103 protein-coding genes (1 of these 103 running past the window's edge) are annotated in these 111,302 nt (G+C 69.8%); 32 read left to right on the top strand and 71 right to left on the bottom strand.

Translation table 11 applies throughout. The features are described 5' to 3' along the window. The 3 genes from BDK63_RS11695 to BDK63_RS11685 all read right to left on the bottom strand — a co-directional run. Window positions 1-253: the beginning of an SIR2 family NAD-dependent protein deacylase gene (locus tag BDK63_RS11695; protein ID WP_183332132.1), read on the bottom strand. 485 nt of this gene lie to the left of the window's left edge; 253 of the gene's 738 nt are visible here — the first part of the coding sequence; it begins with the start codon at window positions 251-253; its stop codon lies off the left edge, out of view. A gap of 17 nt (window positions 254-270) precedes the next feature. Then, complete coding sequence (gene aceK, locus BDK63_RS11690) at window positions 271-2,016, bottom strand: bifunctional isocitrate dehydrogenase kinase/phosphatase (protein WP_183332131.1); 1,746 nt, start codon at window positions 2,014-2,016, stop codon at window positions 271-273. A gap of 100 nt (window positions 2,017-2,116) precedes the next feature. Then, on the bottom strand, window positions 2,117-2,536 hold the full coding sequence (locus BDK63_RS11685) for a SpoIIAA family protein (RefSeq protein WP_183332129.1): 420 nt from the start codon (window positions 2,534-2,536) through the stop codon (window positions 2,117-2,119). Window positions 2,537-2,696: 160 nt separating this feature from the next. Here BDK63_RS11685 and BDK63_RS11680 point away from each other — a divergent pair, with 160 nt between their 5' ends. The 6 genes from BDK63_RS11680 to BDK63_RS11655 all read left to right on the top strand — a co-directional run bounded on the left by BDK63_RS11680 (window position 2,697) and on the right by BDK63_RS11655 (window position 8,405). Continuing rightward, window positions 2,697-4,040: a glycosyltransferase gene (locus tag BDK63_RS11680; protein ID WP_183332127.1), complete on the top strand. Its 1,344-nt coding sequence runs from the start codon at window positions 2,697-2,699 to the stop codon at window positions 4,038-4,040. A gap of 165 nt (window positions 4,041-4,205) precedes the next feature. Beyond that, window positions 4,206-5,171: a phosphate/phosphite/phosphonate ABC transporter substrate-binding protein gene (gene phnD, locus BDK63_RS11675; RefSeq protein ID WP_183332125.1), complete on the top strand. Its 966-nt coding sequence runs from the start codon at window positions 4,206-4,208 to the stop codon at window positions 5,169-5,171. A gap of 106 nt (window positions 5,172-5,277) precedes the next feature. Further along, on the top strand, window positions 5,278-6,123 hold the full coding sequence (gene phnC / locus BDK63_RS11670; RefSeq protein ID WP_183332123.1) for a phosphonate ABC transporter ATP-binding protein: 846 nt from the start codon (window positions 5,278-5,280) through the stop codon (window positions 6,121-6,123). Beyond that, window positions 6,120-6,929, top strand: a complete 810-nt coding sequence (gene phnE, locus BDK63_RS11665; RefSeq protein WP_183332121.1) for a phosphonate ABC transporter, permease protein PhnE — start codon at window positions 6,120-6,122, stop codon at window positions 6,927-6,929. The genes phnC and phnE (BDK63_RS11665) overlap by 4 nt, the downstream gene beginning before the upstream one ends. Before the next feature lie 18 nt (window positions 6,930-6,947). Further along, window positions 6,948-7,763 carry a phosphonate ABC transporter, permease protein PhnE gene (gene phnE, locus BDK63_RS11660; protein WP_183332119.1) on the top strand — a complete coding sequence of 272 codons (816 nt, stop codon included), beginning with the start codon at window positions 6,948-6,950 and terminating at the stop codon, window positions 7,761-7,763. 9 nt (window positions 7,764-7,772) lie between these two features. Further along, the gene (locus BDK63_RS11655) at window positions 7,773-8,405 is read left to right on the top strand and encodes a histidine phosphatase family protein (RefSeq protein WP_183332117.1); all 633 of its coding nucleotides are present in this window, start codon (window positions 7,773-7,775) and stop codon (window positions 8,403-8,405) included. A 6-nt stretch (window positions 8,406-8,411) separates the two neighbouring features. Here BDK63_RS11655 and BDK63_RS11650 read toward each other — a convergent pair whose 3' ends face one another. Continuing rightward, complete coding sequence (locus tag BDK63_RS11650; protein WP_183332115.1) at window positions 8,412-9,653, bottom strand: MFS transporter; 1,242 nt, start codon at window positions 9,651-9,653, stop codon at window positions 8,412-8,414. Window positions 9,654-9,749: 96 nt separating this feature from the next. Then, entirely contained in the window at window positions 9,750-10,424 is a 675-nt protein-coding gene (locus tag BDK63_RS11645; protein ID WP_183332113.1) for an SDR family oxidoreductase, read from the bottom strand. Between the two features lie 223 nt (window positions 10,425-10,647). Between BDK63_RS11645 and BDK63_RS11640 the strand changes: the two genes are divergently transcribed. The 8 genes from BDK63_RS11640 to BDK63_RS11605 all read left to right on the top strand — a co-directional run bounded on the left by BDK63_RS11640 (window position 10,648) and on the right by BDK63_RS11605 (window position 18,169). After that, window positions 10,648-11,817: an ABC transporter ATP-binding protein gene (locus tag BDK63_RS11640; protein WP_183332111.1), complete on the top strand. Its 1,170-nt coding sequence runs from the start codon at window positions 10,648-10,650 to the stop codon at window positions 11,815-11,817. Between the two features lie 16 nt (window positions 11,818-11,833). Next, complete coding sequence (locus tag BDK63_RS11635) at window positions 11,834-13,117, top strand: ABC transporter substrate-binding protein (protein WP_183332109.1); 1,284 nt, start codon at window positions 11,834-11,836, stop codon at window positions 13,115-13,117. Window positions 13,118-13,198: 81 nt separating this feature from the next. Next, window positions 13,199-14,086, top strand: coding sequence for a carbohydrate ABC transporter permease (locus BDK63_RS11630; protein ID WP_183332107.1), 888 nt, complete (start codon window positions 13,199-13,201; stop codon window positions 14,084-14,086). Further along, window positions 14,083-14,928, top strand: coding sequence for a carbohydrate ABC transporter permease (locus tag BDK63_RS11625; RefSeq protein ID WP_183332105.1), 846 nt, complete (start codon window positions 14,083-14,085; stop codon window positions 14,926-14,928). Before BDK63_RS11630 ends, BDK63_RS11625 begins: the two co-directional genes overlap by 4 nt. A 118-nt stretch (window positions 14,929-15,046) precedes the next feature. Beyond that, window positions 15,047-16,210: a cation diffusion facilitator family transporter gene (locus BDK63_RS11620; protein WP_183332103.1), complete on the top strand. Its 1,164-nt coding sequence runs from the start codon at window positions 15,047-15,049 to the stop codon at window positions 16,208-16,210. A 64-nt stretch (window positions 16,211-16,274) separates the two neighbouring features. After that, the gene (locus BDK63_RS11615; RefSeq protein WP_183332101.1) at window positions 16,275-17,042 is read left to right on the top strand and encodes a pseudouridine synthase; all 768 of its coding nucleotides are present in this window, start codon (window positions 16,275-16,277) and stop codon (window positions 17,040-17,042) included. Window positions 17,043-17,053: 11 nt separating this feature from the next. Next, the gene (gene tcdA, locus BDK63_RS11610) at window positions 17,054-17,908 is read left to right on the top strand and encodes a tRNA cyclic N6-threonylcarbamoyladenosine(37) synthase TcdA (RefSeq protein WP_183332099.1); all 855 of its coding nucleotides are present in this window, start codon (window positions 17,054-17,056) and stop codon (window positions 17,906-17,908) included. Window positions 17,909-17,944: 36 nt separating this feature from the next. After that, window positions 17,945-18,169: a DUF1653 domain-containing protein gene (locus tag BDK63_RS11605; protein ID WP_183332096.1), complete on the top strand. Its 225-nt coding sequence runs from the start codon at window positions 17,945-17,947 to the stop codon at window positions 18,167-18,169. A 6-nt stretch (window positions 18,170-18,175) separates the two neighbouring features. On the opposite strand, the gene BDK63_RS11600 is transcribed toward BDK63_RS11605, so the two are convergent. The 8 genes from BDK63_RS11600 to lptF all read right to left on the bottom strand — a co-directional run bounded on the left by BDK63_RS11600 (window position 18,176) and on the right by lptF (window position 24,667). Continuing rightward, on the bottom strand, window positions 18,176-18,943 hold the full coding sequence (locus BDK63_RS11600; RefSeq protein WP_183332094.1) for an ABC transporter permease: 768 nt from the start codon (window positions 18,941-18,943) through the stop codon (window positions 18,176-18,178). Then, window positions 18,940-19,731, bottom strand: coding sequence for an ABC transporter ATP-binding protein (locus tag BDK63_RS11595; RefSeq protein WP_183332092.1), 792 nt, complete (start codon window positions 19,729-19,731; stop codon window positions 18,940-18,942). The genes BDK63_RS11600 and BDK63_RS11595 overlap by 4 nt, the downstream gene beginning before the upstream one ends. 2 nt (window positions 19,732-19,733) lie before the next feature. Then, window positions 19,734-20,789, bottom strand: coding sequence for an ABC transporter substrate-binding protein (locus BDK63_RS11590; protein ID WP_183332090.1), 1,056 nt, complete (start codon window positions 20,787-20,789; stop codon window positions 19,734-19,736). Between the two features lie 264 nt (window positions 20,790-21,053). Beyond that, window positions 21,054-21,536 (bottom strand): bacterioferritin, encoded by a 483-nt coding sequence (bfr, locus tag BDK63_RS11585; RefSeq protein ID WP_183332088.1) that lies wholly within the window; start codon window positions 21,534-21,536, stop codon window positions 21,054-21,056. 176 nt (window positions 21,537-21,712) lie between these two features. Beyond that, window positions 21,713-21,919 (bottom strand): (2Fe-2S)-binding protein, encoded by a 207-nt coding sequence (locus tag BDK63_RS11580; protein WP_183332086.1) that lies wholly within the window; start codon window positions 21,917-21,919, stop codon window positions 21,713-21,715. Window positions 21,920-22,031: 112 nt separating this feature from the next. After that, a complete protein-coding gene (locus tag BDK63_RS11575; RefSeq protein WP_183332085.1) occupies window positions 22,032-22,508 on the bottom strand; it encodes an RDD family protein in 477 nt (158 codons plus the stop codon). Between the two features lie 15 nt (window positions 22,509-22,523). Beyond that, window positions 22,524-23,588: an LPS export ABC transporter permease LptG gene (gene lptG, locus BDK63_RS11570; RefSeq protein ID WP_183332083.1), complete on the bottom strand. Its 1,065-nt coding sequence runs from the start codon at window positions 23,586-23,588 to the stop codon at window positions 22,524-22,526. Further along, window positions 23,585-24,667: an LPS export ABC transporter permease LptF gene (gene lptF / locus BDK63_RS11565; protein WP_183332081.1), complete on the bottom strand. Its 1,083-nt coding sequence runs from the start codon at window positions 24,665-24,667 to the stop codon at window positions 23,585-23,587. The genes lptG and lptF overlap by 4 nt, the downstream gene beginning before the upstream one ends. A gap of 136 nt (window positions 24,668-24,803) precedes the next feature. Here lptF and BDK63_RS11560 point away from each other — a divergent pair, with 136 nt between their 5' ends. The 5 genes from BDK63_RS11560 (at window position 24,804) to BDK63_RS11540 (ending at window position 32,353) form a co-directional block, all read left to right on the top strand. Next, entirely contained in the window at window positions 24,804-26,324 is a 1,521-nt protein-coding gene (locus BDK63_RS11560) for a leucyl aminopeptidase (protein ID WP_183332079.1), read from the top strand. Between the two features lie 144 nt (window positions 26,325-26,468). Continuing rightward, entirely contained in the window at window positions 26,469-27,569 is a 1,101-nt protein-coding gene (locus BDK63_RS11555; protein ID WP_183332077.1) for a branched-chain amino acid aminotransferase, read from the top strand. Window positions 27,570-27,762: 193 nt separating this feature from the next. Further along, window positions 27,763-28,221 carry a DNA polymerase III subunit chi gene (locus BDK63_RS11550; protein WP_183332075.1) on the top strand — a complete coding sequence of 153 codons (459 nt, stop codon included), beginning with the start codon at window positions 27,763-27,765 and terminating at the stop codon, window positions 28,219-28,221. A gap of 248 nt (window positions 28,222-28,469) precedes the next feature. Next, on the top strand, window positions 28,470-31,442 hold the full coding sequence (locus tag BDK63_RS11545) for a valine--tRNA ligase (protein ID WP_183332073.1): 2,973 nt from the start codon (window positions 28,470-28,472) through the stop codon (window positions 31,440-31,442). Between the two features lie 176 nt (window positions 31,443-31,618). After that, window positions 31,619-32,353, top strand: a complete 735-nt coding sequence (locus BDK63_RS11540) for a phosphatase PAP2 family protein (protein WP_183332071.1) — start codon at window positions 31,619-31,621, stop codon at window positions 32,351-32,353. A gap of 167 nt (window positions 32,354-32,520) precedes the next feature. Here the strand turns inward: BDK63_RS11540 and BDK63_RS11535 are convergent, their stop codons facing one another. From BDK63_RS11535 to BDK63_RS11525, 3 genes are all read right to left on the bottom strand, one after another. Beyond that, window positions 32,521-32,961: an META domain-containing protein gene (locus BDK63_RS11535; protein WP_183332144.1), complete on the bottom strand. Its 441-nt coding sequence runs from the start codon at window positions 32,959-32,961 to the stop codon at window positions 32,521-32,523. 41 nt (window positions 32,962-33,002) lie between these two features. Then, window positions 33,003-33,443 carry a lactoylglutathione lyase gene (gene gloA, locus BDK63_RS11530; protein ID WP_183332069.1) on the bottom strand — a complete coding sequence of 147 codons (441 nt, stop codon included), beginning with the start codon at window positions 33,441-33,443 and terminating at the stop codon, window positions 33,003-33,005. An 86-nt stretch (window positions 33,444-33,529) separates the two neighbouring features. Next, on the bottom strand, window positions 33,530-33,979 hold the full coding sequence (locus BDK63_RS11525) for a DUF411 domain-containing protein (protein ID WP_183332067.1): 450 nt from the start codon (window positions 33,977-33,979) through the stop codon (window positions 33,530-33,532). 103 nt (window positions 33,980-34,082) lie between these two features. On the opposite strand from BDK63_RS11525, the gene BDK63_RS11520 reads away from it, so the two are divergent. Together BDK63_RS11520 and BDK63_RS11515 are read left to right on the top strand one after the other, a co-directional pair. Beyond that, window positions 34,083-34,619, top strand: a complete 537-nt coding sequence (locus tag BDK63_RS11520) for a DNA-3-methyladenine glycosylase I (protein ID WP_183332065.1) — start codon at window positions 34,083-34,085, stop codon at window positions 34,617-34,619. 208 nt (window positions 34,620-34,827) lie between these two features. Further along, window positions 34,828-35,895, top strand: coding sequence for a metal-dependent hydrolase (locus BDK63_RS11515; protein WP_183332063.1), 1,068 nt, complete (start codon window positions 34,828-34,830; stop codon window positions 35,893-35,895). 90 nt (window positions 35,896-35,985) lie between these two features. On the opposite strand, the gene BDK63_RS11510 is transcribed toward BDK63_RS11515, so the two are convergent. From BDK63_RS11510 to metE, 3 genes are all read right to left on the bottom strand, one after another. Further along, window positions 35,986-36,591, bottom strand: a complete 606-nt coding sequence (locus BDK63_RS11510; protein WP_183332060.1) for an FMN-dependent NADH-azoreductase — start codon at window positions 36,589-36,591, stop codon at window positions 35,986-35,988. A 262-nt stretch (window positions 36,592-36,853) separates the two neighbouring features. Further along, entirely contained in the window at window positions 36,854-37,564 is a 711-nt protein-coding gene (locus BDK63_RS11505; protein ID WP_183332058.1) for a COG3650 family protein, read from the bottom strand. A gap of 109 nt (window positions 37,565-37,673) precedes the next feature. Beyond that, window positions 37,674-39,974, bottom strand: coding sequence for a 5-methyltetrahydropteroyltriglutamate--homocysteine S-methyltransferase (gene metE, locus BDK63_RS11500; protein ID WP_183332056.1), 2,301 nt, complete (start codon window positions 39,972-39,974; stop codon window positions 37,674-37,676). 103 nt (window positions 39,975-40,077) lie between these two features. Here metE and BDK63_RS11495 point away from each other — a divergent pair, with 103 nt between their 5' ends. Then, window positions 40,078-40,992 (top strand): LysR family transcriptional regulator, encoded by a 915-nt coding sequence (locus BDK63_RS11495; protein WP_183332054.1) that lies wholly within the window; start codon window positions 40,078-40,080, stop codon window positions 40,990-40,992. Here the strand turns inward: BDK63_RS11495 and BDK63_RS11490 are convergent. Both BDK63_RS11490 and BDK63_RS11485 read right to left on the bottom strand, forming a co-directional pair. Continuing rightward, window positions 40,979-42,622, bottom strand: a complete 1,644-nt coding sequence (locus BDK63_RS11490) for an ATP-binding protein (RefSeq protein ID WP_183332052.1) — start codon at window positions 42,620-42,622, stop codon at window positions 40,979-40,981. The two genes, BDK63_RS11495 and BDK63_RS11490, sit on opposite strands and share 14 nt — an antisense overlap. Before the next feature lie 3 nt (window positions 42,623-42,625). Beyond that, on the bottom strand, window positions 42,626-43,339 hold the full coding sequence (locus tag BDK63_RS11485; protein WP_183332050.1) for a winged helix-turn-helix domain-containing protein: 714 nt from the start codon (window positions 43,337-43,339) through the stop codon (window positions 42,626-42,628). A gap of 343 nt (window positions 43,340-43,682) precedes the next feature. Here BDK63_RS11485 and BDK63_RS11480 point away from each other — a divergent pair, with 343 nt between their 5' ends. The 4 genes from BDK63_RS11480 to BDK63_RS11465 all read left to right on the top strand — a co-directional run bounded on the left by BDK63_RS11480 (window position 43,683) and on the right by BDK63_RS11465 (window position 49,012). Beyond that, the gene (locus BDK63_RS11480; protein ID WP_183332048.1) at window positions 43,683-46,622 is read left to right on the top strand and encodes a ribonucleoside-diphosphate reductase subunit alpha; all 2,940 of its coding nucleotides are present in this window, start codon (window positions 43,683-43,685) and stop codon (window positions 46,620-46,622) included. Between the two features lie 144 nt (window positions 46,623-46,766). Further along, window positions 46,767-48,017 carry a ribonucleotide-diphosphate reductase subunit beta gene (locus BDK63_RS11475; protein WP_183332046.1) on the top strand — a complete coding sequence of 417 codons (1,251 nt, stop codon included), beginning with the start codon at window positions 46,767-46,769 and terminating at the stop codon, window positions 48,015-48,017. Between the two features lie 206 nt (window positions 48,018-48,223). After that, the gene (locus BDK63_RS11470) at window positions 48,224-48,526 is read left to right on the top strand and encodes a hypothetical protein (RefSeq protein ID WP_183332044.1); all 303 of its coding nucleotides are present in this window, start codon (window positions 48,224-48,226) and stop codon (window positions 48,524-48,526) included. 270 nt (window positions 48,527-48,796) lie between these two features. After that, window positions 48,797-49,012, top strand: coding sequence for a DUF3565 domain-containing protein (locus tag BDK63_RS11465; protein WP_183332043.1), 216 nt, complete (start codon window positions 48,797-48,799; stop codon window positions 49,010-49,012). 53 nt (window positions 49,013-49,065) lie between these two features. Here BDK63_RS11465 and BDK63_RS11460 read toward each other — a convergent pair whose 3' ends face one another. From BDK63_RS11460 to BDK63_RS11430, 7 genes are all read right to left on the bottom strand, one after another. Further along, window positions 49,066-49,245 (bottom strand): PLDc N-terminal domain-containing protein, encoded by a 180-nt coding sequence (locus BDK63_RS11460; RefSeq protein WP_183332041.1) that lies wholly within the window; start codon window positions 49,243-49,245, stop codon window positions 49,066-49,068. Window positions 49,246-49,377: 132 nt separating this feature from the next. Further along, a complete protein-coding gene (locus tag BDK63_RS11455; RefSeq protein WP_183332039.1) occupies window positions 49,378-50,043 on the bottom strand; it encodes a cupin domain-containing protein in 666 nt (221 codons plus the stop codon). Between the two features lie 27 nt (window positions 50,044-50,070). Then, complete coding sequence (locus tag BDK63_RS11450; protein ID WP_183332037.1) at window positions 50,071-52,449, bottom strand: ATP-dependent DNA helicase; 2,379 nt, start codon at window positions 52,447-52,449, stop codon at window positions 50,071-50,073. Continuing rightward, window positions 52,446-54,206, bottom strand: a complete 1,761-nt coding sequence (locus BDK63_RS11445; RefSeq protein ID WP_183332035.1) for a VRR-NUC domain-containing protein — start codon at window positions 54,204-54,206, stop codon at window positions 52,446-52,448. The genes BDK63_RS11450 and BDK63_RS11445 overlap by 4 nt, the downstream gene beginning before the upstream one ends. A gap of 144 nt (window positions 54,207-54,350) precedes the next feature. Then, complete coding sequence (locus tag BDK63_RS11440; RefSeq protein WP_183332033.1) at window positions 54,351-55,421, bottom strand: NAD(P)H-dependent flavin oxidoreductase; 1,071 nt, start codon at window positions 55,419-55,421, stop codon at window positions 54,351-54,353. Then, the gene (locus BDK63_RS11435) at window positions 55,418-56,458 is read right to left on the bottom strand and encodes a YihY/virulence factor BrkB family protein (protein ID WP_183332031.1); all 1,041 of its coding nucleotides are present in this window, start codon (window positions 56,456-56,458) and stop codon (window positions 55,418-55,420) included. Before BDK63_RS11435 ends, BDK63_RS11440 begins: the two co-directional genes overlap by 4 nt. 8 nt (window positions 56,459-56,466) lie before the next feature. Beyond that, entirely contained in the window at window positions 56,467-56,991 is a 525-nt protein-coding gene (locus BDK63_RS11430) for a retropepsin-like aspartic protease family protein (RefSeq protein ID WP_183332029.1), read from the bottom strand. Between the two features lie 118 nt (window positions 56,992-57,109). Here BDK63_RS11430 and BDK63_RS11425 point away from each other — a divergent pair, with 118 nt between their 5' ends. Beyond that, window positions 57,110-58,327: an E22 family MetX-like putative esterase gene (locus tag BDK63_RS11425; protein ID WP_183332027.1), complete on the top strand. Its 1,218-nt coding sequence runs from the start codon at window positions 57,110-57,112 to the stop codon at window positions 58,325-58,327. Window positions 58,328-58,348: 21 nt separating this feature from the next. Here the strand turns inward: BDK63_RS11425 and BDK63_RS11420 are convergent, their stop codons facing one another. The 22 genes from BDK63_RS11420 to BDK63_RS11315 form a co-directional block, all read right to left on the bottom strand. Beyond that, window positions 58,349-59,095: a sulfite exporter TauE/SafE family protein gene (locus BDK63_RS11420; protein WP_183332025.1), complete on the bottom strand. Its 747-nt coding sequence runs from the start codon at window positions 59,093-59,095 to the stop codon at window positions 58,349-58,351. Between the two features lie 81 nt (window positions 59,096-59,176). Further along, the gene (locus tag BDK63_RS11415) at window positions 59,177-61,315 is read right to left on the bottom strand and encodes a hypothetical protein (protein WP_183332023.1); all 2,139 of its coding nucleotides are present in this window, start codon (window positions 61,313-61,315) and stop codon (window positions 59,177-59,179) included. Window positions 61,316-61,342: 27 nt separating this feature from the next. Next, entirely contained in the window at window positions 61,343-63,790 is a 2,448-nt protein-coding gene (locus tag BDK63_RS11410; RefSeq protein ID WP_183332021.1) for a DUF6519 domain-containing protein, read from the bottom strand. Between the two features lie 30 nt (window positions 63,791-63,820). Beyond that, window positions 63,821-65,377, bottom strand: a complete 1,557-nt coding sequence (locus BDK63_RS11405) for a hypothetical protein (RefSeq protein ID WP_183332019.1) — start codon at window positions 65,375-65,377, stop codon at window positions 63,821-63,823. Continuing rightward, complete coding sequence (locus BDK63_RS11400) at window positions 65,374-68,220, bottom strand: baseplate J/gp47 family protein (protein ID WP_183332017.1); 2,847 nt, start codon at window positions 68,218-68,220, stop codon at window positions 65,374-65,376. The genes BDK63_RS11405 and BDK63_RS11400 overlap by 4 nt, the downstream gene beginning before the upstream one ends. Beyond that, window positions 68,217-69,359: a baseplate J/gp47 family protein gene (locus BDK63_RS11395; protein WP_183332015.1), complete on the bottom strand. Its 1,143-nt coding sequence runs from the start codon at window positions 69,357-69,359 to the stop codon at window positions 68,217-68,219. Before BDK63_RS11395 ends, BDK63_RS11400 begins: the two co-directional genes overlap by 4 nt. Next, window positions 69,352-69,744 (bottom strand): GPW/gp25 family protein, encoded by a 393-nt coding sequence (locus tag BDK63_RS11390; protein ID WP_183332013.1) that lies wholly within the window; start codon window positions 69,742-69,744, stop codon window positions 69,352-69,354. The genes BDK63_RS11395 and BDK63_RS11390 overlap by 8 nt, the downstream gene beginning before the upstream one ends. A gap of 50 nt (window positions 69,745-69,794) precedes the next feature. Continuing rightward, the gene (locus tag BDK63_RS11385) at window positions 69,795-70,613 is read right to left on the bottom strand and encodes a phage baseplate assembly protein V (RefSeq protein WP_183332011.1); all 819 of its coding nucleotides are present in this window, start codon (window positions 70,611-70,613) and stop codon (window positions 69,795-69,797) included. Window positions 70,614-70,641: 28 nt separating this feature from the next. Further along, window positions 70,642-71,748 carry a phage late control D family protein gene (locus BDK63_RS11380; protein WP_183332009.1) on the bottom strand — a complete coding sequence of 369 codons (1,107 nt, stop codon included), beginning with the start codon at window positions 71,746-71,748 and terminating at the stop codon, window positions 70,642-70,644. Between the two features lie 2 nt (window positions 71,749-71,750). Further along, complete coding sequence (locus BDK63_RS11375) at window positions 71,751-72,038, bottom strand: LysM peptidoglycan-binding domain-containing protein (RefSeq protein WP_183332007.1); 288 nt, start codon at window positions 72,036-72,038, stop codon at window positions 71,751-71,753. Between the two features lie 48 nt (window positions 72,039-72,086). Then, window positions 72,087-72,743 carry a hypothetical protein gene (locus BDK63_RS11370; RefSeq protein ID WP_221202596.1) on the bottom strand — a complete coding sequence of 219 codons (657 nt, stop codon included), beginning with the start codon at window positions 72,741-72,743 and terminating at the stop codon, window positions 72,087-72,089. Then, on the bottom strand, window positions 72,740-73,051 hold the full coding sequence (locus BDK63_RS11365) for a hypothetical protein (RefSeq protein WP_183332005.1): 312 nt from the start codon (window positions 73,049-73,051) through the stop codon (window positions 72,740-72,742). The genes BDK63_RS11370 and BDK63_RS11365 overlap by 4 nt, the downstream gene beginning before the upstream one ends. Further along, on the bottom strand, window positions 73,048-74,346 hold the full coding sequence (locus BDK63_RS11360; RefSeq protein ID WP_183332003.1) for an ATP-binding protein: 1,299 nt from the start codon (window positions 74,344-74,346) through the stop codon (window positions 73,048-73,050). Before BDK63_RS11360 ends, BDK63_RS11365 begins: the two co-directional genes overlap by 4 nt. Beyond that, window positions 74,343-75,335 (bottom strand): Pvc16 family protein, encoded by a 993-nt coding sequence (locus BDK63_RS18675; RefSeq protein WP_183332001.1) that lies wholly within the window; start codon window positions 75,333-75,335, stop codon window positions 74,343-74,345. Before BDK63_RS18675 ends, BDK63_RS11360 begins: the two co-directional genes overlap by 4 nt. Before the next feature lie 1,283 nt (window positions 75,336-76,618). Further along, a complete protein-coding gene (locus BDK63_RS11350; RefSeq protein WP_183331999.1) occupies window positions 76,619-77,491 on the bottom strand; it encodes a T4 family baseplate hub assembly chaperone in 873 nt (290 codons plus the stop codon). Further along, a complete protein-coding gene (locus BDK63_RS11345) occupies window positions 77,491-78,000 on the bottom strand; it encodes a phage tail protein (protein WP_183331997.1) in 510 nt (169 codons plus the stop codon). Before BDK63_RS11345 ends, BDK63_RS11350 begins: the two co-directional genes overlap by 1 nt. Before the next feature lie 12 nt (window positions 78,001-78,012). Then, on the bottom strand, window positions 78,013-79,962 hold the full coding sequence (locus tag BDK63_RS11340) for a phage tail sheath family protein (protein WP_183331995.1): 1,950 nt from the start codon (window positions 79,960-79,962) through the stop codon (window positions 78,013-78,015). A 209-nt stretch (window positions 79,963-80,171) separates the two neighbouring features. Next, complete coding sequence (locus tag BDK63_RS11335; protein ID WP_183331993.1) at window positions 80,172-81,542, bottom strand: MFS transporter; 1,371 nt, start codon at window positions 81,540-81,542, stop codon at window positions 80,172-80,174. Next, window positions 81,539-82,741 (bottom strand): toxic anion resistance protein, encoded by a 1,203-nt coding sequence (locus BDK63_RS11330; RefSeq protein ID WP_183331991.1) that lies wholly within the window; start codon window positions 82,739-82,741, stop codon window positions 81,539-81,541. The genes BDK63_RS11335 and BDK63_RS11330 overlap by 4 nt, the downstream gene beginning before the upstream one ends. A gap of 64 nt (window positions 82,742-82,805) precedes the next feature. After that, on the bottom strand, window positions 82,806-83,750 hold the full coding sequence (locus tag BDK63_RS11325; RefSeq protein WP_183331989.1) for a cobyrinic acid a,c-diamide synthase: 945 nt from the start codon (window positions 83,748-83,750) through the stop codon (window positions 82,806-82,808). A 110-nt stretch (window positions 83,751-83,860) separates the two neighbouring features. Then, window positions 83,861-84,037 (bottom strand): hypothetical protein, encoded by a 177-nt coding sequence (locus tag BDK63_RS11320; protein WP_183331987.1) that lies wholly within the window; start codon window positions 84,035-84,037, stop codon window positions 83,861-83,863. An 84-nt stretch (window positions 84,038-84,121) separates the two neighbouring features. Further along, window positions 84,122-85,756 carry a BCCT family transporter gene (locus BDK63_RS11315; RefSeq protein ID WP_183331985.1) on the bottom strand — a complete coding sequence of 545 codons (1,635 nt, stop codon included), beginning with the start codon at window positions 85,754-85,756 and terminating at the stop codon, window positions 84,122-84,124. A 164-nt stretch (window positions 85,757-85,920) separates the two neighbouring features. Here BDK63_RS11315 and BDK63_RS11310 point away from each other — a divergent pair, with 164 nt between their 5' ends. From BDK63_RS11310 to BDK63_RS11295, 4 genes are all read left to right on the top strand, one after another. Then, on the top strand, window positions 85,921-86,916 hold the full coding sequence (locus BDK63_RS11310; RefSeq protein ID WP_183331983.1) for an LLM class flavin-dependent oxidoreductase: 996 nt from the start codon (window positions 85,921-85,923) through the stop codon (window positions 86,914-86,916). After that, the gene (locus BDK63_RS11305; RefSeq protein WP_183331981.1) at window positions 86,913-87,626 is read left to right on the top strand and encodes an AzlC family ABC transporter permease; all 714 of its coding nucleotides are present in this window, start codon (window positions 86,913-86,915) and stop codon (window positions 87,624-87,626) included. Before BDK63_RS11310 ends, BDK63_RS11305 begins: the two co-directional genes overlap by 4 nt. Then, on the top strand, window positions 87,623-87,937 hold the full coding sequence (locus BDK63_RS11300) for an AzlD family protein (RefSeq protein ID WP_183331979.1): 315 nt from the start codon (window positions 87,623-87,625) through the stop codon (window positions 87,935-87,937). The genes BDK63_RS11305 and BDK63_RS11300 overlap by 4 nt, the downstream gene beginning before the upstream one ends. Window positions 87,938-88,036: 99 nt before the next feature. Beyond that, window positions 88,037-88,471, top strand: coding sequence for a hypothetical protein (locus BDK63_RS11295; protein WP_183331977.1), 435 nt, complete (start codon window positions 88,037-88,039; stop codon window positions 88,469-88,471). 4 nt (window positions 88,472-88,475) lie between these two features. Here the strand turns inward: BDK63_RS11295 and BDK63_RS11290 are convergent, their stop codons facing one another. From BDK63_RS11290 to BDK63_RS11280, 3 genes are read right to left on the bottom strand one after another with little or no spacing between them, the layout of a single operon-like run. Next, a complete protein-coding gene (locus tag BDK63_RS11290; RefSeq protein WP_183331975.1) occupies window positions 88,476-89,777 on the bottom strand; it encodes an amidohydrolase in 1,302 nt (433 codons plus the stop codon). Window positions 89,778-89,794: 17 nt separating this feature from the next. Further along, window positions 89,795-91,252, bottom strand: coding sequence for a sodium:solute symporter family protein (locus BDK63_RS11285; RefSeq protein ID WP_183331973.1), 1,458 nt, complete (start codon window positions 91,250-91,252; stop codon window positions 89,795-89,797). Beyond that, window positions 91,245-91,457, bottom strand: a complete 213-nt coding sequence (locus BDK63_RS11280) for a hypothetical protein (protein ID WP_183331971.1) — start codon at window positions 91,455-91,457, stop codon at window positions 91,245-91,247. The genes BDK63_RS11285 and BDK63_RS11280 overlap by 8 nt, the downstream gene beginning before the upstream one ends. Before the next feature lie 157 nt (window positions 91,458-91,614). Here BDK63_RS11280 and BDK63_RS11275 point away from each other — a divergent pair, with 157 nt between their 5' ends. Beyond that, entirely contained in the window at window positions 91,615-92,508 is an 894-nt protein-coding gene (locus tag BDK63_RS11275; RefSeq protein WP_183331969.1) for a LysR family transcriptional regulator, read from the top strand. A 93-nt stretch (window positions 92,509-92,601) separates the two neighbouring features. On the opposite strand, the gene BDK63_RS11270 is transcribed toward BDK63_RS11275, so the two are convergent. The 18 genes from BDK63_RS11270 to BDK63_RS11185 form a co-directional block, all read right to left on the bottom strand. After that, window positions 92,602-93,423, bottom strand: a complete 822-nt coding sequence (locus BDK63_RS11270; protein WP_183331967.1) for a universal stress protein — start codon at window positions 93,421-93,423, stop codon at window positions 92,602-92,604. A gap of 70 nt (window positions 93,424-93,493) precedes the next feature. After that, window positions 93,494-94,705 carry a benzoate/H(+) symporter BenE family transporter gene (locus BDK63_RS11265; protein WP_221202595.1) on the bottom strand — a complete coding sequence of 404 codons (1,212 nt, stop codon included), beginning with the start codon at window positions 94,703-94,705 and terminating at the stop codon, window positions 93,494-93,496. 31 nt (window positions 94,706-94,736) lie between these two features. Next, a complete protein-coding gene (locus BDK63_RS11260; RefSeq protein WP_183331963.1) occupies window positions 94,737-95,498 on the bottom strand; it encodes an ABC transporter ATP-binding protein in 762 nt (253 codons plus the stop codon). Continuing rightward, window positions 95,495-96,304: an ABC transporter ATP-binding protein gene (locus BDK63_RS11255; protein ID WP_183331961.1), complete on the bottom strand. Its 810-nt coding sequence runs from the start codon at window positions 96,302-96,304 to the stop codon at window positions 95,495-95,497. Before BDK63_RS11255 ends, BDK63_RS11260 begins: the two co-directional genes overlap by 4 nt. Before the next feature lie 3 nt (window positions 96,305-96,307). After that, window positions 96,308-97,387 carry a branched-chain amino acid ABC transporter permease gene (locus BDK63_RS11250; protein WP_183331959.1) on the bottom strand — a complete coding sequence of 360 codons (1,080 nt, stop codon included), beginning with the start codon at window positions 97,385-97,387 and terminating at the stop codon, window positions 96,308-96,310. Window positions 97,388-97,399: 12 nt separating this feature from the next. Further along, the gene (locus BDK63_RS11245; protein ID WP_183331957.1) at window positions 97,400-98,260 is read right to left on the bottom strand and encodes a branched-chain amino acid ABC transporter permease; all 861 of its coding nucleotides are present in this window, start codon (window positions 98,258-98,260) and stop codon (window positions 97,400-97,402) included. 66 nt (window positions 98,261-98,326) lie between these two features. Further along, on the bottom strand, window positions 98,327-99,499 hold the full coding sequence (locus BDK63_RS11240) for an ABC transporter substrate-binding protein (RefSeq protein WP_183331952.1): 1,173 nt from the start codon (window positions 99,497-99,499) through the stop codon (window positions 98,327-98,329). 77 nt (window positions 99,500-99,576) lie between these two features. Next, window positions 99,577-100,065: a benzoate 1,2-dioxygenase small subunit gene (gene benB, locus BDK63_RS11235; RefSeq protein ID WP_183331950.1), complete on the bottom strand. Its 489-nt coding sequence runs from the start codon at window positions 100,063-100,065 to the stop codon at window positions 99,577-99,579. 31 nt (window positions 100,066-100,096) lie between these two features. Next, window positions 100,097-101,464 (bottom strand): Rieske 2Fe-2S domain-containing protein, encoded by a 1,368-nt coding sequence (locus BDK63_RS11230; RefSeq protein ID WP_183331948.1) that lies wholly within the window; start codon window positions 101,462-101,464, stop codon window positions 100,097-100,099. A 182-nt stretch (window positions 101,465-101,646) separates the two neighbouring features. Further along, entirely contained in the window at window positions 101,647-102,621 is a 975-nt protein-coding gene (gene catA / locus BDK63_RS11225) for a catechol 1,2-dioxygenase (protein ID WP_183331946.1), read from the bottom strand. 534 nt (window positions 102,622-103,155) lie between these two features. Beyond that, entirely contained in the window at window positions 103,156-104,196 is a 1,041-nt protein-coding gene (locus tag BDK63_RS11220; RefSeq protein ID WP_183332140.1) for a zinc-binding dehydrogenase, read from the bottom strand. Window positions 104,197-104,210: 14 nt separating this feature from the next. Then, on the bottom strand, window positions 104,211-105,413 hold the full coding sequence (pcaF, locus tag BDK63_RS11215; RefSeq protein WP_183331944.1) for a 3-oxoadipyl-CoA thiolase: 1,203 nt from the start codon (window positions 105,411-105,413) through the stop codon (window positions 104,211-104,213). A 27-nt stretch (window positions 105,414-105,440) separates the two neighbouring features. Further along, window positions 105,441-106,424, bottom strand: coding sequence for a branched-chain amino acid ABC transporter permease (locus BDK63_RS11210; RefSeq protein ID WP_183331942.1), 984 nt, complete (start codon window positions 106,422-106,424; stop codon window positions 105,441-105,443). Window positions 106,425-106,426: 2 nt separating this feature from the next. Continuing rightward, the gene (locus BDK63_RS11205) at window positions 106,427-107,314 is read right to left on the bottom strand and encodes a branched-chain amino acid ABC transporter permease (protein WP_183330268.1); all 888 of its coding nucleotides are present in this window, start codon (window positions 107,312-107,314) and stop codon (window positions 106,427-106,429) included. 26 nt (window positions 107,315-107,340) lie between these two features. Beyond that, a complete protein-coding gene (locus BDK63_RS11200; protein WP_221202524.1) occupies window positions 107,341-108,087 on the bottom strand; it encodes an ABC transporter ATP-binding protein in 747 nt (248 codons plus the stop codon). Continuing rightward, a complete protein-coding gene (locus BDK63_RS11195) occupies window positions 108,084-108,857 on the bottom strand; it encodes an ABC transporter ATP-binding protein (protein WP_183331940.1) in 774 nt (257 codons plus the stop codon). The genes BDK63_RS11200 and BDK63_RS11195 overlap by 4 nt, the downstream gene beginning before the upstream one ends. Before the next feature lie 67 nt (window positions 108,858-108,924). Beyond that, on the bottom strand, window positions 108,925-110,442 hold the full coding sequence (locus BDK63_RS11190; protein ID WP_183331938.1) for a 3-hydroxyacyl-CoA dehydrogenase: 1,518 nt from the start codon (window positions 110,440-110,442) through the stop codon (window positions 108,925-108,927). 11 nt (window positions 110,443-110,453) lie between these two features. Continuing rightward, the coding region (locus tag BDK63_RS11185) for an electron transfer flavoprotein subunit alpha/FixB family protein (RefSeq protein ID WP_183331936.1) at window positions 110,454-111,302 on the bottom strand (849 nt) is incomplete at its 5' end.

Below are 111,302 nucleotides of genomic sequence, written 5' to 3'. Positions count from 1 at the left end.
AGCCCTGCTTCTCCAGCGCCGCCAGCGCCTTGTGGGCGGCATTGGGGCGCGCCCGGCGCACCTGGTCGCGGCGCTGGTTGTAGAAGCGCAGCACCCGCCCGGGGTCGCGACGCCAGCCCCCCGGGGTCGCGACCTCCTCCACCGGGTGGTCGGCCCACAGGCCGTCGGTGGCGCGGAAGGTCTGGATGCCGCTCTCGGCGCTGATGCCGGCGCCGGTCAGCACCACCAGGTGGGGACGTGCGGGTTCACCCATGTCGTCTCTCGTCCGGGTCAGTGAACCAGGCCATTGTCATCGCCGCCGGCGAACCGCTGCTTGTTGCGGTAGGGGTAGACGTCGATGACCCGCCCGTCGCGGACGGCCTGCTGGAGCCCCTTCCAGTAGTCGGCATCCAGCAGCTCCGGGTGGAGCTGGTAGAAGAGCTTGCGCAGGCGGATGTCGGCGAACAGGAAGGGGCCGAACTCCTCGGGGAAAATATCATTGGGCCCCACGGAATACCAAGGCTCGTCGGAGAGCTCCTGTTCGGGGTAGAGGGGCTCGGGGATGTGCCGGAAGTTGCACTCGGTGAGGTAGCAGACCTCGTCGTAGTCGTAGAAGACCACCCGCCCGTGGCGGGTCACCCCGAAGTTCTTCAGCAGCATGTCGCCGGGGAAGATGTTGGCGGCGGCCATCTGCTTGATGGCGTTGCCGTAGTCCTTCAGCACCGCCCGGGTCTCCGCCTCGTCGCACTGTTCCAGGTAGAGGTTGAGCGGCGTCATCATCCGCTCGGTGTAGCAGTGCTTGATGATCACCTTGTCGCCCTTGAGCTGCACCGAGGAGGGCGCCACCTCCAGCAGGTGCGCCAGGCACTCGGGGTCGTAGTGGTCACGGCGGGTGATGAAGTGCGAGAACTCCTGGGTATCGGCCATGCGCCCCACCCGGTCGTGGCGCTTGACCATGCGGTACTTCTCGCGGACGTTCTCGCGACTCATCTCCTTGGTGGGGTCGAAGCGGTCCTTGATGATCTTGAACACGGTGCGAAACGACGGCAGCACGAAGACCGCCATCACCATGCCGCGCACCCCGGGGGCGATGATGAAACGGTCCTCGCGCTTGGCCACGTGGCGGTTGAGGGCCCGGAAGAACTCGGTCTTGCCGTGCTTGAAGAAGCCGATGGCCGCATACAGCTCCCCGGCCGGCTTGCCGGGCATCAGCTCCTGGAGGTACTGCACGAACTCGCCGGGCACCGGCACCTCGACCTGGAAGTAGACCCGGGTGAAGGAGAAGATGATCGACACCTCGTCAGGCTCGATCAGCACGGTATCGAGGTGCAGCCCCTCCCCCGCGTCGTGGAGCACCGGCAGCACCAGCGGCACCTGCTCGCCGCCCCCCCGGATCCGCCCGACCAGGTAGGCCCCCTTGTTGCGGTAGAAGACGCTCTTGAGCAGCTCGATCTCGGTGTCCCCGGCCTCCAGGATCGCCGCCGGCAGGTGGCCCGCCAGGAAGCCCCCGCCCAGCGCCACGTCGCGGGCCAGGTCCACGAAGGGGGTGCGGAAGGGGGCCTCCCCCAGCGCCCAGGCCAGCGCCCCCTCCCAGTCGCCCGCCACCGGCCGCCGACGGCAGAGCTCGATCCCCGAGTGGTGCGCCGCATCCTCCCGGGAGCTGTAGACGAACATCCAGTCATCGCGGATATGCCGATGGTGGAAGATCGAGCAGAACATCGAGTTGAAGAAGGTCTCGGCCAGCTCGTAGTCCAGCCGCTGGCTGATCAGCTCGGCGTAGTGGCCCTTCGCCTCGCGCCAGCACTCGCAGTGGGCCAGCACATCGTCGCCGAAGGTGCGCTTCAGCCGCTCGAGGGTATCCGTCACCTTCTCCTCGTAGAGGTTGATGCGCTCCGCCGAGGCCTGCTGGGCCTCCCGCCAGGCGGCATCGCAGAAGCGTCGGCTCGCATCGGAGGTGATCTGCTTGAACCGCGAACGGTACTCGTCGAAGCCGTGCAGCACCGTGGCGGCCAGGCGATAGGCGGGCGAGAGCTTCATGGGCGGACTCCGGACGGCGTGAGGCCCCAGCATGGCGAATCGTGCGCGGCAAGGCGAGCCGACCATGGTGGCGAGGGCCGGCAGCACGGGCCAGGGAGGCTCAGGCGCCGTGGTAGCCGTCCTCCTCGGGGTTCTCGTGGGCGCCCGGGGGCAGTTCGGCGGCCCAGGCCATGGCGGCGGCGTGCTCATGGCCGGGGAAGGTGCGGATCTCCACGGCCTTGAAGAGTCGCTCCTCCAGGTCGGTGATCAGCTGGATCAATGCCTGGTCGGTGACCACGGCGGCGCGGTGGTAGCGGTCGAGGTCGCCGAGCTGGGTCAGGCCGTAGCCGACATCCTTCAACAGGGCAGTCAGGGTCATCAGGCGCAGGTCGTCGATCTCGACCACCAGGCTGATCAGCGGGTGATTGCGCTTGGCGGCCTCGATGGCGTCGATGGCGCGCTGCAGCTCGCTGCCGGTCACGATGCCCCCCGCCTTCATCGCCACGACATGCTCTGCCGGGTGGGTGATCAGGTCCAGCATGGGTGTTCTCCTCGGGTCCCGTGAGGCGACATGCCTCGGTCGCCTTCAGCATAGCGTGCCGTGAAGTCCCACGGCGGTGAGCCTGCCGGCCCCGGGCATCACGAAAACGTCATCATGGGGCGCCAGCATGCAGGGTGTCACCACCCGAGAGTCACATGGCATGTTTCGACGACGCCCGCGGGAGCCGCTCAGCGAAGCGGAGATCGATCAGCTGATCCTGCTGGCGCGCGGCAACGCCCTGGCCCGCCAGATCCGCGCCGAACGCGCCGAGCGTGCCGAAGGCGCCGCCGCTATCCTGCAGCGCCACCTCGCCTCCGCACGGGTGGACGACGGTACCCTGAGGATCCTGATGCTCTCGGACGTCTACTTCCCGCGGATCAACGGCGTCTCCACCTCCATCGCCAGCTTTCGCGGCGCCCTCGAGCGCCTGGGGCACTCGGTGACCCTCATCTGCCCCGACTATCCGGTGGGCCAGGTAGACGAACCGGGGGTCATCCGCATTCGCTCGCGCGGCGTGCCCGGCGACCCGGAGGACCGCATGATGCGCTACCGGGAGTTGGCCACCCTGGCACCTCACCTTGCGGCAGGGACCTTCGACCTGATCCACGTGCACACCCCCTTCGTGGCCCACTATGCCGGCATCAGGCTGGGCCAGCATCTGGGCATCCCGGTGGTGGCCACCTACCACACCCTCTTCGAGGAGTATCTGCACCACTACGTGCGCTGGCTGCCGTCAGCCTGGCTGCGCCTTGCCGCCCGCCGTCTCTCGGTGCATCAATGTCATCAGCTCGACGCCCTGGTGGCGCCGTCACGTGCCATGCAGGAGTCGCTGGCACGCTATGGCGTGACGACACCCATGGCGGTGATCCCGACCGGGCTGGCACTGGAAACCTTCACTCGCCCGCTGGACCCGGGTGACTTTCGCGCGCGCTATGACCTCCCGGACAGCGCCAGGCTGCTGCTTTACGTGGGGCGCGCCGCCCATGAGAAGAACATCGGCTTCCTGATCGAGATGCTGCCGCGGGTGCTGGCCGAATACCCGGACACCCGCCTGGTGATCACCGGCGAGGGCCCTGCCCGGGAGGCCCTTGCCCGGCAGGCGCGGGAGCAGGGCGTGTCGGGGGCGGTGCTGTTACTCGGCTACCTGGATCGCGACGGCCCCCTGCAGGCCGCCTACCGGGCCGCCGACGTCTTCGTCTTCGCCTCGCGCACCGAGACCCAGGGACTGGTGCTGCTGGAGGCCCTGGCACTCGGGACCCCGGTGGTCTCCACCGCGGTGATGGGCACTCGGGAGGTACTGGACGACGGGGAAGGCTGCCTGATCGCCGAGGAGGATCTGGACGACTTCGCCGCCAAGGTCAACCGGCTGCTGGGCGACGACGCCCTGCGCCAGACCCTCGCGGAGCGAGCCCGGGCTCACGCCGCCGGCTGGCATGAGGATGCCAGGGCCGCGGACCTGGCCGAACTCTATCGATACCACCTTTCCCTGCAAGCTGCCCGATAGCCGCCTCCGGGTGTGGCCACTCCCCATCGACGAGACGCCCCTGACACGGTCTCGTCATACGCGGTTAACCGCCTCGTCATACCGCTTACGCGGCGCTGTAATGGGCTGTCGGGAAGATGGGCAGCGTCCCGATCACCATTCCCGTCATCACGCCATGGAGCCGACATGACCTCCCAGACCTTCCGTCGTACCCTGCTGGCCGGCACCATCGCCGGTGCCATCGCCGCCGCGAGCCTGGCGGCCCACGCCGACCTCTCATCGCGCTACGTTGATACTGACGGCGACATGATCGCCGACATCCCCGCCGATGCGTCGCAGTGGGCCGACCCCGATACGCTGGTGTTCGCCTACACCCCGGTGGAGGATCCCGCCGTCTACGCCGACGTCTGGTCCGACTTCCTCGACCACCTGGCCGAGGCGACCGGCAAGCGGGTGCAGTTCTTCCCGGTGCAGTCCAACGCCGCCCAGCAGGAGGCGCTGCGCGCCGGCCGACTGCACGTGGCCGGCTTCAACACCGGCGGCGTCCCCGTGGCGGTGAACTGCGGCGGCTTCCGCCCCTTCACCATCATGGCCGCGGAAGACGGCAGCTTCGGCTACGAGATGGAGATCATCACCTGGCCGGGCAGCGGCATCGAGCAGATGGAGGACCTGGCCGGGCGCCAGCTCGCCTTCACCTCGCCCACCTCGAACTCCGGCTTCCGGGCACCCTCGGCGCTCCTGCGCAGCGAGTACGGCATGGAGGCCGACGAGGACTTCGAGACCGCCTTCTCCGGCTCCCACGACAACTCCATCCTGGGCGTCATCAACAAGGACTACGAGGCGGCCGCCATCGCCAACTCGGTGGGCCACCGCATGCTGGCCCGGGGCGTCATCGAGGAGGGCGACTACGAGATCATCTACACCTCCGAGACCTTCCCCACCACCGCCTACGGCACGGCCCACAACCTGCATCCGGAGCTGCAGGAGGCCATCCAGCAGGCCTTCTTCAGCTACGACTGGGAGGGCACGGCGCTCGAGGCCGAGTTCGCCAACTCCGGCGAGGCGCAGTTCATTCCCGTGACCTATGAGGAACACTGGTCGGTGATCCGCACCATCGCCGAGGCCAACGGCGTGACCTACGACTGCGACTGATTCCGCGCAAGAACTGGCCGCGCTCCAACCGCGGAATCGAGCCAAAAGCACCACGGGCCAGGAGGGCCTCGCTCTCCGGGCCCGTCTGCGTGAAGGACGACTGACCATGCTGACGCTTTCCCAGGTCACCAAGCGCTACCCCACCGGGGACCGCGCCTTGACCGATATCGACCTCACCCTGCCGGCCGGCCAGGTGATGGCGCTGATCGGCCCCTCGGGGGCCGGCAAGAGCACCCTGATCCGCTGCGTGAACCGCCTGGTGGAGCCCACCAGCGGCAGCATTCGCCTGGGGGACACCGAACTGACCCGGCTCTCCGGCCGTGAGCTGCGCCGGGCTCGCCGCGCCATGGGCATGATCTTCCAGGAGTACGCCCTGGTGGACCGCCTGACGGTGATGGAGAACGTGCTTTCCGGCCGGCTGGGCCAGGTGGGCTTCTGGCGCAGCTTCCTGCGCCGTTACCCCGCCGATGCCGTGACCGAAGCCTTCCGCCTGCTGGAGCGGGTCGGCCTGCCCCATGCCATCGACAAGCGCGCCGATGCGCTTTCCGGCGGCCAGCGCCAGCGGGTGGGCATCGCCCGGGCCCTGCTGCAGGACCCGCAGCTGCTGCTGGTGGACGAGCCCACGGCGAGCCTGGATCCCAAGACCTCACGGCAGATCATGCGGCTGATCCGCGAACTCTGTGCCGAACGCGAGCTCGGCGCCATCATCAACATCCATGACGTGGCCCTGGCCCGCCAGTTCGCCGATCGCATCGCCGGCCTGCGCGCCGGGGAGATCGTCTTCGACGGGCGGCCGGAGGCGCTGGATGCCGAGACCCTGACAACCATCTATGGCGAAGAGAACTGGGGCGAGGAAGAGTGGGACACCCAGGGGCAGGCGGCTGACGAAGCCTCATCTTCCTCCGTCGAGCCGGCCACCCGCCTGTCGCTGGCCACGGGGGGCGCCTCATGACTCGACAGGCGATGGCCCGGGCGGGCCAATGGCGGCGGCTGCCGATGATCCGTGACCCGAGGCTGCGCTGGGGCCTGGCGCTCGGCGGCCTGGTCTATCTGCTGCTGGCGCTCTCCACCATCGACGTCAACTGGGCGCGGGTCGCCGAGGGCGCCGGCCGCGGGCTGAACTTCCTGGCCGCCTTCACCCAGCCCGACTTCGTCAGCCGCCGCGGCGACATCCTCGACGGCATCCTCGAGAGCCTGACCATGACGCTCACCTCCACGGTGATCGGTGTGGCCCTGGCGATTCCGGTGGGCCTGGGCGCCGCGCGCAACATCTCCCCCTGGCCGGTCTACTACCTGTGCCGGGGCATCATCACCGTGTCGCGCACTTTTCAGGAGATCATCATCGCCATCCTCTTCGTGGTGATGTTCGGCTTCGGTCCGCTGGCCGGCATGATCACCCTGGCCTTCGCCACCATCGGCTTCATGGCCAAGCTGCTGGCCGAGGACATCGAGGACCTGGACTGGCGCCAGGTGGAGGCGGTTCGCGCCACCGGGGCGAGCTGGTGGCAGACCATGAACCACGCCGTCCAGCCCCAGGTGATGCCGCGACTGATCGGGCTCTCGATGTACCGCCTGGACATCAACTTCCGCGAATCGGCGGTGATCGGCATCGTCGGGGCCGGCGGCATCGGCGCCACCCTCAACACCTCCATCAGCCGCTACGAGTACGACACCTCGGCGGCCATCCTGCTGATCATCATCGCCATCGTGCTGCTCTGCGAGTACAGCTCGAGCCACGTGCGGCGCTGGACCCAGTAAGCCTCGGAGACCCTCCTCATGCCCGTTTCGACGACGACGCAGGGCACGCCGATCTGGCGCCTGCGCACCACCCGTGCCCAGTGGCTGGGTTACCTGGCCTGGCTGGCTGCCGGCTGCCTCTTCCTGCTGTGCTGGAAAGTGATCTCCGACAACACCATGTGGGTGTTCGTGGAGGATGCCGGCCGCCAGGGCAGCGACCTGATCAGCCGCATGCTGCCGCCGGAGTGGACCTACGCCCACCGCCTCTGGAAGCCGATGTGGGACACCATGAACATCGCCACCCTGGGCACCGTGCTGGGGATCGCCATGGCGTTTCCGGTGGCCTTCCTGGCGGCACGCAACACCACGCCCCACCCGCTGGTGCGCAGCGCCGCGCTGCTGATCATCGTCTCCTCGCGCTCCATCAACTCGCTGATCTGGGCGATGCTGCTGGTGACCATCCTGGGGCCGGGGGTGCTGGCCGGCATCATCGCCATCGCCCTGCGCTCCATCGGCTTCGTCGGCAAGCTGCTCTATGAAGCCATCGAGGAGATCCACCCCACCCCCGTGGAGGCGATCAGCGCTACTGGCGCCAGCCGCCTGCAGGTGATGAGCTACGGCGTGCTGCCCCAGGTGCTGCCCGCCTTCGCCGGCATCAGCGTCTACCGCTGGGACATCAACATCCGCGAATCCACGGTGCTGGGGCTGGTAGGCGCCGGCGGCATCGGCCTGCAGCTCAACGCCGCCATCAACAGCCTGGCCTGGAACCAGGTCAGCGTGATCTTCGTGATGATCTTCGTCACAGTGCTGGCCTCGGAGTGGATTTCCGCCCGGGTGCGCCACGCCATTACCTGAGGCTCCAACATGCGCTTTCCCGATGCCGACGTGACCACCCTGGACCTGATCCGCCACGGCGAGCCGGTGGGCGGCCGCATGCTGCGCGGCACCACCGACCACCCCCTGAGCGAAAGGGGCTGGCAGCAGATGCGGCGCGCCACCGAGGCGCTGATGGTGAATGGCGAGCCCCCCTGGGACGCCGTCGTGACCTCGCCGCTGTCGCGCTGCCGGGATTTCGCCCTGTGGTTCGGTGAGCACCACGACCTACCGGTGATCACCGAGCCCGCGCTGGCCGAGATGGCCCTGGGGGAGTGGGAGGGCAGGACCCACGCCCAGGTGCGGGCCGCCGAAGAGGGTGAGGACCGCCAGGCGGCGCTGTGGGCCGACCCCAGCCTCACCTCTCCGCCCGGCGGCGAGACGCTGGCGGCCTTCGATGCGCGGGTCGGCGACACCTGGCAGGCGCTGCTGGCGGCACCGCCGGGGAAGCACCTGCTGGTGGTCTGCCACCTTTTCGTCACCAACGCGCTGCTGCACCAGGTGCTGGAGCAGCCGCTCTCCCGCGCCCTCGCCTTCGACCTGCCCTACGCCGCCACCTGCCGCATCCGCCATGAGCGCCACGCCCTGGGCGAGACCAGCCTGGTGGAGTGGATCGGGCGCTGAGCCCTGTCAGCGAGCGCGTGACGCCATGGCTTCGCCGCGCTCGCCGCCCACGCTGCGCAGCAGGCAGACGATGGCCAGGGCACCCGTCAGCGCCGGGAGCAGGAAGCCCACCGCGTAGCTGCCCGTGAGCCACAGCAGCAGGCTGAACAGCGCGGGCCCCACCAGCACGCCCATGTAGGTGAGCACCAGCACCGCGGCGGTCGCCTCGCCCACCTCGCCGGGTTCGGCACGCCGGGCCACCTCGGCCAGGTAGACACCGTTCCAGCCCACCGAGGTGCCCCCGGCGACCACCAGCAGGGTAATCACCAGCCAGGCGGGCAGGAGGCCGCCCAGCAGGGCCAGGAGCAGGAAGACGCCCGCGATGACGGTGGCGAGGCCGAACAGCACCGGCATGCTCGCCCCCAGGCGGTCGGCCAGGGCGCCCCAGCCCAGGCGCCCCGAGACACCGGCCAGATGGACCAGCGAGACGACCGCCCCGGCGGTGACCAGCGACAGCAGCAGCGACTCGACCATGTAGGCCACCGCGAAGCTCAACAACGAGAGCTGGGCCGCGGACAGGCAGAAACCCGTGGCGCCCAGCCAGCGCATCGAGGGGTCGTGCCACAGCACCGCCAGGCTGCCGGCGCGCTGCATGCGCGCCGATGGATCGCGGGTGGCATCCCAGAACACACGGCGGGCCTGGAGCAGCACCAGGGTCGCCAGGCTGGCCCCACCCACCGCCAGGAAGGCAGCCTGCCAGTCCCACCGCGATGCCAGGGGCGGGGCCAGCAACCCGGCCAGCACGCCGCCCAGCGGCACGCCGGTCTGCTTGATGGAAAAGATGAGGTTGCGCCGCTCGGGGGGAGTGAAGCGGATGAGCAGCTCGGCCGCCGCGGGGCTGGTCAGCCCGTAGGCCAGGCCGAGCAGCAGGGTCGTGGCCAGCAGCCCCCACAGCGTGCCGACCAGCGCCAGGAGACAGCCGCCCAGGACCAGCCCCATGGCCAGCTGACTGGCCCGGCAACCGCCCAGTCGCCGGGCCACCACCGCAGACTGAAGGGAGGCCAGCATCGCCACGCCGTAGAGCAGGCTGACCTGGAGCCCCACCAGGCCGGTGGCCACCCCCAGGGACGCAGCCACCTGCGGGGCCAGGGTCGGCACCAGCAACATCGCGCCGCTGCACAGCACCTGGACCCAGGTGGTCGCCGCGAGCACACGCCAGCCTTCCCCGCGGGAGGGCATTGGCGAGGCATCGTGGGGCGAGGCAGGCATGGCGGGCTCCGGCGTCGGCTAAACCGTTAGCCTACACACAGTTCTCCCGATGCCGCCAACACCAATGGCGAAGGCAGCCTTCGCCATCGGATCGTCCTACCAGGGCAGCGGCTCGCCGTTGCTGTGCCAGAAGCCGCCGGTGGTTGCCAGGGTCAGCGCCGCGATGCGTTCGGCGATGCCCGCGGCCGCCTCCTCGGGGGTGATCATGCCCCCGAAGTTGACCATGCGGGTCTGCACAAAGCCCGGGTGGAGCTGGGCGACGGCGATGCCGCGGGGCTTGAGGTCCATGGCCAGGGACTTGCCGAAGGCGTTGAGTGCCGCCTTGGAGGCACGGTAGCCGTAGCGACCGCCGGAGTCGTTGTCGGCGATGGAGCCCATGCGGCTGGTGATATTGGCCACCTTGCTGCCCTCCCCCAGGCAGCCGAGCAGCGCCTCGGTGACGCGCAGCGGCGCATAGGCGTTGACCTCCATCTGCGCGCGGATGGAGTCGAAGTCGAGCTCGCCCAGGCGCTCGTCCCTGAGCAGGCCGGCGTTGTTGATCAGCAGGTCGAGGCGCTGACCCTCCAGTTCCACGGCGAGCCGGGCGACGTCCTCGGCACGGGTCACGTCGATGCCCTCAATGACCCGGGCGGCCACCTGCTTGAGCTCGGCGGTGTCATCGCCGCTGCCGCGGCAGACGCCGATCACCTCCCGGCCGGCGTCCGCATAGTGGCGGGCCAGGGCAAGGCCGACGCCGCGGTTGGCGCCGGTGATCAGTACGGTGGAAGACATGCTGGCTCCTTTGGACGTTGCAGAGGTTGTACAAATTAGAGATGGCGCTGGATAGCGGGACTTCAAGGCCACCGACCTTGTTGACATGGCATGGTCACCAAAAGGTCAGCAGGCTGTCACCGATCCCGGGGATGATTGCCCCATGACAGTTCCACGTCAGCGGCTACGCTGTGGGGAATACGGCAGCCTCGGCCTGCCAGCGCCATCGGTATCGGGACCCCCAATGAGCCACGACAGCCAGCAACGCATTCGCCTCGAAGCGGTCAGCAAGCACTGGGGCGAGACACCTGCGGTCGACGCCATCTCCTTCGATGTCGCGCCGGGACAGTTCGTGATCCTGCTCGGCCCCTCGGGCTGTGGCAAGTCCACGACCCTGCGCATGATCGCCGGACTCGAGCAGGCCTCGTCGGGGCGTATCCATATCGGTGAACGCGATGTGACCCGGCTGCCCCCGGGCGATCGCGGCATCAGCATGGTGTTCCAGTCCTATGCGCTCTTCCCGCACCTGGACGTGGCCGACAACATCGTCTTCGGCCTGCGCAGCCGCAAGGTGCCCAGGGAGGAACGACGGGAGCGCCTGCAGCGGGTCGCCGAACTGGTCGATCTCGGCGCCTACCTGGACCGCAAGCCCTCCCAGCTCTCCGGCGGCCAGCGCCAGCGGGTGGCCCTGGCCAGGGCGATCATCTCCGAGCATCCCATCTGCCTGATGGACGAGCCGCTCTCCAACCTGGATGCTCGCCTGCGCGGTGAGATGCGTCGCGAGATCAAGGCGCTGCAGTCGCGACTGGGCATGACCGTCGTCTATGTCACCCATGACCAGGTCGAGGCCATGAGCATGGGCGACCGGGTGATCCTCATGCATGACGGTCGCATCGTGCAGGACGCCAGTCCGGATACCCTCTACAACCGCCCCGCCACCGCCTTCGCCGCGAGCTTCATCGGCAGCCCGGCGATGAACCTGGTGCGCCTGGTGGCCAGCGGTGAGGCGGCCGTGATCGACGGAGAACCGGGTGCGGCCGTGGCCCCCATGGAGGCCGCGGGAGGCCAGCTGGGACTGCGCCCCGAGGATATCTCGGTGCTTTCCCCCCGGGCCCCCGGGCTGCCCGCCAGGGTGATCGACGGCGAGTACCTGGGCGCCGACACCATCCTGCGCCTGGCCGTGGGCAACCAGACACTGCGTGCCCGGCTGCCCGGCAAGCAGCCGCTGGTGGAGGGCCAGGCCTGCCGCCTCGGCTGGGCCCCCTCGGCGGCCCACCTGTTCGGCCGGGACGGCGCACGCCGGGACGACCTCACCCCCCTGCCAGTTTCCGCGGCCGTCGGCCGCTCCTCGGGCGAAGGCGGACACAGCGCGTCGCCTCCATGCTCCGGCACTCCCCCGGGCATCCCATCGTGAACACAGGAGCCATGTCATGCGTGTACGTCTCTCCTTCCCCCTGACGGCCCTGGCCGCCGGCCTGCTGGCCGCCGGTCCCGTCACCGCCGACGACCCGGTCGAGCTGACCCTCTACTACCCCATTGCCGTGGGGGGGGCCCTCACCGAGGTCATCGACGGCCTGGTCGACCAGTTCGAGGCCGAGCATCCCGATATCAGCGTGGACGCCATCTACGCCGGCAACTACGACGACACCCGGGTGCGCGCCATGTCGGCCATCGAGGCCGGCGATGCCCCGCAGCTCTCGGTACTGTTCTCCATCGATCTCTACGAACTGCTGGAACAGGACGCCATCATCGCCTTCGATGAGGTGGTCGAGACCGATGAGGAGCGCGAGTGGCTCGACAGCTTCTATCCCGGCCTGATGGAGAACGGGCAGCTGGATGGCATGACCTACGGCATTCCCTTCCAGCGCTCCACCATCGTGCTCTACTGGAACAAGGACGCCTTCGAGGCCGCCGGCCTCGACCCGGAAACGCCACCGGAGACCTGGGAGGACATGGCGCGCATGGCCGCCGCGGTGCGCGACGCCTCGGGCGGTGACCAGTGGGGCGTGATGGTCCCCTCCACCGGCTACCCCTACTGGATGTTCCAGGCCTTCGCCTTCCAGAACGGCCACCGGCTGATGAGCGAGGACGGCACCGAGGTCTACTTCGACGACCCCGCCGCGATCGAGGCCCTGGAGTACTGGGTCTCGCTGGCGACCGAGCATGAGGCCATGCCCGACGGTGCCATCGAATGGGGCACCCTGCGGCAGAACTTCATCGAGCAGTCCACGGCGATGATCTGGCACACCACCGGCAACCTCACCGCGGTGCGCAACGAGGCCGACTTCGACTTCGGCGTGGCCATGCTGCCGATGAAGACCCAGCGGGGGAGCCCCACTGGCGGCGGCAACTTCTACCTCTTCAAGGATGCCGACGAGGCGGAGCAGCGCGCCGCGATGACCTTCATCCGCTGGATGACCGACCCGGAGCGGGCCGCCGCCTGGTCGATCGAGACCGGCTACATGGGGGTGAGCCCCGCCGCCTACGAGACCGAGGCACTGCGAGACTATATCGAGAGCTTCCCGCCGGCCGCCGTGGCCCGTGACCAGCTGGAGCACGGCACCGCCGAGCTCTCCACCTACCAGGGTGGCCGGGTGCGCCGGGCGCTGGACAATGCCGTGCAGGCGGCCCTGACCGGGCAGATGGCACCCGCCGAGGCGCTGGCACAGGCCCAGCGGGAAGCCGATGCGGCCCTGCGGCGCTATGCCCGTTGAGGTAGGGCGAGGGGGACCTCGGCAGGGCCCCCGGGGCGGCGGCTGCCGCCCCGGGGACTCGGGTGAACAGGGAGCGCCGACATGGACAGGATGAACGCCCGGGTTCGCATGCAGCTCTATGGCGCCCTGCTGCTGCTGCCGGCCGCCGTGCTGCTGGCCACCTTCGCCTACCTGCCGACCATCGCCACCCTGATCAACAGCCTGTTCCTGCCCGGCTTTCGCGGCGCGCCGACGGAGTTCGTCGGGCTGGAGAACTACCGGCTGCTGGTCGAGGACAGCACCTTCTGGCGGGTGGCACGCAACAACCTCATCTATGCGCTGGGCACCATCCCCACCTCCATCGCCCTGGCCCTGGCCATGGCCCTGTTCGTGAACGCCCGCCTGCCGGGACGCGGCTTCGTGCGCATGGCCTATTTCACCCCGACCATCCTGCCGATGATCGCCGCGGCCAACATCTGGATGTTCTTCTACGCCCCGCAGATCGGGCTGTTCAACAAGCTGCTGGGCGCCCTGGGGCTGTCCGGCGTGAACTGGCTGGGAGACCCCAGCGTCGCGCTCACCTCGGTGATCGTCATGACGGTCTGGAAGGAGGCCGGGTTCTTCATGATCTTCTATCTCGCGGCCCTGCAGGGCATGCCGCCCGAACTCAGGGAGGCCGCCGACCTGGAAGGCACCAGCCGCTGGAGCTTCTTCTGGCGGGTGACCTTCCCGCTGCTGATGCCGACCACGCTGTTCGTGCTGATCAATGCGCTGATCAACGCCGTGCGGGTCGTGGACCACCTGTTCATCCTCACCAAGGGCGGGCCCAACAACGCCACCAACCTGCTGCTCTACTACGTCTACGAGAACGCCTTCTCGTTCTTCGACCGCACCTACGCCGCCACCATCACCGTGGTGATCCTGCTGGTCCTGGCGATCGTGGCCACGGTGAAGTTCTCCATCCTCGACCGCAGGACCCACTACCAATGAGCCGGACCACCGCCCCCCTTGCCAGGCGGCCGACCGCGCTCCGCCTGCCCGGCCTGGAGACCCTCGCCGCCTGGCTGCTGGCGATCGTCTGGATCTTTCCGCTGCTCTACGCGGTGTGGGCCGCCTTTCACCCGCCGGCCTTCATGGTGCGCTTCGACCTGTTCGCCCCGCTGACCCTGGACAACTTCGCCAACGCCTGGGCCCAGGCCCCGTTTGCCCGCTACTACCTCAACACCTTCCTGCTGGTCACCGGCGTCGTGCTGGCACAGTTCGTGGTCTGTACCCTCGCCGGCTTCGCCTTCGCGCGCTTCCCGATTCCCGGCAAGGACTTCCTGTTCATGCTGGTGCTGATCCAGCTGTTCGTCTTCCCCGAGGTGCTGATCGTCGAGAACTACCGGATCGCCAGCACCCTCGGGCTGGTCGACACCATCACCGGCATCGGGCTGCCCTATGTGGCCAGCGCCTTCGGCATCTTCCTGCTGCGCCAGACCTTCAAGACCATTCCCCGCGAACTGGAGGATGCCGCGCGGATCGAAGGCTGCGGCTGGATGGCGATCCTGCTCAAGGTCTATGTGCCGCTGGCCAAGCCCACCTACCTGGCCTACGGCCTGGTCTCGATCAGCCACCACTGGAACAACTTCCTGTGGCCCCTGGTCGTCACCAACTCGGTGGAGAGCCGCCCCCTCACCGTCGGCCTCGGGGTGTTCTCGGCGCCGGAGACCGGCGTCAACTGGGCCACCGTCAGTGCCGCGACCCTGCTCAGCATCGCCCCGCTGCTGATCGCCTTCCTGCTGTTCCAGCGACAGTTCGTGCAGTCCTTCCTGCGCTCCGGGATCCGCTAGCCCGCCCCCGGAAAGCCCTCGGGAGGGGTGCCTTGCCATAAAGAGTACCTATTTGGTACTCTTTCGCCGTCTTCGCCGCTGTGCCTCGTCCAGCCAGTGCAGTGTCCCGGGATTCACCATGCAGAGCAATCCAGAAAAGCACCTCGCCACCCGCCGCGTCACCCATCTTTCCCTGGCGGTCAACAGCATTCTTGGGGTGGCCAAGATCATCGTTGGCTGGCTCGTCGGCTCCGCGGCCCTGGTGGCGGACGGCCTGCACTCCTTCTCCGACCTGGTCACCGACGGCTTCGTCCTTGCCGCCTCCCACTACGGCCACCAGGGGCCGGATCACGACCACCACTATGGCCACGGCCGCATCGAGACCCTGGCCACTCTCTTCCTTGGCAGCATGCTGATCTTCGTGGCCGGCGCCATCGTCTGGTCCAGCGCAGAACGGCTGGTCACCTCAGCCGAAGTGCCACCCCCGGGTTACTGGGCCATCCTGCTCGCGATTCTGGCACTGCTGGCCAAGGAGTGGCTGTTTCACATCACCCGCCGGGTAGCACAACGCATCGGTTCGAAGATGCTGGAGGCCAACGCCTGGCATCACCGCAGCGATGTGCTCTCCACCGGGGTGGTGCTGGTGGCCCTGGTCGGCACCCAGTTCGGTGCCTCCTGGATTGACACCCTGGCGGCGATAGTCGTGGGGCTGCTGGTCGGCAAGGTGGGCTGGGACCTGCTGTGGGAATCGGGCCGCGAACTGGTCGATACCGCCCTGCCGGTATCGCAGCAGGAGGCGATGCGCGAGGTGGCCCTGGGCGTGCCGGGGGTGGCGGGTGTCCACGACCTGCGGACCCGCCAGTCGGCCGGCCGCACCATGCTCGACCTCCACGTGGTGGTATCGCCGCGGATCAGCGTGTCGGAGGGCCACGAGATAGGCAACGAGGTGAGCCGCCGCCTGCGCCAGGCCTACCCGGCACTGACCGACCTGACCTTCCACGTCGACCCGGAAGATGATGCCGGCGAGGGCGACCCCAGCCGCTTCCCGGGCCTGCCGCTGCGCCCCGAGGTGGAGCGGGCCCTGGCGCGGCGCTGGTCCGGCCTGCCCGAATGGCACTGGCTGCTCGATCTCGACCTGCACTACCTGGAGGGATCCGTGACCGTGGTGGCCTGCCTCGACGAGCACGCACCGCTGGAGAGTGACGCGACGGCGCAACGGCTCCAGCGCGCCGCCGCCGACCTCGCCTGGTTCTCCCACGTGGAGATCTGCCGCCTGGCGAGCCCCCGCTCTCGCCAAGGATGACATCCCCGCCCCGGACAGCGACAATGGCGACCCCTTCGGCGACCCTCCTGGCGACTCCACCGGCATGAGCGACCCCCTGCGTATCCTCCACCGTGACGAGCACCTGGTAGCCGTGCACAAGCCGGCCGGGCTGCTGGTGCACCGCACCGCCCTGGCCCGCGGTGAGCGCGACTTCCTGCTGCAGCGGCTGCGCGACCGGCTGGGGCAGAGGGTCTACCCGGTACACCGGCTCGACCGCCCCACCTCGGGGATCATGCTGTTCGCCCTCTCGCCGGCGGTCGCCGCCCGGTTGACCGAGGCCTTCACCGAGCGCCGGGTGGCCAAGCGCTACCTGGCGGTGGTGCGCGGCATCGGCCCCGAGACCGAGCGGCTCGAATATCCCTTGCGGGAGGAGGACGGCAGCCGCCCCAAGGCCGAGATGCCCGCCATGGAGGCGGTGACCGAGGTGCGACGGCTGGACAGCGTGGAACTGCCGGTACGGGTGGACCGCTACCCGAACAGCCGCTATTCGCTGATGGAGGCGCGTCCGCTGACCGGGCGCCGCCACCAGATTCGCCGCCACCTCTCCCAGCGCGGCTACCCGATCATCGGCGATGCCAAGCACGGCAAGGGCAACCACAACCGCTTCTTCGCTGAGCACCTGGACGCTCCCCGGCTGCTGCTGGCCGCGGTCGAGCTGGCCCTCGTCCACCCGATGACCGGGCAGCCGTTGCGGCTCCAGTGCGCCCTGGACGCCACCATGTCGGCACTCCTGGAGCGCTTCGGCTGGGCCGGCCACCTGCCGCGGGACGCCGTGCACCAGGCCCTTCCCGATCTCGAACCCATGAGCTGACAGCGACCGCCATGACCGACCTGCCCTTCTCCTCCGCCGCCGTCGTCCACCAGGACACCGTCGAGACCGACGACCACGCCCTGCGCTTCGGCGGCATCCGACGGCTCTACGGCACCCGCGCCGTCGAGCGCTTCCGCACCGCCCACGTGGTGGTGGTGGGCGTCGGCGGCGTGGGCAGCTGGACGGTGGAGGCCCTGGCACGCTCCGGCATCGGCCGGCTCACCCTGATCGACCTGGACGACGTCTGCGTCTCCAACGTCAACCGCCAGCTCCACGCCCTGGACGGCACCATCGGCCGGCCCAAGGTGGAGGTGCTGGCCGAGCGCTGCCGCGCCATCCAGCCCGGCATCGAGGTGAGGGAAGACATTGCCTTCGCGACCCCCACCAACCTGGCCGAGCGGATCCCCGAGGACGCCGACCATGTGGTGGATGCCATCGACAGCGTGGTGGCCAAGGCGGCGCTGATCGCCTGGTGCAAGCGGCGCAAGCTGCCGATCACCGTCACCGGCGCCGCCGGGGGCCAGACCGACCCCACCCGTATCCGGGTCGCGGACCTCGCCCGCACCGAGCACGATCCGCTGCTGGCCAAGGTGCGCTCGCGCCTGCGCAGGGACTTCGGCTTCTCGCGCAACCCGAAGCGACGCTTCTCGGTGGAGTGCGTCTACTCCGACGAACAGCTGGTCTACCCGGGCAGCGACGGCGAGGTCTGCCTGCAGAAGCCGGGCAGCGGCGAGGCCACCCGGCTGGACTGCGCCTCCGGCTTCGGCGCCGCCACCTTCGTCACCGGCAGCTTCGGCTTCACCGCCGCCTCGCGGGTGTTGGCCCGGCTGGCCAGGCGGGCCGCGGCCGACACCCCGGCGTCCTGAGCCCCCCCCTTTCTCCCGACACCCGAGGAGCCCGCCATGCCCCGCCCGCTTCCCGTTCCCGGCATCTACGCCCACTACAAGGGCAACCGCTACGAGGTCCTCGGCGTGGCCCATCACAGCGAGACCGAGGAGCCGCTGGTGGTCTACCGCGCCCTCTACGGCGACTACGGCCTCTGGGTGAGGCCGCTGGCCATGTTCACCGAGACGGTGGAGGTCCAGGGCGAGCCGGTGCCGCGCTTCGCCCTGGAGAAGGCGTTCTGACGCGCCCTACCTCTGGCCGCGGTGGGCCCACCCCGTCATGCGCTTTTCCAGCAGCGCAAACAGCTCGTACATCACCATGGCCATGGCGCTGATCACGATCAGCCCGGCGAACACCAGCGACATGCGCATCTGGGAGCCGGCGCTCATCATCAGGTAGCCGATCCCCTGGTTGGAGGCCACCGTCTCCGACACCACCGTGCCCACGAAGGCCAGGGTGATGGCGATCTTCAGCGAGGCGAAGAAGTAGGGCAGCGAGCGTGGCAGCCCCACCTTGAGCAGCACGTCCAGGCGACGCGCCCCCAGCACCCGCAGCACGTCCTCCAGCTCGGGCTCCAGGGTGGCGAGCCCCGTGGCCACGTTGACCACGATGGGGAAGAAGCAGATCAGGAAGGCGGTGAGGATCGCCGGCACCGAGCCGATGCCGAACCACACCACCAGGATCGGCACGAAGGCCACCTTGGGGATGGCGTTGAAGCCCACCAGCAGCGGATAGCAGGCATGGTAGAGGAAGCGCGACGAGCCGATGATGAGCCCCAGCACCAGCCCCACCGCCACCCCCAGGCCGAAGCCTGCCATGGTGGTCCAGAAGGTCTGCCAGGAGTGCATGCCGATGGGCCCGGCGAAGGTGACCAGGGCCTGGGCGGTAGCCGAGGCGCTGGGGAAGATGAAGGGCGGGACGTCGAACAGCCTGACCGTCGCTTCCCAGACCAGGATCAGCGCCAGCACGGCGACCCAGGGCGCCAGACGCTCGCGCCATCTCGTCTGCGTCGTCATGAGCGCACCTCCCCGCCGCTGCGGATATCACCGATTCGGGAGCGAAGCGCCTGCACCAGGGTGGTGAAGGATGCCTCAAAGGTCATTTCCAGGGGACGTGGGCGAGGGAAGTCGATGGGCCGAGCCTCGAGGATTCGCCCCGGACGACGGCTCATCACGTAGACGGTATCGGCCAGGAAGGCCGCCTCGCGCAGATCGTGGGTGACCAGCACCACGGTGAACCGCTGGGCCTCCCAGAGGTCCCGCAGGACGCACCACAGCTCCTCCCGGGTGAAGGCGTCCAGGGCCGCGAAGGGCTCGTCGAGCATCAGCAGCCTCGGCCGATGGATCAGCGCGCGACAGATGGAGGCACGCTGCTGCATGCCGCCGGAGAGCTGCCAGGGATACTGCTCCTCGTAGCCCTCGAGGCCCACGGTGCGCAGCAGCTCCCGGGCCCAGCCCTCGAACTCCGTGCGACGGCGGCGAAACTGCCGCCGGTAGGGCTCGACGATCTCGAGGGGCAGCAGCACGTTGTCCAGGGTGGTGCGCCAGGGCAGCAGGTTGGCGCTCTGAAACGCCATGCCGCAGATCTTCAGCGGGCCGCTCACCGGCTCGCCGTCGACCCGCACGCTCCCCCCGGTGGGGCCATGCAGGCCGGTACAGAGCTTCATGAAGGTGGACTTGCCGCAGCCCGAAGGGCCCACGAAGGCCACGAACTCGCCCTCCTCGATGGAGAGCGAGATATCCTCGATGGCGTTGCCGCTGCTGTCGTAGGCCAGGCTGACCCGATCGAAGTCGACAAACGCCATGCTCAGGGCGCCTCCGGCAGGATCATCCGCGCCTCCCGGGGCGGCAGATAGTCGGCGTTGAAGACCTGCGCCGGGGTCGGCACCGCGGGCAGATCATAGGCGTCGGCCACCAGCTGGATGGCGTTGGCCAGGCGCGCCTCGTCCACCGCCCCCACGCCGTTGGCCCGGGCATCCGGGGTGTCGATCACGCTCTCGATGGCCAGCTTCAACCGCCGCGTCTCCATGGCCACGTCGATCAGGCCGTCCCGGGCCAGTACATAGTCGATGGCGCCATCCGGATCGGCCAGGGTCTCGGCCAGGGCACGGTTGAAGGCCCGCAGGAACCCCTCCACCGCCTCGGGGTTCTCCTCGGCAAAGGATTCGCTGGTGATGATGGCGTTGCCATACAGCGGCACCCCATGGTCGGGGAAGGGCAGGATGGTCAGCGCCTCCTCGCCCATGCCGCGCCCCTCGAGGTTGAGCAGGCTGGTGAAGTAGAAGCCGGTGATGGCATCCACGTCGCCGCGCACCAGCAGGGTCTCGCGCAGGGTGGGATCGACGTTCTGCCACTCGACGTCATCGGCCTCGAGGCCGTTGGCGGCGGCGAAGATGCCCCAGGCGCGGTAGCCGGTGTCGAAGGCCGGCGCGGCCAGGGACTTGCCGACCAGGTCCGCCGCGGATTCGATGCCGCGATCCCGGCGGGCAAAGACGGCCGCCGGCGTACCATCGTAGACCACGTAGACCCCCTGGATGCCGGGCCCGTCGGGGTTCTCGGCCAGGAATTCCACCAGGGCGTTGAGGTCGCCGAAGCCCATCTCGTAAGCCCCCGACGCCACCCGGTTGATGGCACCTGCCGAACCGCTGCCGGAGTCGACCTGGACATCGAGCCCCTCGTCGGCGAAGTAGCCCCGCTCCACCGCCATCAGGAAGGGGGCGGACGGCCCCTCGAAGCGCCAGTCGAGCTGGAAGCGGATACGGGTCTCGTCGGCCAGGACGGCGCCGGACAGGACGAGCCCGGCAAGGGAGAGACCGAGCGTGCCGGCCGATAGCCCGGCACGGCGGAGTGGGAAACGGCTCATGGGAGATACCCTCTCGCTGGTTGTTGTGATTGTTGTCATGCAGGAAGCCTGCCAGCCCGGCATCCTGACCGACAGGTCAAGGCCAGGGGCCACGACGGGGCAGCCTCTCCCCGCGCCCGGGCACCATGACGGCACGGCACGCCGGAGGCTATGCACCAGCGTAGAACATCCACGGACTTCGGGTCCCGAGGGGCCCAACGCGGACCGGCGCCACTGGGGGCGCCGGTCGAGATGCGAGGTGAAGGGGGGATCAGGAGGGGGCGCTTACTCGTCGCCGGCTTCCTGCATCTGCTTGAGCATGTAGTTCTCCAGGCCGACCTTGTCGATCAGGCCGAGCTCGGTCTCGATATGGTCGATATGGTCCTCCTCGTCGGCGAGGATATCCCGGAACAGGTCGCGGCTGACGTAGTCCTTGACCTGCTCGCAGTAGGTGATCGCCTCGATGTAGTCGGCGCGGCCCTCGTGCTCGATCTTGAGGTCGCACTCGAGCATCTCGCGGACGTCCTGCCCGATGTTGAGCTTGCCCAGGTCCTGCAGGTTGGGAATCCCCTCGAGGAAGAGGATGCGCTCGATCAGCTTGTCGGCGTGCTGCATCTCCTCGATGGACTCGTCGTACTCCCACTTGGCCAGCGCCTTGAGGCCCCAGTCCTTGTACATCTTGGCGTGCAGGAAGTACTGGTTGATCGCCACCAGCTCGTTGCCCAGCGCCTTGTTGAGATGCTCGATGACCTTGCTGTCGCCTTTCATGGACTCACCTTTGACTGTGGTCGGGGAAGTGTGACTTCAGCTTGGCATGCCGGAAACGGCATTGCCAGGCACTGCCGACCAGTCTAGCGCGATCTGACGAAAAGCCAATGAAATCAGTTAAATGACAACGAAAGCGAGAACGGTCTCGATTCCGTGAGTGTTGGGGAGGGGAGCGGTCACACTGCGTAGGCGAGGTCCTCGGCGCCGACCATCAGCTCGGCCTTCACCGCCTCGCGGGTGATGCTCTTGCCCTGGGAGGCGCACTTGCCGCACTGGGTGCCGCAGCCGGTCTCGTTCTGTACCTCGCGCCAGCTGCGGGCCCCGTCCTCGACGGTCTGGCGGATCCGGTGGTCGGAGACCCCCTTGCAGAGACACACGTACATGAACATCACCTCGCTGCGGCTGACAAGGTTAATGTAAATGATTCGCATAGGCCCCTGCAAGCGGGAAGCGACCAATATCTGATCCGGGTCAATCTCCCGCGCGGCACGCCTCCTACTTCGCGGGTTTCGGCAGCACCACCACCCGGGTAGCGGAGACGATATCCCCCCAGCTGCGCCGCTCCCGGTCGACGAGGATCCACAGGTAGCCGAGCCCGAAGGCCGCCAGCGAGAGAAGGCCGACCAGGAAGCGGACCAGGGCCTGCACCGGGGTGATGGAGCGGCCATCAAGGGTCTGGACGCGCAGCCGCCAGGCCTGCATGCCCAGGGTCATGCCCCCGCGGGTCCAGGAGAAGGCCAGGAAGGCGAAGGCCGCACCCAGCAGCAGCAGCTGCAGCGACAGCCCCCAGAGCGGGCCGGCGCCCACCTGTTCGGCGGAAATGCCCAGCAGCTGGCGGCCGATCGTCAGGTGCAGGCCGGCCACCAGGATCCAGATCGCGGCAATCAGGAAGCTGTCGTAGAGCATGGCGCCCAGGCGGCGGGCGAGCCCCGCCGGCCAGACATCGTCGAGGTTGCCGAAGCGTCGTTGCATGGAAAGCTCCTGGTGTCAGCCGGTGCGCCTGAGCAGGTAGAGGCCGAGGCCCGCACAGATCAGGGTCGGGGCCAGCACCGCCCAGGCCGGCGAGAAGCCGAACACCGTGGAGGCCGGCGCCAGCAGGTCCTGCAGGTACTTGAAGGAGAGGCCGGTGACCACGCCGTAGAAGACCCGGGTGCCTGCGGCCACGGTGCGCAGCGGCCCGAACACGAAGGAGGCAGCCACCAGCACCAGGGAGCCCATGGTCAGCGGCATCAGCATCTTCTGCCAGAAGTGCAGCAGGGGCTGGGTCGCCGCCTGCCCCTGGTCCTGCAGGTAGCGGGCGTAGGCCCACAGCTCGCTGGGGGCCTGGCTGCTGATCGGACGCAGCAGCCGGGCGAGCTGGTCCGGCGTCAGGCGGGTCTGCCAGGCCAGGCTGGCGTGATGCTCGACCTCGGTGCGCTCCTCCTCGAAGCGCGTCACCGCCACGTTCTCGAGCCGCCAGCCGCCGTCGCGCCAGACGGCCCGCTCGGCGCTCACCGCCTCGCGCAGGGTCTGCCCCTCGAAGCGGTAGCGGGTCAGGTCCAGCACGGTGTCATCGGCGCGGATGGCGCCGAAGCGGTAGAAGCTGTCGTCCTCGCGCTGCCAGCCGCCGCGCTCGGTGACCACGGCGCCGGCCCCCTGGATCTGCTCCAGGCGCCAGGCGGCGGCGAACTGCTCGGTGCGTGGCGCCACGTACTCGGCCACCAGCAGCACCACCACGATCACCAGGATGATCGGCTTCATCGCTCCCCAGAGGATGCGGGTCAGCGAGCGACCGGCGGCCCGCATCACCGTCAGCTCGTTGCTCGACGCCATGCTGCCCAGCCCGATCAGGGCGCCGATCAGCACGCCCACCGGCGCATACTGGTAGAAGCGCCAGGGCAGCCGCATTCCCAGGAAGAGCAGCACCTGGAAGGCACCATAGTCGCCCTCCACGTCGTCCAGGTCGTTGATGTAGGTGATCACCAGGTCGAGGCCGAGCAGCACCACCTGCACCACGATGATCGCGGCCAGGACGTTGCGGGCCAGGTAGCGGTCGAAGCGATCGGCGATCATCCGCTCATCCCCTTGCGCTGGGCGCGCACCATCATGGCCAGCCCCAGGCCGAGGAAGCCGGCGTGGATCGGCCACATGCCGATCGCGGCCGGCAGGCTGCCGCGCCCGATGGCGTCCAGCGCGGCGAGCAGCAGGCTGAGGTAGGCCACGTGCAGGAAGATCGCCGGCAGCAGCTTGGCGAAGCGCCCCTGGCGAGGGTTGACCCGCGACAGCGGCATGGCGAGCAGGGTGAGGATGAAGACCATCAGCGGCAGCCCCAGCCGCCACTGCAGCTGGGCCTGGGCGCGCGGCGACTCGTCCCCCAGCAGGGCGCCGGTGGTGGCGTACTCGGGCGAGTCGAGCTCGCGACTTTCACCGGCCTGGGAGAGACGCACCGCGTAGGTCTCGAAGGTCAGCCGCTCGGCCTGGTGGCGGCCGGGATCGACGCTGTAGCGCTCGCCGTCGGCGAGCACCAGGAAGCGGCTGCCGGTCTCCTCGTCACGGGTCTGGTAGCCGGCCTCGGCGCGGGTCACCACGCTCTCCGGGGTCCCGTCGCTGCGTCGCTGGCGTTCGCTGATGAACACCTCCTGCATCAGGCTCTGGTCATCGCTCATGGCGGCCATGTAGGCGGTTCGCCCGCTGCCGAAGTCCTGGAAGCGCCCCGGCGCCAGTGCCGAGAAGTCCAGCTGGCTGCGCTGATCCTCGAGCATCACGGCGTTGTACAGGGCCCCCGCCGGGGTCAGCCACAGGCTGCACAGCGCCACCAGCACGGCCACCACCGCGGCCGGCACCAGGCTCACCTGCAGCAGCTTGTTGGGGCTGGTGCCGCAGGCCACCAGCACGGTGATCTCGCTGTTGAGGTAGAGCTGCCCGTAGGCGAGCAGGATGCCGAGAAAGAACGCCAGCGGCAGGATCAGCTCCAGGAAGCCCGGCAGGTGGAACAGCATCAGGGTGCCGAGGATGCTGGCGGGAATCTCGCCTTCGGCCGCATCCGAGAAGTAGCGGATGAAGCGGCTGCCCATGATCACCAGCAGCAGGACACCGGCGACGGCGGCCATGGTCAGCAGGATCTCGCGGGTCAGGTAACGGAAGATGATCATGCAGCGTCTGCCATGCAATGGGGCCATGCCTTCGGTACACTGGAACGACACGGCAACGTGCCGGCATTATCCAGAATCCCCCCTCGCTTGTAACCCCAATTGCCAGTAACCCCAACGCTTGTCTTGTGGAGACGTCATGGAATTCCCAGTTCAGACGGGTAACCCCGCCAAGGTCGAGTCGCCCTGCCTCGTGATCCCGGTGTTCAAGGACGGCGACCTGCTGCCCGCCGCCGCGCGCCTGGATGACGCCAGCGAGAAGCTGATCGGCCAGCTCATCGAGCGCGGCGACTTCGACGCCAGGCTGGGCAACGTGCAGATGATTCCCTTCGCCCCGGGCCTCGGCGCCGAGCGCCTGCTGCTGGTGGGCCTGGGCGAGCGCGACAAGTGCCAGGAGGGAGCCTTCCGCAAGGCCCTGGACGCCGCCTTCACGGCGCTGGCCGGCCTGCCGGTGGACGCCTGCGCCGCCGCCTTCACCGACGTGCCGGTGCCGGACCGCAGCTGTGCCTGGAAGGCCCGCATGGTGGCCGAGGCGGCCCGGCGTGCCGTCTACCGCTTCGACGAGTTCAAGTCGGAGAAGGCCCCCGCGCCGCGCCTGGCCGAGGTGGCCCTGCTGGTCAGCGAGGGCGGTGACGCCGAGGCGGCCCGCGAGGGCGCGCGCATCGGCAGGGCCGTGGGCGAAGGCGTCAGCTACACCCGCACCCTGGGCAACCTGCCGGGCAACGTCTGCACCCCGAGCTACCTGGCCGAGCAGGCCGAGGCGCTGGGCCGGGCCTCGGGCGGTGTACTGGAGGTGGAGATCCTCGACGAGGAGGCCCTGGAGGCGCTGGGCGCCCACAGCCTGCTCTCGGTGGGCCGTGGCAGCGAGCAGCCCTCGCAGCTGATCGTGATGAAGTACCAGGGCGCCGACAACCCCGACGAGGCGCCCCACGTGCTGGTGGGCAAGGGCATCACCTTCGACACCGGCGGCATCTCGCTCAAGCCCGGCGAGGCCATGGACGAGATGAAGTTCGACATGTGCGGCGCAGCCAGCGTGTTCGGCACCGTCAAGGCGGTGCTCGGCATCCGCCCGAAGGTCAACCTGGTGGCCATCGTCGCCGCCGCCGAGAACATGCCCGACGGCCGCGCCACCAAGCCCGGCGACATCATCCGGACCCTCAAGGGCCTCTCGGTGGAGGTGCTCAACACCGACGCCGAGGGCCGCCTGGTGCTGTGCGACGCCCTCACCTACGCCGAGCGCTTCGAGCCGGCAAGCGTAGTGGACATCGCCACCCTCACCGGGGCCTGCATCATCGCCCTGGGCCACCACGCCACCGGCCTGCTCTCCAACGACGACGACCTGGCCCTGGACCTGCTCGACGCCGGCGAGGCGGCCTGGGACCGCGCCTGGCACCTGCCGCTGTGGGACGAGTACCAGGAGCAGCTCGACTCCAACTTCGCCGACCTGGCCAACATCGGCGGCAAGCCGGCGGGCACCATCACCGCCGCCTGCTTCCTCTCGCGCTTCGCCGACCAGTTCCCCTGGGCGCACCTGGACATCGCCGGCACTGCCTGGAGCTCCGGCAAGGAGAAGGGCGCCAGCGGCCGCCCCGTGGGCCTGCTGACCCAGTACCTGCTGGACCGCGAAAGCGATGCCGAAGTGGAAACCGAGGCGGAATAACGCCTCGCCCTTGCGTTTTTCCCGCGTCGCCTTTCTCATGTGGGACTGACGATGAATCCACGACCCGGGCCGGCCCTCGCCGGCCCGAGCTTCCAGTATCACCCCGGGGCCGGCACGCCCCGGGCGTAGCGGAGACCCCTTGCCGTGTCGAATGCCAGCTTCGAACTCCTGCCCAACTCCACCCCCACGGCCGACTCGATCCGTGAGGACATCCTCGCCAGCCCCGGCTTCGGCCAGTACTTCACCGACCACATGGCCCACGTGCGCTGGACCCTGGACGCCGGCTGGCACGGCCGCGAGGTACGCCCCTACGGGCCGCTGACCCTGGACCCCGCCGCCGCCGTGCTGCACTACGCCCAGGAGATCTTCGAGGGCATCAAGGCCTACCGCCATGCCGACGGCTCGGTGTGGACCTTCCGCCCGGAGAAGAACGCCGAACGCTTCCGCCGCAGCGCCCGCCGCCTGGCCCTGCCGGAACTCTCCGACGAGGACTTCATCGGCTCGCTCAAGGCGCTGCTGGCCCAGGACCACGCCTGGGTGCCGACGCCGAAGAGTGAGGCCGACGAGTGCAGCCTCTACCTGCGCCCCTTCATGATCGCCAGCGAGAAGTTCCTCGGCGTGCGCCCGGCCCAGGAGGTGGACTATTACGTGATCGCCTCCCCGGCGGCGGCCTACTTCAAGGGCGGCGTGGAGCCGGTCTCCATCTGGCTCTCCAGCCACTACAAGCGCGCCGCCCCCGGCGGCACCGGCTTCGCCAAGTGCGGCGGCAACTATGCCGCCTCCCTGGCTGCCCAGAAGGAGGCCAGCGAGCACGGCTGCGGCCAGGTGGCCTTCCTCGACGCCGCCGAGAACAAGTGGATCGAGGAACTGGGCGGCATGAACCTCTTCTTCGTGTTCCAGGATGGCCGCATCGCCACCCCGCGCCTCACCGACACCATCCTCGAGGGCGTGACCCGCGACTCGGTGCTGACCCTGGCCCGCGATGAGGGCCTCACCCCCGAGGAGCGGCCGATCAGCATCGACGAGTGGCGCGAGGCGGCAGCCTCCGGCGAGCTGACCGAGGTGTTCGCCTGCGGCACCGCCGCGGTGATCACCCCGGTGGGCGAACTGGTCACCGAGCAGGACCGCATCCGCCTGAAGGCGGACAGCGGCAACCCCGTGGCCAAGCGCCTGCGCACCAAGCTGCTCGACCTGCAGTACGGCCGCGCCGAGGATACCCACGGCTGGCTGACGCGGCTGGTGTAACAGTCAAGTCGCCGCGACGGGCCCGCTGGAGCGGGTCCGCTGCTACCACGGCTCTCTCCACCGAGGCGAGGGGCGCCGAAGGGCAGGCCGACGCGGAGGTCCTACGCCAGGGATGGCGTCGGTAGCGTACAGGGAAGTATTCACAGCGCCTCCGCAAAGGTCTGCCCCGAGGAAACGCCCCGGGCAGACTCAGATGACCCAGATCGACTTCTACGTCCTCCCCGATACCACCCTGGAGGCGCGCCTCGACTTCGCCTGCCGGCTGGCCGAGACCATCCAGCGCAAGGGCTATCGGCTGCACCTGCACGCCGAGGACGAGGCCATGGCCCGGGAGCTGGACGAGCGGCTCTGGACCTTCCGCCCCGACGCCTATGTGCCTCACGCCCTGCTGGGCGAGGGGGAAGGAGAGGCCGGGGCCGCCCCCGATCCGCGCATACCGGTCACCATCGGCTGGGAGGCGCCGCCCGCCCCGGACCAGGCCGTCCAGGCGCTGCTCAACCTCGCCCCGGGCATTCCGGAGTGGTTCTCGCGCTTCGAGCGGGTCGCCGAGATCATCAACCAGCACCAGGCGGTGCTGGTGGCCAAGCGCGAGTGCTGGCAGACCTACAAGAAGCGCGGCTACCCGGTAAAGGCCCACCAGCTGCGCGGCTAGGCAGTTTGCTCGCGGCTGCTCCGTCGATAAGCCTTCGAGGGGGCGCCATAAACCCCTCCCTGGGGGCTACCTAGACCCTCCCTGGTCCACGGACCCCCTCTTCGGCTTATCCCCGGCGCCGCTCGCAGATAGCCAGCCCGGCTGACGCTGGGCGCCTGGTCGCGCTATAATCGGGCCCATTTTTCATCGCCCTCTCCTGCCGTCCGGCCCCCTGGCCGGCGGTGATCATTTCTGGACCCGGAACGCCCATGGACAAGACCTACCAACCCGAGCAGATCGAATCCCGCTGGTACGAGCGCTGGGAGGCCGATGGCCGCTTCGCCCCCTCCGGCGAGGGCGAACCCTACTCCATCATGATCCCGCCGCCCAACGTCACCGGCAGCCTGCACATGGGCCACGCCTTCCAGGACACCATCATGGACACCCTGATCCGCTGGCGGCGGATGCAGGGGCGCAACACCCTGTGGCAGGTGGGCACCGACCACGCCGGCATCGCCACCCAGATGCTGGTGGAGCGCAAGGTCGCCGCCGAGGAGGGCAAGAGCCGCCACGACCTGGGCCGCGACGCCTTCATCGACAAGGTGTGGGAGTGGAAGCAGGAGTCCGGCGGCCATATCACCCGCCAGCTGCGCCGCATGGGGGCCAGCGTCGACTGGTCCCGCGAGCGCTTCACCATGGACGACGGCTTCTACCAGGCGGTCCAGGAGGTCTTCGTGCGCCTCCACAAGGAGGGGCTGATCTACCGCGGCAAGCGGCTGGTCAACTGGGACCCGACCCTGCACACCGCCATCTCGGATCTCGAGGTGGAGAACCGCGACCAGCAGGGCCAGTTCTGGCACTTCCGCTACCCGCTGGCCGACGGCGTGACCACCGATGACGGCAAGGATTACCTGGTGGTCGCCACCACCCGCCCGGAGACCCTGCTCGGCGATACCGGGGTGGCGGTCAACCCCGAGGACCCACGTTATGCATCACTGGTCGGCAAGTTCGTGGAACTGCCGCTGGTGGGGCGTCGGATCCCCATCGTCGCCGACGAGCACGCCGACATGGAGAAGGGCTCCGGCTGCGTGAAGATCACCCCGGCCCACGACTTCAACGACTACGAGGTGGGCCGCCGCCAGGGCCTGCCGCTGATCAACGTCTTCACCCAGGACGCCAGCATCCTCGCCCGGGCCGAGGCCTTCGACATCCAGGGCCGGCCGCTGCCCGAGATCGACACGAGCCTGCCCGAGGCCTATGCCGGCCTGGACCGCTTCGAGGCGCGCAAGCGGATCGTCGCCGACATGGAAGCCGCCGGGCTGCTCGAGCAGATCGAGACGGTCAACAACACCCTGCCCTATGGCGACCGCTCGGGTGACGTCATCGAGCCACTGCTCACCGACCAGTGGTTCGTCGCCGTGGAGAGCCTCGCCAGGCCCGCCATCGAGGCGGTAGAGAACGGCGATATCCAGTTCGTGCCGAAGAACTACGAGAACATGTACTTCGCCTGGATGCGCGACCTCCAGGACTGGTGCATCTCCCGCCAGCTGTGGTGGGGCCACCGTATCCCCGCCTGGTACGACGCGGACGGCAACGTCTTCGTGGCCCGCAACGAGGTGGAGGCCACCCGCGACTACCTGGTCGAGCTCGCCCACTTCATCGAGCACGAGCAGGGCGACTTCGACACCGCCATGCGCCTGCGCGGCTTCAACCAGCTGCTGGGCAGCACCACCGAGATGACGCCCGACGCCCTCAGGACCATGGAAAAGCTGGGCGTGCCGCGCCTGACCCAGGACGAGGACGTGCTCGACACCTGGTTCAGCTCGGGCCTCTGGACCTTCGGCACCCTGGGCTGGCCGGAGAAGACCCCGGAGCTGCGTACCTTCCACCCCTCCAGTGTCCTGGTCACCGGCTTCGACATCATCTTCTTCTGGGTCGCCCGGATGATCATGCTGACCCTGAAGTTCACCGGCGAGGTGCCCTTCAAGCAGGTCTACGTCCACGGCCTGGTACGCGACGGCCAGGGCCAGAAGATGTCCAAGTCCAAGGGCAACGTGCTCGACCCCATCGACCTGATCGACGGGATCGAGCTCGAGACCCTGGTCGAGAAGCGCACCGGCAGCCTGATGCAGCCCCAGAAGGCTAGGGCCATCGAGAAGGCCACCCGCGGTGAGTTCCCCGAGGGCATCGAGCCCCACGGCACCGACGCGCTGCGCTTCACCTTCCTCTCCCAGGCCACCACCGGGCGCGACATCAAGTTCGACATGGGCCGCCTGGACGGCTACCGCAACTTCTGCAACAAGCTGTGGAACGCCTCCCGCTACGTGCTGATGAACGCCGAGGGGGAGGATACCGGCCTGGGGGGTGAACCGGTCGAGCTGTCGCTGGCCGACCGCTGGATCATCTCGCGCCTGCAGCAGACAGAGGCCCAGGTGACCCTGGCGATGGAGGAGTTCCGCTTCGACCACGCCTCCCAGGCGCTCTACGACTTCGTCTGGAACGAGTACTGCGACTGGTACCTGGAGCTCTCCAAGCCGGTGCTGTGGGACGACGGCGCCAGCGCCGAGGCCAAGCGCGGCACCCGTCGCACCCTGGTGCGCGTGCTGGAAGCGATCCTGCGCCTGGCCCACCCGATGATGCCCTTCATCAGCGAGGAGATCTGGCAGCGCGTGGCGCCCCTGGCCGGCACCTGGCAGGGCGAGGGCGATTCGATCATGGCCCAGGCCTGGCCCAGCGCCCAGCCGGAGAAGATCGATGACGCCGCCGAGCGGGACATCGAGTGGCTCAAGGGCGTGATCGTGGCGATCCGCAACATCCGCGCCGAGATGAACATCGCCCCGGGCAAGCCGCTGGACGCGCTGCTCACCAAGGGTGGCCCGGACGACCCAGCGCGCCTCGAGGCCAACCGCCGCTTCCTGGCCAAGCTGGCCAAGCTCGAGAGCGTCACCTGGCTCGACGACCCGAGCAAGGCGCCCCTCTCGGCCACCCAGCTGGTGGGCGAGATGGAGGTGCTGGTGCCGATGGCGGACCTGATCGACAAGGACGCCGAACTCACCCGCCTGGGCAAGGAGATCGAGAAGCAGGACAAGCTGATCGGCGGCATCGAGAAGAAGCTCGGCAACGAGAGCTTCGTGGCCAAGGCGCCGGAGGCCGTGGTGGAGAAGGAGCGCGCCAAGCTCGCGGACTTCCTGGCGGCGCGGCGCCTGCTGGTGGAGCAGCGCGACAAGATCGCCGCGCTCTGACCGACCCCGTCGGCGTCTCAGCCAGCGGCCCGCCCTCGGCGGGCCGCTGGTCGTTCGGGGCCTGCCCCCGCGGCAGCGCTGCCGCGGCCATGTTGCAGTCGCGTTAAGAAACGCTGTTCTGCCAAATCCCGTTCCTCTAGAATGGGACGCCACACCCACCGACCCGCCACGCCTCGATGCCTCAGACCAACTCGACCTTCGCGCTTGGCCGCCTGCTGATCTTCAACCTGCTGGGCGCGCTGCTGGTGTTCTCCTGGCTCTCACCGGACCTGCTGTTCTGGACCGAGCTGGACGACGCCGTGTTCTTTACCACCAACGCCTGGCTGCACGAGGGGAACCCGGCCTGGGTGTGGCTGGTGGCGGCCACCAATGCGCGGCTCTTCGATGTGATCAGCCTGGTGGTGCTGCTGCTAATCTACCTGTGGGCCATCTCCCGGGACCCGCTGCGCGAGCCGAGACTGCTCCGCTGGGGCGGCATCGGCATCACCATGCTGCTGGTGGCGGTCTTCATCGCCCAGGGCGTGCGCCTGGTGATCGACTACTCTCACCCCAGCCCCACGGTGGTCTATCAGGAGGTCAATCGGGTCACCGAACTGGTCGGCTTCTCCACCAAGGACAGCTCCGGCGCCAGCTTCCCCGGCGACCATGGCGTCAACCTCTTCCTGTTCACCGCCTTCATGTGGCGCTTTGCCGGGCGCAGGGTGATGCTGGTGAGCCTGGTGGCCGCGGTGATCCTCAGCGCCCCGCGCATCCTGAGCGGCGCCCACTGGTTCAGCGACGTCTACTTCGGCGCCATCGCCATCAACCTGATCATCGCGCCCTGGTTCCTGCTCACCCCGATCGGGCCGGCCATGGCCCGCGGCATCACCGCAGGCATGGCCAGGGCCCAGGCGCTGCTGCCGGGCCGGTAGAGCGCGGGCACCTCATAGGCCAGGTCGCGAGGGGCGCCGGGGACAGGGCGAAGGGGAGGTCCTATGCCAGGGATGGCATCGGTAGCGTACAGGGAAGTATTCACAGCGCCTCCCCGTAGCCCTGTCGACGGATCAGCCCCGAGTTGCCATGCCACCGGAGCGTTCGCCTAGTTGGCCTTGCGCCAGCCGCCCAATACCCGCTGATCGGGGCCGAAGAAGACCAGCCGGTCATGGTCGATCAGGTAGCGGTAGGCGGTCTCCAGCATGCCGGTCACCCGGGCCGCGTCCTCGCCCTGGGGGCAGGCGCGCCGGGTGGTGGCCAGCTGCGAGAACTCGATGCGCTGGCTCTCGCCCAGGCGCGCCTGTCCCATGATCTGGTTGCAGCCGTCGCTGCCGGTGACGCTCCCGTCGGCCGCGATGCGAAACCAGGCGGGCTCGGGCAGCGAGAGCCGCTCGTCGGTGCCCACCAGCAGCAGGTTCCAGCGCTGTTCCACCACCGGGCCCGAGAGGCTCACCTCGCGCTCCGGCGGCGCATCGGGGCGGCTGCCGCAGGCCGCCAGCAGGGCCGCGGCGGCCATCACCAGGCCCAGGCGGGCCACAACTGTCATCTTCATGGGTCGTCGTTCTTCCTTGTCGCGTGGCCGGCGGCCTACCAGCTGCCGGTGTTTTCCATGGAGGCCCAGGGTTCCCGGGCGGGGAGCGGGTCACCCTTCTGCAGCAGCTCCACCGAGATGCCGTCGGGACTTCTGACGAAGGCCATATGGCCGTCCCGGGGCGGGCGGTTGATGGTCACTCCGGCGTTCTGCAGCTTCTCGCAGAGGGCGTAGATATCGTCGACCCGATAGGCCAGGTGGCCGAAGTTGCGCCCGCCGGTGTACTCCTCGGGATCCCAGTTGTACGTGAGCTCCAGCTCCGGCGCCTTGAGTTCGGCGGAGCGCGACTCGTCCTCGGGGGCGGCCAGGAAGACCAGGGTGAAGCGCCCCTTGTCGTTCTCCTTGCGGCGCACCTCCTTCAAGCCCAACAGGTCGCAGTAGAAGCGCAGCGAGGCGTCGAGGTCGCTGACGCGCACCATGGTGTGCAGGTACTGCATGGCCAACTCCTTGTCGTTTACAGCGAAACCATCAAGGGGAACGGGGCTTTACTGGCGCCCCTCGACTATCGCTGAGTCAGTTCGGATCAGTGAGTGTACTCGTTGAAGATCTCAGGCGTGCGGTCGTCTCGGTGCCAGCCCAGCACCCGGTAGTCGTCAACGCGCCCGGTCTCCATGCCCGGCGAGCCATGGGGCATCCCCGGCACCGCGAGGCCCGCCACGTCCGGGCGCTCCTCCAGCAGGCGGTGGATGTCGGCCGCCGGCACATGGCCCTCGATCACGTAGCCATCGACCATGGCGGTATGGCAGGAGGCGAGCTCGGGGGTCAGCCCCTGCTCGATCTTGATGGCGCGCATCTCGCGGGTCTTGTGGCGCTCCACCGTGAAGCCCTCGGCCTCCAGGTGTTCGGCCCAGGCGCCGCAGCAGCCGCAGTTGGGATCCTGGTACATCTCGACCACGGGCCCCTCGGCCAGGGCGGGAGCCGTCAGCATCGCCAGCAGGGCGCCGGTGGCCAGGGGGAGAGTCATTCGCTTCATCGCAGTCGCTCCGCGGTGATAGGGTAATGGCACGATTGTCGGCGTCGACGGGGTCCTTGCCAAGGGGGCGGGATCACGTCAGCTCGCGACCTGGAGCCCCAGCATGAGCCACTACTGTGACCTGGCCCCGGGCCATCCGTTTCACGGCCCCTACCATGACCACGAATATGGCTTCCCGGTGGCCGAGGATACCCCCCTCTTCGAGCGCCTGGTGCTGGAGATCAACCAGGCCGGGCTCTCCTGGCTCACCGTGCTGAAGAAGCGCGCCGCCTTCCGGGCCGCCTTCGACGGCTTCGCCATCGACCGGGTGGCCGCCTATGGCGAGGCCGAGCGCGCCCGCCTGCTGGCCGACGCCGGCATCATCCGCAACCGCCTCAAGGTCGACGCGGTGATCCACAACGCCGGGGTGATCCAGGCCCTGCGCGAAGAGCACGGCAGCCTCGCCGCCTGGCTCGACCACCACCACCCGCTGCCCCATGCGGAGTGGGTCCGGCTCTTCAAGCGCACCTTCCGCTTCACCGGGCCGGAGATCACCGGCGAGTTCCTGATGAGCACCGGCTACCTGCCCGGCGCCCACCGCGACGACTGCCCGGTGCAGGCGCGTATCCTCACCGCCGGGCCGCGCTGGGTAGAGCGATGAGTCACTGAGCGAGGAGCGCCGGGGGCAGGCCGAAGAGGGGGTCCGAGGACCAGGGATGGTCAAGGTAGCCCCCAGGGAGGGGTTCATGGCGCCCCCTCACAGGCCTGTCGCCGGATCAGCACCGGGCCAAGGACCTCAACGGCAAAAGGGAACCCAGCCCCCGCCCGTGGCATCATAGCCGAGCACTCTCAGCGAGGAACGCCTCCCGATGGATTCGATTACCCAGGCCGCCCTGGGGGCCGCCGTGGGCGGTGCCGTGCTGGGCCGCCGGCTGGGCCGCAAGGCGGTGCTGATCGGTGCCGTGCTCGGCACCCTCCCCGACCTGGACGTGGTCATCGACTACGGCGATGCCGTGGCCAACGTCACCGAGCACCGCGGCTTCTCCCACTCGCTGTTCGTACTGGCGGGGCTGGCCACGGCGCTGACGCTGCTCTCCGCCCGCTTCGCCCCGGCCCGGGATATCTCCCTGGCGCGCTGGGGGGCCTTCTTCGGGCTCTGCCTGCTGACCCACCCGCTGCTCGACGCCCTGACCACCTACGGCACCCAGCTCCTGTGGCCGCTGGACACGCCGCCCGCGGCCTACCCCATCGTCTTCATCATCGACCCGCTCTACACCCTGCCGCTGCTGGTGGGCATCGGCATGGCGCTGGCCACCGGCAACGGGCGGCGCGGGCCGGCCTGGGGGCTGGCGCTCTCCAGCGCCTATCTGGTGTTCGCCTTCGGCGCCAAGCAGCTGGTGGAGCACCGCCTGGAGCCGGTGCTCGCCGAGCGGGGGCTTGCCGAGGCCCCGCGGCTAGTCCAGCCGACCCCCTTCAACACCCTGCTGTGGCGCGTCACGGTGGTGGATGGCGACGAGCACCATGAGCTGCTGGTAGGGGTGCTGGATGGCGAAACCCCGCCGCTGGTGGAGTCCTATCGCCGCGGTGCCGAGCTGGAGGAGGCGGCGCTGGCGAGCGAGCGAGGCGCGCGGCTGGCCTGGTTCGCCGGCCCCTTCCTGCGCTACGAGTCCCTCGAGCTCGACGGCCGCGAGACCCTGGTGGCCACCGACCTGCGCCTGGGCTTTCCCGGCTTTCACCCCTTCGCCTTCACCCTGGCCACCCGCGACGGCGATGGCTGGACGCCGGTGGCGACCTCCGAGCAGCTCGAAGCCCCCTCCCGGGGCAACCGAGAAGCGCTCTCGCGCCTGGCCGGGCGCATACTGGCCCCGGAACCGGCGCTCTGCACCAGCGACTTCGTCGCCGCCGGCTGGGCACTGGAGACCCCGGAAACCTGCTGAGGCAGGCAGGCTCCACACAGGCAGCGGGGCGGCCGAATGGCCGCCCCGCTGCGTCGTGTCGTGTCGGCTACCGCACGGGTGCCTGCCGCCTTACAGGCGCTCCACCAGGCCGTCGATGGCCTGACGGGCCTCCTTGAGGGCCGCGTCCCGCTTGCCCTCGCCCATGGCGAGCCCTTCGGCGAAGACGGTATCCACCTCCTTGATGCCGATCATGCCCAGCATCAGCTTGAGGTGCGGGGTCTGGGTATCCATCTCGGTGCCGGCATACTGGCCACCGCGGGCCGCCAGGATCACCGCCCGCTTACCCTCCACCAGGCCCTGGGGGCCGTTCTCGGTGTAGCGGAAGGTCACGCCGGCGCGCATCACGCGGTCGAACCAGGCCTTGAGCTGGCTGGGGATGCCGAAGTTGTACATCGGCACCGCCAGCACCACCACGTCATGGTCGCGCAGCTCGGCGATCAGTGAGTCCGAGCGAGCGGCCAGCTCGCGCTGCTCGGGGCTGCGCTCCTCCTCGCTGACCTGCCAGCTGCCCAGCTCGGCCAGGGCCAGGTGGGGCAGCTCGTCGGCCGCCAGGTCGCGACGGGTCACCTCGACGCCGCGGCCCTGGGCCTGGGCGGTGAAGTGCTCGGCCAGGGCCTTGGACTGGCCGTTCTCGCCGAGGATGGAAGAAGTGATCACGAGGGTACGAGTGGTCATGGGGACCTCCTGAATATCAGTCATCGGTACGATGGCCAACATGATAGATGCATTTTTTGCCACAAAAAGCGCAAAAATCCGCACCCCACGTTCGATATAAACGAAAGCACGACTAAGCGAGCCTGAAGCCCATTGGCGCGTCGCGAGCGAACACGGGTCGCGTGCGGCCGGAGCGCAGTTTCCGGAGTTGACTGTGTGCTCAATGAGGATAACGAGCACCGCCCGCGCGCGAGCTGTGGAGCGCAGCAGCGCCCATGGTGCTTCAGGGGGCGATGCCCTGGCCGCAGCCCCGATACTGCTCCCCCTCGACGCTCAGGGTCACCCGCGCCGGGAAGGGCTCGCCGCTCATGTCGTCCAGGCAGGCGCCGGCCTCGATGCGCAGTTCGAAGGGCGTGTCGCCGCGGCCGCTCTGCAGGATCACCCGCCCGGCGCCGTTGTCCAGGGTGGTGACCCGATAGGGCAGCGTCTGCTCCCGGGTACCGTAGTCCAGGGTCAGGGTCGCCTCGGGGCGGTCATTGGCCAGGTGCACCATCCAGCCCGGCTCGTTGCCGCGCCCCTGGAACATCACACCGGGACGCTGCTGACGGGTCAGCGCCTGGCGCTGCATGTAGGCCTGGCACTCGAGCCGTCCCCGGGGCGTCTCCACGATGGCCGCATCACCCCTGTTCCAGAAGCTGACCTGGCCGCCCTCGTAGCGGGCACCGCTGGCCACCACCGCCGGCTGGAGACGCCAGGCACCGTGCGCCGACCAGAGTCTCAGCTCACCCTCCGGCCCCTTCGGGTCGGCGGTGACCAGCGACTGGTCGGGCGTGCAGCGCCAGGAGGTGAAGCTCTCGGCGTCGCCGGGGAAGAGCACCGAGGGCAGCAGCGGTGCCTGGCCTCCCGGGGTGATCGGCGCCGGCGAGGTGGCGGTGGCACAGCCGCCGAGCAGCAGGGCCAGGCCGAGGGCGGCGGGAGCGAGAAGGCGGGACATGGCATCTCCTTGCGAGGATAGTGGTTCCGTGATCCGCCGAGCATAGCAGCCGTCACGCCCGCCGGCCGCTCCCGCTGGCTCAACGCTGCCCTCCCGCCGGCCCTCGCCGTCAGCCGTGGCGCCGACGCAGCCGCTCCGCCGCGGCCACCATGTTGGCCAGGGCCGGCTCCACCTCCTCCCAGCCACGGGTCTTCAGCCCGCAGTCGGGATTGACCCAGAGCCGCTCCACCGGGATGCGCTCGGCGGCCTTCTCCATCAGCGCCACCATCCAGTCGACCTCGGGGATATTGGGCGAGTGGATGTCGTAGACCCCGGGGCCGATCTCGTTGGGATAGGCGAAGTCCTGGAAGGCATCGAGCAGTTCCATGTCGGAGCGCGAGGTCTCGATGGTGATGACGTCGGCGTCCAGCGCCGCGATGGCGGCGATGATGTCGTTGAACTCCGAATAGCACATGTGGGTATGGACCTGGGTCTCGTCCCGGACCCCGGCCGCCGTGAGCCGGAAGCACGCCACCGCCCAGTCGAGGTAGCCCTGCCACTCCCCCTGGCGCAGGGGCAGCCCCTCGCGCAGGGCGGGCTCGTCGATCTGGATGGCGCGGATGCCGGCCGCCTCGAGGTCGAGGACCTCGTCGCGCAGCGCCAGGGCGATCTGCCGGCAGGTGGTCTCCCGGGGCTGGTCGTCGCGCACGAAGGACCACTGCAGCATGGTCACAGGCCCCGTGAGCATGCCCTTCATCGGCCGGTCGGTGAGCGACTGGGCATAGCGGCTCCAGCGCACCGTCATGGGGCCGGGGCGGCTGACGTCACCGACGATCACCGGCGGCTTGACGCAGCGCGTGCCGTAGCTCTGCACCCAGCCGCTGCGGGTGAAGACATAGCCCTCCAGCTGCTCGCCGAAGTACTCCACCATGTCGTTGCGCTCGGGCTCGCCGTGCACCGGCATGTCGAGGCCCAGCGCCTCCTGGCGGGCCACGGCATGGGCGATCTCCTCGCGCATGCGGGCCTCGTAGGCCTCCCGGGAGAGCTCGCCGGCCTTGAGGGCGCGGCGGGCGGCGCGGATCGCGTCGGTCTGGGGGAAGGAGCCGATGGTGGTGGTGGGGAACAGCGGCAGCCCGAGCGAACGCCGCTGGGCCAGGGCGCGCTGCGGATAGGGGCTCGCGCGCTCATGGTCCACCGGCTCGACGCCTGCCAGGCGGTCGGCCACCGCGGGGCGGTGGAGTCGCGGGGAGTCGCGGCGGGCCTGCAGCGCCAGGGTGGCGGCCTCCAGGCGCTGGCGGTCGACCTCGGTGGCGCGGCCATCGAGCAGGCGTGCCAGGGTGGCCACCTCGTCGAGCTTCTGCCGGGCGAAGGCCAGCCAGCTGGCGAGCTCCGGGTCCAGCCCGGTCTCGCGCTCGAGGTCCACCGGCACATGCAGCAGCGAGCAGGAGGGGGCGACCCACAGCCGCCTGCCGAGCCGCATGCGCGCCTGGGCCAGCCGCTCGCGGAGCAGCGCCAGGTCGGCCCGCCAGACGTTGCGCCCGTCGATGGCCCCCAGCGAGAGCACCTTGTAGGCGGGCAGCCGGTCCAGCACGGCCTCGAGCTGTGCCGGATCACGCACCAGGTCGACATGCAGGCCCGCCACCGGCAGGTTCACGGCGAGGCCGAGGTTATCGCCCAGGCCGCCGAAGTAGCTGGCCAGCAGCAGCTTCACCGGCGCCCTGCCGAGCACGCTGTAGGCGGCCTCGAAGGCCTGCTGCCAGGCCCGCGGCAGGTCCTGCACCAGGGCCGGCTCGTCGAGCTGCACCCACTCCACGCCCCGCTCGGCCAGGCGGGCGAGGATCTCGCCGTAGACCGGCAGCAGGGCCTCCAGCAGCGACAGGCGGTCGAACGCCTCGCGACCCTTCTCCTTGCCCAGCCACAGCCAGGTCAGCGGGCCGAGCAGGGTCACCTTGACCGGGTGGCCCGCGGCCAGGGCCTCGTCGACCTGGTCGAAGAGACGCGAGCTGGCCAGCCGGAAGGCCTGGCCGGCATGGAGTTCCGGCACCAGGTAGTGGTAGTTGGTATCGAAGAACTTGGTCATCTCGCAGGCCGCGGCAGGCTCGCCGCGGGGCGCCCGGCCCCGGGCCATGCGGAAGGCGGTGTCCAGGTCCACCTCGCCGGCGGCCAGCTCGACCTCGGCCGCGAAGCGCGCGGGGACGGCCCCCAGCATCACCGAGAGGTCCAGCACCTGGTCGTAGAAGGCGAAGTCGCCCACCGTCACCAGGTCGAGACCCGCCTCGCGCTGGGCCGCCCAGTGGCGGGCACGCAGTTCGCGCCCCACCCGCTCCAGCCCCTCGCGGTCGAGCTCGCCCCTCCAGTAGGCCTCGGTCGCCCGCTTCAGCTCGCGATTCGCCCCGATGCGGGGATAGCCGGAAACATGAGCGATAGTCATGATAAAGTCCTTTCTTCATGAATGATTCGACGAAGTCTGGCTGGCCCCGCGTTGTGAATCAAACTAAACTTCCTAATCTTCAAGATGAAAGTGGCTCACACAGATGCTGGAACTTCGCCATCTCCGCACCCTGGTCGCCCTGCGCGACGCCGGTTCCCTGGTGGAGGCCGCCGAGCGCGTGCACCTGACCCAGTCCGCCCTCTCTCACCAGATCAAGGACCTGGAGGAGCGGCTGGGCAACCCCCTGTTCGTGCGCAAGACCCGGCCGGTGGAGTTCACCCGCGCCGGCCAGCGCCTGCTGACCCTGGCAGAGCAGGTGCTGCCGCTGGTGCGCATGGCGGAACGCGACCTGGCGCGGCTGGCCGGCAACGAGCAGGGGCGGCTGCACATGGCCATCGAGTGCCACAGCTGCTTCCAGTGGCTGATGCCGACCATCGACCACTTCCGCGACCACTGGCCGGAGGTGGAGATCGATATCCCCGGCGGCCACCACTTCGACCCGCTGCCGGCCCTGGCCCGCGAGCAGCTCGACCTGGTGATCACCGCCGACCCCCAGCCGCTGCCGGGCATCCACTACGAGCCACTGTTCCGCTACGAGGGGCTGCTGGCCGTGGCGCGCCAGCACCGCCTGGCCGGCCAGGCGTTCGTCACTCCGGAGGAGCTGGCCGACGAGACCCTGATCACCTATCCGGTGGAGCACTCGCGGCTGGATGTCTTCACCCAGTTCCTCGAGCCGGCCGGGGTGCGCCCCAGGGAGATACGCACCGCCGAGCTGACCATCATGATGATGCAGCTGGTGGCCAGCGGACGGGGGGTCTGTGCGCTGCCCAACTGGGCGCTCACCGAATACCTGGAGCGTGACTACGTGAAGGCGGTGGCGCTGGGCGAGAAGGGGGTGTGGAGCACGCTGTTCGCGGCGATCCGCGAGGAGACCCGACAGGCGCCGTGGATGGAGGACTTCCTGCGCACCGCCAGGGAGACCTCCTTCGCGGTGCTGGAGGGGGTCAGGCCGGCGTAGGGGCCGGCCCCTCCCCGGGGCCCTGGCCGGGGCGCTGGGGCAGCAGCAGGGTGAAGCGCGCCCCGCCGAGCTCGGGGCTCTCGTCCACCGCCACGCTGCCGCCGTGCCAGGCCATGACCTTCTGGACGATGGAGAGCCCCAGGCCGTAGCCGCCCGAGCTGCGGGTGCGGCTGTCGTCGAGCCGGGCGAAGGGCTTGAAGATCGCCAGCCGCTCGCCGGCCGGCACCCCGGGGCCGTCGTCCTCCACGTCGATGCGCACCAGCCGCGGCTCGGCATGCAGGCGAATCACCACCCGCGAACGGGCGTGACGGCAGGCATTGGCCACCAGGTTCTGGAGGGCACGCTGCAGGTAGCGAGGCTCGGCCATGGCCTCGACCTCGGGCCCCTCGGCCAGGGCGATGGCCAGGTGGCCATGCAGCGGACTCAGCGCCTCGATCACCCGCCCCGCCATGGCGCGGCCATCCACCAGGCTGGCCTCCATCTCGCGGCCGTTGACCGCATCGCTGCCCAGGCGGGCGTAGGTGAGGATCTCGTCGATCAGGCCATCGAGCTCCTCGATGTCGCCGTCGATACCCTGCAGCTGGCGACGGATCGCCGGGTCGTCGGTCATGTCCTCGACCATCTGCACGGCGAAGCGGATGCGCGCCACCGGCGTGCGCAGCTCGTGGGAGACCGCGCGGATCATGTCCTGCTGGGCGCGCAGCAGCGACTGCACCTGGGTCGCCATGCCGTTGAAGGCCATGCCCAGCCGGCCCAGGAAGTCGCCGCTCTCCACCTTGACCCGGGTGTCCAGCCGCCCCGCCGCAATGCGCGTGGCCGCCAGCTCCAGGCGGGCCATGCGTGCCTCCACGCCGCGCACGATCAGGTAGATGGTCGCCCCCAGCACGGCCAGCAGGATCACCACCAGCAGCAGCTGCAGCGAACCGGGCATCGGCTCGAAGGCCTCCACCGGGCCGATGGCCAGCCAGGTGGCCGACCCCGCCGCCTGGGGCAGCGCCAGATACATCGCCATGGACCAGCGGCCAGGCAGCAGGCGGATCACCACCTCGCCGTCGGCCAGCCGGTTGAGCTGGTAGGCATCCAGCCCCGAGGGCGCCGCATCGCTCAGGCTCACCGGGATGCTGCCGCGGGACACCCGCTCGAGGCGGGCATGGCGCTCGTCGGCGGGTACCTCGGCGAGCCACTCGCCGAGCAGCTCGGTGAGCCCGCGCAGCTGGTGCTCGCTGAGGCTCGCCAGGTCCACCTGCAGCAGGCGTTCGCCGCCGGCCAGCAGGTACTGCAGCCGCCAGCCCTGCTCGCCGCGCGAGTGCACCAGCACGCGGTCGCGCTCCAGGCGGGCGCGGGCGAAGTAGTTGAGGGAGACGGCCTCGACGGGCAGCACCGTGGGGGTCATGTCCAGCCGTCGGGCCCGGGAGGCCAGCCAGTCGCCGTGGGCCTCGGGCGGCAGGGTCGCGAGCCGCTCGGCGAGCAGGCGCATGGGTGCCTCGGCGAGCTGCTCGCGATGGTGCTCCCGGCGCACCTGGTCGACCATGGCCAGCCCCAGCAGGGCCAGGCCGAAGGTCAGCAGCAGCGCCAGCGCCAGCAGCACATAGACACGCAGGAAGGTGCTGTCGGCCAGGGCCCGCCGCATGGATCAGCTCTCCCTGACGAAGAGGTAGCCCTTGCTGCGAACCGTCTTGATGCGGTGCGGCTGGTTGGGGTCATCGCCGATCTTGGGACGGATGCGTGAGACCCGCACGTCGATGGAGCGGTCCTGGCCGTCGTAGCGGATGCCGCGCAGCTGGGAGAAGATCTCCTCCCGGGTCAGCACCCGGCCGGCGTTGCTGGCCAGCAGCCACAGCAGGTCGAACTCGGCGCTGGTCAGGTCGATGCGCTCCCCCTCCAGCCACGCCTCGCGGGTCGCGCTGTCGATCTCCAGGTTGCCGAAGGCGAGGCGCGTCTCGCCGGTCGCCTCGCTGCTCTCGGCGCGACGCAGCAGGGCGCGCATGCGCGCCAGCAGCACCCGCGGCTGCACCGGCTTCGCCACGTAGTCATCGGCGCCCATCTCCAGCCCCAGCACCTGATCCATGTCGTCGGTCCGGGCGGTGAGCATCAGGATCGGCCCCGGGTAGTCGCTGCGCACCCGCCGGCAGATCGACAGGCCATCCTCGCCCGGCAGCATCAGGTCGAGGATCACCAGGTCCGGTTGCAGCGCCAGGATCCGCTCGACGCCGCGGGCGCCATCGGCCTCCAGGGTGACGCGAAAGCCGTTGGCTTCCAGGTAGTCACGGGTCAGGTCGGCCAGTCGCTCGTCATCCTCGATGATCAGCACATGATCCTGTTCCCGGGGTTCCAAGGTGTCGTCCATCCTCTGTTCCATCCTGGCTGGCAGGTGATCGGGAAGGCGGTGGCTCCCGCGCGAGAGTCTTACCGCCAATGGCTAAAGGATACCCGAAATCCCGGGATGCGCCTGCCTGTTGCCGATCGGCGACATCACGCCGCCTGCCGGGCCCGCCGCAGGGTGCCGGAAAGACCCCAGGAAGGCCACAGCCCATCCACAGGTTATCCACTTGATGGAGCCGAAAAAGCACACTATCTTGTGTCTCACGCTGCCACAGGCACCATATGCTGTGCCTTAGCCAACAAGCCCATTGCTGTCAACCGCCACCGTCATCACCCGCTTCGCTCACCAGACAGGGACCCCCGGCGCCATGGATACCACCGCTACTCCGGACGAGTCGTCCGTTTCCGTCACCGCACCCCGCACCCTTCGCGTCATCAAGCGCACCGGCGACGTGGTGCCCTTCGACGCCGGCAAGATCGCCGTGGCCATGCGCAAGGCCTTCATCGCCGTGGAGGGCGACAACGCCTCCGCCTCCTCCCGGGTCCGCGACTTCGTGCAGCAGGCCTCCGAGGCGATCGCCCAGGCCTTCCTGCGCCGCATGCCAGATGGCGGCACCCTGCACATCGAGGACATCCAGGACCAGGTGGAGCTGGCGCTGATGCGCGCGGGCGAGCAGAAGGTGGCCCGCGCCTACGTGCTCTACCGCGAGGAACACGCCCGGGCGCGCGCCGCCGCCGGGGGCGACATCGCCAGGCCCCACCCCACCCTGAGCGTGACCCTGGCCGACGGCACCACCCGCCCCCTGGACCTGGGGCGGGTCGAGACCCTCGTGCATGACGCCTGCCAGGGGCTCGCCAGCGTCGAGCCCGGCCGCATCGTCGAGGAGTCGCTCAAGAACCTCTACGACGGCGTCACCGTCGACGGCGTCTCCCAGGCGCTGATGATGACCGCGCGCACCCTGGTGGAGAAGGACCCCGACTACACCTACGTCACCGCCCGCCTGCTGCAGGACAACCTGCGCCGCGAGGCGCTGGCCTTCCTGGGGATCGCCGAAGAGGCGACCTACCAGGAGATGGCCGAGCTCTACAAGCCCGCCTTCCAGGCCTACATCGCACGCGGCATCGAGTTCGAGCAGCTCGACCCGCGGCTGGCCGAGTTCGACCTGGAGCGCCTGGGCGAAGCCCTCGACCATACCCGCGACAACGCCTTCACCTACCTTGGCCTGCAGACGCTCTACGACCGCTACTTCATCCACCGCGATGACGTGCGCTACGAGCTGCCCCAGGTGATGTTCATGCGCGTGGCCATGGGCCTGGCACTCAACGAGGACGATCGCGAGGCGCGGGCCATCGAGTTCTACGAGCTGCTCTCCAGCTTCGACTACATGGCCTCCACCCCGACCCTGTTCAATGCGGGCACGGTGCGCAGCCAGCTCTCCTCGTGCTATCTCACCACCGTGCCCGACGAGCTCGACGGCATCTACAGCGCCATCCGCGACAACGCGCTGCTCTCCAAGTGGGCAGGCGGCCTCGGCAACGACTGGACGCCGGTGCGCGCCCTGGGCTCCTGGATCAAGGGGACCAACGGCAAGAGCCAGGGCGTGGTGCCCTTCCTCAAGGTGGTCAACGACACCGCCGTGGCGGTGAACCAGGGCGGCAAGCGCAAGGGGGCCGTCTGCGCCTACCTGGAGACCTGGCACCTGGACATCGAGGAATTCCTGGAGCTGCGCAAGAACACCGGGGACGACCGCCGCCGCACCCACGACATGAACACCGCCAACTGGGTGCCGGACCTGTTCATGAAGCGGGTCTTCGACGACAAGGAGTGGACGCTCTTCTCGCCCTCCACCTGCCCGGACCTCCACGACCTCTACGGTGCCGCCTTCGAGGCGCGCTACGAGGAGTACGAGGCGATGACCCGCTCGGGCCAGCTCAAGCTGTTCAAGCGCGTGCGCGCCAAGGACCTGTGGCGGCGGATGCTCTCGATGCTGTTCGAGACCGGCCACCCCTGGATCACCTTCAAGGACCCGTGCAACCTGAGAAGCCCCCAGCAGCATGCCGGCGTGGTGCACTCCTCCAACCTGTGCACCGAGATCACCCTTAACACCTCCGCCGACGAGATCGCGGTGTGCAACCTGGGCTCGGTGAACCTGGCCCAGCACGTGGTGGACGGCGCCTTCGATGGGGAGAAGCTGAAGCGGACCGTGCGCACCGCCGTGCGCATGCTCGATAACGTCATCGACATCAACTACTACGCGGTGCCCCAGGCGTCGCGCTCCAACTTCCGGCACCGCCCGGTGGGGCTCGGCATCATGGGCTTCCAGGACGCCCTCTACGCCCAGGACATCGCCTACGCCAGTGACGCGGCCGTGGCGTTCGCCGACCGCTCCATGGAACTGGTGAGCTACCACGCCATCGAGGCCTCCAGCGACCTCGCCACCGAGCGCGGCCGCTACGAGAGCTTCGAGGGGTCGCTGTGGAGCCAGGGCATCCTGCCCATCGACTCCATCGGCAAGCTCAAGCAGGAGCGCGGCGAGAAGTACATCGAGCTCGACGAGAGCACCACCCAGGACTGGGGCCGACTGCGCGACAAGATCGCCGGCCAGGGCATGCGCAACTCCAACGTGATGGCCATCGCCCCGACCGCGACCATCTCCAACATCTGCGGCGTGACCCAGTCCATCGAGCCCACCTACCAGAACCTCTACGTGAAATCGAACCTGTCGGGCGAGTTCACCGTGGTCAACGCCTGGCTGGTGCAGGACCTGAAGGCCCGTGGCCTGTGGGACGAGGTGATGATCAACGACCTCAAGTACTACGACGGCTCGGTACAGCCCATCGAGCGCGTGCCGGCCGACCTCAAGGCCAAGTACGCCACCGCCTTCGAGGTGGAGCCGAAGTGGCTGGTGGAGGCCGCCGCGCGCCGCCAGAAGTGGATCGACCAGGCGCAGTCGCTGAACCTCTACATCAAGGGCGTCTCCGGCAAGAAGCTCGACGTGACCTACCGCATGGCCTGGTTCCGCGGCCTCAAGACCACCTACTACCTGCGTGCCCTGGGCGCCACCTCGGTGGAGAAGTCCACCGTCGAGCGCGGCACGCTCAACGCCGTGAGCAGCGGCAGCGCGCCGGCCGCCGCTCCCGCCGAGCCGACAGGCAAGCCCTCGGCGGGGGGTACAAGAGAGCCCTTGGCGGGGGGGCTGAATGAGCCCCGCGGCGTCGAGGACTTCCTGGCCGGCAAGGCGGGCGCAGGCTCCCGCGCCCCGAGTGCCGCCGATATCGACGACCTGGGCTGCGAAGCCTGCCAATAAGCGTCAAGTGCCAACCTGATTTTCTTGTAGGTGCCCAGCTCGCTGGGCGATTGGCGCCGCAGGCGCCCCGGAGCCACTGCCGACACCAGCCCGCCATCTCAACGTAGGGGCAGTGCCTCCGGACCATCACCGGGAGAGAGACAGATGCTGAACTGGGACGAATTCCACGAGGACGACAGCGCCGTTGCCGAACCGCCGCAGGCCCAGGCGGTTCCGACCCCGGCGGCCGAGCCGCAGCCGGCGGCCCCGCAGCGCGAGACCGTTGCCGAGACACGCGGCAGCTACCGGGTGGCCGAGGGTGACCGCCTGGCCCGGGCCCGCCAGTCCCTGGAGGAGCTCGACGTGGCCGCCGGCCTCGAGGAGCTGGAGATGGGCGCGGCGCGCATCGAGGTCGACGACAAGCAGATGATCAACGCCCGCGCCGACCTCAACCAGCTGGTGCCCTTCAAGTACGAGTGGGCCTGGCAGAAGTACCTGGACGGCAGTGCCAACCACTGGATGCCCCAGGAAGTGAACATGAACGCCGACATCGCCCTGTGGAAGAGCCAGGACGGCCTGACCGCGGACGAGCGGCGCATCGTCGAACGCAGCCTTGGCTACTTCTCCACCGCGGATTCGCTGGTGGCCAACAACCTGGTGCTGGCCCTCTACCGGCTGATCACCAACCCGGAGTGCCGCCAGTACCTGCTGCGCCAGGCCTTCGAGGAGGCGATCCACACCCACGCCTACCAGTACTGCGTGGAGTCGCTGAGCATGGACGAGGGGGCGGTCTTCAACATGTACCGCGAGGTGCCCTCGGTGGCCGCCAAGTCCGCCTGGAGCCTCAAGCACACCCAGTCCCTGGCGCGACCGGACTTCCAGACCGGCACCCCGGAGACCGACCAGGAGCTGCTGCGCAACCTGGTGGCCTTCTACTGCGTCACCGAGGGGATCTTCTTCTACTGCGGCTTCAGCCAGATCCTCTCCATGGGGCGGCGCAACAAGATGACCGGCGTGGCCGAGCAGTTCCAGTACATCCTGCGCGACGAGTCCATGCACCTGAACTTCGGCGTGGACATGATCAACCAGATCAAGATCGAGAACCCGCACCTCTGGACCCCCGAGTTCCAGGACGAGGTGACCCAGATGATCCTCGAGGGTACCGAGCTCGAGATCGCCTACGCCCGGGACACCATGCCCCGCGGCGTGCTGGGCATGAACGCGGCGATCATGGAGGAGTACCTGCACTTCATCTGCAACCGCCGCCTGGCCCAGATCGGCCTCAAGGAGCAGTTCCCCGGGGCGCAGAACCCCTTCCCGTGGATGAGCGAGATCATCGACCTGCGCAAGGAGAAGAACTTCTTCGAGACCCGCGTCACCGAGTACCAGGTGGGCGGCGCGCTGAGCTGGGATTGACCCCGAAGACGCAAGGCCGGGGCACTCCGCCCCGGCAAGGATGGAGGGAGGCCTCGTCATGATGGAGATGCCCATCGCGACCCGTGAGAGCGGCGCGTCCGCGTCCAGCGGCCTGCCGCCACCCCAGATGATGACGCCCTGTCCGGCCCTGCCGGGCGGGGCGTTTTTCATGGCCGGCAACAGGTAAAACAACGGAGGACAATCCGATGCAGGCAACCCGAGCCGTGGCACGTGGTGACTCCCGGGCGTGGCAGTCCGCCCTGGACCGGGCGCTGAGCGCCCACGACAGCGAAGACGCACTGGCCCACTATCTCCATGTGGCCTTCGCCTTCCCCTCTCCGGCACCCAACCCCTACACGAGGGACCATCCGCTGCTCAACTACCGGGAGCTCAAGGAGTGGGCCAGTTCGCGTGGCTGGCGGGTTCGCCCCGCCCCCGAGTGCGCGCCCGTTGGCGAGAAGTACAGCCCACCGGTGCGCTTCTCGCGCCTGGCGAGCCACTACCACTGAGGCTCAGGCGCCTCCCCCCGCTCCCGGGCAGGAGGGGGCGGGCTCGCCTATCCCGGAGGGAGTATTGCCAGGGTCAGGCGGGTCGGCACAGACTGAAGGCTCCCCGTCGATCGACGGCGGAGCCTTCATCGAGGAGGGAGCGCCATCCATGGAGAAGAGCATCATCACCCGGGTCTACGTGCCGACCCATGTCCGCCGGCTGCCCAACGGTGAGCGCGTGAGAGTGCCGGGGCACTACAAGGCGCCACCGAGCCGGAAATAGGCGCCCCATTGCAGCAGCCCATCATCGGCTACCACCTCGACGAGGAGGGCCACTGGGTGGCCGAGCTGGCCTGCGGCCACTGTCAGCACCTGCGCCACCAGCCGCCCTGGACCGAGCGCCCCTGGGTACTCAGCGCGGCCGGGCGGCGTTCACGGCTCGGCCTGCTGCTCGGCTGCGTCAAGTGCGACCGGGGCGAGCCCCGCGACCTTCCCGACCCCGAATAGCATCGGGCCGCCCGAAGGCGGCCCGATGCATGCCTGACCCGGGCAGCCTGGCGCTATCCCTTGGGCCCCAGCAGGAACCAGATGATCAGCCCCAGCAGCGGGAAGAACAGCAGCACCAGGATCCACAGCAGCTTGGCCAGGCCACCGGCCGAGCTCTTGGCCACCTTGACGATGGCCCAGATCACGATGATCAGCCAGATCAGGCCCAGCAGGCCTCCTACCTCGATTCCCATTCGACCTCTCCTTGTCCAGTACCCGACGGCGCGATGCCGTTTATCGACTTGCCGCCTATAGAGGTAGCACAGCGACGGCGAAACGGACAATCGCGACCGGTAGCGATTTGTCAGCGGCGGTAACCAGCCCCGTCAGTCGGGCAGCAGGTGGCCCACCTTCACGTAGATCAGCGCCCCCTCCTCGCCGGTGAAGGGTGTGTGCTGGCTGCGATGGGGGCTGCGCAGCCAGCTGCCGGCGGGATAGGCCCCGTGCTCGTCGTGGAAGACGCCCTCCAGCACCAGGATCTCCTCGCCGCCCCAGTGGGCGTGGGGCTGGAAGCGGGTATTGGGCGCCCAGCGCACCAGGGCCACGTGCTCGCCCTCGAAATCATGCAGGGGCAGCACCTCGAGCCCCTCCACCAGCCCCGGGCGCCATTCAGCCGAGCGGGTATCGATCACCTTCTGCTCGGTGTCCTCGGGCGAGAACTGGTGCAGCTTGACGAAGATCGTCGCGCCCTGCTCCCCCACCCGAGGAGCATGGGCGGTGCCGATGGGGTTGCGCAGGTAGCTGCCCGCCGGGTAGCGGCCGTGCTCGTCGGCGAACTCCCCCTCCAGCACCAGGATCTCCTCGCCGCCGCCATGCGCATGGGACGGGAAGGTGCTGTCGGGGGCATAGCGCACCAGGGAGGTGGCCCGGGCCACCTCCTCGCCGATGCGGTCGAGCATCATCCGCTCGACCCCCGCCATGGGCGAATCGACCCAGCGGTAGTCCTCGGGGGTGACCACCACCCGCTGGTCGAAGTCGGCATTGAGTCGCATGGCACTCTCTCCTGTTTAGGGCCCGCGTCAGGGCCGTGTCGTGTGGGTCGGACCGCCGGCGCCGCCCGGCGTTCCCGGCAGCTGCCACCACTCCGGCAGCCGGGCGCGCACCTCGCGCCGGGCGAAGCGGTCATCCATCAGCACCACGGTGCCACGATCCCCGGGGCCGCGGATCACCCGGCCGGCGGCCTGCACCACCTTGATCAGCCCCGGCACCCGGTAGGCGTAGTCGTCGCCGCGGCCGAAGCGCGCCTGGAGCCGCGCCTTCAAGGCCTCGTTGAAGTCGTCGAAGGGCGGCAGCCCCAGGGTGGCGATGAAGGCGCCGATCAGCCGCTGCCCCGGCAGGTCGACCCCCTCGGCGAAGGCGCCGCCCAGCACCGCAAAGCCGATGCCCTGCCCCTGCGGTGTGAAGCGGGCCAGGAAGGCATCGCGCTCGGGCTCCCCCATCCCTCGCACCTGGGTCCAGGTGGGAATCGCCGGGTGCGCTTCGGCGAAGGCCGCCCGCGCCTGCTCCAGGTAGGCGAAGCTGCTGAAGAAGGCCAGGTAGTTGCCGGGACGGCGGCGGTACTGACCGGCCAGCTCGGCGACGATGGGCGACAGCGAGGCCTCCCGATCCCGCAGCCGGGTGGAGATATCGGTCCGCAGGCGCACCTCGAGCTGCCCGGCGGCGAAGGGCGAGGCCACCGACTGCCAGACCGTTTCCGCCGGCAGCCCCAGCAGGTCCCGGTGATAGCCGGGTGGGGCCAGGGTGGCCGAGAAGAGCACCGCGGCGTGGGCCGCCGCGAAGCGCGGGGCGAGGAAGTCCGCCGGCACCAGGTTACGCAGGCCCAGCACGGCCCGGCCGCGGCCGTGGCGGGCCAGGTCGCACAGCGAGTGGTCGCCGAAGGCCTCCGCCAGGCGGGTGAAGGCCAGCGCCTCGAAGAGCAGCTCCTGAAGCTCGGGGCTGGCCCCCTCGGGGTGCTCGCCCAGGTAGTCGGTGATGGAGCTGGCCGCCCCCTGCAGGGCGCCCACCATGGCCGACGGCAGGGCATCGAGCACCCGGTAGGCCGGCCGCCCCGTCTCGCCGGCCTCGGCGAGCCCCGCCTCTTTCACCACGCCGTGCCACTGGCGGGCCAGGCGCGCCAGCGGCCGGGAGAGCGCCGGCGGCGCGCTGCGGCGCAGCCGGGCGAGCCGGCGCTGGTCGAGCTCGGCGCTGTACATGCCTCGGGCCCGCTCCACCAGGTTGTGGGCCTCGTCCACCAGCAGGCCCACCCGCCAGCGATTGGCCACCGCCAGGCCGTGGAGCAGCGCGTTGGCGTCGAACCAGTGGTTGACGTCGCCGACCACCAGGTCGCACCAGCGCGCCAGCTCCTGGCCCAGGTAGTAGGGGCAGACGCCGTGCTCGCGGGCCACCTCACGCAGCGCCTGGCGGTCCAGCCAGCCGCGCGCCACGGCCGCCTGGCGCGCCGCCGGCAGGCGGTCGTAGAAGCCCGCCGCCAGCGGGCAGGCCTCGCCGTGGCAGGCCCGGCCGGGGTACTCGCAGGCCTTCTCCCGGGCGGTCAGCTCCAGCACCCGCAGCGGCAGTCTCTCGATCGACTCCCCCGGGAGACCGTCGCCTTGTCTCGCCGCCGTTTCCGCCCCAGGCCCCGCCCCCAGCTGGCCCAGCGCATCCAGCGCCAGGGCCCGCCCCGGGGTCTTCATGGTGAGGAACATCACCCGGTCGAGGCCGTGGCGGGGCATCGCCGCCAGCTGGGGAAAGAGAGTGCCCAGGGTCTTGCCGATGCCGGTGGGGGCCTGGGCCAGCAGGCAGCGGCCGGTGGCCGCGGCCTTGTAGGCCCCCTCGGCCAGCTCACGCTGACCGGGGCGGAACGCCACATGGGGGAAGGCGAGCCCCTGCAGGGCGGCATCCCGTCGCTCGCGATGCTCCGCTTCCTGTTCGGCCCAGGCGCGATAGCGCCGGCACAGCGAGGCGAGGAAGGCGGCGAGTTCGGCGGCATCAAAGCGCTGCTCAAGGCGGGTCTCCCGGCCGCTGGCCACCTCCAGATAGACCAGCGCCAGGGTGATCTCGGCCAGGCCCCGCTCGGCGCAGAGCAGCGCGCCGTAGGCCCTGGCCTGGGCCCAGTGCAGGGCACGCTGGTTGTCGGCCATGCGCGAGAGATCGCCGCGGTGGGTCTTCACCTCCTCCAGGCAGTGGGCGGCCGGGTCATAGCCGTCGGCGCGACCGCTGACGGTGAGCCCCTCGACTACGCCGGAGAGCGCCACCTCGCGCTCGTAGCCCTCGCCGCGGCGGCGGGCCACCTCGGCATGGCCGGCGATGCCCTCCTCGGCGCTGGGCGCGGGGGTGAAGCGGTGGTCCAGGTCCCCCTGCCGGGCGGTGAAGTCGCACAGGGTACGCACCGCCACCCGATGGCGTCGCACCTCGCTCATGCGGGCTGCACCCAGCGCACGTGGCAGACCGCGGCGGGGATGCCCTGCTCATGGAAGAAGGCGAGCCAGCGACGCTGGTTGTCCTGCAGGCGGTCGCCGGGGCCCTTCACCTCGATCAGCCGGTAGCGCGGCTCTCCCTCTGCCGCCTGCGGGAAGAACTGGATCAGGTCCGGCAGGCCGGCACGGTTGGCCTTCAGGTCGACCAGCAGCCGCTCGAAGCAGGCGCGCAGGCGCTCGGCGGGCAGGCACGAAAGCGCAAGCGAAAGCAGCGCCTCGTCGAGCGCCCCCCAGTGCACGAAGGGGTTGGCGAGCCCCTGCTTCTCCCGCCATGTCGAAAGGATCGCCCGCTCATGGCGGCCGTCGTCGAGGCGCGCCAGGCAGTCATCGAAGCGCTCGCGGCGGCGCGCCACGAAGTCCTCCCGGTAGAGGTCCGCCGGGCCGCTGTGGAAGGGGTGGAAGAAGGCGCCGGGCAGGGGCGCGAAGAGCGCCTCCCAGCAGAGCAGGCCGAAGAGCCCGATGAGCAGGGTGTTCTCCACGTAGGCTACCGGAGCATCGTCACGGTGCAGGTGCTCGCCCACCGCCCGCTCGACGCCGAGGGAAAGCGACAGGGAGGCCGGCAGGCAGAGCTCGAGGCGCTCGGGGGCGGGCGCCGCCTCCCGAGGCTGCGCCGCCAGCCCCAGCCGTCGCCGCAGGCGGGGAAGCAGCCGCGAGAGGGCCTGGGCCTCCGCCTCCCCCGGCGCCCCGCCAGCCAGGGCCTCGACCAGGGCTTCCGACAGGGCATGGGCCTCGGCGTGCTCTCCCCGGCGCTCCAGCAGGCGCAGGTAGCGGATACGCGCCTCTGCGCTGCCGGCGTCCACCGGCCAGCCCGCCTGGTGGTAGAGCCCAAGCGCCAGCTCGCCCTCCCCGGCCCGCTCGGCCTGTCGGCCCAGGGCCAGCTCCAGGCGCCGGCGCCGCGCCGAAAGCCAGGCGTTGTCCGACGGCACCGGGGGCAGGGCATCGGCCAGCGTTGCCACCGGCTCATCGGCGTCGAGCCGTTCGCGCAGCCGGTGCAGGGCCAGGTAGGCGTCCACCTCCTCGCGGCGCTGGAAGGCCCGGGAATCGGCGCTGAAGGCCACCCGCTCGAAGCGCTGCACCCCGAGTTCGGCGAGCACGAAGTCGGACCAGTCCTGGCGCAGGTTGCCGAAGAACATCAACCGAAGGCGGTCGCAGGCGGCCATCACCGTCAGGTGCACCACCCGATCCGGAGCCGCCGGCCACCACGCGGCCAGCGGACGCGCCTCGAGGCCCCGAGGCGCCAGGGCATCGAGCAGGGCGGCCTTGCCCAGCGAGGCCGGCAGCCCGGCGGCGCGAATCTCCCCGGCCAGGGCCAGGCGCAGCTCCGGCAGTCGCAGCTGGGTGAAGAGGGTCGCCAGGGTGAGGGCGGGATCGCCCTCGACCATGCCCGCGGCCACCAGCGGCGCCAGGGCCGCTCCGCCGTCGCCGGTCTCGGCGCTGTTCTCGCTGCCGGCTCTGATCTCGGCGTCGATCTCGGGATAGACGAGCTTCGAGGTGCGAAAGTGCTCGCCGCGGCGCATCACCATGCGCACCAGCAACGCCCGGGAGGCCCGGGGCAGCGCGGCGAAGGCGGAAAGGAACACCTGCTCCTCGTCGCCGAGCAGGTCGCCGTGACGCTCGGCGACCCAGCCCAGCACGTACTGGAAGTTCACCAGGTAGTAGAAGGGGTCCGCGAGGGAGGCGGCAGGAGAGCTACTGGTCATCTATCCATGATATCAGCCGCCACTGCCCGGCTCACAGCCCCTCCGCCAGCGCGGCCACCACCTCGGCCGCGGGCACCTCGCGGCAGCGGCTGGCGTTCTGCCCCGCCCCATTGAGCGCGTGAGAAGTCGCCACGGCGACCCTCCCTAATGCGGATTGACCGCCACTGATGCGGCTTCATGCACACCCTTGGCGAGCTCCTGGACCACCTCGGCGGCGGACACCTCGCGGCAGCGGCTGGCGTTCTGCCCCGCCCACAGCGGGGAGAAGTCGCCGCTGCCCTGGGCCTCGGCGGCGGCGCGCAGCGGGGCGATGGCGGCGGTGGCCAGAGGGAAGGCCGGAGCGACGTCGCTCATCGGCCCCAGTTCGCGCATCAGCCGGGTGACGATGCCCCGGGCCGGGCGGCCGCTGTAGAGGTTGGTCAGCGCCGTGTGGCGGGCCGCCTCGCTCATCAGCGCCCGGCGGTGGATCGCCGAGACACGCGACTCGGGGCAGCAGAGGAAAGCCGTGCCCACCTGCACCGCCTCGGCGCCCAGCGCCAGCGCCGCCGCCACGCCGCTGGCATCAGCGATGCCGCCGGCGGCAATCAGCGGCAGGTCGACGGCCTCGCGCACCTGGGGCAGCAGCGCGAGGGTGCCCACCTGGGTGGTGGGCTCATCGGTCAGGAACATGCCGCGGTGGCCGCCCGCCTCCAGCCCCTGGACGATGATGGCATCGGCGCCGTGGGCCGCGAGCCACTCGGCCTCCTGCACCGTGGTGGCCGAGGCGAGCACCCTGGCGCCCCACGCCTTGACCCGCTCGAGCAGCGCGGCCTCGGGCAGCCCGAAGTGGAAGCTCACCACCTCGGGACGGAAGGGCGCGAGGGCATCGCAGGCCTCGTGATCGAAGGGGCGCCGCCCGGGGCCCTCGGGCACGGCACCGATGTCGAGGTCGAACTCGGCATAGTAGGGGGCCAGCGCCTCATGCCAGCGCGCCTGGGCGTCGGGGTCCGGTGCAGGCGGTGCATGGCAGAAGAAGTTGACGTTGACGGGGGCGGCGGTAGCGGCGCGGATGGCGATGAGTTCCTCGGCCATGGCCGACGGCGACAGCATGGCGCAGGGCAGCGCGCCCAGCCCGCCGGCCCTGGCCACGGCAATGGCCAGCTCGCTGCCCTGGGCGCCGGCCATGGGGGCCTGGAGGACCGGCAGCGTGATGCCGAGGGTGTGGGTCAGGCTCATCGGGGCTCTCCCGGATCTTGTGGAACGTCTTGTGGAACGTCGTGTGGAACCTCGGGTGGGTCATCGGGCTCCCCGTCGCGGCGCCAGGGCCGGCGGGGGCCCAGGGTATCGGCCACGAAGGCGCCGCGCTCGCCGAGGGGACGAGGCTCGCCGACGGTGGTGTCGCGGCGGGTCTGTCGCTCCATTTCACCGTTGATCTCGGCCCCCAGCAAGACGACGAAGGCCGATAGCCAGAACCACAGCATCAGCACCACCACGGCCCCCAGCGACCCGTAGAGCTGGCTCAGGGTGGCCATGCGCCCCACGTAGAGCGAGAGGCCGGCGGAGCCCAGGAGCCACAGCAGGGTGGCGGTGACGGTACCGACGCTGACCCACTCCCAGCGCGGCGAGCTGCGGTAGGGGGCGAAGCGGTAGAGCACCGCGATCACCGCCATCATCACCAGCAGCAGCGCCGACCAGCGCACCAGGCCGACCAGCATGGCCGGCGCACCCGTCAGGCCGAGCTGGCCGCTGGCCAGGGGGAAGAGGGCCACGACGACGATGGTCACCAGGGTCAGGGCGATCAGCCCCAGGGTCAGGGCGGACACCACCAACAGGCGGCCCAGCGGACCGCGCCGCTCGTCCTCGCCGTAGACCAGGTTGAGGGCGATGATCAGCCCGCGCACCCCCTTGGAGGCCGCGAACAGGGCGATCGCCAGGCTGCCCAGGGCGGTGAGGCTGAGACCGGTGGGGGTGTTGTCGCCGATCTCGCGGGCCTGCTCCTCGATCAGCCCCGCCGCCTCGGCCGGCACATGGCGGGCCAGCTCGGCGATCTGGCGGGCCATGTCCTGGGGGTCGAGCACCAGGGCCCAGAGGGAGATGACCGCCGCGATGGCGGGAAACACCGAGAGCAGGGCATAGAAGGCGATGCCGGCGGACAGCAGCCCGACGCGGTCGTCGGCCAGCTGCACCTTGACGCGCCAGAGGATGTCGAGCCAGCCGCGGCCGGGGATCTGGCGGGGCTGCGCGGCGTGGCGTCCGCGGCGCGGTGGAGCCATGGGGTGCCTCAGTTCGCTCGGGCGGGGTGGAGGACCATGCGGGCGTCGCGGATCTCGATATCGAAGCGGTTGAGGAAGCTCATGCCGAGCAGCGCCACGTCGCCCTCCATGCCGGGGCTGATGGAACCGCGCACCTCCCGCGCCGCGAAGCCGCCGAGGCTCACCTCGTCGAGGGTGGTGAGGTCGCCTCGAACCCGGCCGTTGGCGGTGTTGAACCAGGCGCTGCCGGTCGACTCCAGCCCCAGCCGGTCGGCCAGTTCCGCGGAGACGGCCACGTAGGTGGCTCCGGTATCGAGGAGGAACTCAACCGGCTCGCCGTTGATGCGCCCGGTGGCCAGGAAGTGCCCGGCCCGGTTGCGCTCCAGCACCACCGAGCTCTCGCCCTCCACGGCATTGACCAGGTGGGCATTGGGGTTGCGCTGCTCCTCCAGGTAGCCGTGGAACCACCAGGTCCCGGCGCCGATGAACAGCATCCAGAACAGCAGCATCATGCCGAGGCCGGTGCGACGGACCGCCCTGTTGTCATCGCTCATGGCACGCCTCCCGCGCCGTTGGTGGTCTTCGACACTCATGCGTTGACACCCGACACCCCCCTGTCTGTACTGAATGCCGTCCAGCCGGACACAGGCTCAATCACAAGGATAACGCCCCATGCAGGACAGCACTCAGCTTTCGACCCCCGAGCGCCCCCATCATTCCCTTGCCGCCGGCCTCTGCCTGGGGGCCGCGCTGCTGATGGCCGGCGGCGCCCAGGCCTGGGACGGCCTGGTGGAGAAGCAGGTCTTCGAAATGGACGCGTACACCACCCGTGGCGGCGAGACCATCGCGGACCTCGCAGTGGGCTGGGAGGCCTACGGCACCCTCAACGAGGCCCGCAACAACGCCATCCTGATCACCCACTTCTTCTCCGGCACCAGCCACGCCGCCGGCCGCTACGAGGAGGAAGGCCCCGCCGGCTACTGGGACAGCATCATCGGGCCCGGCAAGCCGCTGGATACCGACGAGTACTACATCATCGCCTCGGACACCCTGGTCAACCTCAACGCCCATGCCCCCAACGTGACCACCACCGGGCCGGCCTCGCTCCATCCCGAGACCGGCGAGCCCTGGGGGCTGGACTTCCCGGTGGTGACCATCGGCGACTTCGTCGATGTCCAGAAGGCGCTGCTGGAGAGCCAGGGCATCGAGCGGCTGCACGCCGTGATGGGCGCCTCCATGGGGGCGCTGCAGGCCTACGAGTGGGCCAGCACCTACCCCGATCGGGTCGAACGGCTGATCCCGGTGATCGGCGCCGGCGAGGCCGACCCCTGGCTGCTGGCCACCCTGGCCGCCTGGGCCGCGCCGATCCGCGTGGACGCCAACTGGAACGGCGGCGACTACTACGACGGCGAGCCGCCGCTGGACGGCCTGCGCGAGGCGCTCAAGCTGGTCACCCTCAACGCCAACCACTGGCAGTGGGCCAACGAGACCTTCGATCGCAGCTGGGCCGACGAACAGGCCGACCCCGCCCGGGACCTCGACGCCCGCTACGCCATCGAGCAGACCCTGGACGACATCGCCGCGGCCCGTGCCGAGCAGGCCGATGCCAACCACCTGCTCTACCTGGTGCGCGCCAACCAGACCTTCATGGCGGGCCATGGCGAGAGCCTGGAAGCGGGACTGGCCGCCATCGAGGCGCCGACGCTGATGCTCTACAGCGAGGATGACCTGGTCTTCGCTCCCCAGAGCGTGAAGCGGACCGCCGAGCTGATCGGCGCCGACGGCACCCCGGTGGAGCTGATCCCGCTTGCGGGCACCCGCGGCCACCTGGACGGCGTGGTGGCCATCGACCAGGCCGGCGATCGCCTGCGCGCCTTCCTGGCGGAGTGAGCGGCCTGATGCCCTGGCGGCTCAGCCCGCCAGGGCCCGCACCAGCAGGTACCCCCCCATGGCCAGCAGGCCGCTGAGGAAGGCACGCCGGAAGGTCGACTCCGAAAGCCGTCCGCGCAGCCACTGACCCAGTCGCATGCCCACCAGGGCCGGCAGCACGGCCCCCAGGGAGAGCAGGCCCAGTTCCACGCTGAGCAGCCGCTGGCCTCCCAGGGCGGAACCCAGCGCCAGGGTGGTAACCACGAATAGCACGCCCATGGCCTGGATCAGCATCTCCCTGGGAAGGCCGAGGGACTGCAGGTAGGCCACGCCCGGAAAGACCGAGGAGCCGGTCATGCCGGTCAGCAGGCCGGTCAGGGCCCCGTTGATCGGCGCGGCATGACGCCCGCGGCCGACCAGCCTGGCCAGGCCCAGGTGGCAGAGCCCGGCGAGCGCATAGAAGACGATCAGCGCTCCCAGCAGCCCCGAGAGCCAGCGCACCTCGACCCGGGCGAGGATGCCCACGCCCAGCCACACCGTCACCACCGATGCCAGCAGGAAGGGCCAGAGCTGCCTGAGGATCCGCCCCAGGTAGCCTCCCACCAGCGCCTGCCAGACATTGGTGATCAGGGTGGGCGCCAGCAGCAGCGCCATGGCCGGCTGCAGCCCCAGGGTGGCGGTCAGCAGCGCCAGCGACACCGTGGGCATGCCCATGCCGATGACGCCCTTGACGCCACCGGCCACCAGGAAGGTGGCGGCAATCAGCAACGGCTCCAGGGTAGTCGGCATCCTGTCGGGGCTCCCGGGGGAAACGACCTAGTTGACCCGAGATTGACGGCCCTCGCAACGTTCGGCCAACCCCGGCGCTCCCTAGACGACGCGATCCAGCAGGTCCCTGACCAGGGCCACGGGCTGGACCCGGGGCACCTGGAATTCGATATCCCCCCAGTCCATCGAGAAGGGCTCGCCCTGCACATAACGGATCGGGAAGCCGACACCGAAGCGCATGCCGCCGCCGGCCTCGGCGGCGGCCAGCTCCCAGCGCTCGTCGTAGAGGTCCAGGGTACGCACCAGCAGGTCGGCCTCGACCTGGGCAAACCCCGCCAGGTCGAAGCGGAACACCGGCTGGCCCTGCAGGGCGACGCGCGCCTCCAGCTCGAGCCCCTGACCGGGCTGCCAGTCGAGTGCCACGCCGGCCTCGGCGCGGGCCTCGAGCCCCAGCTCCCCGCCCGCCTCCAGTCCCAGCGTGGCGCTGACCACCGGAATGCCCGCCCCGAGGCCGCCGCGCAGGAACAGGCGCAATCCGGCACTGGCCGGCACCGCCAGCAGCGCCTCCCCGACCACCCGGGTCTCGTCCTCACGATCCGGGTTGTAGGTCACCTCGATATCGAGCTCGTCGAGGGTGCCGGGCCCCACCGAGGCGCGCAGGTCGAGCCCGCCGCCCACGGTGGCGAAGATGCCGACACGCTGGCGCGCCACGGTGAAGCCGACGATGGGAATGTCCAGGCGGACCGTCATCAGGTTGCGCTCCCAGGGATCGGCCTCGAACAGGGTGACGCTGTCGGGGATGCCGATGCCGCCCGTCAGCTCGACCTCACCCTGGGGCAGCACCGCCAGGCCGGCGCGGCCCTCGAGCCAGGGCGTCAGCGCGATGGTCGCCTCGCCGGCACCGAACAGCGTGATCCTCTCCCCGGGCGCCTCGAGGCGCTCCCCGGTCTCCTCATCCACCTCGCGATTGGTGGCGCCGAAGGTCAGCTCGCCGGCGATCAGGCCACGGGAGTAGGCCCCGCGCCCCTCGACATCGAACAGGCCATCGTCCAGGGAGGCGGTGAGCCCGGCGTCGAAACCGGGCAGGTCGGCGTTGATCTCCCCGGCGATCGCCAGCGCATAGCCCTCGCCCTCCTCGCGCGGGGCGATGGTCCCCGTCAGCTCGCCCCCCTCCACCCGCGGGATGGCATCGCCCAGCGTCACCCCGACCGAGAGCATGGCGCCCTCGTCGCGGCTCACCGAGAAGGCCAGCTCCCCGGCCTCCAGCGCCGCCAGGCTGGGGGTGATCTCGCCCTCGCCGCTGACGCTCTCGCCGTCGACGGTCAGCTCCAGGCTGGCGGCCTGGACGCCGCGCAGCTTGCCCTCGCCCAGTGCCAGCGTTCCGGTACCTGTCAGCGCGCCCTCCTCGTAGGCCAGCGCGACCCGCGCCGTCTCGAAGAGCCGGCTGTCAAAATCGAAGTGGCCCCCGAAGCCCAGCTCTCGACTGCTCGCCATGACCTCGAGCTCCCCTTCCCCATAGGGGGCCAGCGCGAACTCGATCTTCCCCTCACCGCCCCAGCCATCGGCGGTGGAGGCAAAGAGCACCAGGCTGGAGTCGGTCAGCTCGAAGGGCGGCGGCAGGCGCAGGTCACCGGTATCGATGGGCTGCTCGAGGCGGAAATCGTTGCCGCGCAGGGTAAAGGCCAGCCCCCTGTCGCCGAGGATGGGGAGCTCGGGCAGCAGGGTGCCCTCCACGTTCAGCCCGCCCTCCTCATCGACCTCGAGCTCGTCGAGCTCCACCAGGATCGGCAGCGCCTGGGTCGCCTCCTTGCGCTCCAGAAAGCCATCGAGCAGGGACTGCAGGTGACGCCCCGTCAGCAGCCCGGCGCGAGGATCGCCCGGCAGGCGCAGCACGGGCAGGGAGAGGTCCTCGCCGAAGGCCTTCCAGTCCGGATTGTCGGCGGGGATGTTGACGTCCAGATAGCCGAGGTTGCCGCTGTCGGACTCGCCGTCGAGGTTGAACCAGTAGCCGCGGACCACCAGCGGTGCCAGCAGGTCGCTGCCGATGACCTGCCCCTTGTCGGGCTCATCGAACTGCAGGGCCGCGACGGCCTCCGGCGAGGTGTAGACCACCACCGGGCGGGGCGCCTCATGCAAGGTATCGTGGACACCCCTGTCGGGGGCCGAGCGGGCCGACGAGGTGGCCGTACGGCGGCGACCCTCGCTCTCCTGCGGCGTGCAGGACTCCGTCGCATCGCCCATGATCACGCTCCTTGCCGGCTTTCCCGGCTAGCGATAGCCGGTCACGAAGGCCCGGCCAATCAGCTTGAAGGTCTCGATGAACTCCTCCGGGGCGCCCCCTTCCAGTTCGGCCCGCAGGCTCACCTGCCCCTTGCCGACCACCGGCAGCCAGATATTGTCCGAGGCCGAGGAGATGCCGGCACCGAAGGCCAGGTAGAGGTGCTTCTTGAATGGGGGGGCATCCTCTCGTCCAAAGCTCGTAACGAAGGTCAGGGTCAGCTCGCCGAGACGCTCCTGACGCTCGCGCCCCTGCCCCGCCGGCACCGCCGCCGCCGAGACGTGCAGCAGCACCTCTCGCGCCTCCTTGACGATGCGCTCGGGCAGGGGCCAGGCAGGGGGTTTCTTGAGGATGTCGAAGAGGTCGAAGCGCCCCTCCTCGACATCCAGGGGGTATCGCTTGCCATCGGGCTCCCAGGGCTGCCAGGCCACCCCGGTCACCCAGCCGCCGCGGTGCTCGCCGGTGGCGAGCTCGGGGACGGCGCGCACCCCCTCGACCTTGTCTCTCGGCACCAGGAAACCGGCCTCGTCGCGCTCCCAGAGGCCCTCCCCGGCCTGGGCCGGGGGCTCGGCCCAGACCGCGTTGCCGCGCTGGTCCTTCGCGGTCAGCACGAGCCCCTTCTTCGCACCCGGAGGATGGACGAAGGACTTCTCGGCCACGACCGCTTCCCCGTGCACGCGAGGCGCCGTGACCCCCTTGTCGCTGCGGATCTCGCCGGCGACCTTCATGGGCCCATCCACCGAAACCGCCTGGGTGACATGCAGGTCCCCCTCGATCTTCCCTCCCCGGGTGCGGTCGAGGACCACATCGTCGAGGCTCTGGGGCAGCGCCGTGGAGGAGGTCCTGGCCCGATAGGGCAGCGTGCGTGCATCCAGGCGGCAGAAGAGATCATTGAGCAGTATGCCGAGCGGCTGGCGGCGCTCCCTCCAGTGTCCGAGCCCCGCCTCGGCCAGCAGGGACCTGACACTGGGCTTGCGGTCACATTTCCCGAAGTGGTGGGTCACCGCCTCGCTGTTGAGATGAACCAGCAGGGCGTCCAGTGCCTGCTGGACGTTCTCCGGCGGCTCCCCTTCGCCCGGTGCGAGCAGGGCCTTCCAGCGCTCCGGCGCGAGGCCCGCGTCGTAGCCGATGCGGTCGGCCAGCAGCGAGGCCAGGTCGAGATACTGGAAGCGCCGACGGGTGGCGTCATCCAGCGGCTGGGGCTCGCCGTCCACCACGCGGTAGAGGCGCAGGTAGTGATGCCGGATACCCAGCGGGGTCGCGCTGGCCAGCTCGATGCGCGCCGCCTCCTCGGCGGCCTCGCGCAGGGTGGCCAGCCAGTAGTCGCCGCTGATGAAGCGTCGCTCGCCAAGCTCCAGCTCGAGGCTGTAGCGGTCCAGCATCAGCAGCAGGCGGTCGTCGGTCAGGTGAACCTCGGCGCTGCCGGCCTGGCGGGCTTGCTCCTCGCTGTCGTGACGCTGCAGCGCCGTGCCGCGGTGCCAGCCCTCCTGCCATTCCCAGGCACCGCCCGAGCGCGTCAGGTGGCAGTAGCCATCCCAGCGGCGCAGCCAGCGCAGCTCGGGGTCCTCCTCCTCGTGGGGCGCCCGGCCGGCGACCAGCGTGCCGCGCCTGGGAATTCCCGCGCTGTCGTGCCGGTGGATGCCGAGATGGCTGTCGCTGTCGGGGCCGAAGGGCTCGTAGACCCGGTCGGGGCTGACGAACCCCGGCGACAGCGCGTCGCGCGCCTCGGCCTCGGCGCCGTTCTCCCGGGACCACTTGAGCACCAGCTCCCCGTCGCCTCCCGGGCCGGGATGGTGATGCACCTCGAGACGAAAGAGCGCATCGCCGATTCCCGGGTGGAAGACCTCCAGCTGGGGCTCGCAGGGGTCGTCGACCAGCGTGGCCTCCTCGCGCTCCTGGAGCGTCAGCGACGCATCGCCACAGGCGGGCAGGCCGGCCGCTTCCTCGAAGGGGTCGTCATCCAGTGGCGCCCACTTGAGCTGCACCATGGTGCGGGTACGGGTGCAGGTGTCGGCGCCATTCAGCGCCGGGTCGGCCAGCGAGGGGTCCTCCAGGGCGGTGATCTCGCGCTCCCAGAGGTCGACGTACAGCACGTGGTCCCCCGCCGGCGGGGCGAGCCCGGGCAGGTCGGCCTGCACGCTCAGGGGATCCGTGTCCTCATCGGCGCCGGGTGTCGCCACCCACTCCCCCAGCCGACCATCGACCACCACCCGCCCCCAGCGGAGGGCGGGTCGGCCGTCCTGGTCGATGTCCAGCAGGCCGCCATTCGCCGGCATGCCGCTGCCCAGTGCCTGTCGACTGCCCTCCACCAGGGTCCGGCGCAGGGCATCCACCAGCGCGTTCCAGTCGGCATCGGTCAGCACCCGCCCCTGCTGCTGGTGAACCGCGTCATAGCGGTGATCCGACTCCCTGCGATAGCGCGATATCTGTGTCTTCATGTCGTCTCCCTGCCTGGTGTCGGCTCTGTTTCAGCGCCGCAGCCGCGGGGGCTGTCGGGCGAGGCGCGGGTCGGTGATGATGGCGGTAGTCATGCCCAGCGGCAGATGCTGCTCGAGTTTGTGGCGGACGGCCTCCAGGCGACGCTGGTGAAAGCGATGGTGGTAGGCCCCCATCTCTCCCCCGTCCTCGGCGCCGGCATGGATCTCGGCGGGCCCGTCGGGATGCAGCACCCCACAGCCCTCCTTGCCGAACTGTCGGGAAAGCATGACCGGCGCCCGGCTGGCCATCGAGGCGTGATGCACCTCCAACCAGGGGCGGTCCTCCACCGCGGCGTAGGGCACCAGCGCCGGCAGGCTGCTGTAGCGCAGGCAGCCACGCCGGGGCGGGCCGCTGTCGCTGGCCAGGTCGGCCCGCAGCGGGCCCAGCACGAGGCTGTCGCTGGCCTGCAGGTGTTCGGCCACCAGGCCGCCCAGCACGGTGGCATGCTCCAGGCGACACAGCGCCGTGGCGGTGCGCGCATAGCCGACCAGGCTGTCACGCAGCGACAGGGCCGGCACCTCGCCGCGCGGCGAGAAGACCACCACGGCGCGACTGGCGGCGCAGCGCTCGAGATGCAGGGTCGCGCGGCTGACCCTGAGCGTGTGAAGGAAGACCAGGTCCTGAAAGTGGAAGTGGCGCGCCACCCCGTCGCCGGGGAGGTCCAGCACCACGCGGCCGGTGACCGGCAGCGGGTGCCCGTCGGCGCTGGCCACCCGATGGTGCTCCGATTCGAGCATCCAGCCGCTGGGCACCGGGCGCCGGATGCGCTCTACCTCCCAGCGCCAGGGCGAGGTCGCCACGAGGCGCCGACAGGCCTGGCGCCCATCGCGCAGCGGCCGCCAGTCGGCCTCCCCGCAGGCGATGTCGCCCGGCAGTGCCATGCCGCCGACCGGCTCGCGCGCCAGGGGGAAGAACCCCCGTCCCGGCGGCAGGTGCAGCAGCAGGCTGCGCGGGTGGAAGCGCCGCGGGCGCCGCCCGCCCACGCTCAGCTCCGCGGTGCGCAGCGTGAGGTCCTCGTGGCTGTCGGGGAAGCATGGCACCCCGGACTCGCCGACGAGCCGCGGAGTGCCGTCATCGTCCAGCACCCGCCGCATGCGGTATCGGAAGTCGGGCGTGACCACCCGCGGCAGCGGGGTGCCGGGCAGGTAGGTGGTGATCACCCGCTGCCAGCCCTCGTGGACCCGTGCCGGCGAATCGGCCACCGCCGCGGCGAGCTCCTCCAGGGCCGCCACGGTGCCCTTGCGCTTGCGCCAGCGCACCGCATTGAGCACCTCCTGGCGCCGCCCCGCCACCGTGGGCGAGACCAGCCGGGCATCCAGCAGCTGGCCCAGGTAGGGCAGGATCCAGCCCTGGGCGCTCTCGGGGAAGGCATCGTCCAGGCGCTGTTCGAGGGTGCCGTGCAGCTGGTCGAGCAGCAGGCCGCAGCCGTCCAGCCAGGCGGCCAGCTGGCCCGACTCATCGCGCTGGCGATAGAGCTCGGGCAGCAGGAGCCACAGCTGGCGGCCCAGCCGGCTCGACCATCGGGAATCGGGGGCATCGGGCGTCATGGGATCGCCTCCTCCCAGTCGATGGCAAGATGGCCGACAGCCGGCGGCAGGTGGAGCACCTCATCCACACCGGCGGGCACCTGGCGCAGCCCGCTGTCGAGCGCCGGCATCCGGTCGCGGCCGATGGCGCAGCGTGAATTGACCACCCCGTCCACCGCCTCGATGTGGCGGAACACCTCGGCGATGGTCAGCGGCTCGCCGATATCGCGCTCGGCCAGCGCGAACGCGCCCTGCAGCACCCGGCGCACCGCCTCGACCACGGTGTCGGGGTCGAAGGCCGCCGTGTCGAGGCGCAGGCGGGCGCGCAGGTGGATCGCGACCCGAGCGGCCTCGACCAGCCCCACGCGGATACCCGGTGGGGCGTGGGAGTGGAGGTAGGCCGACAGGCTGGCCAGCAGGTGTGGCGACGCCTCCCCTCCCGCCGGCAACACCACCACCGTGACCGCCCTGGCGCGTCGGGTGCGCGCCGGACCCGGACGCGCCCGGGCCCGCCAGACGCTGCTGTGACTGGTCGCCAGGGCGGCGAAATCCGCCAGCGAGACGGCGCGATCGAAGGTCAGCAGGGTGGCCGGCGCCGAACGACACAGCGATTCGCTGTCCTCGACGGCATTGCCGCCGACGGCGGGCAGGGGCTGGCGCACGCCCGAGAGGCGCGGGTCGGGGCGGGCCAGGCGCTCCAGGGAGCCCGGCGGGAGGTTGCCGACCGGACCGCTGCCCTCGCGCCAGCCGATGCGCACGTTGCCGCGGCGCGCCGGCACGCGGCGCCCCCGCTCGCCATCGCCGAAGCCCAGCAGCAGGTCGCCATCCTCGGTGTAGCGCACGGTGTAGTGGCGATCCTCGGGGCCGGCGTCATGCAGCTGTCCCACCTGCTCCCAGCGCTCCCCCTCCACCCGGACCTCGAGCGCCGCGCGCACGCCGCCGGGCAGCTGGCGGTCGGCGGTGAAGGCCACATCCTTCAGGGCGACAGGCAGCCCCTGCGGGGTGATATCGACCCCGCCGTAGACCCTTTCCGGACGCGCCTCGCCATGCCCGGCGGCCACCACGTTGCCGTGGATGACCACCTCCGAGACCCTCAGGCCCAGATCGTCGAGGGAGGGCGACAGGAAGACCCGCCCCTGCGCGTCGACCCGCTCGACCTCGGCCTCGACGGCCCGCCCGGCCCCACCGGCCACCAGCACGCGCCGCCCGCGCCCCAGTTCGGCGGGCAGCGTCTCCAGTACCAGGCCAGGGCCGGTGACGAGGCCCTCGTTGCGATCCCAGCCCCGCGGCCGCGAGACGTGACGAAAGCCGCAATGCAGCACGCTGTCGCCGAGCCAGAAGCGGCCGCCGCCGCGGTGTGTCCAGCCGGCAACCGTCAGGCGACGCCGCTCCCCCTCGAGGGAGGCCACGCTCTCCAGCCGGCCACCGGCGAACTGCTGCCCCCGCTGCACCACTATCAGGCCCCCCGCCTCGGCATCCCGGCCTCCCCTCACCTCCAGCTGCCGGTCCAGCGGCCGGCATCGGTCATTGCGCACGAAGGGCTCGAAGGGCACGCCGCGCGAGGGCGGCGCCGCCATCACGTACTGGGGGTTGTCACGCAGCGGATCCCTGGTCGAGTCCTGGATCTGGATGCGCAGCAGGCTGAAGCCGGCGTGGGCGACGTCCAGGTCGGCCGGCCGGTACTCGACGCCGAGGATGCGATAGGCCTTCAGCTCCCGGTCACTGCCGGGGCGCACGACCCAGCTTCCCGCCAGGTCTCGCAGGTCGCCGGCCACCTTCAGCCGTACCACCCCACCCGCCTGGCCCTCCAGCTCTCGGCCGATGACGCCGGACACGGCCAGGCGGCGTGCCTTCGCCAGGTGGCCATGGCGGAAGTCGAGCCAGTCGAGGGGCCGGTCGAGGATCACGGCGCGCGCTTCCCGCGCGACCACCCGGCGAAAGCGGTCGGCGGGATCGGCGGCAGGCCCCAGGTAGACGACGTCGCCGGGGTCTAAGGGCGGCGGCGGCTCGGCGAGGCGCAGGCGCCTCGCCGCCAGGGGGGCGGCGACCTCGGGCACCGGCCCGAGCAGCGTCGGCCTCTCACGTACCCCGTGATGCACCCGGGTCTGCCCCCGGACAAAGCCATGCCTCTCGCCGAGGCCCTCCGCCAGCCGCACCCGCAGCCAGCCGGGCGCCGCCTCGCTGACCCCGGCCACCCGACACACCCGCAGGCGCCCCTCCACCTCGTCCTCCAGCACCAGCGGCTCGTCGGCACGGACGTCGCCGGGCTTGCCGGGCAGCTCCAGCTCATCGCCGCACAGCGGGGCCGGCGAGCGGTCGTGGCCCGCCAGGCGCAGGGCATTCAGGGAGGCATGAACGTCGATATCCTCAAGGGTCTCGAAGGTCAGCGGGCCGCCCTCCAGCGGCTGATGGCGCACCGCCAGGCCCGCCGGGATCCGGCCATCGCGCCCCTCCCGGGCAAGCAGCACCAGCGGCGTGGCGGCGGAGGCCGGCGGCGCGGGGATATAGTCGATCATGGTCACCAGCTGGCGCACGCGCTCCCACAGCGTGGCCGTGCCCAGGTACCCCTCGTTGGCCTCGGCATCGACGTGGCCGGCCAGCACCTGGCTGGCGCGGGCGAGCGCCCGGGCAATCTCCCAGGCGGGGTCGCGGGTCGGGGTGCGGTACTGGTCGAGCAGCCGCTCGCGGCGGGTCTCGTCGCGCTCATCGGGCGGCGGCCCCATGACCCGCTCCCAGCGGATGAGCTCGGGCTGGCCGGCAAATCCCGCGCGCAGGGTCTCGAGGAAGCTGGCGGCATTGCCGTGGACATATGCCAGCCGCGCCAGGCCGGCGCGGTTCCAGCGGGTCAGTTCGTCTCGTTTCATCCCCGCAGCCCTCCCTTGAGGTCGAGGCGAAGGTGACCCCGTGCCGGCCGCGCCGGGTCACCGTCACACACCGGGAACTCGAGCCCGGAGAGCGCAATGCGCCCCGAGCGCGACTCGTCCGGATAGCGCCGTCCCGCGCGCTTGAAGCGAGTGAGGCAGACATCCCGCACGCCGGCGAGCGCCATCAGGGCCTGATAGAAGTCCGAGGCGTAGAGGTCCTCGCCGAAGGCCAGACGCCCCGGGTGGAAGAGCCCCGCCGGCCCGTCGCCCAGCACGCGACGCACCGCCGCCTCCACCTCGGAGCGAAAGTGCTCGTCCGCTACCGTGACCCGCAGGCCCAGCACGATGCCCACCGCCGCGGCATCGCGCAGGACCACCTCCTGGCCCGCCAGGCGGCGCGCCTCCAGGTAGTCGCGCAGCACCCGGCGCACGCTGGGTGCCTCACCGAAGGGCGGTCGCCACTCGGCCCCCTGCTCGTCGAGGAAGCGGGACAGCCGGCGGGCCAGCTCGGGCGGCGCCACCGCGGGCAGCGGCTGGTCCAGGGGCTCGCCGTTCCAGCAGATCACCGCCACCTCGATGCGCTCCCAGGCCCCCGTCCAGCGCGACCAGGCGTGGGCCTGCTCCACCAGCGGATGGGCGACCAGGGTGGCGGCGTGGTCCTCCAGGGTGACGGCACGCTCCTGCCGACGAATCCGCCGCGGCCCCTCGGCGCGATCGGCGTCCAGCAGATCGGGGCGCGCCCGCCACAGGCGATACAGGGCCTCCCGGGAGAGCTGGCGATGCTCGGCGGCATCGAAACCGATCATGCGCAGCAGGGCGTCGACGCTGGCCGGCCGCCGTGCGCTTTCGAGGGTGGCCTCCGCCATGACGCGGTCGTGCATGTCCGACAGCCAGTCGAGCTGGGTGGCCAGCACCTCCACCAGCACCACCTCCAGGTCGGCGGGATTCCAGTCACCGCGCTCGGGGAAGCGCCGGGCCAGGTCGGCCAGCATCATCGCGCGGAAGCCCTCGAAGTCACGGGTACGCCAGTCGAGGTCATCGGGGATCGCCGGCGGCGGCTCGGGCATCCGCACGCGACGCCCGCCGCAGTCGGGACAGCCGCCGTCGAAGCGCAGCTCGGGGCGCGGGAGCTCAGCCATGCCAGCCCTCCCCGACCACGAAGGTCTGGCGCTCCTGACGGTCGATGGCCGCCAGCCGATAGCGGATCTCGATGATCAGCCGCGCCTCGTCGCTGTGCAGGTCGACCCGGAGGGTGGCGGGGTCCACCTCCCCGCGCAGGGCCTCGGCGAGCGACGCCGAGAGCTGCTGGGCGGCGGTCTCGCGCAGCAGGGAGTCGGGCGCGGCGAACACCAGCCGCCGCGCGCCGAACCCGAACGCCGGCCGGTAGATGCGCTCGCCGGGGGCGGTGAACAGCACCTGCTCGATGCGCTGGCGTATCTGGTCCGCCCGCCCGCAGCGCCGGGCGCCGTCGGCCTCGATGGCGAACGGGAAGGCCAGGCTGTCGCGTTCCGGCATTCTGCTCATGGGTCACCTCCTGCCGCCAGGCCCCGGGCCCGGGCGACGGTTCCGGCCGGTCAGCCGGTCATGGTTCGAGTGGAGAGGGTGCTGAACTCGCCCTGGGGAATCGGCGGCCCCGACGGCCCCATGCTGGTGGGGTGCACGTGGGTGGCGAAGAGGCTCAGGAAGCTGGTGCCCTTGATCAGCGGTTCGCCCCCCTCGCCGGCCAGGCTGACCATGCTGCCGCTCACCACCACCCGGGTGCCGTCCACGGTGATGCCGGCCGGCCCCATCTCGATGCGGTTGCCGAAGGCGTCCTCCACCACGGTGCCGGAGCGGGAGAGCACCAGGCGGTTGCCGCTGGCATCCTCTACTCGCACCTCGCCCCCCCGGCTGTCCAGCACCAGGGTGGCTCCGCCGGGGTCGGTCAGCCGTGCCGCCCCCTCCGGCTCCAGGGTCAGCTCCGCGCCCCCGGCATGGCTGAGGCGGCAGCGCTCCTCGCCGGGCTCGTCGTCGAAGCGCAGCTGGTGGCCCCCCGGGGTGCGCCATAGCCGGCTGCGGGGTTCTGCCTGGGCCGCCCCCTCGGTCAGCTGGTCGGGGTGCTGCCAGGTGCCGCCCGTCCAGATCGGCCGGTCGATGTCGCCCTCCTCGAACTCCACCCAGACCATCGCGCCGGGGTCGGGGATCGCGAAGAGGCCGTAGCCGGGGCCGGCGAAGGGCACGCAGGGCAGCGCCCAGTCGGTCGCCTCGCTGCCCAGCACCGAGGGGATGCGCAGCTGCAGGCGGCCGGCCTGGTCGGGGTCGGCGTTGTCCAACACGAAGCCGCGATACTTGCCGAATCGCCGCTCGTCGATATGCCGGGCGAGTCGCGCCATGTCCTTCTCGAGCTCGGTCATCGTCTCCTCCGGTTTGCCGATGGATGTATCAGGACTCGGGCCAGGCATCCTGGCCCAGGGCGTTGCGAATCAGTCGGAAGCGCTGCCGATAGCCATCGGCGGCAAAGCGATGGGTCACCTCGGCGACGTAGTAGCGTCCGCCGTAGGTCGAGCCGACGCCGTCGATCACCACGGTGCCGTGGGGACGCAGCACGTGGCCGTAGCGCACCCCATCCAGTTCCCCCTCGGCGACCACCTTCCAGGCATTCTCGTTGGCCGCGGCGATGGCCCGGGCCACGACCTCCGCCTGGGTAGCCCCGCCAGGCCGCGGGAGGTCCCAGACGAAGGGCTCGTGCCCCATGCCCGCGCTGCCGGCCGACTGCCGGCCGAGCAGCGGCAGGTCGGGCTCATGGAGCTCGGCATGGGCCTCGCTCTCGTCGGCATCCGCGCGCACCACGCGAACCGCATCGGGCAGGTGGCCGTCATGGCGGATATCCACCGAGAGGCAGTTGGTGTCACTGCCGGCATGGACCAGCAGGGGCGGCTGGTCGCCCGCCTCGAGCCGGGGGGCGTGGAAGTGCAGCACCCCCTGCTCGACGAACAGCTCGAAGCCGTTGGCCTCGGCACGGCGACGCAGGAAGCGGATGTCGGTCTCGTCCTGGTTGAGGGCCGCGTTGGTCAGGCCGTCATCGCCCTCGAAGGCCAGCCCGTGGGATGCGGCGATCTCGGCGGCGATCTCGCCATCGCGGCGCGGCTCGTCGCGGCGCGACCAGCAGCGGCGGTGATGGCCACGGTCGAGCAGCAGGGATTCATCCTGCAGCGCCACCTCGACCCGGGCCTCGGCCATGGACTCCGGCGTGGTGACGGTCACCTCGCGGATCACCCCGTGCAGCACGGGCTGCTGGTGGTCACCGAAGGCCGCCATGACCACGACCCGCCGCCAGGGGCGCAGCAGTTCGCTGTCCTGGAGCCACCACTCGCCGGTCTCGTCGCGAAAGGTGTCGAAGCTCAGCGTGCCCACCCCCGCGGCGCCGCGCTCGAGACTGACCTGGACCTCGCGCAGCCAGGGATAGAAGGCCGCCAGCTCCTCGTCGTCGATGAACAGCCGGCACTCCACGGGCTGTCGCAGGGGGGCATCATTCGCCGAGGCGCCCATGCTCACTCCTCCCGGGCCGGAATCAGCAGCACCTGCCCGACCACCGATGCCTCCAGCAGGTCCCCGGCGAACAGCCACTCGGGGTTGGCATCCAGCAGGCGCCACCAGCGGTGCGGGTCACCGTAGTAGTAGCGCGCCAGCTGGTCGGGTCGGTCCCAGGCGCCGAGGGTGTGCTCCAGCACCGGCGTGGCCGGGCCCAGCTCCCGACAGCGCAGCCCCGCGAAGCCTTCGCCCTCTCCGGTGGCCCGGAAGCCACGGGTGCCGGCGTAGCGCGATGTCCGGTCGATCATGGTCGCTCTCCTCTCGGACGCTTGTCGTGGTCTCGCCTGACGTCTCGACTAGGTGGCCTGCGGCCCCTCCTCCTGGCGCAGGGCCGTGCGGAACTGCCGCTTGATCTCCTCGCCGTAGAACTCGTTGCGGCTCTCGATGACCTGCAGGGTCAGCGTCGCCCGGGCCCGGTAGGGGTAGAGGCTGGGCAGCCAGTCGCTCACCTCGACCTGGGCCTGGGTCATGAACACCGGCAGGTGGTGGGGCCCCCAGCGGAACAGCAGCACCGAGGCGAACTCGTGCCGGGCGAAGGCCCTGGCCCCGCCCTGCCCCAGGGCCGCCAGGGTCCGCTGGCCGTCGGCTCCCTGGACCTTGGGCTCGAGCATGCTGCGCAGGGTATCGAGCTCCGGCTGGACCCCGAGGCGCGACGCCGGCTCCTCGCCGGCATTCATGCGGTCGGTGGCATCGAGCAGCACCGTCACCGTGAAGCTCTCGGGCTCGAGGCTGATGCCCTGGGAGGCACGGGGGACCTCGCTGCGGCCGGCAAAGTCATAGCCGCCCCGGGTGCCGGGTGCGTTGCCGGTGCGCAGCGAGACGCTCCGCGTGCGGGTCATGGAGGCCGGATTGAACTCGAACTCGAGCCTCAGGGGCCGGTCGACCTCGGCATACTCCTCGAGGCTGCCGCGCTGGTAGCGCAGGCGGCCATGGTCACCGCTGATACCGCTCATGGACGTCCTCCGGGATGGGGGTCGAGATCGGCCGTCGGGGGCCGGCCGCTGTCCGTCCGGGTCAGCTCCCGGACGAGGCAGTCGCGCAGGCGATCGGCGATCAGCCGCGCCAGCTCCTCGGGCCCCGCCTCGGCGGGCAGCGTCAGCCGGCCGAGATCGAGCCGGTCGAGATCGAGCCGACCCGTGGCCAGCGGCTGCCCGGGTGCCAGGTCGGCGAGCTCCCTGGCGAGCCGGCGCGCCAGGAGCGGCCGCCAGGCGGCACAGCGCGGCGGCAGCTGGAGGCAGAGGTGGTCGATGCGCAGGCTCATGGCATTTCCCCCAGAAACGCCTGCAGCGGGCCCAGGGCCTCCCGCGGGGTGTCGCGGCCATCCTTGCCGAGCTCGTGCCAGATCGCCTCGGCCAGCGCCGGCATGTCCAGCTCGCCATCGCGCCCGGCCGCCAGGAAGGCGGCATGGGTCGCGGCGTTGCGGATCTGCCCGCCGGTCAGGCCGACCTCGGCCAGGCGATCGACATCGAGGTCGCTGGCCAGCGGGGCCCTGGGCGGCAGCAGCCCCCGCCAGAGGCGGCGGCGCGCGGCCCGGTCCGGCCGTGGAAACTCGATCACGGTCTGGAAGCGGCGGATGAAGGCGGGGTCGAGGTGCTGGCGCTGGTTGGTGGTCAGGATGCAGGGCCCGCGGTGGCGCTCGATGCGCGCCAGCAGGTGGCTCACCTCCATGTTGGCGTAGCGGTCACGGGCATCGCTGACCTCCCCCCGGCGGCCGAACAGGCTGTCGGCCTCGTCGAACAGCAGCACCGCCCGACGGCCGGCGGCGGCATCGAAGAGCCGGTTGAGGTTCTTCTCGGTCTCGCCGATGTACTTGCTGACCAGCAGGCCCAGGTCGACCCGGTAGAGCGGCCAGCCGAGGCGCCGGGCGATGGCCTCGGCGGCGAAGGTCTTGCCGGTGCCGGGCGGCCCGGCGAACAGCGCCACCGGCCCGCCCATCGCCCGGGCGCCCCAGTCGCCGTAGACGCGCTCGGCCTGGGTCACCCAGAGCAGGAAGGTCTCGATGCGCCGGCGGGCATGGACCGGCAGCACCAGCGTCTCCCACTCGGCCTCGACCGGGAGCGCCAGCGCCCCGGGCAGGGTCACCGCCTCGCCCCGCCCCATCAGCCGGGCCAGCGCGGAGGCCCCGGCACGCAGGGGCTGGTAGGCATCCAGCCGCTCGCAGCTGACCAGGTCGCGACGTCGCAGCGGGGCCTGCTCGGCCAGGCGCTGCTGCAGCCCCTCGCCCTCGTGGTCATCGAGGAACAGCAGGTCGCGAATCAGCGCCGGGCTGGCGAAGGCCCCGGCGGGCTGCAGCGAATGGTAGAGCATGCCGATGCCGGCATCGGTCTCCGGCGCCAGCACGCAGGCCAGGATGTCCTGTTCGAGATCGTCCAGGGCGTGCTCCTCGACGAGCTCGCGCCAGGGTGAGCGTTGCCGGCCGCGCCGCACCCTGGCCTGCAGGGCGGCCAGGCGACGGCGCTGCGCATCGCTGACCTCGCGACCGGCACGCCGCTCGGCGACCAGCTGGCCCAGCAGGCCCAGGCGCTGGCGCTCCGGCTCCAGGTTGGCCACGCTCATGGCGCCTCCTCGGGGTGGATCGAGACCAGGATCGGGGCGCTGCGCTGGCCACCGCTCGGCCGGCGCGCATGCAGTGCCGCCTGGCCGGGCCCGGAGAGTGGCAGCGCCACCCGGACCGCGGATGAGAAGGCGGAGGCAGCGAGGCGCCGCACCGGTGGCACCAGGGCCAGGGCCGGCTCGGCCAGCGCCCGCCAGCCCTGGTCGCGGTCCCACACCTCCCAGACCAGCTCGACTTCCTCGGGCTCGCCGGCCACCAGCACCTCCACCTCCAGCGGCAGGGCCGATTCGGCCGCCACCAGGGCCTGGCTGAGTCGGCCGCCATCATCCCGGGTCGCCAGCAGCGGGCGCCAGTCGCCATCGCCCCGGAGCGTCAGCCGGGACGGTGCCGCGGCCTGCAGGGCGGGCGGCATCGCCTCGCCGTGCGCCTGGGCCGAGACGCCCACCCCCAGGCTGCCGACGCGCGGGCGGCGATCGGCGGGCTCCCCCAGTGGCAGCGGCAGCAGCGCCAGCTCGTAGGCCATGGAGGGGCGGCTGGCGATACCGCCCTGGTTCGCCCAGAGCTGGTTGAGCGCCTCCAGGTCGAGGTTGAGGGGGATCACCTGCAGCCGCGCCCGCCCCTGCGCGTCCTCGACGTCGAGGATCGGCTGCCGGTGAAGGGTCGCCACCACGCCGCCCAGCAGCCGCAGGTCCATCTCGCCGGCGGTGATGGTCTGCCCCTCGTCGCCGGTCTCGTCGCTGGAGAAGGCGCTCAGCAGGCAGTGCAGGCGCAGGTAGATCGGCGCCGGATAGGCCCCGTCGGCGGGAAAGCCGTCGATCTCGGTGCGGTAGACGAAGAGTCCCAGGTGCTGGGCATCGGGCTCCTGGCGCGCCTCGGCGAGCACCGCTTCCGGGTGGCCGATCAGGATGCGGCTGGCCGGCATCGCCAGGGCCTCGGCGAGATAGGCACGCAGGGCGCGGGCGGTGCGGGAGAGGCTGTTCGGCTCGACCATCAGGGCCTCCGCATATAGCGACGGCTGGAGAGACTCGACCAGGCGCTCGGCGACACGGGCGACCCGGCCTCGGTGCCGGCCTCCTCGACGACGACCTCCACCCGGCCGATATGCACGCTGGCCTCACCGTGCGGCGCCTGGCGTCGTGGCCGAGACTCCTCGGGCGGTGGCGACAGGAGAGGCTCGACGAGCTCTCGCCGGGGCGAGGCGGCGCGAGGACGGCCGGGATCGGGGGAATGCGACGCGACGTCAGGCTCATGGAGCCCCCGGGAGGGGGGCGTCGCCGGCCCCTCGCGACAGGCGGGCGGCGAGCCGGCATCGTGGCGCTCGAACGGGGCGCCGGTGGGGCGGAGGGCCGGGCCGTCGCCAGGCTCCACGCCGGACCTGACGTCTCGTGCCTGCCCTCCCCTGGGAGGCATGGTGGATGAAGCGGTCGTGTCGCTCGCCGGCAGCACTGAGGCGGGACCCTCCTCAGGGGGACTGGCATCGCCGGAGGGCGCGACGGTCGGCGCATGGCGCCCCGCCTCGTCGCCAGTACGAGCGGTCGCTGCGCGCGCCCCGGGCACGGTGCCGGGTTCCGGGTACGCAGAGGCCGGCGGCAGCCCGGACGCAGGGTCACGGCCGGGCTCCACCGAGGGGGCGGAAACGCCGTCAGGGGGGGCGTCGGGAGCCGGAGAGAAAGCGGAGGCTGGCCCCGGACGCTGGGCGCTGTGCCCGGGACCTCCGGGTTCCGGTACCGTTAGCGCGTGTGACGGACTCTCGACCGACCATCGCCTGGTACCCTCGGACCCGTTGCGAGGTTCCTGCCGGGCGGGCCCATCGTCCTGTCGCCGGGCGGGGGGGAAAGGATCATCAACGCTGTCCGCTTCGCGCTCGAGTCCACGATCAGGGGGTCTCGCTACCGAATCACTTACACTTTCCTGAGAATCGGATAAAGACACTGACCCATTCGCTGTCGATAACGTCACGTCAGGCTGTTCAACCAGATATCCCGCTACCGCCCGGGAGGCGTCCTGCGGTGACAGGGAAGGCGTTGCCGTGTCGGCATCCGGGGCATCACGGCCGCTGTCCGGCCGCTGGCCCGCGCCTCCCGGCACCGCAGCAGACCCGGCCATTTCCGCCGGGCCAGGGGCCAGTCCTCCTGAGGAGGACTCTAGTTCGCCCATGGGCATCCCGCCAGGCGGCCTGCGGCCCTCTGCCTGGAGCGCGGTCCGCTGCGCCTCGAGATAGATCCCTCGGATGAACTCCATGGCACTCGCTCCTTGCCGGCACCTCGGCCCGGCTCACCGATACAGGCCCCGCTCCCGATCGATCAGGGCCAGATAGTGCTGCCGCCGCCAGCGCGGCAGGTCGAGGATCTCGCCCTCCTGCCAGTGGTAGGCCAGGGCCAGGCGATGCACCTCGCCGAGCAGGCCATCGATGCCGAATCCCAGCCCCAGGTCCGCGGCCACCGGCACGCGCTGGCGGGTACCGCACTCCGGGCAGTCGGCCTCGAGCTCGCTGGCCACCTCCGGCGAGGCCTGCTCCAGCGCCGCGTCGATGGCCGCGAGCTCTTCCGGGGTCAGGCTGGCCGCGAGGGCCTCGACGGTGAAGCCGCTGTCCGCCTCGAGCAGGCAGTCGGCCACCAGCCGGCGAATCGCGGCCTCCTCCTCCAGGCCCGCCAGGCGGGCCTGGTCCGCGCCGGTGGGCACCCTCAGGCGCAGCCGCCCATGGCGTGCCAGCTCGAGCTCGGCCCAGGGATATCCCGCCCCGGCGGGCTTGACCGGCAGCTCCGAGCGGCGAAAGTGAATATCGAAGGGCGCCCCGCACTCGCGACAGGGGTGGCTCAGCCAGACCGGGTCGCCCACCACCACCCTCGCCAGCTGCCGTGTCAGGAAGCGGCGATCGCCCACCGACATGGCCGCGACCGTCGCCCGGTCCACCGGCCCTCCTTCGAGGCTCTCGATGGCCACCGCCAGCAGCTCGGTGATGCGCTCGGGCAGGCTTCGAGCGTCTTCCCCCTCTGCGGCCAGGGCCTCCTCGAGGCGCCCGGTCAGCGGGCGAAAGCGGACTTCGTTCAGGCGGCGGCCCTCGCGCAGCACCCCTCCCGGCAGCCGACAGGTGCCGGGGGAACTCGCCGCCGCACCGACGCGCCCGGCCTCGTCCGGCATGCGCATCAGGACTCGGCGGGCTCGGTGACGCTGGTGTCGCGCTCCCAGCCCTCGTGCTCGAGCTGGATGGTCTGGATGCCCACGCTGTTCATGGTCCCGGCATCGAACTCCGGCAGCGCCTGGTACTCGGAGACCCAGGCGCGGTAGAGCTTGTAGGAGATCGCCACCTGCCCCTGTAGGTTGAGCACGTTGATGACGATGTCCTTGCGGAAGTTCTTCAGCGACATCCCCGCGTCGCCCTGGATGCTGTTGACCAGGTTGGCCCACTGCTCGAAGACCGGATCGTGGGTCAGCCCCTGCTCCAGGGTCACCGGCTCGTAGCTGGTACCGCCGGGCAGCCGGCGCTCGTGGGTCGGGTCGCCCCCGGTCCGCCAGCCCACCGCCTCGGTGGTGCGCTTGAGGGCACTCATCTTGCTGAGGCCGGCGACCGGCCTGCCGTCGATCAGCACCTGGAACTTGAAGGTGCGGTAGGGATCATGCCGGTGGGTATTCACGGTGAAGAGTGGCGCTGCCATGGTTCGCTCCCCCTATGCCTGGCCGACCTTCTGCTGCAGCCGGATGATGACGAATTCCGCGGGCTTGAGCGGCGCGAAGCCGACCTGGACGATCACCTGTCCCCGGTCGATGTCGCCCTGGGTCATGGTGTCGCCGAGGCCACAGCGCACGAAGTAGGCGTCGCTGGCCTTGCCGCCCTGGAAGGCCCCGGCCCGGAAGAGGCCATTCATGAACGCCTCGATGTTGAGGCGCAGCGCCGACCAGAGCGACGCGTCGTTGGGCTCGAAGACCGCCCACTGGATGCCGTTGTAGAGGCTCTGCTGGATGAAGATCGCCGTGCGCCTGACCGGCACGTAGCGCCACTCCGGGCTGGCCCGGGTCGCCAGGGTACGCGCCCCCCAGATCACCGCACCGAATCCCGGCAGGCTGCGCAGGCAGTTGACTCCCAGCGGGTTGAGGGCCCCCTGGTGCACCTCCTGGACCTCCTGCTCCAGCCCGGCCAGCCCCAGCAGCGCCGTCTCGACGCCCGCCGGCGCCTTCCAGACCCCGCGCCGCGAATCGGTGCGCGCCCACATGCCGGCCGCAAAGCCGCTGGGGGGCACCTGCACGAAGCGTGGCGAGCGCGGGGCCCCCGGGGGCGGCTCGGGCGTGTAGTGGGGGTTGCCGACCGTCACCCAGGGGTAGTAGAGCACCGCATAGGTCGAGGACGGCAGGCCGAGCGCCTTGACCTGGCCGGCCGTCTCCAGGGTGGCATCGGGCGGCGGGTCGAGGATCACCATGCGGTTGCGCAGGCGCTCGGCCTGGGCGATGGCGGCATCGATGACGGCATTGCCGGTGCCGTCATCGGCCCAGACCTGGCCGGGCAGGCAGAGGATGCTGACATCGCCGATGCCCTCCACGGCGGCGAGCCCGGCATCGTACTCGCCGGCCCCCGGGTCGCTGCCGTCATCCCCCTCCTCGAGGACGACGCTGCCGCCGGCGGCGATCAGGCCCGCCAGGTGCTGGCTGCCGGTGGTCTCCACGCCACCGTGGGCGACACCCAGCCCGAGGAGTACCGCGGCGTCATCGTCATCGGCGGGGGGCACGACCACCGCGGAGCCGGGCAACCGGGAGCCCGAGGTGAGCACCAGTCCCTCGGGGGTCGCCTCGCAGGTAAAGTTCGTGCGCGGGTTGGCGTCGGACGAGACACCTTGCTGGACCTGCTCCTGGATCTCTTCGGCCACTGCCACCAGGTCATCGTCGACGGTGAACTCCGCCGCATCGAAGCTGACCTCGACGCTATGCTGCGCCTGGGCGCTGCCATCCAGGGTCACGGTGAAGGAGGTGCCGTTCAGGGTGACGGGGTCGAGCGTCGCGAGGTCCCCGGCGCTGCGGCTGGTGCCGAGCTGGTAGTCCGAGACCTCGCCCAGGGTCACCCTCACCCGCCGGGAATCGTCGTTGACCTTGCCCTCGATGAAGTCGGCGCGACTCTCGTCGAGGGTCAGGTCCTCGAAGCGCTCCTGCTCCTCGTACTCGCCGTCGAGTCGCTCCTCGACGACCAGGGTGAAGCGCGGCGGCGTCTCGCCGTCATCCTGACGCGACAGCGCCACTCTCAGCGCATTGCCCCAGGCCCCGCCGCTGGCGGCCTCGATCCTGAGCAGATGGTCATCCGGGCCGGCCGGCGGATCGCCGTCCGTGAGCATGAAGCCCCGGGCGGCCTCGGCCCCGCGGGCGAGACGCACCACGTAGGCGGCCGAGCCGCCGTTGTGGAAGAAGGCCCGGACGGCGTGGCCGAGGCTGTCGCCCCGGGGGGCGGTGACCGCCCGAAGGCCGCCGAAGGCCTGGGCATAGTCGTCCCAGCTGCTGATGAACACGGGTGAGGCCTCGGGGCCGCGTGCGGCGAAGCCCAGGAAGGCTGCCGTCGAGGTGCCCACGGCCTCGATGGGCCTGGCGCCGCTGGGAATCTCCTCCAGGTAGACGCCGGGGTGGCGGTAGGTGGCCATGCTGTTCCCTCTCGTGTCGACGGTGTCCGGTGATGCGAACGCATCACGTCAGGTCAGTCGCAGAGGGATACCCGCCTGTCGCCCATGACATGGGGCCTCGCCGATCATGGCCCCGTACCGAGATCCCTCACCGGCTTCCGGCCCTGGCAGGCCGGTAACCGTCAGCATCGAACATAATGAGGGATCTCGCCAATGCGGGATGAGGGAGCTCAGCCCTCCGGCGCGGCCCTGCCGTTACGCGCCTCCCACTCCGCCGCCGCCCGCTGGCCCCGGGCCTGGTCCACGGCCAGGCAGATCAGGATGGCGACGATGAAGAGCGCGGCGCAGAGCAGGATCGAGGCCTGCAGCCCCACCACCGACTGCAGCAGGCCGAGCGCCACGATGCCGAACACCCCGGCCAGCTTGTTGGCCAGGCCCCAGAAGCCGAAGAACTCGGCGGCCTTGCGGGTGGGCGAGAAGAGCCCCACCAGGGCGCGGCTGGCCGACTGGCTGGAGCCCAGCGAGAGCCCGGCCAGGCAGCCGACGAAGAGGAACAGGTGCTGGGCCTCCCAGTCGAGGGCGAAGCGCGCGTTGAGGAAGGCGGTGACCTCCGGCGTGGCCCAGATGGCGACGATGGCCGCCACCCAGAGCCCCAGGGTGAAGAGGTAGGTGACCCTGGTGCCGATGCGGTCCTGGAGGAAGCCGAAGCCCAGCGCCCCCGCCGCCGCGGTGATCTGCACGATGATGAACATCAGGTTGCGGATCGACTCGTCCCAGCCGATCACCTGGGCGCCGTAGATGAAGGCGAAGGCGATGATGATGTAGACCCCGGCCATGGAGAAGAGCAGCGAGACCAGGAAGATGCCCAGGTCGCGGAAGCGCCTGAGCTCGTGCAGGGTGGTGGAGACCCGCTCCCAGGCGATCTCCCGGTAGGGCTTGCCGGGCGGCTGGGGGGTGCCGCGCTCTTTGACCCACAGGAAGGTGGGGATGGCGGTGACCAGGAAGAAGGCCGCCGCGAAGGGCCCCACCCAGCGGATGCGCTCGAAGTTCTCGGCGGTGGCCTCGCCCAGCGCCACCAGGGTGAAACCCGCTGCGAAGAGCCCGCCCACGTAGCCCAGCGCCCAGCCGAAGCCGGAGATCTTGCCGAGATCCTCCGGCGGACCCAGGTCGGGCAGGAAGGCGGCGATGAAGGACTCCCCCATGGAGTAGGCGTAGTTGGAGACCACGATCAGCAGCAGCCCCAGTACCACGTAGCCCGGCGCCACGAAGTAGAGCATGGCGGTGGTGGCCACGGTGGCCAGGTAGCTCGCGAACAGGAAGCGCTTCTTGGACGCCTGGTAGTCCATCACCGCCCCGCACAGGGGGCCGGTGACCACCACCAGCAGGTAGCTTGTCGCCAGCGCCAGGCTCCACAGGAAGTTGGCCAGCCGGTAGCCGTCGCCGCGGTCGCCGACGATCACCGTGGTGAACAGCTCGCCGAACACCACGGTGATGATCAGCAGGGTGTAAGCCTGGTTGGCGAAGTCGAACATCGCCCAGCCGAGGATCTCCTTGCGCGAGGCGCGGGTTCGCGGCGGCGTGGCGCTGGTCACGGTGCTCATGGGGCCGTATTTCCCCGCTGGAGACGGTCGATGGCCGAGCCTCCCCGTCGGGACAGGTCGGCCAGGCGATCGATCTGCGCATCCAGCCGGGGCAGGGCCTCCTGGCGATAGCGTGACAGGTCATCGATGGCGCCCATCACGTCCTCGAAGGCCTGCTCGAGGGCCTGCATGTCCAGCATCGCCCCGGAGGCGCGCTGCTGGATCTCCACCCCCTGCTGGCGCAGGGTGCGGGCCGTGCCGCCGATCATCGCCGAGGTGGTGCTATTGAGGGCCTCGACGCGGTCGAGCACCAGCCGCTGGTTGGCCATGGCCAGGGCCACGGTCACCGCGACCGTCAGGGCCGAGACGGTGACGTTGATGGCACGGTCGACGCCGCGTATCAGCTCGCGATTGTTGCGGATGACCACTTCCAGTGCCAGCACCCCCTGCTGGCTGACCGTCAGCTGCTGCTGAAGATCGACGACCCGCTGACGCAGCGGGAAGAGCAGCTCCTCCTCGAGAAAGCCTCGCTGAGGGTCCGCCGCGTCTCGCCGTGCGATCGCCTCCTGCAGGCGGCTGTCGATCAGCCGACCCAGGGCCACCTGCCGCGCCAGCTGGCCCAGGATCTCGCCCAGCGCGGCCTGATCGTCACTCAGCGTCAGATTGTCGCGACGCAGCATGTCGCGGCCCGCCTCCAGGTCGGCGATGATCGCATCCAGCGCCTGCTGGGCACTCTCGAACTTGCGGAAATAGCGCTGCAGACGGCTGCCCACACCGGGAACCAGCGCCAGCACCCTGTCCAGCGGACTCGGCGAGAGCCGGTGCCGGGCGGGGTCGAGCTGATGCATGCGCTCGCGCAGCTCGACCAGCGACTTCGCCACCGGCCCGCCCTCGTCGCCCTGATGGGCCAGCTGGCGCAACGGGGTGTCCAGCATGGCGCTGCGATGCGCGGCCTGCTGCTGCAGTTCCAGCCCCATCTCGTCCACGGCCCGGCGCTGGCGTGCCAGCGATCCCTCGTCAGCGCCGGCGATCACCTCGGCGACGAACTCATCGGCCAGGGCGGCCAGGGCGGCATCGTCGTCCGGGGCCTGGCCGCGGCCCTCCTCGGCGGTCCCCGGCTCGGATGTCCCCGCCTCGAATGTCGTAGTGCCCAGCTGACGGGCGATCTCCTCCAGGGGGGGCAACGACAGGCGAGAGTCGCCTGCGGATTCCTGATTCATAAGCACCTCGTCGAGACCTGAAATTCCCTCTGCCACTGACCCGGAGCTCGAGCCATCCGTCTTATTATCCACTGCCTCGCCCGTAGCGGTCGGCCCCCTCGACGAAGCGGCGCAGCTCCTCGAGGGCTCGGTCGGTGGTCAAGGATGCCTGGGGGCGCCCGGTCTCGATACGTGCCATGGCCACGGCCGTATCGTCGAGCACCGTCAGCGCCGACTCGTTGCGCGCGGCGAGCTCGCCCAGCCGATGCTCGGTCTCCTCGACCAGTTCCAGGCGACGCACCAGGGCGGCCCGCTCTTCCTCGCCCAGCCGCCTGTCATCGGCGGCCAGGCGGCGGCGCACGAAATCGGCATCCACGCTGGCGACCCCCCGGGCCTGGGAGGCCATGGCGTTGAGGGTGTCCACCGCGCCCAGGCAGACCTCGGCCACCAGGCCCCGCGCCCGCTCGAAGGCCAGCTCGCCGCTGTCGAAGCGGCCCCTCAGCACCGCCAGCACATGGCGGTAGCGGCTGTAGAGGCGGTCGGCCTGAACGGCCAGATCGGGCCGGCTCGCCTCGAGCAGGCCCTGCTTGGCTCGGCACATGGCCAGCACCAGGCTGTCGGCGTCCGCCGGCGGCCGGTCCGGATCGAGGACGGCCACGCCGGCTTCATGGGCATCATGGGCCTGTCGACTCCGACGCTGCCGGTTCTCGGCCTCTCGCTGCATCCGCAGGCGGCGCTCTCGCCGCTGACGCAGCCAGCCACGCAGGCGCCGCTCCAGGGGCAGCGCCACGGGAACCGCGACGATGCCCGCCAACCACCCCGGCAGGCTGGGCCCGAAGCCACCCCACAGCGAGGTCAGCCACAGCAGCATGCTGATGAAGGGCACCAGCAGGCAGTAGCGGACGATGACCTGCCAGCGCGCCGGGGCCTCGGTGCCCAGGGCCAGCGACGGATTGACCAGCCCCACCAGCAGCCAGGGCAGGCAGGTCATGAAGAGGCCATAGGAAAATCCCTGCAAGAATCCCAACATGGGGCTCGGTATCCTTTATCCAGCGGCAGGAGCCGAGTATAGGCTAGCCGGTGACGGCGAGCAGGTGCAGCGCAGCCCTTGGCGAGCATTGCCCCGGTGCAGGCAGCCGCCTACAGCAGCAGGGTCAGGATCAGGGCAGCGCCCCCGACCACGAGCGCCACGACCACGGCCACGTCGACCAGCCGATCCAGCCAGCGATCGAACTGCGCCCCGGACAGTCGACGCGACGGTCGCCGGCGGGTGGCACCGCGTCGCCGAGGGCCGCGGGCCGTGGGAAGGAGAGACATGGCGGAAGTCCGATTTCACCATTTCCCCTGAGCTTACGACCTGCGACGCTCCCAGGCCAGCGGAGACGACGCAGGCAGCCAGTGTCAGATCCCGTCGCGGCGATTGATGCGACGATTGACCACATTCGGCGCCCGGCGCAGGCGCTCCTCCTCACCGAGCAGCTCGGCCTCGAAGGCGTCGGCCCCCACCGGGGTCTCGCCATGGCGACGGTAGAGCTGGGTCAGCATGGCCTTGCGGTCGGCGCGCAGCTCGCGCACCAGCACCACCACCATGCCGTAGAGGATGAAGGTGAAGGGCAGTGCCGAGAGCACCGAAGCCGACTGCAGGCCGGTGAGGCCGCCGGCGGCGATCAGCGTCAGGCAGATGGCGGCGATCAGCACGCCCCACACCACCCGCTTGTAGAGCGGCGGGTTGATGGAGCCGTTGTCGGTCATCTGGGCCACGATATAGGAGGCGGAGTCCGCCGAGGTGACCAGAAAGATGAAGATCAGCAGCATCGCCACCACCGAGAGCAGGCCACTGAAGGGCATCAGGGCGAACATCTCGAACAGCGCCACGGTGATGTTGGCCTGGGTAGCCGCGGCCAGCCCCACGTCGCCACCCAGCTCCATGTTGAGCGCCGCGCCGCCGAACACGCCGATCCACAGGCAGGCCAGCAGCGGCGGGACCACCAGCACGCCGAAGACATACTGCTTGATGGTGCGCCCGCGGGAGACCCGCGCCACGAAGGTACCGACGAAGGGGGACCAGGCGATCACCCAGGCCCAGTAGAAGATGGTCCAGCTGCTCGCCCAGGTGTTGTCCGAGTAGGGGGAGATGCGCAGGCTCATGCCGATGAAGTTCTGCAGGTAGTCGCCGATCCCCAGGGTGATGGTCTCGAGGATGGCCACCGTGGGGCCGGTGATCAGCACATAGAGCATCAGGCCGATGCAGAGGATCATGTTGAGGTTGGAGAGGCGCTTGATGCCCTTGTCCAGGCCCGACCAGGTGGAGGCCATGTAGGCCAGGAACATCACGAACAGGATCAGGAACTGCCAGAGCACCGATTCGGGCAGGCCGAACACGGCGTTGAGCCCGCCGTTCATCTGCAGCACGCCCAGCCCCAGGGAGGTCGCCACCCCCATCACCGTGGCCACCACGGCGAAGACGTCCAACGCCGGGGCATAGCGGCGCGCCCCGGGGTGCTTGGCGGTCACCGAGGAGAGCACCGAGGAGACCAGCCCCGCCTGGCCCTTGCGGAACTGGAAGTAGGCGATGATCAGACCCACCACCGAGAAGGCCGCCCACTGGTGGATGCCCCAGTTGAAGTAGCTGTACTGGATCGCGTAGCGCGCCGCCTCGGTGGTCTCGGCCGGCATGTCGCCGTAGGGCGGCTCGATGTAGTGGAACATCGGCTCGGCCATGCCGTAGAACACCAGGCCGACGCCGAAGCCGGCGGCCAGCAGCATGCTGATCCATGAGAAGAAGCTGAAGCTCGGGGTGCTGTCCTGGGGGCCGAGGCGGATCTTGCCGTACTTGCTGAAGGCCAGGCCCAGCAGGAAGATCACGAAGCCGAACACCGAGAAGAGATAGAACCAGCCGAACAGCTGGGTGACACCGGCCAGGGCGGCACTGGCGGCATTGCCGAACCCCTGCGGGAAGGCGGCTCCGACCGCCACCAGCGCCAGGATGATCAGCGCAGAGACGGTGAAGACCGTCTTTCCTCCATGATCTGCCATATCGGCACCTTCTATGTCCAAGTATTGTACAGGTTGAGTCTACCAGCCATCCGCTCTCGCCGCATGGTGGGTCCGCCGGGGGATTGCATGCGGCGCCCGCTGCCCCGATGATGAAAACGTTCAGCAGGCTAACGTCTTTTCCCCCCGCGCTTCCAGGAGTCGCCATGTCCCGTCTCGCCGACACGCCCCTCTCCGTCCTCGACCTGGCACCGATCCGCGAGGGCGGCAGCGCCGCCGACAGCTTCCGGGAGAGCGTGGCCCTGGCGCGGCTGACCGAACGGCTGGACTTCACCCGCTTCTGGCTGGCCGAGCACCACGGCATCGAGGGCATCGCCAGCGCGGCCACCGCCGTGCTGATCGGCCATGTGGCCGGCGCCACCGAGCGCATCCGGGTGGGCAGTGGCGGCATCATGCTGCCCAACCATCCGCCGCTGGTGATCGCCGAGCAGTTCGGCACCCTGGAGACCCTCTACCCGGGGCGCATCGACCTGGGGCTGGGACGCGCGCCGGGCTCCGACGGCGCCACCATGGCCGCCCTGCGCCGGGACCCCTACGCCGGCGTGGAGGACTTCCCCCAGCGCCTCGAGGAGCTGCAGGGCTTCCTGGGCGACGCGCAGCCCGGCCAGCGCGTGCGGGCCGTCCCCGGCCAGGGCACCAAGGTGCCGATCTGGCTGCTCGGCTCCAGCGGCTACAGCGCCCAGCTGGCCGCCCGCCTGGGGCTGCCCTTCGCCTTCGCCGCCCAGTTCGCCCCCGGCTACCTGTTCGAGGCGCTGCGCCTCTACCGCGACAACTTCCGCCCCTCCGCGGTGCTGGAACGGCCCCACGCCATGGTGGGCCTGCCGGTGATCGCCGCCGACAACGACGCCCACGCCGAGTACCTGGCCACCACCGCCCGGCAGAAGTTCCTGGGGATGATCCGCGGCCGGCGCACCTGTGCGAAGCCGCCGGTGGAGCACCTGGCGATGACGCCCATGGAGGAGGCCCAGCTGCAGCAGTTCCTGGGGGCGGCCATCGTCGGCGGACCCGAGACCGTGCGTGACGGCCTCGAGACCTTCCTCGAGCAGACCGGCGCCGACGAGCTGATGCTCAACACCGACGTCTACGCCCTGGAGGACCGCCTCAGGAGCTACGAGCTCGTCGCCGAGGTGTGGCACTCATGAGCCGGGACGACGCCGCGCCGGCGACCCTTGGTCACCTGGTCGAGGGCTTCCGGCGCATGGCCCCGCTCTCGCTGTTCGTCATCGTCTTCGGGCTCGCCTTCGGGGTCGCGGCCCTGCAGCAGGGGCTCTCCGGCCTGGAGACCCTGCTGATGAGCGGCCTGGTGTTCGCCGGGGCCGCCCAGTTCGCCACCCTGGAACTGTGGGGCGACACCATCCCGCTGGTGCCCCTGGTGGCCATCACCCTGGCGATCAACGCCCGCCACCTGCTGATGGGCGCCGCCTTCTACCCCTACCTGCGCGACCTTCCCGCCGGTCGGCGCTACGCCAGCCTGATCCTGCTCAGCGACGCCAACTGGGCCATGGCCATGAGCGGCGGCTCCACGGCGGCGCGGCTCGGCATCCTGGTCGGCGGCGGCATCGCCCTCTGGACCACCTGGATGATCGGCACCGGCCTGGGCGTGGCCTTCGGCAGCGGCATCGGCGAGCCCGAGCGCTTCGGGCTGGATGCCATCATGGGCTGCTTCCTGCTGGCCATGCTGGTGGGCGACAAGCGCGACCTCGGCGTGCTGCTGCCCTGGGGCGCCGCGGCCATCGCCGCCCTGGCGGCGATGGCCTGGCTGCCGCCCCATGCCCATGTGATCGTCGGCGCCCTGGCCGGCGGCCTGGTGGGCCTGCTGCTGCCCCCCGCCCGCCAGGAGGCGACCCGATGACCCTGACGGCCGCCAACGGCGGGGTGCTGCTGGCCATCCTGATCATGGCGCTGACCACCTACCTGACCCGCGCCGGCGGGGTCTTCGTGATGGCCCGGGTGCCCATCGGCCCGCGCGTCGAGCGCTTCATCAACGCCATGGCCGGCTCGGTGCTGGTGGCGGTGATCACGCCCATGGCCGTCCATGGCGACGGCGGCGCCCGCATGGCGCTGGTGGCCACGGCCGCGGTGATGCTGGCGCTGCGCAAGCCGCTGCCGGCGATCACCGCCGGCATCCTCACCGCCGCGCTGTGGCGCCTGGTCGCATCCTGACCCATCATCGGAACGAAGCGTCCCGCCCGCTTTCCAAGGGCCAGCCCCTTCAAGGGCCCCATTTCCTTCGGCGCCATGCGCCGCCCAACGGAGAGAGTGATGTCCGATTCCCGAGGCCCCGACCAGGACCCGCGCCGCGACTACCACCGCAACGTCGCCTGGCGCACCGCCCAGGCGTGGCAGCAGCGTGCCCGGCAGACCAACGCCGGCGGCCTGCTCGGCAGCCTGAAGATGCTGCTCGCCTGGCTGCTGTTCGGCGCCATGATGATCGTCGCCATGGTGCTGGGGCTGTTCTTCCTGCTGCTCGGCTGGGCGCTGATGCCGCTGCTGCGCTACCGGCTGAAGAAGCGCATGGAGAAGATGCGCGCCGACCAGGCCGAGGACGTGGGGGGCGGCTTCCACTACCGCGAGACACGCTATCGCGAGACCCGCGACGCCGACGGCCGCCACCGCGAACAGCAGGTGCTGGAGGGGGACTACGAGGTGAAGCCGGAGCAGCGGGGGCACGACGGTGCCCCCGATGACTCGCGCTGAGGACTCAGGCCGCCAGCCAAGCCAGGGCCCCGGCAGCCATGGCCTCGATCCCGGTGCGCAGGGTCACGGCGTTGCCCGGGAAGTAGTAGGGAGAGTGCGGCATCTCCAGGTGGCGCATCTTCTCGGCAACGCTCTCCCCCGGCGTATCGGCCCAGCGCTCGGCCGGCGTGGCGCCGATGAACCAGTAGACGCAGGGAATATCGTCGCCGCCGAAGCCCCCCGCCTCGGCATGGCCGAAGAAGGGGAAGTCCTCGCTGCCGTTGAGCCGCGGCATGGCATAGAGGCTCGCCTCGCCGAAGTGCTCGGCGTGGGCGCGGCGTAGATGCTCCACCGCGGTCGGATCGTTGTGCAGGGCGATGGTCTCGTTGAGCACCCGGAACTCCGGCGGCCTGGGCGAGCGCCCCGCCTCGCACTCGGCGCGGATGATGCGCTCGATGCTCGCCACCACCTGGCGGTGCAGGGCGTTGTCGAAGCTGCGGATGTTGATCTCGAGCTCCGCCGAGTGGGGGATGATGTTGGCCTGGGTGCCGGCGTGCAGCTTGCCGACGGTGACCACCACGGTCTCCTCCGGCGGTACCTCCCGGGCGACGATGGTCTGCAGGCGGGTCACCACGTGGGCGGCGATCACCACCGGGTCCACCGTCTGGGCGGGCATGGAGCCGTGACCCCCGGCGCCGTGGATGGTCACCGCCAGGTTGGTGCAGGCGGCCATGGCGCCGCCGGCGATATGGCCCACGGTGCCCGCCAGGGCCGGCATGTTGTGCTGGCCGAGGATCACGTCCGGCCGCGCGAAGCGAGTGTAGAGGCCGTCGTCGAGCATCGCCTTCGCCCCGCCGAAGATCTCCTCGGCGGGCTGGCAGACCAGCATCAGGGTGCCGGACCACTGCTCCCGGAGCCCGGCCATCACTGCGGCCGCGCCCACCAGGCAGCTGCTGTGCAGGTCGTGGCCGCAGGCGTGCATCAGGGGCACCGTGCCGCCCTCGGTCTCGACCGTCCGCGTGCTGGCGTAGTCGAGCCCGGTCTCCTCCCTGATGGGCAGTGCGTCCATGTCGCCGCGCAGCATCACCGTGGGACCCTCGCCGTTCCTGAGCAGCGCCACCACGCCGGTGCCCCCCACGCCGCGGGTCACCTCATAGCCTAGCGTCTCCAGGGCCTCGGCCAGGCGAGCGCTGGTCTCGTGCTCCTGGAAAGGCAGCTCGGGGTACTGGTGCAGCCGGCGATAGAGCGCCTGCACCCTGTCGAAGGCGGCCTCCACCTGGGCGCCGATGGCGCCCTTGAGATCCCGCGTCGGGGTTTGCGTCGTCATCATGGCCTCCTTGGCGTTCATGGGGTGCGTTGCGGGGTCGGAGCCGCCAGGGCGGGCTTGCCGAGCCACTGCCAGGCTGCCACCACGCCGACGTTGAGCAGCATCGCCCAGACGCCGGCGTGCCAGCCCAGCGGCGAGCTCCAGGCGAAGTCCATCAGCAGGTAGGCCACGCTGCCCACCAGGGCGCCGGCCATCACGCTGGCGCGACGCAGCCGCGGCAGGAACAGCGCCCCGATGACCATCGGGAAGAGCTGGACGATCAGCCCGTAGGCACCGAGCAGCAGCAGCACCAGCGACGCGGGGTTGGCCAGGGCGAACAGGTAGGCGATCAGCGACAGGCCGAGCACGCTCCAGCGGGTCACGCGCACCGTGGTCCTCTCGCTGGCGCCCTTCATCACCGTGGGACCCATCACGTCACGCACCAGCACGATGGCCGCGGTATGGGCCAGGTTGGCACCGGTGGACATGGCCGCCGCCAGGGCGCCGGAGAGCATCAGGCCGATGACCCAGGGCGAGAAGTTGGCCACGTCCATGACCATGCGCAGCAGCACGGTGTCGGAGCGCACCAGGGGCTCGTCGGCGAACACCAGGATGCCGGCGAAGCCGATGAACAGCAGCGGCACCAGCAGGTAGGCGTAGAGGGGATAGAAGACGCTGACCTTGCGCAGGGTCCTGCCGCTGTCGGCGGAGTAGAACTTCATGAACAGGTGCGGCCACATGGCGCCGCCGAAGGCGCTGACCAGCACCGCGGTGCTGAAGTAGCCCCAGTTCATGCCGGTGGCCCCGGGCATGGTCAGGTACTCGGGCATGGTCAGCTGGATCTGGCTGAACATCTCGCCGACCCCACCGTAGAGGCGCTCGGAGATCGACAGGCCCAGGAACCAGGCGATGGCGATCATCATGATGCCCTGGATCAGGTTGGTCCAGCCGATGCCGTTCAGGCCGCTGCAGAAGACGTAGGCGGCGACCACCACGAAGGCCAGCAGGGCGCCGAGCCAGAAGGGGATCAGGCCGTCGGTGGCGGCCTGGAACAGCAGGCCCGCCCCGGCGATCTGGATGGTCAGGTAGGGCACCAGGGCCAGCACCCCGATCACCCCGGCCAGGATTCCGAGCGGCCGGCTCTGGTAGTGGTCGGCGATCATGTCGCCCTGGGTCAGGTAGCCCTTCTGGCGTCCCAGCGCGGCCACCCGCGGGCCCATGGCCCAGATGGTGATCGGCACCAGCGACAGGTAGGCCAGGATGTAGAAGGCCGGCGCCCCATGCTGGTAGGCCCAGCCCGGCGCCCCCAGGAAGGCGAAGGCGGAGAAGATCTCGGCGCCGAGAATGAAGAACAGGATCACCACGCCCACGTGGCGCCCCCCGGCCACGTAGCCCTCGAGGCTCGAGCTCTCCTGGCCCCGGGCGCGCAGGCCGACCCAGAGCACGCCGACGAGGTAGGTCAGGGTAATGCCGACGACGATCAGGGAATCATTCATGGCGGCCACCCCCGTGACGGATCACGAAGGCCACCCACATGCCGGCGAACAGCACCAGCATCCACAGGGCGTACCAGAAGAACAGGAAGGGAAGGCCGAGCACGGTGGGCTCGATGCGGTTGGCGATCAGGGCGCCGGGCCAGATCATGGCCAGGGTGCACAGCGCGAAGTGCAGCCCCGTCATCAGGTGATAGGTCTTGGTCATGGGAGTCATCCAGCTCGCGAAGCGAGTCTTGTTGTGGTTTGTCCCGACAATATGGAGCGCCCATATCGATAGCAAAAATATAGCTTTCGGATTGCTGACATACCGGATCGGCATGGATAGAGTCTGAGGCTCCCCTTTGCCTCGGCGAGATACGCCCATGGAATTCCGTCAGCTGCACTACTTCGTCGCCGTGGTGGAGGAGGGCTCCATCTCCGCCGCCAGCCGCCGCGTGCATATCGCCCAGCCGGCCCTGACGCGCCAGATCCGGCTGCTGGAGGAGGATCTCGACACGCGGCTGTTCGACCGCCACGCCCGCGGCATGCGGCTGACGGTGGCGGGCCAGGCCCTCTACGAGGAGGCCCAGGCACTGCTCGACCGGCGCACCCGGCTCCGGGCACGCCTCGCCTCGCTGGGCCAGGGGGTGATCGGCAAGGTCAGCCTGGGGGTCACGGTGACCCACCTCTGGGTGCCGGAGGTGGCAGGGCTACTGGGGCGCTACCGCGACCGCTATCCGCAGGTCGCCTTCGAGGTCTTCCCGCTGCTGTCGGGGCCCCAGCTGGAGCGGCTGCGGGAAGGCAGCCTGGATGCCGGCATCCTCTACCTGGATGGTGACGGCCACCCGGGGCTGGAGGCCCGGCGCCTGCAGCCCGACCACCTGCTGCTGGCGGTGCCGGAGGCCTCGTCCTGGGCCAGCGCCCCGCCGGCGAACCTGGCCGAGCTGAGCGATGCCGACTTCGTCTGGGGCTTTCGCAGCGCCTCGCCGGTCTACTACGACCGCGTCCAGGCCCACTTCCAGCGCCTCGACTTCCATCCTCGGGTGGTGCAGTACGGCGCCGACAACATCGCCATCCTCAGCATGGTGGCGGCGGGCCTGGGCATCGCCATCCTGCCCGCCGCCAGCAGCTGCCACCCCATGCCGGGCATCCGCTTCCTGCGCCTGCCGGAGCTGGACACGTGCGACATGCCGCTGTGGTTCGCCTGGCGGCCGGACAACGACTCACCGGCGCTGCACAACCTGGTCGAGCTGGTCCGCGAGACCGCCGAGGGCTGACCTTCCCGACGCCGAGACGAGACGGCATTCGACAGGCCAGAGGCAAGCGACCCGCCAGTCGTCGGACCCACTCGCCCGACGGACTCGACGAGGTCAGCCCCTGGGCCGCAGCACCGCCACCGGGCAGCAGGCCTCATGGAGCACCTCGTGGCTGACGCTGCCGGCCACCACCTGGGAGAGGCCGCTGCGCCCGTGGGTGGTCATGGCCAGCAGCACGTCGCGGCTGTCGGCCAGGTAGCTGACGATGGCGTCCGCCGGGGTGCCATGCAGTACCTCCCAGTCCACCTCGATGCGGTACTCCCTCTCCAGCCGCCGCGCCAGGCCATGCACATAGCCGGACTCCATCACGTCGCCCGGGGTGCCCTCCCCCGCGGCGGCCGCCATGGCGCTGGCGTCGATCACCTGCAGCAGCTGCAGGCGGGCCCCGAAGCGCTCGGCCAGCGCCACCGCGTGGGGCAGCATCGCCTCGGAGAGCGAGGAGCCATCCACGCAGGCCATGACCACCTCCACCCGGCCATGGCGCTCGGGCGCATAGCGGGGCCCGCACAGCAGCACCGGGCGACTGGCGCGGCGCACCACGCCCGCGGTCACGCTGCCGATCAGCATCTCCGGCACCGGGCGGCGCCCATGGGCGCCCAGGCACAGGCCCACGCCCTCCTGATCCGCCAGGCTCGCCAGGGCGTCCTTGGCGCTGTCGTTCACCATCACCTCAACGGGTACCGCCGCAAGGCCGGGGGTCTTCTCCTCGGCCAGGCGAGCCCTGAGGGCCTCTCGCCGTCCCTCGGACTGGGCCGGGTCGGCGACCACCGATACCACACTCAGGGAGGCCCCGAGCTGGGCCGCCAGGTTCCGGCCCAGCGCCAGACCGCGCAGGGAGTGGTCGGTCTCGTCCAGGGCCACATGGATCGTCTGCATGAAGGTTCTCCTCGAAGCGCCGGGCGAGTTGTCGGAATGCCCCGGCACGTCTGTGATCGGCGCCTGGCGCCTATTGTTGTTTCTCGGAAGCCGTCTCGGCAGCGGGGCGCCGCGACAGCGTGAAGGGTCGGTGCAGCAGCTGGTAGGCCAGGGCCCCCACCACCACGCCCCAGAAGGCGGAGCCCAGGCCCAGGAAGCTGATCCCGGAGGCGGTGGCGATGAAGGTGATCACCGAGGCCTCCAGGTGGCCCTTGTGGGCCGCGAAGGCGCTGACGTTGCTGGTGATGGCGCCGATCAGCGCCAGCCCCGCCAGGATCGCCACGAACTCGCCGGGCAGCGAGGTAAAGAGCAGCACGATGGTGCCGGCGAAGGTGCCGCCCACCAGGTAGAAGAGCCCGTTGGCCACCCCGGCCACATAGCGCTTGTCGGGATCCTCGTGGGCCTCCTTGCTGGTGCAGATCGCCGCGGTGATGGCCGCCACCACCGTGGTGATGCCGCCGAAGAAGGCCGTGGCGAAGGAGGTCAGGCTGGTCACGGTGACGATCGGCTTGGCCGGCGTGCTGTAGCCGGAGGTGCGCAGGATCGCCATGCCCGGCAGGAACTGCCCGGTGAGGCTGACCAGCACCAGCGGGATCGCCAGGCTGAGCGTCGCGTTCCAGGTCCACTCGGGGCGGATGAACTGGGGCTCGGCCAGCTGGATCGAGACCCCGCGCAGGCTCGCGCCCTCCAGCACCACCGCCAGCACCACGCCGACGACCAGCAGCAGGATCAGGCTGTAGCGCGGGGTGAGCCGCTTGAAGGCCAGGTAGGCGATCACCATGCCGATGGCCAGCGCCGGCACCGACTCCAGGGAGAGGAAGACGCCCACGCCAAACTGGAACAGGATGCCCGCCATCATGGCGCTGGCGATGCCCGGCGGGATCGCCTGAACGATGCGGTCGAAGGAGCCGGTGATGCCCACCACAAAGAGGATCGCCGCGGCGGTGAGGTAGGCCCCCACCGCCTCGTTGAGCGACAGCCCCGGGAACAGGGTGACCAGCAGCGCCGTGCCCGGTGCCGACCAGGCCGTCACCACCGGCACCTTCAGCCACAGGCTGAGCAGGATGCCGGAGACGGCCGCCCCCATGGAGATCGCCCAGACCCAGGAGGTCATCATGGCCGTGGAGATCTCCGCGCTCTGTGCGGCCTGGAAGAAGATCGCCAGGGGCCCCGCGTAGGAGATCAGCACCGCCACGAAACCCGCCGTCACGGCGGGAATCGACCAGTCCTTGTGTAGTTGCATCATTGGCTCCAGTTGCGTTTCAGGGTGGGCGTCAGGCGACGCCCAGGTGAGTGTCGAGTATCGAGGGGTCCTCCCTGAGCCCGCGGGAATCGCCGCTGTAGACCACCTCGCCCTTGACCAGCAGCAGGTGCTTGTCGGCCACCTCCAGCAGGTTGTCGATGTTCTTGTCGACGATGATGCTGGCGATGCCCGAGGCCTTGATCTCGCGGATGATCTTCCAGATCTCGTCGCGGATCAGCGGCGCCAGGCCCTCGGTGGCCTCGTCCAGGATGACCATGTCGGGATTGGTGGTCAGCGCCCGGCCGATGGAGAGCATCTGCTGCTCGCCCCCGGAGAGGAAGGAGCCGTCGTGATTGATGCGCTGGCCGAGTCGCGGGAAGGTGTCCAGCACCCGCTCGAGCGTCCAGGGCGATTCACCGCGCTCGTTGGGGCGGGCGGCCATGATCAGGTGCTCGCGCACGCTGATGCCGGGGAAGATGCCGCGCCCCTCCGGCACATAGCCGATGCCCTGGCGGATCAGCTGCCAGGGGCGCCGCTTGGCAGTGGACTTGCCCTTGATGCGGACCTCGCCCTCGCGCGGCGGCACGAAGCCGAGGATCGACTTCAGGGTGGTGGTCTTGCCCATGCCGTTGCGGCCCATCAGGCTCAGGGTCTCGCCGGGCATCAGGCGCAGGTCGACGCCATGCAGGACATGGCTCTCGCCGTAGTAGGTGTGCAGGCCCCGCGCCTCGATCAGCGGGACCGAAGCCCCCGAGGCCGAGGCCAGCGGATTGGTTGCGAACACAGCGCTCATGCGGCGGACTCCTCATGGTGACGGCCAAGATAGACATCACGAACCCGTTCGCTTGCCCGGATCTGGGCGGTGGGTCCGGTCTCCAGCACGCAGCCGTCGACCATCACGGTGATGCGATCGGCCAGGCGAAACACCGAGTCCATGTCGTGCTCGATCAGCACCAGCGGGTAGCGGTCCGAGAGCCCCTTGAGCAGCTCGGTGACCTGGGCGGTCTCCTCGCGGCCCATGCCGGCCATGGGCTCGTCGAGCAGCATCAGCTTGGGCGCGGTGGCCAGCACCATGGCGATCTGCAGCTGGCGCTGCTCGCCGTAGCTCATCGCCGAGGCCGGGGTATGGGCGCGATGTACCAGTTGGCAGGTCTCCAGCACCTCCAAGGCGCGCTCGTTCACCTCCCGGGCCCGGTGGCGCGAACGCCAGCTGCCGAAGACGCCGCCCAGGTGGATCCGCGCCGCCAGCTGGCAGTTCTGCAGGCAGGTGAGCCGCGGGAAGATGTTGGTCTTCTGGTGGCTGCGGCCGATGCCCATGCGCGCGATCTGTCGCGCCTTCTTGCCCTGGATCGGCTGGCCCTGGAAGAGGATCTCGCCTTCGGAGGGCGGAAACTCGCCGGAGAGCAGGTTGATCAGGGTGCTCTTGCCCGCCCCGTTGGGGCCGAGGATGGCGTGGATCTCGCCCTGGCGGAGCGTGAAGTCGACGTTGTTGACCGCCACCAGGCCGCCGAAGCGGCGGGTCAGGCCCTTGGTTTGAAGCAGAGGGGTTTCAAGTAAAGGGGTCTCGAGCAGGGCGTCGTGATGTGTCGTGGCACTCATGGCTCAGCCCTCCTTGCCGGTGGCAGGCGCGACGGGCTTGGCCGCCTCGTTGCGCGGGGTGGTCGCGTCGCGCTTCAGCCACTTGAGCAGCGGCGACTTGGCCAGCGACTCGCGATTCGGCGGGTCGATGATCAGCCCGGCGATGCCGCGGGGCAGCACCAGCACGGCGAGGATGATGGTGATGCCCATCAGGATCGGCCAGTGGGTGGTCATGTGCTCGAAGGTGTGCTGCAGGATCTCGTAGGCGAAGGCACCGAGGATCGGGCCGAAGATGGTGCCCATGCCGCCCAGGATCAGCATCATCAACACCTCGCCGGAGGTGTGCCAGCCGAGCTGGGCCGGGTTGGCGAAGCCGTACTGCATCGCCGCCAGCATGCCGGCGAGGGAGGCCATCACCCCGGAGATCACGAAGGCGACCAGCTTGTAGTGGCTGGTGGCGTAACCCAGCGCCTCCATGCGGTGCTCGTTGTCATGGATGCCGTCGAGCACCTGGCCATAGAAGGAGCGGGTCAGCCAGCGCAGGAACAGGTAGCCCACCACCACCATGGCCAGACAGACATAGAAGAAGGTCAGCGGGTTGTCGAGGTCGAGCAGCACGGTGCCGCCGAGCTCCACGCTGGGCCGGAACATGATGAAGACCCCGTCGGTCCCCCCGGTATGCCGCGAGGTGTTGACGAAGTAGTAGAGCATCTGGCCGAAGGCCAGGGTGGTCATGATGAAGAAGATGCCCTTGGTGCGAATCACCAGGAAGCCCACCACCAGCGCGGCCAGGGCCGCGACCAGCATCACCAGCGGCATCATCCACCAGATGGCGGCGGGGCTGAAGGCGGGGCTGGCCAGCGCCAGGGTGTAGGCGCCGAGGCCGAAGAACAGGGCGTGGCCGAGGCTGACCAGGCCGACGATGCCCACCAGCAGGTCCAGGCTCATGGCGAACAGCGCCAGGATCAGCATCAGGGTCAGTTTTTCCATCATGAAGTCGCTCTGGGCACCGAACACTACAGGCCCCCACAGCGGGAAGATGGCGACGAAGGCGGTCAGCACCAGCATGATGATGACGACGCGCCTGGGATAGCGATGCAACATGTCAATTCTCCCTCAGGCAAACAGCCCGCGTGGCTTGACCAGCAGCACGGCGGCCATGATCAGGTAGATGACCATGCTGGCCAGACTGGGAATCAGGACCGACCCGAAGGTCTCGGCCATGCCGATCAGGATCGCGCCCCAGAAGGCGCCCTTGATCGAGCCGATGCCCCCGATGACGACCACCACGAAGCAGGTGATCAGGATGCTGTCCCCCATGCCCGGGGCGATGGAGGTGAGCGGCGCGGCGATCATCCCGGCGAAGGCAGTGAGCGCCACCCCCACGCTGAAGATCAGGGTGAACAGGGTGCGCACGTTGATGCCCAGCCCCTCCACCATGTCGCGGTTGACCGCGCCGGCGCGGATGATGATGCCCAGCCGGGTATGGCGGATGACCCAGTAGATCACCCCGGCCAGCGCCAGGCAGACGCCCATCACGAACAGCCGGTAGTGGGAGTACTGCAGGTTGTCGGTGAGCTGGATACGCCCGCTGAAGAGCTCGGGAATCGGCACGCTGTGCACGTCGCCGCCCCAGATGATGCGCTGCATCTCGTTGAGCACCAGGATCAGCCCGAAGGTCAGCAGCACCTGGTAGAGGTGGTCGCGCTTGTAGAGCGTGTCGAGGAACAGCCGCTCGATGATCAGCCCCAGCGCGATGGCGATGGGGACCGCCACCAGGATGGCCAGCCAGAAGTTGCCGAGCCGAAAGGTCAGGTCGTAGACCAGGTAGGCGCCGATCATGTACATGGCGCCGTGGGCCAGGTTGATGATGCCCATGATGCCGAAGATGAGCGTGAGACCGCTGGCGATCAGGAACAGCAGCAGGCCGTACTGCAGCCCGTTGAGCAGCTGCACGCCGAAGAATGCGAGATCCATGGGACCCCTCCGAGAATCGTGACCGAGGGGCGAGCGGCGCCCGCCCCGTTTTCCATCAGGCAGGCGTTACATGCGGCAGGCGGCGTCCGGCACCTCGAGGCTCTCGTGGGCGATGCCGACGACCTCGTGCTTGCCGTTGCGAATCTCGCGCAGGTAGACGTTCTGGATGGGATGGTGGGAGTCGGAGAAGCTCAGCGGCCCCCGCGGGCTGTCCAGCTGGACGCTGGCCAGCGCCTCGATCAGGCGCTCGCGGTCGGCGGTATCGCCCTCCACGGCTTCCAGGGCCTGGACCAGCATCATGCCAGTGTCGTAGCCCTGCACCGCATAGGTGTCGGGCAGCTGGCCGTAGGCCTCCTGGTAGGCCTCGACGAAGGCGCGGTTCTGGGGCGTGTCCAGGGTCTCGGCGTAGTGCAGGGTGGTCATCACCCCCTCGCCCGCCTCGCCGATAGCGGCCAGGTTGCCGTCGGTGAGAAAGCCCGATCCCAGCAGCGGAATGGACTCATTGAGACCCGCGGCGGCGTAGTCACGCACGAAGCTCACGCCGCCGCCGCCGGCGAAGAAGGTATAGACCGCGTCGGGCCTATCGCTTGCGATCTGGGCCAGGTAGCTCTGGAACTCGGTGTTGGGGAAAGGCACCAGGATCTGGCGCACGATCTCGCCGCCGGCCTCGGTGAAGGCCTCCTCGAAGCCCGCCAGGTCCTCCTTGCCGCCGGCGTAGTCCCAGGTGATGGTCACGATATTGCGATGGCCCATCTCATAGGCGGCCTTGCCCATGGGGTAGCTGTCCTGCCACATGCTGAAGGAGGTGCGGAAGACGTTGGGCATGCACAGCTCGTTGGTGGCCGCCCCCAGCCCGGCATTGGGAATGATGGTGATGGCGCCGGTCTGCTGGGCCACCCGCAGCATGCCCATGGCCACGCCCGAGTGCACCGGGCCGATCACGAAGTCGACGTTGTCGCCACGCACCAGGCGGCTCATGTTCTGGGGGGCCTTGGAGGGGTTGGCCTCGGAGTCGAGCTTCACGTACTCGACGTCGCGGCCGCCGAGCCGGTCGCCGTGCTGGGCGATGGCCAGCTCCAGGCCGTTAGTGATCGCCTCGCCCAAGGCGGTGTAGGTACCGGTATAGGGCAGCATCAGGCCGAGCTTGACCGGGTGATCGTCGGCGATGGCGCCGAAGGTAGACATCAGAGTGGCGGTGCCCAGCACGCTGGCGAGGGCGGTCTTTTTGAAGTTTGTCATGGTGATTCCCAGGGGTCGCTTGTTATTGAGTTTGCTGTCGTGCTGGGACTTCCCTGTCCTGCCGTCGTCCTTGCCGATCAGACGTGATAGACGTCGATGACCTGGTGGATATAGTCGTTATTGAGTTGCACTACCTTGCGGGTGATCAGCGGTGACTCGCCCGACACGTCCAGGGTGTAGAAGGAGGTCCCGAAGAAGGTCTGGGTCTCCTTGTAGCGATGGTTCAGGGTCTGCCAGTTGAAGCGCAGTGACAGCGTGTCCCCTTCCTCCTTGAGCACCTCGAGGTTGGTGATCTGGTGGGTGGTGCGCGGCTCCGGCGTGCTCGCCCCGCTGCGCTCGGTCTTGATCCGGTAGACCCGGTCCTCCAGACCCTCGCGGCTCGGGTAGTAGATCAGCGAGATCTCGCTGTGCGGGTCCCGGGTCAGCTGGTCGTCGTCGTCCCACGCCGGCATCCAGAACTCGACGTCCTTGCTGTAGCAGGTCAGCCACTCGTCCCACTCACGGTCGTCGAGCAGACGCGCCTCGCGGTACAGGAAGGCCTGGATCTCGTGGTAGCTAAGGCTCATGGTGTCTCTCCCCTTCTCGGTACGGCCTGACTCAGGCGCTCTGGGTGGCGATAAACTGGCTGCGTTCCTTCTCGATGGCGCGCAGCATCTCCTCGACCCAGTACTTGTGGTGCAGCACGTAGAGGCCTTCGTCTTCCGGGGAGGCACCGCTGAGCAGCGGCTGCATGTCGATCGCCTTCGCGTTGTCGTCGGCGCCGTCGATCCACTGCTTGGCGCCGCGGGAGAGGTCGTTCCACTCGGCCAGGGCACCGTGGTAGCCGTCCTGGCAGCCGCGGAACTCCTCGAGGTCATCCGGGGTGCCCATGCCGGAGACGTTGAAGAAGTCCTCGTACTGACGGATGCGCACGCGCCGGTTCTCGGCGGACTCGCCCTTGGGCGCGAAGCAGTAGATGGTGACCTCGGTCTCGTCGACACTGATCGGGCGCAGCACGCGGATCTGCGTGGAGAACTGGTCCATCAGGTAGACGTTGGGGTAGAGGCAGAGGTTACGGGTCTGGTTGACGATGGAGTCGGCCCGCGCCTCGCCGAACTGCGCCTGGATCCACTCGCGGTTCTGGTAGACCGGGCGCACCTCGGGGTTGAGCAGGCGGGTCCACAGCAGCATGTGGCCGTTCTCATAGGAGTAGAAGCCGCCCTGGCTCTTGGACCAGCCGTCGGCGTCCACTGCCTTGGTGCCGCCGGCCTCGTAGTTGCGACGGTCCATGGTGGAGGCGTAGTTCCAGTGCACGGTGCTGACGTGGTAGCCGTCGGCGCCGTTCTCGGCCTGCAGCTTCCAGTTGCCCTTGAAGGTGTAGGAGGAGGTGCCGCGCAGCACTTCCAGCCCTTCCGGGGCCTGGTCGACGATGTTGTCGATGATCCTGGTGGTCTCGCCCAGGTACTCGTCCAGCGGCTTGACGTCCTCGTTCAGGCTGCCGAACAGGAAGCCCTTGTAGTTCTCGAAGCGCGGCACGCGCTTGAGGTCATGGGAGCCCTCCTGCTTGAAGCTGTCCGGGTAGGCGCCCACCTTCTCGTTCTTGGCCTTGAGCAGCTTGCCGTCGTTCTTGAAGGTCCAGCCGTGGAAGGGGCAGGTGAAGGTGCCCTTGTTGCCGCGCTTGCGACGGCACAGGGTGGCGCCGCGGTGGGCACAGGCGTTGATCAGGGCGTGCAGCTCGCCGGCCTTGTCGCGGGTGATGACCACCGGCTGACGGCCCATGGTGACGGTCATGTAGTCGCCCGGCTCGGCAATCTGGCTCTCGTGGGCCAGGAACAGCCAGTTGCCTTCGAAGACGTGCTTCATCTCGAGTTCGAAGAAGGCCGGGTCGGTGAACATGCTGCGGTGGCAGCGGAAGATGCCGGCCTCGGCGTCGTCGACGACGGCACCGCGCACGCGCTCCTCGAGCTGGTCAAGTTTGCTGGTCATGGTCCAGGTCCTCGATGTCTTAGCGTAAGTTGTCGTATCTGTCGTCGGAGCTTGTCCGGCGGCAGGCCGGCGAGGAGGCGCTGTGAACCCATCCCTGGGCGCTACCGACGCCATCCCTGGCGTAGGACCTCCTCTTCGGCCTGCCCCCGGCGCTCCTGGCGGAGTGTCAGGGGCGGTATCGATCAGACCTTGGCGGTGCCGGCCAGCTGGCTGTGCTGGTCCTGCTCGTCTTCCTTGGCGCGGGGACGGGCGTGGCGGGTCTGCAGCTCGGCCACGTCGGTCCTGGCCAGCTCGATGTCGAACACCACCTCGGAGAAGGGGCCGTCCAGCTCGCGCTGGGCGATCACGCCCGCATCCTCGATGCGCTCGGCCGGCACCACCAGCTCCTCGCGGGTGGCGAAGGCGAAGTCGTCGAAGGTGTAGGGGTCGCCCGCCAGGTTGATCTGGGTGGTCAGGTGCTGGTGGCCCGGCGCGGAGATGAAGTAGTGGATGTGCGCCGGACGCTCGCCGTGACGGCCCAGGGACTTCAGCACCACGTCGGTGGGGGCGCCTTCCGGCACGCCGTAGCCGGACGGGATGATGCTGCGCGCGGTGTAGCGGCCTTCCGCGTCGGTGACGATGGTGCGACGCAGGTTGTACTCGGACTGGCTCGGGTCGAAGAAGGAGTAGCCGCCCTTGGAGTTGGCGTGCCAGATCTCGACCTTGGCGCCGGCGATCGGGGTGCCGTCGACGTCACGCACCTGGCCGGTCAGCCACATGGTCTCGCCGTCCTGGTCCTTCCCGTCGTCCATACGCGCGAAGCCTTCGGCTTCCGGGGCGCCGGCGACATACAGCGGGCCCTCGATGGTGCGCGGGGTGCCGCCGACGCGCTTGGCCTCGGCGTCGATGGCGTCCTGGCGCATGTCCAGGTAGTGGTCGAAGCCGAGCCCCGGCGAGAGCAGGCCGAACTGGGTCTGGCCGCCCAGGGCGTTGAGCATGCTGACGGCGGACCAGTACTCCTCGGGGGTGACGTCGAAGTCGTCGATCAGCTTGAACAGGTCGGAGAGCAGGCGGTGCATGATCTGCTTGGCGCGCTCGTTGCCACCTTCCTGGTCGAAGCCGGCGACGGTCTTCAGGAAATCCTGGACTTCGGGGGTATCGAAAATCTTCACGGTCATGGGGGTCATCTCCTCGTCGTTGTCGTTGTGCCCTGCGCTGCGTCAGGGGGAGTGCAAGGCCATGGTGTGGGCGGCTCTGGTGTCCGCTTCTACTGGATGTCGAGGTGATTCTGGCGCTCGCCGCAAGAGGCAACCAATATCGAATGGGTACCCCGCCATACCTCAGGGGTATCGGACTCCCCGACCGGAAAGATCAGTGACGCGCCTTGGTCAAAAGCGAAAAAACCATGAATAACCAATGCGTTAACCGGCAGTTCTGTGCCTCATCTGGCACCTGCCACCGGCTGCCGCATCAGGCGACCGCCATGCCGGCGGCGAAGGAGGGTCAGAAGGGAGGATCACCAGCGCTCCGGGGGCGCCGGCGGGGGGAGAAGTCACGCTCCGTCAACCCTGCGGAGGCGAGAAGGTGCGACAAAAGCATAATGGCCGATGACGCCGACAAAAAAGGCGACGGGGTTGTCCGTCGCCAAGCCGCCGGTCGTCCCCGGCCGAGAGAAAACACTTCACGCCTTGTCAGGAGCCTTGCGCTCCCTCTTAGCCACTCGGCTGCAGGGCCAGCCCCACCTTGCCCATCCGGCTCCCCGACTCGAGGCGGTCCAGCGCTTCGTGAATGGCCTCCAGCGGATAGACGCTGTCGATGACGGGGGTGATCCCTTGGCGCTCCACGTAGGCGAGCAGCTCACGGAACTCCGCGGCGTTGCCGCTGGTGGAGCCGATGATCTGCAGCTGGCGGATAAAGAGACGCTTCAGGTCAGCCGGGGGCTGGTCCCCCGAGGTCGCCCCGCAGGTCACCAGGCGCCCGCCGCGCACCAGCGACTTCATGGCCGAGGCCCAGACGGCCTCGCCAACGTTCTCGACCACCACGTCCACGCCGCGGCCGTCGGTAAGCGCCATGACGCGTCGAGCCACCTCCTCGGTACTGCCGTTGATCGTCTCGTGGGCGCCCAGCGTCAAGGCCCGCTGGAGCTTCTCGTCCTCCCGGGAGGTGACGATCACCCTGGCGCCGATGCTGGCGGCCAGCTGCATGGCGGCCAGCGACACGCCACCGCCCACCCCGAACACCAGCACCGTCTCCCAGGGCTTCAGCTGCGCCCGGGTGAAGAGCATCCGCCAGGCGGTGAGGTAGTTGACCCCCATGGCCGCGGCCTGCACGAAGTCCAGGTGAGCCGGCATGGGGAAGAGGTTCTCCACCGGCACGCTGAGCCACTGGGCGAAGGTGCCGTCCACATGCTCGCCCATCAGCTTCATGCGGGTGCAGAGCACGTCGTCGCCCCGCTGGCAGAACTCGCACCGCCCGCAGGTCAGGTTGGGAAAGACCACGACCCGCTGGCCCGTCGCCAGGCGCGTCTCGCCCTCCTCGATGGCCTCCACCACGCCAGCGCCGTCCAGCCCCATCACCAGCGGCAGCTCGTGGGTGATGCCCGCACCGCTGTTGCGCATGTAGAGGTCGACCTGGTTGAGGGTGCCCGCCTCCAGGCGCACCAGCGCCTCGCCCGGCCGTCGCCGGGGCCGTTCGCCCTGCCTGACCTCGACCACCTCATTGCCACCGTGGCCGGTAATCACGACGGTCTTCATGGTCTCCTGCATGGCTAGGTCCTCTCCAGCAGCGTGGCGATGCCCTGCCCCACGCCCACGCACATGGTGCACAGGGCGTAGCGCTTGCCGCTCCTCTGCAGCTCATGGGCGGCGGTCATCAGCAGGCGGGCGCCGGACATGCCCAGCGGGTGGCCCAGGGCGATGGCACCGCCGTTGGGGTTGACCCGCGGGTCGTCGTCGGCAATCCCCAGCTCGCGCAGGCAGGCCAGGGCCTGGGCGGCGAAGGCCTCGTTGAGCTCGATCACGTCGATCTCGTCCAGCGACACGCCGGTGCGCGCGAGCAGCTTCTGCACCGCGGGTACCGGGCCGATGCCCATGATGCGCGGCTCGACGCCGGCGGTGGCCATGCCGAGGATCTTCGCCATGGGGGTGAGGCCGTGCTTCTCCACCGCGACGGCGCTTGCCACCAGCATGGCGGCAGCGCCGTCGTTGACGCCCGAGGCGTTGCCGGCGGTGACGCTGCCGCCCTCGCGGAACGGCGTCGGCAGGCCAGCGAGCTTCTCGAGCGTCGTCGCGCGCAGGTGCTCGTCCTGGTCGAAGCGCAGCGGTTCCTGCTTGCGGCGCGGGATCTCGATGGCGGTGATCTCCAGCGCGAAGCGGCCGGCCTGCTGTGCGGCGGCGGCCTTCTGCTGGGAGCGCAGGGCGAAGGCGTCCTGGTCCTCGCGGGAAATATTGAACTGCTCGGCGACGTTCTCGGCGGTCTCCGGCATGGACTCGACGCCATAGGCCTTCTTCATCAGCGGGTTGATGAAACGCCAGCCGATGGTGGTGTCCTCGATCTTCTGGCCCCGGGAGAAGGCGCTGTCGGCCTTGCCCATCACATAGGGCGCCCGGGACATGGACTCCACGCCGCCGGCCAGGGCCAGCTCCATCTCGCCGGCCTTGATGGCGCGGAAGGCGGTGCCCACCGCGTCCATGCCGGAGCCGCACAGGCGGTTCAGGGTGGTGCCAGGGACGGAAGTGGGCAGGCCCGCCAGCAGGGCGGACATGCGCGCCACGCTGCGGTTGTCCTCGCCGGCCTGGTTGGCACAGCCCATGAACACGTCGTCGATGGCCGCCGGGTCAAGCTCGGGGGCTTGTGCCAGCACCGCCTTGACGATGACGGCCGCCAGGTCGTCGGGGCGAACACTCGAGAGGGTGCCGCCGAAGCGGCCGATACCGCTGCGGCGTGGATGACAGAGGTAGACACTATTCATAACTAGCACCAAGTTATTCACGGCAATTTATTTAAAGTTCTTGCGGTAGGACTTGAGGATCTCGCCGACGATGCCGCTGCGGAAGCTCAGCACACAGATCACGAAGATCACCCCGAGGATCGGTCCCACCCAGTTGCCCAGCGGCGACTGCGCCAGCAGGTGCTGCAGGCTGACCACGATGCCCGCCCCCACCACCGGACCGAACAGGGTGCCCACTCCGCCCAGCAGGGTCATCAGGATCACCTCGCCGGACATGTGCCAGTGGGCGTCGGTCAGCGAGGCGAGCTGGAACACCACCGTCTTGGTGGAGCCGGCAAGGCCGGCCAGGCCCGCGGAGAGGACGAAGGCCACCCACTTGTAGGCGTCGACGTTGTAGCCCAGCGAGACCGCCCGCGGCTCGTTCTCGCGGATCGCCTTGAGCACCTGGCCATAGGGCGAGTGCACGGCACGCTGGATGATCGCGAAGCCGAACAGGAAGATGGCGAACACGAAGTAGTACATCGCCAGGTTGCTGCGCAGGCTGATCACGCCGAACAGGTCGCCCCGCGGCACCCCGTGCAGGCCGTCCTCGCCGCCGGTGAAGGGCGACTGGACGTAGACGAAGAACACCAGCTGGGCCAGCGCCAGGGTCACCATGGCGAAGTAGATGCCCTGGCGGCGAATCGACAGGGCGCCGAACACCGCCCCGAGCGCCACGGCGGCCAGGGTGCCGGCGAGGATGCCCAGCTCCGGGGTGAGCGCCGGGTGGCTCGACAGCAGGTAGCCGGTGACATAGCCGCCGGTGGCCAGGAAGGCGGCGTGGCCGAAGGAGAGCAGCCCCGCATAGCCGAGCAGCAGGTTGAAGGCGCAGGCGAACAGCGCGAAGCACAGCACCTTCATCAGGAACACCGGGTAGGCCACGAACGGGGCCACCAGGCCGATGCCGATCAGCACCAGGTAGAAGACGTTGCGGCGCATGTCGGCACGGCGCTGGCGCTTCATGGACGGCGTCAGGGTCTGGGTCGCAGACATGGTCATGCCTCCTTGCCGAACAGGCCGGCGGGTCGGGTCAGCAGCACCAGGATCATCACCAGGAAGATCACGGTGTTGGCCGCCTCGGGGTAGTACACCTTGGTCAGGCCCTCGATCAGGCCCATGCCGAGGCCGGTGAGCACGGCGCCGAGGATCGAGCCCATGCCGCCGATCACCACCACCGCAAAGACCACGATCAGCAGGTTGGAACCCATGGTGGGCGACACCGGGTAGAGCGGTGCGGCCAGCACCCCGGCGAAGGCGGCCAGCGCCACGCCGAAGCCGTAGGTCAGGGTGATCAGCAGCGGCACGTTGACGCCGAAGGCCTGCATCAGCGCCGGGTTCTCGGTGCCGGCACGCAGGTAGGCGCCGAGCCGGGTGCGCTCGATCATGTACCAGGTGAAGAAGCACACCACGATGGCCGCCACCAGCACCCAGGCGCGGTAGGTGGGCAGGAACATGAAGCCCGTCTGGAAGCCGCCCTGCAGCGCCTCGGGAGTCGGGTAGCGAGCCCCGGAGACGCCGAAGAAGTTGACCAGGGTCCCCTCGAAGATCAGCGCCAGGCCGAAGGTCAGCAGCAGGCCGTAGAGGTGATCCAGGTGGGCGATGCGCCGCAGCATGGTCCGCTCGAGCAGCATGCCGAACAGGCCCACCACCAGCGGCGCGAGCAGCAGCGCCGCCCAGTAATTGATGCCCAGGTAGCGCATGCCCAGCAGGGTGGCGAAGGCCCCCAGCATATACATGGCGCCGTGGGCGAAGTTGACGATCTTCAGCAGGCCGAAGATCACCGCCAGGCCCAGGCTCAGCAGGGCGTAGAAGGCGCCGTTGATCAGGCCCAGCAGCAGCTGCCCCATGAACACTGCCAGGGGCACCCCGAATATCATCGTCATGTCGAAAGTCTCCTAGTAGAGCCGGCTCAGACGCCGAGCAGGGTGTGCAGGTGCTCGCGCTTGCTCGGCAGCTCGGCCGCCGAGATCTCCTCGACGATCAGGCCGTGGTCCATCACGAAGTGGCGGTCGGCCAGCGGCGCGGCGAAGCGGAAGTTCTGCTCCACCAGCACGATGGTCATGCCGCGTTCCTTGAGCTTGACCAGCACCTGGCCCAGCGCCTGGACGATGACCGGTGCCAGCCCCTCGGTGATCTCGTCGAGCAGCAGCAGCCGCGCCCCGGTGCGCAGGATCCGCGCCATGGCCAGCATCTGCTGCTCGCCCCCGGAGAGCCGCGTGCCCTGGCTGCGCCGACGCTCGTAGAGGTTGGGGAACATCTCGTAGATCTCATCGATGGACATCCCGCCGGAGCGCACCGTGGGCGGCAGCAGCAGGTTCTCCTCGACGTCGAGGCTGGCGAAGATCCCGCGCTCCTCGGGGCAGTAGCCGATCCCCAGCCGCGGGATACGGTGCGCCGGCATGCCCAGCGTCTCGGTGCCGTTGATCATGATCGAGCCGGTGCGCCGGCCGACCATGTTCATGATCGCCTTGAGGGTGGTGCTGCGCCCGGCGCCGTTGCGCCCGAGCAGGGTCACCAGCTCGCCACGCTTCACGTCGAAGTCGACGCCGTGGAGGATGTGCGACTCGCCGTAGAAGGCGTGCAGGTCGCGCACGCGCAGCATCTCGGCGCCGTCGCGGTCCTGGTACTCCATCAGGCTCTCGGCTGGCTGGTTCATGCGCTGGCCTCCTCTTCCGCCGCTTCGCTGCCCATGTAGGCCTCCTTGACCCGCGGGTCGGCGGAGACCGTGGCGTAGTCGCCCTCGGCCAGCACCGCGCCGCGGGCCAGCACGGTGATGCGGTCGCACAGCCGGCTGACCACGCTGAGGTTGTGCTCCACCATCAGCACGGTGCGCCCGCGGGCCACGCGGCGGATCAGCTCGACGATGCGGTCGACGTCCTCGGCGCCCATGCCCTGGGTCGGCTCGTCGAGCAGCATCATGGTGGGGTCCATGGCCAGGGTGGTGGCCACCTCCAGCGCCCGCTTGCGCCCATAGGGCATCTCCACGGTGAGCACGTCGGCGTACTCGCGCAGGCCCACCTCCTCGAGCAGCTCGATGGCGCGGTCGTTGAGGTGGTCGAGGGTGCGTTCGGACTTCCAGAAGTGGAAGGAGGTACCCATGGGCCGCTGCAGGGCCACGCGCACGTTCTCCATGGCGGTCATGTGGCCGAAGACCGCGGAGATCTGGAAGGAGCGCACCAGGCCCAGGCGGGCGATCTCGTTGGCCTTCATGCCGGTGATCGGCTTGCCGCGGTAGAGGATCTCGCCGCGGGTGGGCGGCAGGAACTTGGTGAGCAGGTTGAAGACCGTGGTCTTGCCCGCCCCGTTGGGGCCGATCAGGGCGTGGATATGCCCCTCCTGGACCTGCAGGTTGACATCGTCCACGGCGGTGAAGCCGCGGAATTCCTTGGTCAACCCCCGAGTTTCCAGTATGTATTCATCCGCCATATAGATTCCCTTGTCGTTGTTGATAATCAGGCAGCGGGTGCAAAGGGGCGCCACCGGGCACCCGGTGTCATAGTGACTCGCGTAGAGGAAGTCCCATCGCGATGCGCTGCTTCAGCCAGGGGCTGATCCGATAGCGTGGCTCGCAATAGTGGTCGTGCAGGCAGCCGAGCACCCGGGCGAAGGTCTCCGGGCCGAAGCGCTCGCCGAAAGCCAGCGGGCCCTGCGGGTAGCCCAGCGCCAGCTTGACGGCACGGTCCAGGGTGACGGGCTCGGCAACGCCGCGGCGCACGATCTCGCTGCCGATATTGACCATGAAGGCGAGGATGCGCTGGGCCACGAACCCCGGCGAGTCGTGAATCACCTCCACCGGCACCCCATCGGCGCCGAGGGCCGCACTCACCTGGGCCAGCACCTCCTCGTCGATGGCGGGATGGCGCATCAGCACCCGGCAGGCATCAAAGCCAGCCAGGGTCTCAAGCGCGATGGTGCGCTCCGCCGGCAGGCCACGCTCGGCGACGGTCTCGCTGACCGTCTCTCCCCGGGGCGTCACCAGGCAGATGGCCTCGGGCGAGGGTGCCGCGCCCTCCTCCAGCCGCGAGCCAACCGACTCCGCCAGGCGGGCGATGCGCTCTCGCCACTCGGGCTCCCGGCGATCCAGCCAGAAGGGACGCGTCACGGGAATCGCCGGCGGCGGCGCCACCTCCGGTTCGACCCGTTTGCCCTCTTCGTAGCGATAGAACCCCTGACCGCTCTTGCGCCCCAGCAGGCCGGCGGCGATGCGCCGCGGCACCTGCCAGGAGGGCGTGTAGTAGGGGTCGTCATAGAACTGGCGATAGACCGACTCCATCACCGCATGAGTCACATCGAGGCCGATCAGGTCGAGCAGCTCGAAGGGCCCCATGCGGAACCCCAGGGAGAGGCAGAGGATGCGGTCGATCTGCGCCGGCGTGGCGATCCCCTCGTCCAGCAGCCGCAGCGCCTCGGGGACGTAGGCGCGCCCGGCGTGGTTGACCAGGAACCCGGGGGTGTCCGGGGTCAGCGCCGGGAAGTGACCGGCCTCTCGGGCCAGCCGCTCGAGCCGCGCGATCACCTCGGGGCGGGTCAGCTCGCCGCGCACCACCTCGACGATCTTCATCAGCGGCACGGGGTTGAAGAAATGGTAACCTGCCACCCGCTCGGGGTGACGGCAGGCGCTGGCGAGGCGCGTCACCGACAGCGACGAGGTGTTGCTGGCCAGTATCGCCTCATGAGAGACCACCTCCTCCAGCTGGCGCAGCAGTGCCTGCTTGGCCTCCAGGCTCTCGACGATCGCCTCGATCACCAGGTCGCACCCGGCGAGCCCGGCCAGGCCATCGCTTTGGTGGATGCGGGCCAGCGTCGCTTTCCGCTCTTCCGCCGAGAGGCGCCCCTTGGCCACCGAGCGCTCGAGCAGCCCGCCAATAACGCCCAGGGCCTCCTCGATGGCCCCTTCACGGCTGTCATGCAGCCACACCTCGTGGCCCGCCGCGGCGAACAGCTGGACGATACCGCGCCCCATCACGCCGCTGCCGACGACACCGATCCTCTCCTTGGCTGACTCGGCCATGCCTCACCTCCTTAGAGCTTGCTCTCGAGTTCCGGCAGCGCCTGGAAGAGATCGGCCACTAATCCATAGTCCGCGACCTGGAAGATCGGCGCCTCCTCGTCCTTGTTGATGGCAACGATCACCTTGGAGTCCTTCATGCCGGCCAGGTGCTGGATGGCACCGGAGATGCCCACGGCGATGTAAAGCTCGGGCGCGACGATCTTGCCGGTCTGGCCCACCTGCATGTCGTTGGGCACGAAGCCGGCGTCCACCGCGGCGCGCGAGGCACCGATGGCCGCACCCAGCTTGTCGGCGATGCCGTCGAGCAGCGTGAAGTTCTCGCCGTTGCCCATGCCGCGGCCGCCGGAGATCACTACCCTGGCGGCGGAGAGCTCGGGGCGATCGGACTTGGCCAGCGCCTCCTTGAGGAAGGTGGACTGGGCGTTGTCGGCCTCTTTCGTGAAGGACAGGTCCACCGCTTCTATGGCGGCGCTGCCGCCCTGCCCTTGTAGAGAGCCGACCGCATCGAAGCCGGTGGTGCGTACGGTGATCACCTTGAGGATGTCCTCGCTCTGCACCGTGGCGATAGCGTTGCCGGCGTAGATCGGGCGCTTGAAGGTGTCCGGGGACTCCACCGCGATGATCTCGGAGATCTGCGCCACATCGCGCAGGGCTGCCACGCGGGGCAGCACGTTCTTGCCGGTGGTGGAGGCGGCCGCCAGCAGGTGGGTGTAGTCGCCGGCCAGCTCGTTGAGCAGCGCCGCGGTGGGCTCGGCCAGCAGGTGGGCGTAGGCGGCGTGGTCGGCCACGCGGACCTTGCTCACGCCGTCGAGCCTGGCGGCGGCCTCGGCGATGGAGGCGACGCCCTCGCCCACCACCAG

The organism is Halomonas campaniensis, from assembly GCF_014193375.1.
Classification (GTDB): domain Bacteria; phylum Pseudomonadota; class Gammaproteobacteria; order Pseudomonadales; family Halomonadaceae; genus Halomonas; species Halomonas campaniensis.
This window is presented reverse-complemented; position numbering and strand designations above follow the sequence as displayed.

What these genes read in the sequence shown, in the direction of transcription:
- aceK (WP_183332131.1), bottom strand. Translation starts at nt 2,016, where the DNA reads ATGAAGCTCTCGCCCGCCTATCGCCTGGCCGCCACGGTGCTGCACGGC.
- BDK63_RS11685 (WP_183332129.1), bottom strand. Translation starts at nt 2,536, where the DNA reads ATGCTGGACCTGATCACCCACCCGGCAGAGCATGTCGTGGCGATGAAG.
- BDK63_RS11680 (WP_183332127.1), top strand. Translation starts at nt 2,697, where the DNA reads ATGTTTCGACGACGCCCGCGGGAGCCGCTCAGCGAAGCGGAGATCGAT.
- phnD (WP_183332125.1), top strand. Translation starts at nt 4,206, where the DNA reads ATGACCTCCCAGACCTTCCGTCGTACCCTGCTGGCCGGCACCATCGCC.
- phnC (WP_183332123.1), top strand. Translation starts at nt 5,278, where the DNA reads ATGCTGACGCTTTCCCAGGTCACCAAGCGCTACCCCACCGGGGACCGC.
- phnE (WP_183332121.1), top strand. Translation starts at nt 6,120, where the DNA reads ATGACTCGACAGGCGATGGCCCGGGCGGGCCAATGGCGGCGGCTGCCG.
- phnE (WP_183332119.1), top strand. Translation starts at nt 6,948, where the DNA reads ATGCCCGTTTCGACGACGACGCAGGGCACGCCGATCTGGCGCCTGCGC.
- BDK63_RS11655 (WP_183332117.1), top strand. Translation starts at nt 7,773, where the DNA reads ATGCGCTTTCCCGATGCCGACGTGACCACCCTGGACCTGATCCGCCAC.
- BDK63_RS11650 (WP_183332115.1), bottom strand. Translation starts at nt 9,653, where the DNA reads ATGCCTGCCTCGCCCCACGATGCCTCGCCAATGCCCTCCCGCGGGGAA.
- BDK63_RS11645 (WP_183332113.1), bottom strand. Translation starts at nt 10,424, where the DNA reads ATGTCTTCCACCGTACTGATCACCGGCGCCAACCGCGGCGTCGGCCTT.
- BDK63_RS11640 (WP_183332111.1), top strand. Translation starts at nt 10,648, where the DNA reads ATGAGCCACGACAGCCAGCAACGCATTCGCCTCGAAGCGGTCAGCAAG.
- BDK63_RS11635 (WP_183332109.1), top strand. Translation starts at nt 11,834, where the DNA reads ATGCGTGTACGTCTCTCCTTCCCCCTGACGGCCCTGGCCGCCGGCCTG.
- BDK63_RS11630 (WP_183332107.1), top strand. Translation starts at nt 13,199, where the DNA reads ATGGACAGGATGAACGCCCGGGTTCGCATGCAGCTCTATGGCGCCCTG.
- BDK63_RS11625 (WP_183332105.1), top strand. Translation starts at nt 14,083, where the DNA reads ATGAGCCGGACCACCGCCCCCCTTGCCAGGCGGCCGACCGCGCTCCGC.
- BDK63_RS11620 (WP_183332103.1), top strand. Translation starts at nt 15,047, where the DNA reads ATGCAGAGCAATCCAGAAAAGCACCTCGCCACCCGCCGCGTCACCCAT.
- BDK63_RS11615 (WP_183332101.1), top strand. Translation starts at nt 16,275, where the DNA reads ATGAGCGACCCCCTGCGTATCCTCCACCGTGACGAGCACCTGGTAGCC.
- tcdA (WP_183332099.1), top strand. Translation starts at nt 17,054, where the DNA reads ATGACCGACCTGCCCTTCTCCTCCGCCGCCGTCGTCCACCAGGACACC.
- BDK63_RS11605 (WP_183332096.1), top strand. Translation starts at nt 17,945, where the DNA reads ATGCCCCGCCCGCTTCCCGTTCCCGGCATCTACGCCCACTACAAGGGC.
- BDK63_RS11600 (WP_183332094.1), bottom strand. Translation starts at nt 18,943, where the DNA reads ATGACGACGCAGACGAGATGGCGCGAGCGTCTGGCGCCCTGGGTCGCC.
- BDK63_RS11595 (WP_183332092.1), bottom strand. Translation starts at nt 19,731, where the DNA reads ATGGCGTTTGTCGACTTCGATCGGGTCAGCCTGGCCTACGACAGCAGC.
- BDK63_RS11590 (WP_183332090.1), bottom strand. Translation starts at nt 20,789, where the DNA reads ATGAGCCGTTTCCCACTCCGCCGTGCCGGGCTATCGGCCGGCACGCTC.
- bfr (WP_183332088.1), bottom strand. Translation starts at nt 21,536, where the DNA reads ATGAAAGGCGACAGCAAGGTCATCGAGCATCTCAACAAGGCGCTGGGC.
- BDK63_RS11580 (WP_183332086.1), bottom strand. Translation starts at nt 21,919, where the DNA reads ATGTACGTGTGTCTCTGCAAGGGGGTCTCCGACCACCGGATCCGCCAG.
- BDK63_RS11575 (WP_183332085.1), bottom strand. Translation starts at nt 22,508, where the DNA reads ATGCAACGACGCTTCGGCAACCTCGACGATGTCTGGCCGGCGGGGCTC.
- lptG (WP_183332083.1), bottom strand. Translation starts at nt 23,588, where the DNA reads ATGATCGCCGATCGCTTCGACCGCTACCTGGCCCGCAACGTCCTGGCC.
- lptF (WP_183332081.1), bottom strand. Translation starts at nt 24,667, where the DNA reads ATGATCATCTTCCGTTACCTGACCCGCGAGATCCTGCTGACCATGGCC.
- BDK63_RS11560 (WP_183332079.1), top strand. Translation starts at nt 24,804, where the DNA reads ATGGAATTCCCAGTTCAGACGGGTAACCCCGCCAAGGTCGAGTCGCCC.
- BDK63_RS11550 (WP_183332075.1), top strand. Translation starts at nt 27,763, where the DNA reads ATGACCCAGATCGACTTCTACGTCCTCCCCGATACCACCCTGGAGGCG.
- BDK63_RS11545 (WP_183332073.1), top strand. Translation starts at nt 28,470, where the DNA reads ATGGACAAGACCTACCAACCCGAGCAGATCGAATCCCGCTGGTACGAG.
- BDK63_RS11540 (WP_183332071.1), top strand. Translation starts at nt 31,619, where the DNA reads ATGCCTCAGACCAACTCGACCTTCGCGCTTGGCCGCCTGCTGATCTTC.
- BDK63_RS11535 (WP_183332144.1), bottom strand. Translation starts at nt 32,961, where the DNA reads ATGACAGTTGTGGCCCGCCTGGGCCTGGTGATGGCCGCCGCGGCCCTG.
- gloA (WP_183332069.1), bottom strand. Translation starts at nt 33,443, where the DNA reads ATGCAGTACCTGCACACCATGGTGCGCGTCAGCGACCTCGACGCCTCG.
- BDK63_RS11525 (WP_183332067.1), bottom strand. Translation starts at nt 33,979, where the DNA reads ATGAAGCGAATGACTCTCCCCCTGGCCACCGGCGCCCTGCTGGCGATG.
- BDK63_RS11520 (WP_183332065.1), top strand. Translation starts at nt 34,083, where the DNA reads ATGAGCCACTACTGTGACCTGGCCCCGGGCCATCCGTTTCACGGCCCC.
- BDK63_RS11515 (WP_183332063.1), top strand. Translation starts at nt 34,828, where the DNA reads ATGGATTCGATTACCCAGGCCGCCCTGGGGGCCGCCGTGGGCGGTGCC.
- BDK63_RS11510 (WP_183332060.1), bottom strand. Translation starts at nt 36,591, where the DNA reads ATGACCACTCGTACCCTCGTGATCACTTCTTCCATCCTCGGCGAGAAC.
- BDK63_RS11505 (WP_183332058.1), bottom strand. Translation starts at nt 37,564, where the DNA reads ATGTCCCGCCTTCTCGCTCCCGCCGCCCTCGGCCTGGCCCTGCTGCTC.
- metE (WP_183332056.1), bottom strand. Translation starts at nt 39,974, where the DNA reads ATGACTATCGCTCATGTTTCCGGCTATCCCCGCATCGGGGCGAATCGC.
- BDK63_RS11495 (WP_183332054.1), top strand. Translation starts at nt 40,078, where the DNA reads ATGCTGGAACTTCGCCATCTCCGCACCCTGGTCGCCCTGCGCGACGCC.
- BDK63_RS11490 (WP_183332052.1), bottom strand. Translation starts at nt 42,622, where the DNA reads ATGCGGCGGGCCCTGGCCGACAGCACCTTCCTGCGTGTCTATGTGCTG.
- BDK63_RS11485 (WP_183332050.1), bottom strand. Translation starts at nt 43,339, where the DNA reads ATGGACGACACCTTGGAACCCCGGGAACAGGATCATGTGCTGATCATC.
- BDK63_RS11480 (WP_183332048.1), top strand. Translation starts at nt 43,683, where the DNA reads ATGGATACCACCGCTACTCCGGACGAGTCGTCCGTTTCCGTCACCGCA.
- BDK63_RS11475 (WP_183332046.1), top strand. Translation starts at nt 46,767, where the DNA reads ATGCTGAACTGGGACGAATTCCACGAGGACGACAGCGCCGTTGCCGAA.
- BDK63_RS11470 (WP_183332044.1), top strand. Translation starts at nt 48,224, where the DNA reads ATGCAGGCAACCCGAGCCGTGGCACGTGGTGACTCCCGGGCGTGGCAG.
- BDK63_RS11460 (WP_183332041.1), bottom strand. Translation starts at nt 49,245, where the DNA reads ATGGGAATCGAGGTAGGAGGCCTGCTGGGCCTGATCTGGCTGATCATC.
- BDK63_RS11455 (WP_183332039.1), bottom strand. Translation starts at nt 50,043, where the DNA reads ATGCGACTCAATGCCGACTTCGACCAGCGGGTGGTGGTCACCCCCGAG.
- BDK63_RS11450 (WP_183332037.1), bottom strand. Translation starts at nt 52,449, where the DNA reads ATGAGCGAGGTGCGACGCCATCGGGTGGCGGTGCGTACCCTGTGCGAC.
- BDK63_RS11445 (WP_183332035.1), bottom strand. Translation starts at nt 54,206, where the DNA reads ATGACCAGTAGCTCTCCTGCCGCCTCCCTCGCGGACCCCTTCTACTAC.
- BDK63_RS11440 (WP_183332033.1), bottom strand. Translation starts at nt 55,421, where the DNA reads ATGAGCCTGACCCACACCCTCGGCATCACGCTGCCGGTCCTCCAGGCC.
- BDK63_RS11435 (WP_183332031.1), bottom strand. Translation starts at nt 56,458, where the DNA reads ATGGCTCCACCGCGCCGCGGACGCCACGCCGCGCAGCCCCGCCAGATC.
- BDK63_RS11430 (WP_183332029.1), bottom strand. Translation starts at nt 56,991, where the DNA reads ATGAGCGATGACAACAGGGCGGTCCGTCGCACCGGCCTCGGCATGATG.
- BDK63_RS11425 (WP_183332027.1), top strand. Translation starts at nt 57,110, where the DNA reads ATGCAGGACAGCACTCAGCTTTCGACCCCCGAGCGCCCCCATCATTCC.
- BDK63_RS11420 (WP_183332025.1), bottom strand. Translation starts at nt 59,095, where the DNA reads ATGCCGACTACCCTGGAGCCGTTGCTGATTGCCGCCACCTTCCTGGTG.
- BDK63_RS11415 (WP_183332023.1), bottom strand. Translation starts at nt 61,315, where the DNA reads ATGGGCGATGCGACGGAGTCCTGCACGCCGCAGGAGAGCGAGGGTCGC.
- BDK63_RS11410 (WP_183332021.1), bottom strand. Translation starts at nt 63,790, where the DNA reads ATGAAGACACAGATATCGCGCTATCGCAGGGAGTCGGATCACCGCTAT.
- BDK63_RS11405 (WP_183332019.1), bottom strand. Translation starts at nt 65,377, where the DNA reads ATGACGCCCGATGCCCCCGATTCCCGATGGTCGAGCCGGCTGGGCCGC.
- BDK63_RS11400 (WP_183332017.1), bottom strand. Translation starts at nt 68,220, where the DNA reads ATGAAACGAGACGAACTGACCCGCTGGAACCGCGCCGGCCTGGCGCGG.
- BDK63_RS11395 (WP_183332015.1), bottom strand. Translation starts at nt 69,359, where the DNA reads ATGGCTGAGCTCCCGCGCCCCGAGCTGCGCTTCGACGGCGGCTGTCCC.
- BDK63_RS11390 (WP_183332013.1), bottom strand. Translation starts at nt 69,744, where the DNA reads ATGAGCAGAATGCCGGAACGCGACAGCCTGGCCTTCCCGTTCGCCATC.
- BDK63_RS11385 (WP_183332011.1), bottom strand. Translation starts at nt 70,613, where the DNA reads ATGACCGAGCTCGAGAAGGACATGGCGCGACTCGCCCGGCATATCGAC.
- BDK63_RS11380 (WP_183332009.1), bottom strand. Translation starts at nt 71,748, where the DNA reads ATGGGCGCCTCGGCGAATGATGCCCCCCTGCGACAGCCCGTGGAGTGC.
- BDK63_RS11375 (WP_183332007.1), bottom strand. Translation starts at nt 72,038, where the DNA reads ATGATCGACCGGACATCGCGCTACGCCGGCACCCGTGGCTTCCGGGCC.
- BDK63_RS11370 (WP_221202596.1), bottom strand. Translation starts at nt 72,743, where the DNA reads ATGAGCGGTATCAGCGGTGACCATGGCCGCCTGCGCTACCAGCGCGGC.
- BDK63_RS11365 (WP_183332005.1), bottom strand. Translation starts at nt 73,051, where the DNA reads ATGAGCCTGCGCATCGACCACCTCTGCCTCCAGCTGCCGCCGCGCTGT.
- BDK63_RS11360 (WP_183332003.1), bottom strand. Translation starts at nt 74,346, where the DNA reads ATGAGCGTGGCCAACCTGGAGCCGGAGCGCCAGCGCCTGGGCCTGCTG.
- BDK63_RS18675 (WP_183332001.1), bottom strand. Translation starts at nt 75,335, where the DNA reads ATGGTCGAGCCGAACAGCCTCTCCCGCACCGCCCGCGCCCTGCGTGCC.
- BDK63_RS11350 (WP_183331999.1), bottom strand. Translation starts at nt 77,491, where the DNA reads ATGCGCATGCCGGACGAGGCCGGGCGCGTCGGTGCGGCGGCGAGTTCC.
- BDK63_RS11345 (WP_183331997.1), bottom strand. Translation starts at nt 78,000, where the DNA reads ATGGCAGCGCCACTCTTCACCGTGAATACCCACCGGCATGATCCCTAC.
- BDK63_RS11340 (WP_183331995.1), bottom strand. Translation starts at nt 79,962, where the DNA reads ATGGCCACCTACCGCCACCCCGGCGTCTACCTGGAGGAGATTCCCAGC.
- BDK63_RS11335 (WP_183331993.1), bottom strand. Translation starts at nt 81,542, where the DNA reads ATGAGCACCGTGACCAGCGCCACGCCGCCGCGAACCCGCGCCTCGCGC.
- BDK63_RS11330 (WP_183331991.1), bottom strand. Translation starts at nt 82,741, where the DNA reads ATGAATCAGGAATCCGCAGGCGACTCTCGCCTGTCGTTGCCCCCCCTG.
- BDK63_RS11325 (WP_183331989.1), bottom strand. Translation starts at nt 83,750, where the DNA reads ATGTTGGGATTCTTGCAGGGATTTTCCTATGGCCTCTTCATGACCTGC.
- BDK63_RS11320 (WP_183331987.1), bottom strand. Translation starts at nt 84,037, where the DNA reads ATGTCTCTCCTTCCCACGGCCCGCGGCCCTCGGCGACGCGGTGCCACC.
- BDK63_RS11315 (WP_183331985.1), bottom strand. Translation starts at nt 85,756, where the DNA reads ATGGCAGATCATGGAGGAAAGACGGTCTTCACCGTCTCTGCGCTGATC.
- BDK63_RS11310 (WP_183331983.1), top strand. Translation starts at nt 85,921, where the DNA reads ATGTCCCGTCTCGCCGACACGCCCCTCTCCGTCCTCGACCTGGCACCG.
- BDK63_RS11305 (WP_183331981.1), top strand. Translation starts at nt 86,913, where the DNA reads ATGAGCCGGGACGACGCCGCGCCGGCGACCCTTGGTCACCTGGTCGAG.
- BDK63_RS11300 (WP_183331979.1), top strand. Translation starts at nt 87,623, where the DNA reads ATGACCCTGACGGCCGCCAACGGCGGGGTGCTGCTGGCCATCCTGATC.
- BDK63_RS11295 (WP_183331977.1), top strand. Translation starts at nt 88,037, where the DNA reads ATGTCCGATTCCCGAGGCCCCGACCAGGACCCGCGCCGCGACTACCAC.
- BDK63_RS11290 (WP_183331975.1), bottom strand. Translation starts at nt 89,777, where the DNA reads ATGACGACGCAAACCCCGACGCGGGATCTCAAGGGCGCCATCGGCGCC.
- BDK63_RS11285 (WP_183331973.1), bottom strand. Translation starts at nt 91,252, where the DNA reads ATGAATGATTCCCTGATCGTCGTCGGCATTACCCTGACCTACCTCGTC.
- BDK63_RS11280 (WP_183331971.1), bottom strand. Translation starts at nt 91,457, where the DNA reads ATGACCAAGACCTATCACCTGATGACGGGGCTGCACTTCGCGCTGTGC.
- BDK63_RS11275 (WP_183331969.1), top strand. Translation starts at nt 91,615, where the DNA reads ATGGAATTCCGTCAGCTGCACTACTTCGTCGCCGTGGTGGAGGAGGGC.
- BDK63_RS11270 (WP_183331967.1), bottom strand. Translation starts at nt 93,423, where the DNA reads ATGCAGACGATCCATGTGGCCCTGGACGAGACCGACCACTCCCTGCGC.
- BDK63_RS11265 (WP_221202595.1), bottom strand. Translation starts at nt 94,705, where the DNA reads ATGCAACTACACAAGGACTGGTCGATTCCCGCCGTGACGGCGGGTTTC.
- BDK63_RS11260 (WP_183331963.1), bottom strand. Translation starts at nt 95,498, where the DNA reads ATGAGCGCTGTGTTCGCAACCAATCCGCTGGCCTCGGCCTCGGGGGCT.
- BDK63_RS11255 (WP_183331961.1), bottom strand. Translation starts at nt 96,304, where the DNA reads ATGAGTGCCACGACACATCACGACGCCCTGCTCGAGACCCCTTTACTT.
- BDK63_RS11250 (WP_183331959.1), bottom strand. Translation starts at nt 97,387, where the DNA reads ATGTTGCATCGCTATCCCAGGCGCGTCGTCATCATCATGCTGGTGCTG.
- BDK63_RS11245 (WP_183331957.1), bottom strand. Translation starts at nt 98,260, where the DNA reads ATGGATCTCGCATTCTTCGGCGTGCAGCTGCTCAACGGGCTGCAGTAC.
- BDK63_RS11240 (WP_183331952.1), bottom strand. Translation starts at nt 99,499, where the DNA reads ATGACAAACTTCAAAAAGACCGCCCTCGCCAGCGTGCTGGGCACCGCC.
- benB (WP_183331950.1), bottom strand. Translation starts at nt 100,065, where the DNA reads ATGAGCCTTAGCTACCACGAGATCCAGGCCTTCCTGTACCGCGAGGCG.
- BDK63_RS11230 (WP_183331948.1), bottom strand. Translation starts at nt 101,464, where the DNA reads ATGACCAGCAAACTTGACCAGCTCGAGGAGCGCGTGCGCGGTGCCGTC.
- catA (WP_183331946.1), bottom strand. Translation starts at nt 102,621, where the DNA reads ATGACCGTGAAGATTTTCGATACCCCCGAAGTCCAGGATTTCCTGAAG.
- BDK63_RS11220 (WP_183332140.1), bottom strand. Translation starts at nt 104,196, where the DNA reads ATGAAGACCGTCGTGATTACCGGCCACGGTGGCAATGAGGTGGTCGAG.
- pcaF (WP_183331944.1), bottom strand. Translation starts at nt 105,413, where the DNA reads ATGAATAGTGTCTACCTCTGTCATCCACGCCGCAGCGGTATCGGCCGC.
- BDK63_RS11210 (WP_183331942.1), bottom strand. Translation starts at nt 106,424, where the DNA reads ATGTCTGCGACCCAGACCCTGACGCCGTCCATGAAGCGCCAGCGCCGT.
- BDK63_RS11205 (WP_183330268.1), bottom strand. Translation starts at nt 107,314, where the DNA reads ATGACGATGATATTCGGGGTGCCCCTGGCAGTGTTCATGGGGCAGCTG.
- BDK63_RS11200 (WP_221202524.1), bottom strand. Translation starts at nt 108,087, where the DNA reads ATGAACCAGCCAGCCGAGAGCCTGATGGAGTACCAGGACCGCGACGGC.
- BDK63_RS11195 (WP_183331940.1), bottom strand. Translation starts at nt 108,857, where the DNA reads ATGGCGGATGAATACATACTGGAAACTCGGGGGTTGACCAAGGAATTC.
- BDK63_RS11190 (WP_183331938.1), bottom strand. Translation starts at nt 110,442, where the DNA reads ATGGCCGAGTCAGCCAAGGAGAGGATCGGTGTCGTCGGCAGCGGCGTG.